Source organism: Pedosphaera parvula Ellin514 (genome assembly GCF_000172555.1).
GTDB lineage: Bacteria > Verrucomicrobiota > Verrucomicrobiia > Limisphaerales > Pedosphaeraceae > Pedosphaera.
The window spans coordinates 1-115,343 of the sequence record NZ_ABOX02000009.1 but is presented as its reverse complement, the minus strand read 5'-3'; the positions used below and the strand labels follow the sequence as shown (position 1 = coordinate 115,343).

At 51.5% G+C, this 115,343-nt stretch carries 89 protein-coding genes and 1 riboswitch (1 of these 90 running past the window's edge); of the genes, 39 read left to right on the top strand and 50 right to left on the bottom strand.

Features of this window, described 5'->3' with window-relative positions; all coding sequences use genetic code 11:
* Both CFLAV_RS09330 and CFLAV_RS09325 read right to left on the bottom strand, forming a co-directional pair.
* Window positions 1-3,285 carry the 5' portion of a LamG-like jellyroll fold domain-containing protein gene (locus CFLAV_RS09330; RefSeq protein ID WP_007414452.1) on the bottom strand. It extends 960 nt beyond the left edge of the window, so 3,285 of the gene's 4,245 nt are visible here — the first part of the coding sequence; the start codon lies at window positions 3,283-3,285; the stop codon falls past the left edge of the window.
* Between the two features lie 352 nt (window positions 3,286-3,637).
* Window positions 3,638-9,211, bottom strand: coding sequence for a neutral/alkaline non-lysosomal ceramidase N-terminal domain-containing protein (locus CFLAV_RS09325; protein WP_050785672.1), 5,574 nt, complete (start codon window positions 9,209-9,211; stop codon window positions 3,638-3,640).
* Window positions 9,212-9,361: 150 nt separating this feature from the next.
* Here CFLAV_RS09325 and CFLAV_RS32100 point away from each other — a divergent pair, with 150 nt between their 5' ends.
* The 3 genes from CFLAV_RS32100 to CFLAV_RS09310 all read left to right on the top strand — a co-directional run bounded on the left by CFLAV_RS32100 (window position 9,362) and on the right by CFLAV_RS09310 (window position 13,437).
* Window positions 9,362-10,999 carry an RNA polymerase sigma factor gene (locus tag CFLAV_RS32100; RefSeq protein WP_007414450.1) on the top strand — a complete coding sequence of 546 codons (1,638 nt, stop codon included), beginning with the start codon at window positions 9,362-9,364 and terminating at the stop codon, window positions 10,997-10,999.
* Between the two features lie 10 nt (window positions 11,000-11,009).
* On the top strand, window positions 11,010-11,909 hold the full coding sequence (locus tag CFLAV_RS09315) for a hypothetical protein (RefSeq protein WP_007414449.1): 900 nt from the start codon (window positions 11,010-11,012) through the stop codon (window positions 11,907-11,909).
* Between the two features lie 115 nt (window positions 11,910-12,024).
* Window positions 12,025-13,437 carry a Gfo/Idh/MocA family protein gene (locus CFLAV_RS09310; protein WP_007414448.1) on the top strand — a complete coding sequence of 471 codons (1,413 nt, stop codon included), beginning with the start codon at window positions 12,025-12,027 and terminating at the stop codon, window positions 13,435-13,437.
* A gap of 79 nt (window positions 13,438-13,516) precedes the next feature.
* Here the strand turns inward: CFLAV_RS09310 and CFLAV_RS09305 are convergent, their stop codons facing one another.
* Window positions 13,517-14,305, bottom strand: coding sequence for an SGNH/GDSL hydrolase family protein (locus CFLAV_RS09305; RefSeq protein WP_007414447.1), 789 nt, complete (start codon window positions 14,303-14,305; stop codon window positions 13,517-13,519).
* Between the two features lie 81 nt (window positions 14,306-14,386).
* Window positions 14,387-14,863: an LEA/WHy family protein gene (locus CFLAV_RS09300; protein WP_007414446.1), complete on the bottom strand. Its 477-nt coding sequence runs from the start codon at window positions 14,861-14,863 to the stop codon at window positions 14,387-14,389.
* A gap of 175 nt (window positions 14,864-15,038) precedes the next feature.
* Here CFLAV_RS09300 and CFLAV_RS09295 point away from each other — a divergent pair, with 175 nt between their 5' ends.
* Complete coding sequence (locus tag CFLAV_RS09295; protein ID WP_007414445.1) at window positions 15,039-15,599, top strand: DsbA family protein; 561 nt, start codon at window positions 15,039-15,041, stop codon at window positions 15,597-15,599.
* Window positions 15,600-15,769: 170 nt separating this feature from the next.
* On the opposite strand, the gene rbp is transcribed toward CFLAV_RS09295, so the two are convergent.
* The 8 genes from rbp to CFLAV_RS09250 form a co-directional block, all read right to left on the bottom strand.
* Window positions 15,770-16,081 carry an RNA-binding regulator gene (gene rbp / locus CFLAV_RS09290; protein WP_007414444.1) on the bottom strand — a complete coding sequence of 104 codons (312 nt, stop codon included), beginning with the start codon at window positions 16,079-16,081 and terminating at the stop codon, window positions 15,770-15,772.
* 308 nt (window positions 16,082-16,389) lie between these two features.
* On the bottom strand, window positions 16,390-21,144 hold the full coding sequence (locus tag CFLAV_RS09285) for an NF038122 family metalloprotease (RefSeq protein ID WP_007414443.1): 4,755 nt from the start codon (window positions 21,142-21,144) through the stop codon (window positions 16,390-16,392).
* A gap of 513 nt (window positions 21,145-21,657) precedes the next feature.
* The gene (locus CFLAV_RS09275; RefSeq protein WP_007414442.1) at window positions 21,658-23,250 is read right to left on the bottom strand and encodes an RNA polymerase sigma factor; all 1,593 of its coding nucleotides are present in this window, start codon (window positions 23,248-23,250) and stop codon (window positions 21,658-21,660) included.
* 59 nt (window positions 23,251-23,309) lie between these two features.
* Complete coding sequence (locus CFLAV_RS09270; protein WP_150107338.1) at window positions 23,310-23,915, bottom strand: hypothetical protein; 606 nt, start codon at window positions 23,913-23,915, stop codon at window positions 23,310-23,312.
* Window positions 23,875-24,279, bottom strand: a complete 405-nt coding sequence (locus tag CFLAV_RS09265; protein WP_007414440.1) for a hypothetical protein — start codon at window positions 24,277-24,279, stop codon at window positions 23,875-23,877. Before CFLAV_RS09265 ends, CFLAV_RS09270 begins: the two co-directional genes overlap by 41 nt.
* A gap of 27 nt (window positions 24,280-24,306) precedes the next feature.
* Window positions 24,307-25,404, bottom strand: a complete 1,098-nt coding sequence (locus CFLAV_RS09260) for a basic secretory protein-like protein (RefSeq protein ID WP_007414439.1) — start codon at window positions 25,402-25,404, stop codon at window positions 24,307-24,309.
* A gap of 23 nt (window positions 25,405-25,427) precedes the next feature.
* Window positions 25,428-26,831 (bottom strand): hypothetical protein, encoded by a 1,404-nt coding sequence (locus tag CFLAV_RS36890; protein ID WP_007414438.1) that lies wholly within the window; start codon window positions 26,829-26,831, stop codon window positions 25,428-25,430.
* 368 nt (window positions 26,832-27,199) lie between these two features.
* Entirely contained in the window at window positions 27,200-27,595 is a 396-nt protein-coding gene (locus CFLAV_RS09250) for a hypothetical protein (RefSeq protein ID WP_007414437.1), read from the bottom strand.
* 504 nt (window positions 27,596-28,099) lie between these two features.
* Between CFLAV_RS09250 and CFLAV_RS32095 the strand changes: the two genes are divergently transcribed.
* The 4 genes from CFLAV_RS32095 to infC all read left to right on the top strand — a co-directional run bounded on the left by CFLAV_RS32095 (window position 28,100) and on the right by infC (window position 33,234).
* Window positions 28,100-28,789 (top strand): type II secretion system protein, encoded by a 690-nt coding sequence (locus CFLAV_RS32095; RefSeq protein WP_007414435.1) that lies wholly within the window; start codon window positions 28,100-28,102, stop codon window positions 28,787-28,789.
* Window positions 28,790-28,931: 142 nt separating this feature from the next.
* Entirely contained in the window at window positions 28,932-30,014 is a 1,083-nt protein-coding gene (locus tag CFLAV_RS09235) for a hypothetical protein (RefSeq protein ID WP_007414434.1), read from the top strand.
* A gap of 1,107 nt (window positions 30,015-31,121) precedes the next feature.
* Complete coding sequence (recA, locus tag CFLAV_RS09230) at window positions 31,122-32,291, top strand: recombinase RecA (RefSeq protein ID WP_007414432.1); 1,170 nt, start codon at window positions 31,122-31,124, stop codon at window positions 32,289-32,291.
* Window positions 32,292-32,556: 265 nt separating this feature from the next.
* Window positions 32,557-33,234: a translation initiation factor IF-3 gene (infC, locus tag CFLAV_RS09220; RefSeq protein ID WP_040547712.1), complete on the top strand. Its 678-nt coding sequence runs from the start codon at window positions 32,557-32,559 to the stop codon at window positions 33,232-33,234.
* Window positions 33,235-33,299: 65 nt separating this feature from the next.
* Here the strand turns inward: infC and CFLAV_RS09215 are convergent, their stop codons facing one another.
* Window positions 33,300-34,727: a DUF2851 family protein gene (locus tag CFLAV_RS09215; RefSeq protein ID WP_007414429.1), complete on the bottom strand. Its 1,428-nt coding sequence runs from the start codon at window positions 34,725-34,727 to the stop codon at window positions 33,300-33,302.
* Between the two features lie 134 nt (window positions 34,728-34,861).
* On the opposite strand from CFLAV_RS09215, the gene CFLAV_RS09210 reads away from it, so the two are divergent.
* The 7 genes from CFLAV_RS09210 (at window position 34,862) to CFLAV_RS09180 (ending at window position 45,072) form a co-directional block, all read left to right on the top strand.
* Entirely contained in the window at window positions 34,862-36,256 is a 1,395-nt protein-coding gene (locus tag CFLAV_RS09210; protein WP_160164540.1) for a trypsin-like peptidase domain-containing protein, read from the top strand.
* A 74-nt stretch (window positions 36,257-36,330) separates the two neighbouring features.
* Window positions 36,331-37,278, top strand: a complete 948-nt coding sequence (locus CFLAV_RS09205; protein ID WP_040547710.1) for an ABC transporter ATP-binding protein — start codon at window positions 36,331-36,333, stop codon at window positions 37,276-37,278.
* The gene (locus CFLAV_RS09200) at window positions 37,278-38,030 is read left to right on the top strand and encodes an ABC transporter permease (RefSeq protein ID WP_007414426.1); all 753 of its coding nucleotides are present in this window, start codon (window positions 37,278-37,280) and stop codon (window positions 38,028-38,030) included. The genes CFLAV_RS09205 and CFLAV_RS09200 overlap by 1 nt, the downstream gene beginning before the upstream one ends.
* A 71-nt stretch (window positions 38,031-38,101) precedes the next feature.
* Complete coding sequence (locus CFLAV_RS09195) at window positions 38,102-39,520, top strand: DUF7088 domain-containing protein (RefSeq protein ID WP_160164539.1); 1,419 nt, start codon at window positions 38,102-38,104, stop codon at window positions 39,518-39,520.
* 108 nt (window positions 39,521-39,628) lie between these two features.
* Window positions 39,629-41,479 (top strand): DUF4340 domain-containing protein, encoded by a 1,851-nt coding sequence (locus tag CFLAV_RS09190; RefSeq protein WP_007414424.1) that lies wholly within the window; start codon window positions 39,629-39,631, stop codon window positions 41,477-41,479.
* A gap of 59 nt (window positions 41,480-41,538) precedes the next feature.
* Window positions 41,539-44,502 (top strand): AsmA-like C-terminal region-containing protein, encoded by a 2,964-nt coding sequence (locus CFLAV_RS09185; RefSeq protein ID WP_160164538.1) that lies wholly within the window; start codon window positions 41,539-41,541, stop codon window positions 44,500-44,502.
* A 69-nt stretch (window positions 44,503-44,571) separates the two neighbouring features.
* Complete coding sequence (locus CFLAV_RS09180; RefSeq protein ID WP_007414422.1) at window positions 44,572-45,072, top strand: hypothetical protein; 501 nt, start codon at window positions 44,572-44,574, stop codon at window positions 45,070-45,072.
* A 34-nt stretch (window positions 45,073-45,106) separates the two neighbouring features.
* Here the strand turns inward: CFLAV_RS09180 and CFLAV_RS32090 are convergent, their stop codons facing one another.
* Complete coding sequence (locus CFLAV_RS32090) at window positions 45,107-46,180, bottom strand: tetratricopeptide repeat protein (protein ID WP_007414421.1); 1,074 nt, start codon at window positions 46,178-46,180, stop codon at window positions 45,107-45,109.
* A gap of 170 nt (window positions 46,181-46,350) precedes the next feature.
* Here CFLAV_RS32090 and CFLAV_RS09170 point away from each other — a divergent pair, with 170 nt between their 5' ends.
* The 5 genes from CFLAV_RS09170 to CFLAV_RS09150 all read left to right on the top strand — a co-directional run bounded on the left by CFLAV_RS09170 (window position 46,351) and on the right by CFLAV_RS09150 (window position 51,008).
* Window positions 46,351-47,637 (top strand): ABC transporter permease, encoded by a 1,287-nt coding sequence (locus tag CFLAV_RS09170; protein ID WP_007414420.1) that lies wholly within the window; start codon window positions 46,351-46,353, stop codon window positions 47,635-47,637.
* Entirely contained in the window at window positions 47,630-48,319 is a 690-nt protein-coding gene (locus CFLAV_RS09165) for an ABC transporter ATP-binding protein (RefSeq protein ID WP_007414419.1), read from the top strand. Before CFLAV_RS09170 ends, CFLAV_RS09165 begins: the two co-directional genes overlap by 8 nt.
* Before the next feature lie 22 nt (window positions 48,320-48,341).
* Window positions 48,342-48,923 (top strand): methyltransferase domain-containing protein, encoded by a 582-nt coding sequence (locus CFLAV_RS09160; RefSeq protein WP_007414418.1) that lies wholly within the window; start codon window positions 48,342-48,344, stop codon window positions 48,921-48,923.
* A 193-nt stretch (window positions 48,924-49,116) separates the two neighbouring features.
* Window positions 49,117-50,439 (top strand): hypothetical protein, encoded by a 1,323-nt coding sequence (locus CFLAV_RS09155; RefSeq protein ID WP_007414417.1) that lies wholly within the window; start codon window positions 49,117-49,119, stop codon window positions 50,437-50,439.
* 176 nt (window positions 50,440-50,615) lie between these two features.
* The gene (locus CFLAV_RS09150) at window positions 50,616-51,008 is read left to right on the top strand and encodes a hypothetical protein (RefSeq protein ID WP_007414416.1); all 393 of its coding nucleotides are present in this window, start codon (window positions 50,616-50,618) and stop codon (window positions 51,006-51,008) included.
* 90 nt (window positions 51,009-51,098) lie between these two features.
* Here the strand turns inward: CFLAV_RS09150 and CFLAV_RS09145 are convergent, their stop codons facing one another.
* A complete protein-coding gene (locus tag CFLAV_RS09145) occupies window positions 51,099-52,205 on the bottom strand; it encodes a DSD1 family PLP-dependent enzyme (RefSeq protein WP_007414415.1) in 1,107 nt (368 codons plus the stop codon).
* 200 nt (window positions 52,206-52,405) lie between these two features.
* On the opposite strand from CFLAV_RS09145, the gene CFLAV_RS09140 reads away from it, so the two are divergent.
* Window positions 52,406-53,029: a chemotaxis protein CheB gene (locus CFLAV_RS09140; RefSeq protein ID WP_007414414.1), complete on the top strand. Its 624-nt coding sequence runs from the start codon at window positions 52,406-52,408 to the stop codon at window positions 53,027-53,029.
* 68 nt (window positions 53,030-53,097) lie between these two features.
* On the opposite strand, the gene CFLAV_RS09135 is transcribed toward CFLAV_RS09140, so the two are convergent.
* Window positions 53,098-53,559: a VOC family protein gene (locus tag CFLAV_RS09135; protein ID WP_007414413.1), complete on the bottom strand. Its 462-nt coding sequence runs from the start codon at window positions 53,557-53,559 to the stop codon at window positions 53,098-53,100.
* A 35-nt stretch (window positions 53,560-53,594) separates the two neighbouring features.
* Here CFLAV_RS09135 and CFLAV_RS35480 point away from each other — a divergent pair, with 35 nt between their 5' ends.
* Window positions 53,595-53,795 (top strand): hypothetical protein, encoded by a 201-nt coding sequence (locus CFLAV_RS35480; RefSeq protein WP_007414412.1) that lies wholly within the window; start codon window positions 53,595-53,597, stop codon window positions 53,793-53,795.
* A gap of 383 nt (window positions 53,796-54,178) precedes the next feature.
* Here CFLAV_RS35480 and CFLAV_RS09125 read toward each other — a convergent pair whose 3' ends face one another.
* From CFLAV_RS09125 to CFLAV_RS09110, 4 genes are all read right to left on the bottom strand, one after another.
* The gene (locus CFLAV_RS09125) at window positions 54,179-54,532 is read right to left on the bottom strand and encodes a hypothetical protein (RefSeq protein ID WP_150107337.1); all 354 of its coding nucleotides are present in this window, start codon (window positions 54,530-54,532) and stop codon (window positions 54,179-54,181) included.
* 119 nt (window positions 54,533-54,651) lie between these two features.
* A complete protein-coding gene (locus tag CFLAV_RS09120) occupies window positions 54,652-54,984 on the bottom strand; it encodes a hypothetical protein (RefSeq protein WP_150107336.1) in 333 nt (110 codons plus the stop codon).
* A gap of 200 nt (window positions 54,985-55,184) precedes the next feature.
* On the bottom strand, window positions 55,185-55,703 hold the full coding sequence (locus CFLAV_RS09115; protein WP_007414408.1) for a hypothetical protein: 519 nt from the start codon (window positions 55,701-55,703) through the stop codon (window positions 55,185-55,187).
* Window positions 55,704-56,077: 374 nt separating this feature from the next.
* On the bottom strand, window positions 56,078-56,485 hold the full coding sequence (locus tag CFLAV_RS09110) for a DUF3592 domain-containing protein (protein ID WP_007414407.1): 408 nt from the start codon (window positions 56,483-56,485) through the stop codon (window positions 56,078-56,080).
* Between the two features lie 309 nt (window positions 56,486-56,794).
* On the opposite strand from CFLAV_RS09110, the gene CFLAV_RS09105 reads away from it, so the two are divergent.
* Window positions 56,795-57,469: a hypothetical protein gene (locus tag CFLAV_RS09105; protein WP_007414406.1), complete on the top strand. Its 675-nt coding sequence runs from the start codon at window positions 56,795-56,797 to the stop codon at window positions 57,467-57,469.
* 3 nt (window positions 57,470-57,472) lie between these two features.
* Here CFLAV_RS09105 and CFLAV_RS09100 read toward each other — a convergent pair whose 3' ends face one another.
* Complete coding sequence (locus CFLAV_RS09100; RefSeq protein WP_150107335.1) at window positions 57,473-57,958, bottom strand: hypothetical protein; 486 nt, start codon at window positions 57,956-57,958, stop codon at window positions 57,473-57,475.
* A gap of 318 nt (window positions 57,959-58,276) precedes the next feature.
* Here CFLAV_RS09100 and CFLAV_RS09095 point away from each other — a divergent pair, with 318 nt between their 5' ends.
* The 8 genes from CFLAV_RS09095 (at window position 58,277) to CFLAV_RS09060 (ending at window position 65,989) form a co-directional block, all read left to right on the top strand.
* A complete protein-coding gene (locus tag CFLAV_RS09095) occupies window positions 58,277-59,656 on the top strand; it encodes a Gfo/Idh/MocA family protein (protein ID WP_007414404.1) in 1,380 nt (459 codons plus the stop codon).
* A gap of 60 nt (window positions 59,657-59,716) precedes the next feature.
* The gene (locus CFLAV_RS09090) at window positions 59,717-60,673 is read left to right on the top strand and encodes an FAD:protein FMN transferase (RefSeq protein ID WP_007414403.1); all 957 of its coding nucleotides are present in this window, start codon (window positions 59,717-59,719) and stop codon (window positions 60,671-60,673) included.
* A gap of 89 nt (window positions 60,674-60,762) precedes the next feature.
* Window positions 60,763-61,647, top strand: a complete 885-nt coding sequence (locus CFLAV_RS09085; protein WP_050785670.1) for a rhomboid family intramembrane serine protease — start codon at window positions 60,763-60,765, stop codon at window positions 61,645-61,647.
* Window positions 61,648-61,722: 75 nt separating this feature from the next.
* Window positions 61,723-63,036 carry an adenylosuccinate lyase gene (purB, locus tag CFLAV_RS09080; protein ID WP_007414401.1) on the top strand — a complete coding sequence of 438 codons (1,314 nt, stop codon included), beginning with the start codon at window positions 61,723-61,725 and terminating at the stop codon, window positions 63,034-63,036.
* A gap of 63 nt (window positions 63,037-63,099) precedes the next feature.
* Window positions 63,100-63,486 (top strand): HesB/IscA family protein, encoded by a 387-nt coding sequence (locus CFLAV_RS09075; RefSeq protein ID WP_007414400.1) that lies wholly within the window; start codon window positions 63,100-63,102, stop codon window positions 63,484-63,486.
* Window positions 63,487-63,536: 50 nt separating this feature from the next.
* Window positions 63,537-64,139, top strand: a complete 603-nt coding sequence (locus CFLAV_RS09070) for a hypothetical protein (RefSeq protein ID WP_007414399.1) — start codon at window positions 63,537-63,539, stop codon at window positions 64,137-64,139.
* Window positions 64,140-64,141: 2 nt separating this feature from the next.
* On the top strand, window positions 64,142-64,834 hold the full coding sequence (locus tag CFLAV_RS09065; RefSeq protein WP_007414398.1) for a hypothetical protein: 693 nt from the start codon (window positions 64,142-64,144) through the stop codon (window positions 64,832-64,834).
* 441 nt (window positions 64,835-65,275) lie between these two features.
* Window positions 65,276-65,989 (top strand): MgtC/SapB family protein, encoded by a 714-nt coding sequence (locus CFLAV_RS09060; RefSeq protein WP_007414397.1) that lies wholly within the window; start codon window positions 65,276-65,278, stop codon window positions 65,987-65,989.
* Window positions 65,990-66,010: 21 nt separating this feature from the next.
* On the opposite strand, the gene glgB is transcribed toward CFLAV_RS09060, so the two are convergent.
* The 15 genes from glgB to CFLAV_RS08985 form a co-directional block, all read right to left on the bottom strand.
* The gene (glgB, locus tag CFLAV_RS09055) at window positions 66,011-68,206 is read right to left on the bottom strand and encodes a 1,4-alpha-glucan branching protein GlgB (protein ID WP_007414396.1); all 2,196 of its coding nucleotides are present in this window, start codon (window positions 68,204-68,206) and stop codon (window positions 66,011-66,013) included.
* A gap of 83 nt (window positions 68,207-68,289) precedes the next feature.
* Entirely contained in the window at window positions 68,290-68,874 is a 585-nt protein-coding gene (gene coaE / locus CFLAV_RS09050; protein WP_007414395.1) for a dephospho-CoA kinase, read from the bottom strand.
* A gap of 192 nt (window positions 68,875-69,066) precedes the next feature.
* On the bottom strand, window positions 69,067-71,898 hold the full coding sequence (locus CFLAV_RS09045; protein ID WP_007414394.1) for a hypothetical protein: 2,832 nt from the start codon (window positions 71,896-71,898) through the stop codon (window positions 69,067-69,069).
* 38 nt (window positions 71,899-71,936) lie between these two features.
* The gene (locus tag CFLAV_RS09040; RefSeq protein ID WP_007414393.1) at window positions 71,937-74,123 is read right to left on the bottom strand and encodes an Ig domain-containing protein; all 2,187 of its coding nucleotides are present in this window, start codon (window positions 74,121-74,123) and stop codon (window positions 71,937-71,939) included.
* Between the two features lie 5 nt (window positions 74,124-74,128).
* Window positions 74,129-76,027 (bottom strand): fibronectin type III domain-containing protein, encoded by a 1,899-nt coding sequence (locus CFLAV_RS09035; protein ID WP_007414392.1) that lies wholly within the window; start codon window positions 76,025-76,027, stop codon window positions 74,129-74,131.
* Between the two features lie 248 nt (window positions 76,028-76,275).
* Window positions 76,276-78,996: a secretin GspD/PilQ domain-containing protein gene (locus CFLAV_RS09030; protein ID WP_007414391.1), complete on the bottom strand. Its 2,721-nt coding sequence runs from the start codon at window positions 78,994-78,996 to the stop codon at window positions 76,276-76,278.
* Window positions 78,997-79,021: 25 nt separating this feature from the next.
* Window positions 79,022-79,816 carry a hypothetical protein gene (locus CFLAV_RS09025; RefSeq protein WP_007414390.1) on the bottom strand — a complete coding sequence of 265 codons (795 nt, stop codon included), beginning with the start codon at window positions 79,814-79,816 and terminating at the stop codon, window positions 79,022-79,024.
* Window positions 79,817-79,823: 7 nt separating this feature from the next.
* On the bottom strand, window positions 79,824-80,837 hold the full coding sequence (locus tag CFLAV_RS09020; protein ID WP_007414389.1) for an Amuc_1100 family pilus-like protein: 1,014 nt from the start codon (window positions 80,835-80,837) through the stop codon (window positions 79,824-79,826).
* A gap of 1 nt (window position 80,838) precedes the next feature.
* The gene (gene pilM, locus CFLAV_RS09015) at window positions 80,839-82,758 is read right to left on the bottom strand and encodes a type IV pilus assembly protein PilM (RefSeq protein WP_007414388.1); all 1,920 of its coding nucleotides are present in this window, start codon (window positions 82,756-82,758) and stop codon (window positions 80,839-80,841) included.
* Between the two features lie 163 nt (window positions 82,759-82,921).
* Entirely contained in the window at window positions 82,922-83,887 is a 966-nt protein-coding gene (locus CFLAV_RS09010) for a UDP-glucuronic acid decarboxylase family protein (protein WP_007414387.1), read from the bottom strand.
* A 65-nt stretch (window positions 83,888-83,952) separates the two neighbouring features.
* Window positions 83,953-85,344 (bottom strand): sugar transferase, encoded by a 1,392-nt coding sequence (locus CFLAV_RS09005; RefSeq protein ID WP_040547697.1) that lies wholly within the window; start codon window positions 85,342-85,344, stop codon window positions 83,953-83,955.
* 104 nt (window positions 85,345-85,448) lie between these two features.
* Window positions 85,449-86,165, bottom strand: coding sequence for an exosortase-associated EpsI family protein (locus tag CFLAV_RS09000; protein WP_160164536.1), 717 nt, complete (start codon window positions 86,163-86,165; stop codon window positions 85,449-85,451).
* Between the two features lie 32 nt (window positions 86,166-86,197).
* Window positions 86,198-87,172: an exosortase/archaeosortase family protein gene (locus CFLAV_RS08995; protein WP_007414384.1), complete on the bottom strand. Its 975-nt coding sequence runs from the start codon at window positions 87,170-87,172 to the stop codon at window positions 86,198-86,200.
* Between the two features lie 128 nt (window positions 87,173-87,300).
* On the bottom strand, window positions 87,301-88,275 hold the full coding sequence (locus CFLAV_RS08990) for an NAD-dependent epimerase/dehydratase family protein (RefSeq protein WP_007414383.1): 975 nt from the start codon (window positions 88,273-88,275) through the stop codon (window positions 87,301-87,303).
* A gap of 518 nt (window positions 88,276-88,793) precedes the next feature.
* A complete protein-coding gene (locus CFLAV_RS08985; RefSeq protein ID WP_150107334.1) occupies window positions 88,794-89,339 on the bottom strand; it encodes a hypothetical protein in 546 nt (181 codons plus the stop codon).
* A 676-nt stretch (window positions 89,340-90,015) separates the two neighbouring features.
* Between CFLAV_RS08985 and CFLAV_RS08975 the strand changes: the two genes are divergently transcribed.
* Window positions 90,016-90,894, top strand: coding sequence for a HEAT repeat domain-containing protein (locus tag CFLAV_RS08975; protein ID WP_007414379.1), 879 nt, complete (start codon window positions 90,016-90,018; stop codon window positions 90,892-90,894).
* A gap of 159 nt (window positions 90,895-91,053) precedes the next feature.
* On the opposite strand, the gene CFLAV_RS08970 is transcribed toward CFLAV_RS08975, so the two are convergent.
* Entirely contained in the window at window positions 91,054-91,641 is a 588-nt protein-coding gene (locus CFLAV_RS08970) for an acyl carrier protein phosphodiesterase (protein WP_007414378.1), read from the bottom strand.
* A gap of 238 nt (window positions 91,642-91,879) precedes the next feature.
* Complete coding sequence (locus CFLAV_RS08965; RefSeq protein ID WP_007414377.1) at window positions 91,880-92,332, bottom strand: GNAT family N-acetyltransferase; 453 nt, start codon at window positions 92,330-92,332, stop codon at window positions 91,880-91,882.
* 140 nt (window positions 92,333-92,472) lie between these two features.
* Between CFLAV_RS08965 and CFLAV_RS08960 the strand changes: the two genes are divergently transcribed.
* Window positions 92,473-93,171: an HAD family hydrolase gene (locus tag CFLAV_RS08960; protein WP_007414376.1), complete on the top strand. Its 699-nt coding sequence runs from the start codon at window positions 92,473-92,475 to the stop codon at window positions 93,169-93,171.
* A gap of 111 nt (window positions 93,172-93,282) precedes the next feature.
* Here the strand turns inward: CFLAV_RS08960 and CFLAV_RS08955 are convergent, their stop codons facing one another.
* Window positions 93,283-94,329, bottom strand: a complete 1,047-nt coding sequence (locus tag CFLAV_RS08955) for an LLM class flavin-dependent oxidoreductase (protein WP_007414375.1) — start codon at window positions 94,327-94,329, stop codon at window positions 93,283-93,285.
* Window positions 94,330-94,494: 165 nt separating this feature from the next.
* Here CFLAV_RS08955 and CFLAV_RS08950 point away from each other — a divergent pair, with 165 nt between their 5' ends.
* Window positions 94,495-95,280 (top strand): SMI1/KNR4 family protein, encoded by a 786-nt coding sequence (locus CFLAV_RS08950; protein ID WP_007414374.1) that lies wholly within the window; start codon window positions 94,495-94,497, stop codon window positions 95,278-95,280.
* Window positions 95,281-95,391: 111 nt separating this feature from the next.
* Here the strand turns inward: CFLAV_RS08950 and CFLAV_RS08945 are convergent, their stop codons facing one another.
* On the bottom strand, window positions 95,392-97,041 hold the full coding sequence (locus CFLAV_RS08945; RefSeq protein ID WP_007414373.1) for an RNA polymerase sigma factor: 1,650 nt from the start codon (window positions 97,039-97,041) through the stop codon (window positions 95,392-95,394).
* A gap of 193 nt (window positions 97,042-97,234) precedes the next feature.
* Here CFLAV_RS08945 and CFLAV_RS08940 point away from each other — a divergent pair, with 193 nt between their 5' ends.
* Window positions 97,235-97,417: a hypothetical protein gene (locus CFLAV_RS08940; RefSeq protein WP_007414372.1), complete on the top strand. Its 183-nt coding sequence runs from the start codon at window positions 97,235-97,237 to the stop codon at window positions 97,415-97,417.
* Window positions 97,418-97,487: 70 nt separating this feature from the next.
* Here the strand turns inward: CFLAV_RS08940 and CFLAV_RS08935 are convergent, their stop codons facing one another.
* Together CFLAV_RS08935 and CFLAV_RS08930 are read right to left on the bottom strand one after the other, a co-directional pair.
* Window positions 97,488-98,000: a GreA/GreB family elongation factor gene (locus tag CFLAV_RS08935; RefSeq protein WP_007414371.1), complete on the bottom strand. Its 513-nt coding sequence runs from the start codon at window positions 97,998-98,000 to the stop codon at window positions 97,488-97,490.
* Between the two features lie 149 nt (window positions 98,001-98,149).
* Window positions 98,150-98,827: a response regulator gene (locus tag CFLAV_RS08930; protein WP_007414370.1), complete on the bottom strand. Its 678-nt coding sequence runs from the start codon at window positions 98,825-98,827 to the stop codon at window positions 98,150-98,152.
* Between the two features lie 293 nt (window positions 98,828-99,120).
* Between CFLAV_RS08930 and CFLAV_RS08920 the strand changes: the two genes are divergently transcribed.
* Complete coding sequence (locus tag CFLAV_RS08920; RefSeq protein ID WP_007414369.1) at window positions 99,121-99,648, top strand: DUF1003 domain-containing protein; 528 nt, start codon at window positions 99,121-99,123, stop codon at window positions 99,646-99,648.
* A 122-nt stretch (window positions 99,649-99,770) separates the two neighbouring features.
* The gene (locus tag CFLAV_RS08915; protein ID WP_007414368.1) at window positions 99,771-100,100 is read left to right on the top strand and encodes a hypothetical protein; all 330 of its coding nucleotides are present in this window, start codon (window positions 99,771-99,773) and stop codon (window positions 100,098-100,100) included.
* A 53-nt stretch (window positions 100,101-100,153) separates the two neighbouring features.
* Here CFLAV_RS08915 and CFLAV_RS08910 read toward each other — a convergent pair whose 3' ends face one another.
* Window positions 100,154-100,609 (bottom strand): GNAT family N-acetyltransferase, encoded by a 456-nt coding sequence (locus tag CFLAV_RS08910; RefSeq protein WP_202796870.1) that lies wholly within the window; start codon window positions 100,607-100,609, stop codon window positions 100,154-100,156.
* Between the two features lie 238 nt (window positions 100,610-100,847).
* On the opposite strand from CFLAV_RS08910, the gene CFLAV_RS08905 reads away from it, so the two are divergent.
* Both CFLAV_RS08905 and CFLAV_RS08900 read left to right on the top strand, forming a co-directional pair.
* Window positions 100,848-102,206: a type II secretion system F family protein gene (locus tag CFLAV_RS08905; protein ID WP_007414366.1), complete on the top strand. Its 1,359-nt coding sequence runs from the start codon at window positions 100,848-100,850 to the stop codon at window positions 102,204-102,206.
* 252 nt (window positions 102,207-102,458) lie between these two features.
* Window positions 102,459-106,565 carry a LamG-like jellyroll fold domain-containing protein gene (locus tag CFLAV_RS08900; RefSeq protein ID WP_007414364.1) on the top strand — a complete coding sequence of 1,369 codons (4,107 nt, stop codon included), beginning with the start codon at window positions 102,459-102,461 and terminating at the stop codon, window positions 106,563-106,565.
* 50 nt (window positions 106,566-106,615) lie between these two features.
* On the opposite strand, the gene CFLAV_RS08895 is transcribed toward CFLAV_RS08900, so the two are convergent.
* From CFLAV_RS08895 to CFLAV_RS08865, 7 genes are all read right to left on the bottom strand, one after another.
* The gene (locus CFLAV_RS08895; RefSeq protein ID WP_007414363.1) at window positions 106,616-108,271 is read right to left on the bottom strand and encodes an RNA polymerase sigma factor; all 1,656 of its coding nucleotides are present in this window, start codon (window positions 108,269-108,271) and stop codon (window positions 106,616-106,618) included.
* Between the two features lie 97 nt (window positions 108,272-108,368).
* Window positions 108,369-109,490, bottom strand: coding sequence for a rhomboid family intramembrane serine protease (locus CFLAV_RS08890; protein WP_007414362.1), 1,122 nt, complete (start codon window positions 109,488-109,490; stop codon window positions 108,369-108,371).
* Between the two features lie 188 nt (window positions 109,491-109,678).
* Entirely contained in the window at window positions 109,679-110,263 is a 585-nt protein-coding gene (locus tag CFLAV_RS34020) for a GYF domain-containing protein (protein ID WP_007414361.1), read from the bottom strand.
* Between the two features lie 86 nt (window positions 110,264-110,349).
* Window positions 110,350-111,660, bottom strand: coding sequence for a voltage-gated chloride channel family protein (locus CFLAV_RS08880; protein WP_007414360.1), 1,311 nt, complete (start codon window positions 111,658-111,660; stop codon window positions 110,350-110,352).
* Window positions 111,661-111,797: 137 nt separating this feature from the next.
* A riboswitch (Fluoride riboswitch) is annotated at window positions 111,798-111,880 on the bottom strand.
* 43 nt (window positions 111,881-111,923) lie between these two features.
* Window positions 111,924-112,679: a ThuA domain-containing protein gene (locus tag CFLAV_RS08875; protein ID WP_007414358.1), complete on the bottom strand. Its 756-nt coding sequence runs from the start codon at window positions 112,677-112,679 to the stop codon at window positions 111,924-111,926.
* A gap of 10 nt (window positions 112,680-112,689) precedes the next feature.
* Entirely contained in the window at window positions 112,690-113,487 is a 798-nt protein-coding gene (locus CFLAV_RS08870) for a BtpA/SgcQ family protein (RefSeq protein WP_007414357.1), read from the bottom strand.
* Window positions 113,488-113,540: 53 nt separating this feature from the next.
* Entirely contained in the window at window positions 113,541-114,887 is a 1,347-nt protein-coding gene (locus CFLAV_RS08865) for a Gfo/Idh/MocA family protein (RefSeq protein WP_007414356.1), read from the bottom strand.
* Window positions 114,888-115,343 lie beyond the last annotated feature (456 nt).

The window sequence follows — 115,343 nt, the reverse complement described above, 5'->3', positions numbered from 1 at the left end:
ATAGAGATCACGAACATTTTGGACGGTTACCGAGTAAGTGGTTGAGGCGTTCAGACCTGAGGTGCTGAGTACTATCAGGTTGGGCGCGGTGCCAATAGCTGCGCCTGTCACCGTGGCACCATTATCCAAAACATAATTACTACTGTTCGTGGCCATGGAAGGATCCACTGATTCTGAAAACACGACAATAATTTGGTTTTGGTTCCAGAATGCCTTGCCAATTGAAACCACGGTAGGCGCCTGGTTATCCGGGGAAACTGTGAGCGTGGCGGTGTCGCTGGTGGCAGTTGTGCCTCCCAGCGGTGTAATGAGCACGCGGAAAGTGGAGCCACTATCTGCCTGGACCAGCAAAGGAGTGGTATAGGAAAAGTTGGTTGCACCAGGAATATTCACCGAATTTCTCTGCCATTGATACGACAGGCTGGCTGCCCCCTGACTGGCACCCACGGTGAAAGTGGCGGTTTCACCTTCAAGCTTGCTCACACTCTGCGGCTGCTGTGTGAAAATGAACGGGAAGTATTTCAAGCTGAGATAACTATCCACAGCCCTGCGCTCCGTGGCGGAAAGCCCCGATCTGAAGAGGAGGATTTCAGACATGTCGCCATGCATCGTTTGAGCGAGATCACTGCGACCGCCGATCCTGAGCGGTGCGCCGGTATCAGCAATATTGGTGACAATGGTCCCGGTTCCGGCGGAAACGCCATCCACATAATGAGTCACACTGCTTCCAGCCATTCGCACGGCCAGCACGTGAGGCACGCCAAGTGAAGGAGGAGTACCATTCACGAGCGCATAGCCTGAGGTGCCATTGCCGCGATAAAAACGGGTGAGCGTCGTGGTTTGGACATAGTAATCATACGGAGCAGGATACTGCACCGCCGTCTTTCCAATGATTTCGCATGGCACCGACAAATCGGGGATATTCACCACAGCGTAAATAGTCATGTCACTGGTGATGGCAACGGAAGAAGAGGAGGCAACCTGCATGAAGTTCGTCGCCCCCACGCCGAAGCGAACCACTGGCTGACCATTCATCGCACCCGGCACCAGCACGGGATAATAGTTGGCCCCCAGGTACTGGGTCGCATTATTGCGATTAGGAGACTGGTCATTCCATTCGGTTACGTTTCCGGAGGAATCACTTACCACACCTGAATCCGCTCTGAGCCACAAGGCCATGTTGGCTGGCATGACCAATGTGGAGGCTGGGCTGATGGTTTGATTGAACAAGTCTTTCACGTTTTGCACGCCGAGGGTATAGATCGTGGAATTATCCAGTGCTGAAGTGTTTAGAATCACCTGATTGGCGGCACTGCCGACAGCCACCGAGGAGACAGTAACTCCATTGTCGAGCGTGTAATTCGCCGCATTAGTAGCGGCCAGCGGAGCTACATCTTCGGAATACACCACCATGATGGTATTGCTGCTTCCACTTTGACGTGTCGCTGAGAATATGGTTGGAGCCTGGGTATCGGCGGTCACTGTGAGAGTGACCGTGGAACTGTTGGTGCTGATGCCCAGGGGAGTTGATACAATGGCCCGAAAAGTAGCACCACTATCGGACTGGACCAAAATCGGAGTGGTATAGGATGCGTTAGTCGCCCCGGAAATATTCAGACCGTTCTTCTGCCACTGATAAAGGATGGTGGGCGAACCAGCTATGGCATCCACCCAAAAGCTGGCAGTCTTCCCTTCCTGCTGAGTTACATTTGAAGGTTGCTGAGTGATGGCCAGAGGGATGATGGAAATACCGTATTTACTACCTAGATAATTATCAATTGCAGTTTTCTCACTATCCGATACTGCACCACGGAACAGCATGACTTCGGCCAGATTGCCTTGGAATTTCGTCCCCAAGTCCTGACGCATCCCAATGCGCACAGCACTTCCGGCATCACCGAATCCTGCGGTATAGGCGGCATTGGCAAAAAAGTTTCCGTTCTGGTACATCAAGGCATTCGTTCCGCGCATCACAATGGAAAGGAGGTAATACTGGCCGGCGGAAAGAGCTCCTGCTGTGGGAGAGAATGAATTGTAACCACTGCCATTTCCCCGCACGAAATTCAACCTGCCTGACGTTTTGGCAATTTGGAAATCGAAAGAGGCAGGTATGTTGGTCTGAGCCTTACTGATGGGGCCGTGAACCACTCCCAGGCTGTCGACGCTCAGCAAAAGATAAATGGTAAAATCACGATCACTATAGAGCGACGGATTATTTGATATTTCAAGCACCTGACTGATACCATCAAAATGAACAGCCGGATTGCCATTGACTACTCCAGTCGAAAGGAATGGTGCCGCTCCATTGGTGGCCACCAAGGCATTATTTCCCAATCCGGATTGGTCGTTCCATTGAGTGACATTGCCACCGCCATCGGTAAGCACGCCAACATCGGCCTTGAGCCAGGCGATCAATTCCGCGCCGAGCGTCACTTGCGAGTTATTCACGATACTGATCGTATTCGCGGCATCACGGACATTCGAAGCAGTTAAAGTGTAGCTCAGGTTGGTGTTGAGCGGAGAAGTTTGAAGCACAACCCCATCGTTATAAATATCCATCGTGGCACTCTGGATGGTGGCGGTTGTCGCACCACTCTGAATGGAATAATTGGCAATGTTAGTCGCCGTGGAAGGGAGAACGGATTCAGAGAAACGAACCGTAACGCGGTTACCAGCGAAGCTGTAGCTCGCAGAATTGAGGGTTGGCGGCACATTGGTGTCCACAAACCGCACTTTGCCAATACCAACTCTGAATGTATTTCCCCAGTTGGTGTGCACATTCAAGCGCACGTAACGGGCCTGTAGTCCATTGAAAGGAATGGATTGCACCGTGCTGACAAACGTGCCCGGAGCGAGATTAAAGGCGTAATTGGGGAAGTTGGTGGTATAATTGACGCCATCGAAGGAAGTCAAAATGTCTGCCGAGCGCAGGCCCTGCTTGGGAGTAGTCAGATTGGCCCCCTCGTTATATGGCCAGACCTTCATCTGGTCGATCGGATGGACCGCGCCCAAATCAAACGTCACGTACTCGTTAGTCAATGCCGCTGCGGTGTTGGTGAAACTCACCCACATGGCTCCTCCCGGAACGGTGGTGAGTATGTCACCATACAATCCGGTGTTGTTGAGCATGTTGGTGGCGCGGCGCTGCTCAACTCCGGAGAGGTACTCGGAGGAAACAGAATTGATGGTAACACCCTGGATATTTGCGGCGCGCGAAGTAGAGGGAGAAATCAATCCTGCCAGGACTGCACCACATGCAACGAAGGGAACAAGCTTTCTGAACATATTTAAAATTGAATTTTAGTTAGCCGACAAACTGAACCATACAACACACGCAGCTTCCGCTATGTTACTTTTTTGTGAACTTTCACAAACATTTCCATGAAAGAGATTCCCTTTCTCTCGGCCGAGTTAGTTCATGTTTCATCCAGTAATTCCGGGATTGTTCATTCTGTAATCCTTGGTGCACTAAGTCGTCAATGCGAATATTTATTCATGCAGGGCGAAACCAAACACCACCTTGGCAGACTAATTCAAATCCAAAGGAAAAAAGGAGGATCGGCTAAAGCGATCGCGTACGGGGTGAAAGCAGTTTCATTTGAAGATCACCTGATGAATCGTTTGTGGGTTCGTCCGTTCAGTTCCGACTGGCCTGAGATTGCGGTTCCATGGTATAGATGCCGAACCAGCGCTGGCTGTTCGAGGCCGAACCGGTGACTTCAAAGACAATGGGTTTGCCAGACTTCAACCACTCACCACGAACGCTAATGGTAAGCACTCCGTTGCTGTCTTCTGGATTATTTTCCATGACATGGTATTGCAAGATGACTTCGGAAGCAGGATTTTTCCAAACGGCATCGTTGATGGAGACGTCGAAGTCAACCCCGGAGCGTCCATTCACCTTCAAATAAAACTTACCTGACGGATTGGATAAGAGTCCCATGGCAACTGGAACGCGAAAAGTATTCATGCCGTGGGGATTGAGATCGTCAACCGGCTTGGTTTCCCATTCGACTTTTGAATTCCCGTCCGTTTGACGGCAGTGGGAAAGCATCAACGTGCCCAGCCAGCCTGGATAAGGCATGGCTTCAGAAGCAGAGACAACCCGGGCCAGATCATAGCCATCGGCCAGGAAACTCTTACGCGCCGCCGCGGCCTTTTCCGGGCTGGCGCTGCCGAATTGTGAAGGTTGAGATTTCAAATACGCGATTAAATCCGCGAAATCCTGGGGCTTTTTACCTTCCTCCAAGCCTTCAGGCATCAGTGAAAGACTCGAGGCGCGCATTTCGGAGATTTCCGAGCGCAGGATAGTTTCGTGAATGCCGCCAGGTTGAACCAGCGTGAGGCTGGTGGCGGTTTCGTTTTGAATCACGCCGGAGAGCGAACGACCATCCTTCACTTCAATATTGTATTGGATGAAGCGAGGTTCAATGGCGGCGTTGGGATCCAGGATGGCGACCAGGAAGTCTTCAATTGATTTGTCGTTAAGCGCAGCCAGGTCGGGCCCGACAGAATTACCCACGCCCTTGAGATGGTGACAGGTGGCGCAAGTTTCGGTGAAGATTTGCGCGCCATGCTCGGGATTGCCCGCGAGATGGGCCACATCTGAAAACTTTTTCAACACCTGGGTGCGATCGCTCGTATGCAAAGGCAGGAGCGCGGCGGCTCGCTGCTGGATTTTTGGGTTGGAAGATTTTTGCAACTGCTGACGGTTGGCAATGGGAATTTCCGTCGGCGCAATGGTTTTCTGCTCCACGGCGCTGAAAAGTTGGTCAATGCCTTCATCACGGCTCAACAAGATGTCGAGCACATGTTCGCGCACGGATGGGGAGTATTGCGGCCAACCCGCGAGCAGCATCTCAGGGACCTTGGGATTGCGTTGAACATGCAATGATTTATTCGCGGCCTTTTGAAGGCGCGTATTGGTGGTTTGAGTGGCAAGGGAGACAAGCGACTTCAGGTCGCGTTCATCGTTTGACCAGGCCAGCAGTCGCACCGATGCTTCACGATCAGCGACCGGAGCCTTGGAATTGGCGGCAATGGCTCCGGCGGAGGCGATGCCTGACTGGATGCGTTTCGCCGCTTCCCGGATGGAAGCATCTGAAGATTCAGCAAAGGAGTTGAGCGAGAGCTTTTGGCGGCCCAGGGCTTCTTGCAGATTGCCCAAGGCAACCAGTTGCCATTGAGGAATATTTTCTCCATTTACAGGAGCAATGGCAACAAGGATGGATTCGAATGTTTTAGGATTTTTTGCACCGGAAGCAGTGGCAATCAACTGCCCCACCATTTCGCCACGATTGGCAGTGTCGGCCGGCAGGGCCAGGACGCCTTTAAGAATTTCACCGGGCTGGTTCACAGCGGAACTAAGCACGGCCGCCCGCATCCAATGATTAGACAAGCTGGATCTGGCGAGATTTCCCAGAGCCTGACCGGCGCGTATGTCGTCCCACTCGCCCAGGGTCAGCGCCAGCTGGAAACGGACGCCGGGATCGGAATCTGATGCGAGTTTCAACAGCGATTCACCGAGAGCCGAGGCTGATGTACCGCGCAGAAAATTTTCGCTGAGTCTCATGGCCTGACGGCGCACGTTGGAATCCTTATCGGCAAGCGCCTGCTGAAGAGTTTCCAGTTGCAGGCCCTTCAAACCTTCCAAAGCGCAAAGAGCTTGTACGCGCACGGCAGGATTGGAACTCTTCGAAGCGAGTTGTTCCAGAGGCTTGATGGCTGATTTATCGGCACGTTGATACAGCTCACGGTGGATGAGATCACGTTCGGTTCCATTAGGAGAATCGAGCAAGGCAACCAGTTTGGCGGTGGAAAGGCTGGTTAGATCGTGAATAGGGCGCAGCTTTCCGGCTGTGGGATAGACACGATAAACGCGGCCTTTGTCATCGCCGGCACGGACATCGAGCTTGGCGAGGCGTTCGGCGGGAATCCACTTGGGATGTTCAATAACGAAGCGGTACATGTCAGAGATCCACAAGGCACCATCAGGGCCGGTGCGAACTTCCACTGGACGGGACCAACTATCTGTCGACGCAAAGAATTCCGTTTGCTGCTCATCATCAGGCTTGGAGCCGGAGAAAGCAATGCCATCGGTTTTGAGCACCAGGCGGCGAACGAGGTTGTGCACCGGTTCGCAGGTGAAGGAGTTCCCGTAATAATCCTGGCCGAGCAGAATATCAGTATAAAGACCAATGCCGCAGGCTGAAGTAGTGCGATTGGCAGATTCGGGATGATTGAAGCGTTCCAACGTTTGGCTGACGGGAAAAAGGACATTCGGGTCGGGATATTGAGGAACGGTCACCCGAGGCTCGGGGGCGGCTACGAAAGGATTTCGGCGAATGTAGCGTTCTTCCAAGGGCCAGTTCCAGGCGAGATTGCTGTTATCGCAGCCAAACCAATTGCCCCAATCATCGCGCACACGGCTTTGCTGGCTCAGTCCGCTCACTGGTTCAAAATCGCCGGTGTCCGGATTGAAACGAAAATCGCGACCGCTGAGCTCGTAGATTTTTCCAGCAAGTTCGCTGCGGATGGTCCCACCGAAAAGACCTGCTGCTGCATAGACCCAATTATCAAGCCCCCAACGAAGACCGTTCACGCGGGCCTGAAAGTTATGTGTGGCAAATCCGGTGAAAAGCTTTTTGACCACGTCAGCTTTGCCATCGCCATCGGTGTCCTCTGCATACAAAATATCAGGGGCGGTGCAGATGAGCACACCTTTGCGCCATTGCATGATGCCGGTTGGAAACGGGATATTTTCGATGAAGGTGGTTGACTTGTCGTAATGACCGTCGTGCTTGCTGCTGGTCAGCAATTTTACACGGCCGCCAGGTGCATAGTCGCCCTTTACGCCCATCGGGTAGTCGTGCATTTCGACCACCCAGAGCTTGCCGTCGGTGCCGAAGTCGATGGCAACGGGGTCGACGATCTGAGGTTCGCTGGCGGCGAGATCGACTGTGAAACCCGGTTTGGTGCGGAAGGACTTGAGGGCTTCCTGCGGAGATAGAGGAGCAGGAAACTCAGAGACCTGCTCGTTGGAAACAAATTGCTTCGGCACGATGTCATGAACCGCGCTCACGATGAGGTCTTCAGTTTTTTCCGACAACCGGGTTGGCAGGTCGTAATAGACCATCGCTCCCCCACCCTCGTAACCGCCTTCGCTCCAGATGCGCTTTGAGGGAATGTAGCAAGGAACGTAGTTGGCATATCCGTTCACCCAGAGATGTGACGCATCAAATTCCTTTTTGAGACGCAGGGAATAATCAACCACCACTTCACCGGGAAGGAAGGCCATGGCGAGGTCGTTGCCGAAATTCCATTCCTGAACGAGATACGGCAGTTCGGTCATCAACTTTTCGCCGCGATCAAGTCGGGCGAGCTGCTTCTTGGCGTGGTAGATAATGGGATAGTGAGATTTATCCTGATCCTCGGCGCGCTTCTGGTATTCCTCACGTGTGGGCAAGGTGTCGAATGGGAGGGCAATTTGTTTGCTGCGGCATTCCAGTTTACCATTCAGAGGAGTCAGATCCTTCAAGAGTAATTCGTCTACTGCAGACGCGAGTTCGCTGCCGTGCTGTTTGGCCATGTCCACTCCCGGGCGTGGAAAAGGATTTTGATCTGCCCCGCAGCCGATGCCAGTCATGGCGACGACGCCAGGGTAAACATCTTCAAGGTATTGTTGAGTATAACCGGCCCAGTCAGGGCAGATTCTGGTTTCCGTTCCATCCAGCGTGGTGCAATGACAGGCGTAACTGACCAGGATGCCCCGCAGTGTTCCATTTGGTTGAGTCACGAGGAGAACCGGAACATCGTGGTCCACTGGCCCGCCCTTGGTTCGACGATTTCCGCCGAAGCCTGCCTTGGTTTGTCCCCAAGCCAATTTGGCAGGAGCACGATTCTTCAGCGCAGTAATGGCAACCTTCTCCAAGGCATCAACAAACTCGCGCGTGTAACGGTCGATGTGGGCTTGATCTTCAGCGGGAATGTCGGAGCCATAAATGTTATCGGCAGCACCGGCGAGTTTCGGGGCGGTGTGGGTATGAGAAACCAGCATAGCGAACTTTTCAGAGGCAATGCCCTTCTTAGCGAGTCGCCCGGCGAGTTCGTCGCGCACCTTTTTCGGAACGATACAGTTATCCACCGAAATGAGAATGGCGGGCCCTTCTTTATCGGCACCGATGGCCAGAGCCTTGGCATAGAGGGGATGCAGCACACCGGTCGACTCGGCTTTGCGAGCGAGATAACCGTTCAGGCGGATAGGATAATTTGGCGTAATATCAACCTTGGCGATACCGACATGATAGGTGGAGCCGCCATTTACAGGAAAAGTACGAGCAAAATCTTTTTGAGCACGCGCGCGGAGTTTTTTGTTCGAAACTGCTTCCAACTTGCCGATTCGTTCAACACCGAGAGTCGAGCGGGAGACCTTCTTTTGATCCACGGCATCGAGCAAGACAGCAACCCGGGAATCGTCACGCAGCAGAGCATCCAAGGCAAAAGCGCGATTACGATCCGAGAGGTTTTGCAGGTTCTTAACGAGTGTGGGGCCAACATTTTTGGATTTCATGTCAGCAAGGCCACTCACCGCCCCTTGCTGCAGCTCGGCATTGGCATCCTTCGCCAGATACTTTTCCAGCTGAGCACCGCGGCGTTCCCATGTGTCTACACCGATGATTCGAAGCGCGTCATATCGGGTGCCGCTCTTGACTTGGACATTCTCGGCCATGGCAGAGGCGAGATCGAGGGTGCGGTCCCAGCGGGTCTGCAAGTCCTTATCACCAAGGAGCAGTTCTGCCACGCGATCATCCGGCCAGATGCCTTGAAGACTGAGCCCATTGATGATACCGCCGCCAATGACCACGGCCTGCCAGTCACGGAGAGGCTCGTTGGCTTTTGGCAAGGCGACATTAAGCAAGGATTTCAGCTCAATGGCATTGTTTCGCTTCCCGGCAGCGATGGCGACACGCCAGATCCACGGAATGCGCGCGGACTCTTCCACGCTGTCGTTCGGAAGATTCGTCGTCATGACTGAGACCAACACGTCCGCTTCCCACGGATGACCGTTAATGAATGACTCTCGCTCAGCACTGGTCCTGTTCGTCTCGAGAATCATGCCTGCAAGATGCTGGCCATCGGTCCATTGAGCGTGGGCGAGTTGGGAGCTTGCAATACGAGCCAAGACCATTCCAAAAAGGAGGTATTTTTTCATGTTGGATCGGCCAATGTTATGTAAAAAGCTGTGATACCTAATGATTATGCTTAACTTAGATGCATAGAACAGACCCATATTCATGTAATCGACAGGTCCGAACAAAATAAAATTCCGGTTTTGCCGGTTCTGCGGCAGTAATAAGGAGAGATGGCTGAGCCAATGACAGATCGGGATTTGCTTCGGGAGTATGTGAAGCGCGGATCTGAAACCGCCTTTAGATCACTCGTAGAGCGACACGTGGACCTGGTGTTCGCCACGGCAAACCGGCAGTTGAACGATGCGGCCGCGGCACAGGAGGTCACGCAAAACGTCTTCATTGCCCTGGCGCGCAAAGCGGCAAGGCTTCAAGGAGATAACACCTTAACCGGATGGCTGCATAAAACGACCTTGCTGGAATCCCGCCAATGGTGGCGCGGGGAGTATCGGAGACAGCGTCGTGAGCAGAATGCCATCGAACTTGGAACGACTATGAAGGACGAAGAATCTTTGCTCACGTCGATGACCAGCGTATTGGATGAAGGTTTGATGGAATTGCGGGAACCGGAGCGACAAGCACTGATGCTTCGGTATTTCGAAGAGCAAAACCATCTGGAAATCGGGAAAGCTTTGGGAACCGGGGATGATGCGGCACGCAAGCGCATTGAGAAGGCGCTGGAGAAGCTCACCCAGTTTTTCCGGCGTCGCGGTTATGCCGTTCCGGCGGTAGCAACCACCGCTGCGGCGTTGAAAGCGGCCGCTCAAACTGCGCCGTCGGGCCTTTCCATCATTATTACCAAAGGAGCAATAACCGCAGGAAGCGTAGGGTCTGTGACCGGCCTCGGCCTGCTTATAGGAACTTTTATGGGACTTACCAAAACGCAAGTGGTGGTGGTTTGTGCGCTGGTGGCTGCCGGGCCTGTGACCTATGAATGGCACGCTTCAGCCAAGGCTGGAAGGGAGCAGACATTACTCCGGGAGGAGATTTTGCAAATCAACAAACAACTCAGCGACCGTCAGGGCCATTTGGACGAGACACAAAGAAAGTTGCAAGCCGCTGAGAGTAATTTGAAGAGACTTGGTGGGGCGATAGCTGAGCAGCGCGCGTCGGCTTTGGCTGCGCGCGCTGCAGCGGCGACGAACCTTTATTCGTGGTCTGACGATTCGGATTACGTGCGGCTGCCGAAGAGCATTGCCGGCAGCCTGACGCTTTCGGAATCGGTGCAAATTCCCCGTCCCAGAGGCGGATATCGACGAGAACAGGATTATGTGCTGGGAGAGGATGGTTCACTCGCGGCGCCATTAACGGAGTCGCTTGGCCTGACGCAGAATGAAGATGCTGAGGTCCAAACATTATTTCAGAATTTCATGCTCAGTTATCAACAGCAGGTCCAGGCACACACTTACGTCACTAATGTTGCACCGGCGGAATTTGGGATTGGGGACCGGCAATCGTTGAGCCAGGTCACCATGTCCTTTGCCACAGAGGGACAGGCTTTGAAGGAACGCCTGCGGGATTCCATTACTGCAACTTTGGGAAAAGAACGGGCTGACGTTGTCTGGGAACAGGTATCAGGGACATTTGAGGGCAGGTATAATAACTTCGGCGGTGAAGACTTGATCAAAACGGCGGTCTTGGAAACCAACGGGGATTTCAAAGGGGAATTTCGATATTGGGAAGGACATCGTGGATCGCAGGCGGGAAGTCCATGGCTTCCCTCCAGGGTTACTTATGTCAAAGAAGAACAGCTTCCTGAAGGTATTCGGCCCTTTCTTCCAAAGCTCAAACCGGCTGCCGCAAAATTGTGAACCAGAAATTATGAATAATATTCTGCTCGGCTCTCTCGTTTGCATGTCAGCAGGTGCTTTATGGCTGGCGCAATCTACCTCACTGAAAAACAAGCAGGCTGAAAACCTGAGGTTGACACGCAAGTTGGCTGAAATACAGGCGTCTCTTCAGAAAACCGCGGTGGCATGGACCAATATGGATACCGATCTCAAGCTACGCCGATCAGAACTAAAGTCGGCTGACGCGGAGCTTCGCGTTGCGATGCAGGAAGCGCAGGAAATACCTTTAAAACCGATTGATCCGGAGCACGAGGGTTCGTGGCCGCAGGAGCAGCCTTACTTTTATCTGGCCAAGCGGCATTTGGATCAGATCGGCTACTCGCCTTTCAGCCGTGAAGGCGGTGTCAGTGTCGCAGCAGGATTGCTTTTTGGGATGAGTCCGAAGGAGAAACAACAGGTGGAAGGGGCCTATAACGAGATGAGGATGAAAGCCAACCAGCTTCAACTCGCAAAGGCAGAGCGAATCGAGCCCGAGGCGGGTGTTAATACCGACAACCATCGGGAGGTGAGTTACAAGATCGCGGCAATGACGAACGAAGTTCAGGAACTTCAAAACCAATTCAATTCAGACGTGCGAAAGGCAATAGGCAATGCGCGGTCAGATATTTTTTTGGAACGCGCCGCCTCGGTCTTTGAAGAGGATTATTCAGGGAATTATGGGAAGGCGAATTACATCCTGACTTCCGAGGCAACCCGGAAGGAGGATGGAACCGTGGATTACGAGTTCAAACTTACAGAACCAGGATCTGGGACCATGTACTTTCCTTTCGAGTATCCTTTACAACCAGGCGGGCCAGCATGGGACAATCGTCATCTCTTTGGGGAAGAGCCGCTGATTCCACCACCGCAAGCACCTGAAGAAACAAAGTAAGTCACGGAGATACTGCCAAAGGACAACGTCGGAATCTCATTGGAGCAAAGTTAGCAGCAAAATTTTGCTTCAGTTTATTCTTGTCTGAAAACCATGGGAGGATTACCACAATTACATGTCCAATAACAATACCCCCTCTTCCAACCCCATTCGGATTGAAGTTCCGAGCAAGGGACTGACCCGACGTCACTTCATTTACACCACTGCGCTCGCGGCAAGTTCGCTGGCACTGAGTGCCTATGCAGCACCCAAGGTTAAATATAAGTCACCAAACGAGAAGTTGAACATTGGCCTCATCGGCGTGGGCGGCAAAGGCGAAGTGGATTCCGAAGGCATGTCGGGCGAAAACATCATTGCCATGTGCGACGTGGATTCAAAGACGCTTGCCAAAGGGGCAAAGAAATGGCCGGGCGCCACGCAGTATCGTGATTTTCGGAAGATGATCGAAAGCAATCATGAGATCGATGCCGTTACCGTGAGCATTCCGGATCACCAGCATGCACCAGCAGCGATGATGGCCATCAAGGCTGGAAAGCATGTTTATTGTCAAAAGCCTTTGACGCATACGATTTGGGAAGCACGTGAGCTCACACTCGCGGCGCGGAAATACAAAGTGGCAACGCAGATGGGAAATCAAGGTCATTCCGGGGATGGAAACCGGCGTTTGTGCGAAATGGTCTGGTCTGGAGCCATCGGCAATGTGCTGGAGGCCCACTGCTGGACGAACCGTCCCATCTGGCCACAAGGCAGGCAGAGACCCGCGGGATCTGATCCGGTGCCGGCGCATTTGGATTGGGATTCATGGATTGGACCGGCACCAATGCGACCATTCAAGGACAAGTGGCCGGCAGAACCGGGTGTAAAGCAAAGTCACGGCGGCACTGTTTATCATCCCTTTGCATGGCGTGGTTGGTGGGATTTCGGTTGTGGCGCGCTGGGTGACATGGGTTGTCACGTGATGGATGGCGCTAATTGGGCTTTGAAATTGGGCGCACCGACGAGCGTTGAATTGGTGGATGCTTCACCAATTAACAATGAAATGGCGCCAAGTTGGTCGATCATTCGCCTTCATTTCCCCAAGCGCGGCGATTTGCCGGCCTGCACTTTGACATGGTATGATGGTGGCAAACTGCCAGCACGACCGGCGGAAATGGAAGCAGAAAAATTCCCCGAGAGCGGAACCCTTTTGATTGGCGATAAAGGAAAATTGATGTGTGACACCTATGGCGAGCGCCCGCGCTTGCTGCCGGAATCGAGCATGGTGGATTTCAAAAAGCCGGAGCCAACCATCCCACGCGTCCCGAATAACAGCCCTTATGATGATTTCATTCGTGCGTGCAAAGGTGGTCCGGCAGCATGCTCGAATTTCGATGTTTCCGGCCCATTCACAGAAACGGTGCTGCTTGGAAACCTTGTTTTGCGCATGGGCAAGAATATCGAGTGGGACTGTGAAAAGATGAGAGTCAAGGGAATGCCCGAAGCGGATCAATATATCAAACCGAAGTACCGTAAGGGTTGGAAGGTCTGAGTCAGTCTGTTTTGAAATTCAGAAACAAATAATCCCCATCTTCAAATGAAGGTGGGGATTATTTTTTAGATTTAAACTTTCAGCAGTGATTAACGGCTTTGAGCCAATCATGGGCCATGAGGGAAGCGCCATGGTCAGTCGGGTGAACACCATCCTTCGCCCAGTGCTCAGGCGGTGCGAGCTTGATGGCCTCATTAAACATGGACTGGAATGGAACCCAGGTAGCGTGAAAGGCATCTGCGACTCTTTTGGCCGCAGCGCGGTAGGTATCAAATTCGGGAAACCATTTGTCGTTCACGGCACCACAACGGAGAACGAAGGGCTCGCAGATGACAAGCTTCACATCGGGAAGGGCTTTTTTAGTGCGGTCCAGAAGAGCGCGATAGTCGCGTTCGTAAATTTCGACAGTGCCGTCATACTTGCCATTGAGCTTGTGCCAGATGTCATTCACTCCGATGAGAATGCTGAGGACATTCGGCTTAAGGTCGAGGCAATCGGTTTGCCAACGCTCGGCGAGTTGAAACACTTTGTTACCGCTGACACCGCGGTTGTAAACTTTGAGTCCGTCATTCGGACGATCCACGAGGAGTGCGGCGCCGGCCATCCAGGCGTAACCGTTGCCGAGCGCAGGTTGAACATTCGGTTCGCCCGCTTTTTCGCGACTGCGGCCCATGTCGGTGATGGAATCGCCCTGGAATAACACGACATCGCCTTTGGAAATCAGGGAGCGGACGGTATTGGCCGGCCATGTCTCAGAGGCGGCAGCCTGCGAAGCCGCAGGGACGCTGGCAAGGGCGGCCGTGCCAAGTGCAGTGAGGGAAGAGGTTTTCAGGAAATTACGACGGTTTAATTTGGAGGTGTCGTTCATAGGATGCACGAATGATAGCGAGGAGCAGAAGCTGGGACAATTCTGAATTGATCGGTGAATCCCGGCTCTGTTCCAGCAATGCTACTGAGGAGTCTGAAATTGGTTTAGGTCGAGGGTTCCCTCGTGTTTGGAATGGACCGTATGACTGTGATTGTCCACCACGGTGTAAAGCTTGCTGCTGATGCGGTAGTCGAGTCGGCGGGATTGGATGATGTCGCGCAGACGGGTGGCCATGGCGATGTTGTTCAGGTGGAGTGTGACGGTCTGAGTGGCAGAGGAGAGTCGGGGAATTTCCAACCGGTCGGAGGCGGTGCCCTGGCCAATGTTGAGGCCATCCAGGTAGAGTTTGTGAACCGCACCATCGACGAGGACTGGTTCAGGTTCTTCGCTCTGGACGCGGACGGTGGCATAGAGCGTGGTCTCAAAGACGGTGGATTCGCCAAATTGCAGGTTGACGAGAGAGACGTCCAGCTGCGGGGCATGGCCCAACATGGCACAGGAGGTCACCAGGAAACAGAGGAGGCTGACAAACCCGACCAGTGATAATCTGGTTTTCATGTTGAGGGAATGTAAACCACTGGTATCACGATTGAATATGTATTTTTACTGATCTTTCAATGGAGGCTATCCGGAGCCTGAGGCGGAAGTTAGGTGATCGGCAACTGCTTGACGGTGGGTTTGGGAGGATTCAGGTTGAGTTGGAAGTTATGACTTCAGGAAGCGAGGAGCAAATATGAAACAGAGAGCTACAACTCATGCACAAGCACCGAAGCTCGCGGTGCCGATCAGCAAGCGTGATCATATGCAGGGCTCAATCAAAGCACCGTTGAACCTTGTGGAATACGGCGATTACGAATGTCCTTATTGCGGGTTGGCGCATCCGGTCGTGAAGGAGGTACAGTCGGAACTTGGCGATCGGTTGTGTTTTGTGTTCCGCAATTTCCCGTTGGTGGACATGCATCCCCATGCCGAAACGGCGGCGGAGGCTGCAGAAGCCGCGGGTGCCCAAGGTCAATTCTGGGAAATGCACGATATATTGTACGAAAACCAGCACGCTTTGGACGACGAGGACTTAATCAGCCATGCGGCGAAACTCGATTTGGATATGGAACGATTGGTTGATGAACTGGATGAAGGAGTTTATCGGCCTCGCGTAGAGGAGGATTTCCAAAGCGGTGTGCGTAGTGGTGTCTCGGGTACGCCTGCGTTTTTCGTAAATGGTTTTCTCCATGAGGGAGAGTATGATTTCGATACGCTGGTTAATGCGCTTATGGAAACGCGGGAGCAAGGTTAACAGGGCTATCGATGGCAAATGTAGAGACTGCGAGGTTTTTGGATTTTGAATCCGAAAAGGTTGACCGTACGAGGTGAAGAAGCAGTTGGCTAACAGAAAAAAGGACCCTGTTGCCAGAGTCCTTGATGTTTAAATTCGGAAATTTTTCCTACTTACCAGTTACTAATAAATTAGTAACGGTTTTGGCGGCGTTCACCACCACCGTATCCACCGCTGCCGCCGCCGGAACGTTGTTCCTGGGGACGAGCTTCGTTGACGGTGAGGGCGCGACCTTGCCATTCCTTGCCGTTGAGGTCAGCGATGGCGGCTTCTGCGCCTTCGGCTGTGGCCATGGTGACAAACCCGAAACCGCGAGCGCGGCCGGTCATTTTGTCCATGATCAAGTTGACTTCATTGACGGGGCCGTGTGCAGAAAACAAATCCTGGATGTCGTTTTCGGTGGCTTTGAATGAAAGATTACCGACGTATAATTTAGTACTCATGATGATTTAATATTTAGACCCACTGCCCTTTCCCAAACTGTTCCCGAACATCGGGTTTCAAATCATCACTGAACTAACGCTCAACTGAAGATCTACCAGAACTTGAAATCGACTAGCTGCCTAAAAGCAAAGCTACCCTACTCTGTATCCACCGGGTTGCAACATATATCGCAATAAATCTTTTGGATATTGAAGCCATAAATACTTAACTCCTGTTGCCGAAAGATGAGACCGGACAACAGGAGCTGGATACAGATTCGTTAAACCCGGAGCATTAAATCAACCGGGCTCTTCGTTGACGCAGAGGATTATTTCTTAAGCCGGTAAATCATTACGCTGTTAGTAGTTGGATTCGTGACGACGTATTGGCCATTAATAATCGCGGGCGCTGGTAAAACTGGAGTCCAGGATGAAACGGAAAGCAGATTCGCGGTACTTTCCAAATTGAAGCCGCTAACGTTCGTCGGCCACGATATGACGATGTTCTGGCCTGTTTGAACCAGAGTGAGGGTCGGCGTCGGGTAGACGGTGAAAGATTGATCAGCGTTCGGGGCGGCGTTGTAGTTGGCGCTGCCTCCTTGCGAAGCCCGCACGACGACAACGCCGGTATCGGTGAACGTGACCAAGCCTGCGGAAATGGTCGCCGGGCCGGAGAGGATACTGAACGTCACTGGCAATCCTGAGCTTGCCGTTCCATTCACAGCAAAGGCGGGCTCGCCGATTGATTTGTTCGGGATGGGATTGAATGCGATCATTTGATTTGCCTTCGCAACCGTGAAGGATTGATCCACGTCCTCGGCTGAATTGTAGTTCGTATTGCCAATTTGCGACGCCCGGACGGTGACTGTGCCTGCACCCGTTATCGTAATGGTGTTTCCGGAAATCGTTGCCGGACCGGAGAGGATGCTGAAACTGACAGCCAAACCGGAGTTGGCAGTTGCGCTCACTGCGAATGAGCCATCGCCGTAGGTTTTATTTCCCAATGCGGCGAACGTGATGGTTTGATTCGCTTTTGCCACGGTGAAGGATTGATCGACGTCCGGTGCGGGATTGTAGCTACCATTGCCGCTTTGAGAAGCCCGTACTATGACCGTGCCCACGCCAGTGATTGTCACGGTATTCCCGGAAATCGTTGCGGGGCCGGAGAGGATGCTAAAGCCAACCGGCAAACTGGAACTGGCAGTTCCGCCGACTGTGAACGCCACATCACCGTAGGTTTTATTTCCCAAGGCAGCAAACGTGATCGTTTGATTCGCCTTCGCCACGGTGAATGACTGGTCCATGTCCGGTGCCGGGTTAAAGTTCGCATTGCCGGCCTGGGAAGTCCGCACTGTAACCGTGCCCACACCAGTGATTGTCGCGCTATTCCCGGAAATCGTTGCGGGGCCGGAGAGGATGCTGTAACTGACAGCCAAACCGGAGCTGGCAGTGGCGCTGACGGTAAATGATGGGTCGCCATATGCCTTGTTTGCCAGCGAGGCAAACGTGATTGTTTGATTGGCCTTCGCAACCGTGAAGGACTGATCCACGTCCACGGCTGAATTGTAGTTCGTATTGCCACCTTGCGAAGCCCGGACGGTGACTGTGCCCGCACCCGTTATCGTAATGGTGTTTCCGGTAATCGTGGCCGGGCCGGAGAAAATGCTGAAGGCAACGGATAAACCCGAGCTGGCGGTGGCACCGACCGTAAATGAAGCATCACCGTAGATTTTATTGCCTAGGGCAGCAAACGTGATCGTTTGATTTGCCTTCGCCACGGTGAAGGTTTGATCCACGTTTGGCGCTCCATTGTAGTTCGTATTGCCGGCTTGCGACGCGCGCACAGTGACTGCGCCCGCACCGGTAATCGTAATGGTGTTTCCAGAAATCGTGGCAGGGCCAGAGAAGATACTGAAGGCAACGGATAAACCCGAGCTGGCGGTGGCACCGACCGTAAATGAAGCATCACCGTAGATTTTATTGCCTAGGGCAGCAAACGTGATCGTTTGATTTGCCTTCGCCACGGTGAAGGTTTGATCCACGTTTGGCGCTCCATTGTAGTTTGCATTGCCAGCTTGTGTGGCTCGCACGGTGACTGAACCTGCACCCGTTATCGTGACGGTATTTCCGGAAATCGTTGCCGGACCGGAGAGGATGCTGTAACTGACAGCCAAACCGGAGTTGGCAGTTCCGCTCACTGCGAATGAGCCATCGCCGTAGGTTTTATTTCCCAATGCGGCGAACGTGATGGTTTGATTCGCTTTTGCCACGGTGAAGGACTGATCGACGTCCGGTGCAGGATTGTAGCTACCATTGCCGCTTTGAGATGCCCGGACAGTGACCGTGCCCGCGCCGGTGATCATCACGGTATTCCCGGAAATCGTTGCGGGGCCGGAGAGGATGCTGTAACTGACGGCCAAGCCCGAGCTGGCAGTGGCGCTGATGGTAAATGATGGGTCGCCATACGCCTTGTTTGCCAGCGAGGCGAAGGTGATGGTCTGGTCCGTTTTTGGCGGCACGAAAGTAAAGCTCACCTGTACATTATGGTTGGTCTGGATATACGACAACGTGTAGGTGGTACCGCCTGTCTGTACAACACTGCCATCCACGAGCCATTGGTTCACGACATAATTGGCATTGGGAGTGGCGGTGAACAGCTGACTGGTACCGGTGTTTTTCGAGAAGGAGCCGGTCGGACTGATAGTGCCACCACTGCCCGCTGAGGCAACGATTGTGCTTGGAGGCAGAACGCGGTTGTAGCCGATCGCATCCAGCACCCGGAGTTCCACGCCCAGGACTGGAGATGTACCGGGGGGAGAAAATGCGTCCTGCACTTCGGGAGTTACACCGCCATAAAAGCTATACCAATCCTGGAAATCGCCGCCTTGGGTCTGATTGTACCTGGCGAGCTGCGTGGTGCCATCGAAAGATAAGTAGCTGGCGACATTGGCATCCGTCGAAAAAATTCGTGACCCGCTTGCATCATAGCGGAAGAGATCTTCAGGAAATATGGCGCCGGTTGGAGCCGGGGCGCCATTAGACAGCCCATTGAGGGCCGAGCTGAAACCGAGGACTTCGTCGATTTCATGGGAGACAGTGCCAAAGAGCGAATATTTACTTGGATCGTTAGCGGCGGCGGAGAGGTTCATAATTCCCAGGTTCAACTGGACGGTGCCGTCAGGTTGTCCTGCCGGGGGATTGGCTGTGAAACCCAGCGCCCGAGCGAGGGCGAGCTTGACGTTCACGCTTGAGTTGCCGTTCACAGGATTGTTGGCAACATTCGGCAAGTACGCAAGCGCCGTGGCATCGTCGGTCGTGGTGGCATGAGAAGCCAGAGCCGCCCGGTAGGTCGAGTAGGAATAAGTCTGGTAATAAACTCCGCTGCTGAGACCGAGCCCGCTCGTCATCTTCTTGAAAGTAATCGCGACGGTGATGGGGTCGGAGAAATTGCTTTGGTAAACGGCAATGGCTGAATTAATGGTGGCCTCAATTTGGGCGGCCTGGGGATCACTGGTGATGGAGCTATCGAAAGTTGGTATGATGGTCAGCCCGCTCGGAGGAACAGCCGTGGTGAAACTGTTCACGCTGGACCAGATGCCAATGTCACTGCCATTGCGGCCGTGGACTTCCCAGTAATAAGTGGTGCCAGGGTTCAAAGGTGTGACCGGAGTGTAGGAGGTTGAGCCGGAAGTGGTGTTTAGAACAACGCTCGGGCCACCGGAACTGGCGGTGGGATCGGTCGGCAAATCAGCCGCACTGGTCGCGACGATAATGCGGTAGGAAGTGGCGTTGCTCACGGAAGTCCAGGTAAAAGCCGGAGTTGTCGACTGCGCGGTGGCGCCGTTGGCCGGGGTTCCGAGCGTTGGTGCGGGCGCACTGGCGGCAGTTACGTTGATTATTTTGCTGTAGGAATTATCGCCCTCGTTTACTTCGACAACCGTGGAACCGGTATCGGCGGTGATTTGAATGGTATGGCTGCCTGCGCTGAGAGCGCCGAGAGAATAGTCCTGCACGTAAGTGTAGGTGCTGGGATTTAAACCGCTGGAAGACCAGGAGTGATTGAGCACGCCATCCACGTATAATCCCACGGTGAAGGAACCGGAAGCAACGGTGCCGTTGTTGATCACCGACCAATCGATGTAAAGGTTGTCCGCACTTGTGATCGCGGCGGTGTCCGTGGAGGTGCCGGTCACGGTCGAAACAATCAGCTTGTCTCCCCAGCCGGAAGGTTGATGCGGAGACAGATTTGGCAGAGCTGGCGCGCTAACGGTGATGGTTTTAGTGTAGGAATTGTCGCTTTCACTGCTCTCGGTGACAGTGCTGCCGGTATCCGTGGTAATCTGGATGGTATGGCTTCCAGCGGTGAGGGCGCCGATGGAGTAATCCTGAGCATAGGTGTAAGTGCTAACGCCTAGCGAGGACGAAGGCCATGTGTTCTTTAGGACACCATCAACATAGAGAGAGGTTGAGAAACTGCCAGCCGCAGAGCCGCCATTGTTGATCACGGCCCAATCGACATAGAGCGTGTTGGTCGTGATGAGGGGAGAGCTGTCAGTTGAAGTGCCGGTGCCGGTCGAAACCACAATTTTGTCCGACCATCCTGATGGCTGATAAGGGGTCAGATTCGGCAGAGCTGAAGCGCCGACCGTAATCGTCTTGGTGTAGGAGTTGTCGCTTTCGTTACTCTCGGCAACGGTTCCAGCGCTATCCGCCACGATCTGGATCGTGTGCGAACCGGCGGTTAGGACGCCAATGGAATAATCCTGGAAATAAGTATAGGAGCTGCCAGCCAGCGAGGCCGAGCTCCATGCATGCTTCAGCACTCCGTCCACGTAGAGCGAGGTGGTGAAACTGCCAGCCGCCGCGCCCAAATTGGCGACCGCCCAATCGACGTACAGCGTATCGGCTGTGGTCAGCGGGGAACTGTCGGTTGATGTTCCTGTAACGGTAGAAACAACAATTTTGTCCGACCAACCGGATGGTTGGTAAGGGGTCAGATTCGGCTGAGCAATGGCTGAAACGGAAAATGTGACTGCGCAGGCAGCGGCTAATAATTTCAGCCCGATTTTGATGGCGTTGATCATAGTTGACTTCTGAGATTGCTGAGCTTTGGTGACTATTTGGGAACTGGCATCCATTCACGGAGTGGGCCGTCGGGTTCGCAATAGAGACTGCAAAGCGTCATGCGTAAAGGCAAGTTTCGTGCCGTTCTTAAGGAAAGTTGGTGATTTTTGCCGGGAAAATGAGCGTTTGTTGGAGTTTTTGCCTCAGTTCAGCAGGTTTGATAACGCTGGTGATGAATCGGTGGCATCGGCAGACCAGTTGGAAGGGCGTTCCAGAGTGATACAAAAGTGTCCATGCAAACTGGCCGGATTGGGCGGTATGTCTGTCGGAGAAAAACCAGTTTGGGAGCGACGGTTTGGCATCGGGATTGAGTGAACTAAGGAAACCAACAAACGCAACGGGAGAAAGTTTGATTAAACTCCAATCCACCTGAAAACGGCGAAGGGTGTCTGATAGATTTTATCCCCTGCTCTGCCGAGCAAAGGATGAATCGTTTGGAAAACGTCGGGCGATTCTGATTGGAAAAGTTGAAGTTATCGGGCGAAATCCGATGGTGAGAATTTCTGGTTCACAGAGATGTGCTCGTGTGTTTGGGTGAAAACCACTTTGCCGGACTTTATACTGTTTCGAACTTGTTGGTAGTCTTTTTCCATTGTAGCTCTTAGGGCTGCCATGAGCTCAGGGGTAGCGGGTTGATTCTTTTCTGCAAGCGCGTTTTTGACGGCTGCATCGCTGATTTTGAGAGGAGGTAGAGAGGCGTTTTCAGTAATGCTCTGGCTTTTGTGGATCAGGTAGTCCTGCTTGCCGATCCAAAGTCTCCACGTGATGTTCCCGGTAGTGCCCTTGTCGTACGGAATTTTGATCGGTTCCATTGCGCTCGAAATCACAAAGCAATCAACGTCGCCCACCTTCTCATCAGGCTCAATTGTGGTTTTGGCAAGATCTGAACCAGGGACGCCCAATACGCCGCCAGACTTGAGATTGCAAAATTCCGAAGGTACAGTCGATGCGGCAGAATAACCGTTGGCTGAGGCCAGTGCGGTTTGCATGTTTGGCATTTTCTTGGGTTCGGTATCCTGTGGCTGCCCTTTCGTTATGGTTTGCAGAAAATCTCCGCTGCCAGCGGACCAGACAATTCCGGTCATGTTGAAAAAGCCGCCAGTCTGAGTCCATTCGAGCTTATATAGATTGGGGCGCAGCAGTCGGGTGTTAAACGTCGTGGTTGTGGTTGAGCCAGCGCCTTCCGTCACAACGATTCCGTCATCGCTGTAACTGACAAGGGCTGCGTAGGCAGCCTTGGATTTTTTGGCGATCTCTCTCGCGGTGGGTTTGTCATGCAAACTGCTTTGGGAAATAGCCACCGTGGTGGCACCGATGGCCACTAGGGCGACTATGCCCACGCCGACGGCGACTTTGAGTTTCATCCATTTCATCATTTTGAGGGTTCCTTTCACGAAGGTTGTTACTGAAGCTGCGGCGGCCGAACCTTGGACGGTTGTCGCAGAAATTGTCGCTGCCAGGCCGACCGGCACGGCGTAGGCGGAGTTCGCGGAAATGGCTGCCGCAATCAGAGCTGAGGAAAGGACTATGCCGCGTTTGGTAAAGAGTGCGCGGAGCTTTTCCAAGCCCCGCGCCACCCGTTTCTGTGCGGCTCGTTCTTCCATGCCCAAAGCCATCCCCACCTCCTGTAAACTTTTGTTCTCCAAATAGCGCAGGACCAAGGCATCGCGGTCGGTTTGTCCCAACCCAGCCATCGTTTCGTCAAGCAAGGGAGACAATTCCTGCCAGGCGGCTTCGGTTGCGGTGTCTTCAATGGTGGATTGCATGTACGCCTCCTGCTCGCGGTTTTGGCGGCGCGATTGTTGTTGCAACGCCTTGCTGGCCGTAAACCGGGTAGTGCGATAGAGCCAGCCGGGGAGAATGGCTTTAGGGCTGAGTGAGCCGGCCTTTTGGGAGAGAATGATAAAAACGGCCTGGGTGATTTCCTCAGCCAGATGGGGATCGCGGACCTGCCGCAGGGCGGACGAATAAACAAGGGTAACGTGCCGCGATACGAGCGTTTCAAAAGCTTGCTCGGAGTGTCGCGTAGCGTACTCCTGCACCAACTCCATGTCACTGTTCGTCATTCATCATGTATATCCACGCCGATGACGAAATGAGACAAATTATTTTTGGAGACTCGGGTTCAGCGGCCGGGTTTCACCTCATGGATGAAATCGTAATCGTGCGCGGTAACCAGCAAGGGGAATTTCAGTTCCTTCATATGGGCTGAAGCCCGGTGGACGAACTCCTGAAATTTTATAACCACCAATAGATCAGTAACTGAGCACGCATCATAAAAATTTTTATCACGAAACGCAGGGCTGCCATAAACTTCTTGAAGTGGCTCGAGTCCTTCGATAGCAATTGCGCCAGGATCTTCCGCCTGCCAACGGGCCAACCAATCGTAATCGTCATGGCCGCCATATTGCTGGTAGGCAAACAGGTTGCAAAACCAAAGGTCAGTGTTGATGCAGAAGCCATTCATCTCGGTATAGGCGGCTCCGATTGGAAAGCGGTTTGCCACCTGTCGAAAGAAATTGTCGAAAAACTCAGCAAAGGCCTCGGCATCTGTGGTGATGTTGAGATCAAGTACGATGTGAAATGGGGAACGCGGCAGGGCTTTAAGTTCTTCACTGACGGCGCGCTGGCAGGTGGCAAGGTCGCCCGTTAGCAGGGTCGCCGAAAGCTGTCGTTGTAGAGAGATGTCTTTACTGCTCATAGGCTGGGTTCTTGCGAATTTCCGGTTCAAAGAGTGCACCGATCTTCAATTCAAAAATTTCTCCACTATCTGATCTAATCACAGCCTGCAAATAGGAAGCCAAGGCTACAGCGGCTTTCCATGGTGGATAGGACACATCGCCCGGCGGGCATACAGGAGTGAAAGAAGCAGCGCCTTGGAACCAACGGAAGACGATGTGCCATTTTCGTTGTTTTGGCCAATAGACTTCGGCGTCTCCGTCCTGTGAGTTGATCCGGATGATCTCACCGGTGGCTACCAAGGTCCCAAATTGTCCGGGATGCAGGCGAACGCCTTTGGTTGCTGCCACAGCAGCCTTCCACTCTTCCAGCGGAATTTCCCCGGAGGTGCGTTCGATGTGAAGTTTGTAGGTCATGGTGCAGGTGCAGTATCTTGTATCAGCTTACTTCTGTACGATGGCTAAAATGCGGCCATCCGGGTTTGTGCGCCAAGACTTACTCAGTTTCCATGCACTCTGTGGGGATTCCTTCACAACGGTGTAATGGTACCGGAAACGGTCGTCCTTCTTCAGGAAATGGATGATGCGTGAGATCGGGAAGTCCACTGGAGCATTCAAATCATCCCGTTCAAAAGCCAGACCGGCGGGGCCGGTGCCTGCAAATCCCGGCAAACAATCTTTATTTGCGAGATCGATCAGAAACATCTGGGCATCAGCGGTGAAAGCCCCGCCTGGCTGGGTTCTCAGAAATTCCGCCATTCGAGCCATTGTTTCCGCGACTGACTTCTTGCCGGGGGATTTGAGCCACGCCTCTAATTCCAGTCTATGAGCAGCAGCCGAGGTAAAAGGAGGTGTTTGTTTAAAATCGGTCCACAACTGCTCCAGGGACTTTCCCGTGGCTTCGGCGAAAAAGCTGTCGGAGTACAGGCCCTGTTGCAATTTAGTATGGAGTTGGCGAACGAGCGCTGAACCGTGGGCGGCCTCAATATATAAAAGCAACGCTCCCGCGCAATTGTATCCCGAGGTATAATGGGGAAGAGACGCCGAACACTCGGCACAATTTAATGTATTTGTATATCCAAGTTTGAAACCGACGTAGGTGGCTATTCCTTCCGTCCAGCAGCTCGGAGCCTTAGCCGAATAGCCTTGAATAACGTGGGTCATTTCGTGAGCTAAATTCATTTCGAAATCATCCGGGTATTTAGAAAGCCAATCAGCGCTGAGATAGATGGTATGTCCCCTGGCATATGCAGGGACCAGACCATCGCTTCCCCAGGCGGTGTTTTGTTTAAAAACGATTTTGAAGTGAGGAAATTTCTTTTCTCCGAGGAGCTTTGTTATCTTTGGAGCTAAATCGTTGGCCAACTCCTGTGCACGTTGTGCAAAGGATGTCAGTTCCGGGGTCTGATGACAATCCACACGAACAACACACACCGATTCGCAGGCTTTTAGTTTAGAGTCATGGATAGTCTGATTTGGTGTGTTGCAACCAACGAGCAAAATGAATAGTGGGAGGCAGAAGTATTTGGAGACTGGTTTCATAACAGCAACAGCAATGAAGCAAATTACCGGTTGCGCTGGACCGCTGAATTAAAACCAGAACCATCCGGGCCGGCGACGCCGTCTGAATTCAAGGGAAATTGGTTCTTGGGCTGAATAATCGTGGAACCGCTACTCGTGAAAATGGCACCGCCTCTTCCTCCCGCGCCTCCCTGGCCGCCATAGGCACCGGAACCGCCCGCTCCACCGGAACCACAAGTATTATCAGTTATATTACAGTTATTCACGATCAGCGTGCTGGAGTTGAAAACACCTCCACCGCTGCCTCCAGAACCGCCGTAGCCACCGGCGCCAGTAAATCCGAAACCCGGCCCTCCGGTGCCGCCGTTTTGACACGCGTTGCCACGGATAGAGCAACCGACCAGCATTAAATTGCCGCTATTGTATAACCCCGCACCATTTCCGCCCGGTCCGCCACCACCACCTGGAAAGCCAGGGTAGACATTCCCCACCCCCCACTGCGCACCATCGGTTCCGCTCCCAGTCATATTGCCATCGATCTCGCAAAGTGTTAGCCGTGAAGTTCCCAAATTATAAACGCCACCTCCATCTCCGCCCTTGGCACCAAAAATAAACTGACCATTAGCTTGTCCCCCTTTTCCTGCAACGTTGTGGTTGATTGTGCAACTGCTCAACATCATCGATCCCGAGTTGGCAATGCCACCTCCGCTGGCTCCTAATGAGCCTGATGTTCCGATCCCGCATGAATTATCGCTGATTTCAGAATTATCCATAACCAGCGTCCCGCTGTTGTAAATACCACCTCCGTCACCACCACTGCTTCCTCCGTACCCGCCTGTCCCCTGAACACCCTGACCACTCTGATTTCTGGTGATGAGACATCCTTTGAGGATCAACGTACCGGCATTAAGAATACCTCCGCCATTTTCCCCTGAAAGCCAGAGACTCCGTGCTGGCGGTGCAGTGCCTCCAGTAACGATAATATTCTCCAGCTTTAACCGGGCATTTGGCAGCACCTGAAGCACACGATCACCCAAACCGACCGCAGAAATTGTGACGCGTGAAGCAGACGATCCGATGATGGTAAGGTCGCCTCTGGTAACATCCAAATCCCCGGTGTATCCGGCGTTCTCTCGTGGTCCGCCCAAGGTTAAATGGTAAGTCCCGGACATCAGAAGAATAAAATTGCTTCCACCATTGGCATTGGCAGCCAGGATGGCACCGCGCAAAGTGTTCACACCGGTACCGTCTGCGGTGTTGCTAACCAAAAATATGCGACCGCTCGCCGCCTGCGCAAAAAGCATGGAGACCGCAATGACTACAGCTGACAGAAGAAGTCTGAAGTCAGACGCGATCCGTATTTTCTGAGGCATGATAGAAAAGAATGGTTTGAAATTCTGATGGCAGACTTGCTCAGTGAATTCACCCTTGGTCTGGCTAATGTTCATGATTCTTAATTCGGTTACAGGCTGTGGGTTTGCAGCCCACCTCTTTTTTTGCACTGTGTGTGGAAAAAGGAATTTTGTCGAGGAGATTTCCGCGGAAGGGCGAAGGTTTGATCGCGGGTGGGATTGGCGCAAGCCGATTACAAATCGGCGATACGGCAGAAAGGATTTCTGCGCTACGAGGCGTGAGCCTCTGAGTTCGTGGGCCAGATCAAAAATAGAAAGCCGGTGAAGCGGACGAGGAAAAAGCAGAGAAACGGCGGGTCAGGGAGCGCGCTGGTTTTCCTTGATGGTTCGATGCTCACAGCGATTTCATTTTGAGATAGGCTGTGAGTTTGCAGGCGATTACCTCCAGCATGGAAGCATCTCTTTTAGCAGGCGTGAGCGTCTGCCGATTCTCCGTAGAGGCGTTTGGCAAGGGAGACGGTCCACTCGCCGACGCTTTGTCCGCCAGCCTTTCCAAGCCAGAAGAATCGCCAGCCCATAAAGTGATTAATGTTGATCTCAACATGGAGATCAAGAATGTCCTCAAACGTCAAAACCACTTTGGGCTCGTCCTGATCGTCAGCCAATTGGAGCAGCGACTCCGGGGTGTCTTCCGGATAGATGAGAAAAGCTGGCAGGGAACAGATTCCGGCCAGTGCTTCGCGTATTGTGGCGATGAAAAGGTATAGCTCTGGTGGCACATCGAGCCCCAACACAAATTCCGCGTCGGATAGAGGGGGGCGATCTTCAACAACTTTTTTGTAGTGTGTGTTGATGCTCATTGACTTCGAATGTGTGTGGAGGTGAGGAATTTGTCGAGGAGAATTCGGAAGGGCTGAAAGGTATAAGAGAAACTGAAACACCGTCCTCGCGATGGGCATTAGAAAATTTTATATGGTTTCCCCGGGCGCTGAAGTGCCGGGCTATTGTCATAGCATCCCTCTGGAATACGACGGGAAGAAAACTCATTGCGAACCGAGAAAGAAGATGCGAGAGCTGCGCCATCACTTCGAAGAATTGGACGATGGCGATTTTATCGGGTCAACGAGCTGCGGACGAATGCGGAGGTCGGTTGAGCTTTTTGACTGAGCCGATGTGGGCGTCAAGATAGAGTTGGTTCCAGATGGAGCCGTGGATGCACACAACCGCCCAACCCAGCGACCTCGCTTCAGATATTGTGTTCCAACATTCCCCGAATGGGGCAGAGCCAATAGACCATGCACATCGCAAAGTAGATTCTTGACACATTGCACGTCTTCCTTGCATACATCCACCGAACAAGCGAGATGTCACATCCTCCAATACCTGAACGCAAAGTCCGGTGGGTCACCCACGGCCTGACCGCATTTACGCTCATCGAACTGCTGGTCGTAATTGCAATTATTGGCATCCTGGCCGCATTGCTGCTTCCTGCATTGGCCGCTGCCAAGCAGCGCGCTTACGCAACGCAGTGCCTGGCCAACCTAAACCAAATCGGCTTGGGCATGACCCTCTATTCGCAAGATTCAAACGAGCTTTTCCCTGAATCAGGCGGCACCATTTATTGGGACCAAATCGATACGAACACCCTAAAGCAAGGATGGATGCAGCAAATTCTTTCTTACACCAAAAGCACCAATGTCTATCGGTGTCCGGCAGACAACAAGAGTCATTTCAGCTATTTCAATGGCAGTCGCGCCGCTTATATCGAAACTACCAAGGCCGGCTCTGTCGACGTCAAAAAAATCAGGTTTCCGAGCGCGCAAGTTTTATCCGGCGACACTCTCTGGGTGGACGCCGAAATCGAGGATGCGGATAAGGATGATTATGCGGTCAATTGTATCGGCGGGGCAGAGAATGGGAATCGGTGGGTTCCGTGGCAACGTCATTTCAAGGGGCAAAACATTCTTTTCACGGACAACCATGTAAAATGGTTTAAGGGCTACAATGCTGGCGAAATGACTTTCCGATATGATTCGATGCACGGCTGGCAATAAAGAGGTTTTTGCTTCGTTATTTCCATGAAAATCAAAAACAGGTTTAAGACCATTGGAATTTTGTTGTTGCCGTTCCTATTGGCAACATGCCGGGTTGTTGTTTTGAAAAGTTAATGATTGCAGGCTTAACAATTTATCTTCGATGAAAAAGCAACTGATCGTTGTTGGCGTTCTGGTTTTGTTCACACTTTCCGTTGTTCAAGCTGAAAGCGTCCGGTCTTTTTCAGGCGTTTTAAAGACTGAATCAGGGGGTGGGGATTCCGCCGATTGGAACTGGGCTGTCCTGGTCGATGGTATGAAATGGCGAATTGATATCGAAAGTGCGACAGTAAAGACTGGCGATAGATACTCGGCCGGGTTCGATGGTCGCACAACTGTTTCTATAACTCGATTTGGCAATACGAGTCCACCTCCGTCCAAGCTTCTCAATTCGACGTCAATTCCAGAGATCAATGATTCGACAGCGATCATCGAATCTGGCGTAATGCCTTCTGAAGAACTTCTCCTGGCTCATCCTTTATGGCTGACATTTTGCGCTCCTTCTTTGCTCAAGTTTTTCCCGGATGGCTCAATGCCTGCATTAGATGGTGTTGGAATTGAGGAATGCTTCGAGAGCAGGAACACAAAGTTTAAGTTCAAATATGAAATGCTACCCGGTGAAAAGTTTTTTAAAACATTTGAACTGATGAATGACGGTTATATTCGCCAAAAGGGAGCTGGTGGCAAATTTGCTCTCTTCAAGCGTCAAGCTCCATATGATAACGGGTTTGTGCAGGCAAAGCTTCATGCAGAAGGGCTTCAAACGGGTGGAGTTCCTGAAAAAACCATCTACGAACGATTTTCGGCGGCCAAGGAGAAGGACGGAAACGATCACCGTTTTGATCGTTCAACTGTGACGATACTAACTGCCGGGACTACAAACGTTGCTGACGATGTTTGGTTGCCTCCACCAAGCAAGGTTCCGCAGGTGAAGGATAGACGTTTTTCCTTTGACACTCCCCCGCTTTTTTCGATCGAATACCGACACAAAGGGAGTAGTTGGTTACCAAAGGATGACCCGCAAATCATGGCAATGTATAGGTCAGATGTGGGGCTTCGTAACGAGGAGGCTCAACCAGTCGGCAGCAATAAAAAACGAGCGACATTTTTGGTGTTATTTGGAATTGGAGGGAGCGCGCTCCTGTTACTTCTCTACTCACTTTCGAGGAAGAAAGCTCAATTGTGAAAAACGACAGCACACGAGATGCCCTTCAAGTTTAGGTGCGATTCCATCTAATCGGCGCGGGCGTGCTTCGACGAAGCGGCGGTCGGTAGATGTCGGTGCGCGGCTTGATGAAAAAGGGATGGTGGAGTTTTGGACGGGAGAGGTGTGGAAGGCTGCGCCGAGGCCGTTGGCTGTTCGCTCCTGGCGGAGGTAGCTGTGAAGTGATTGGAGCGAGGATGGAGGATGGCGCAAGGAAACGCGGGAACTCAACAATTGATTATGTGCAGTTCAAAATATTCGTGTTGAACTCACGGGAGGGCGAGTGATTGGATCGCAGGCTGCGGCCGCGGATTGGCTCGATGGACCAAACAGTGTCACCGACGGGGCTAGAATTCCGGGGTCCTTCCGGACTGGCACCATTCCACACGGGCACCAGCCTCATTCCACCGGTTTATTGATTGCTGGCGCGGGGACTTGGATCGCGGGCCGTGTAAACGAATGGAGGCACATGGAGGATGAACGTCGAGGGCCGTGTCAGGGAAGCGCGCAACACTTCCCTACCGATTAATTGATTGCTGGCGCGTGTTTTTTTTATTTGCGGGTCGCGTGCGCGAGTGGAGGCAACTGAACTTCGAATGTGGGAAATCCGCCTCCTGTTGCTGGGCGGGTGCAGTTATTTTTGGAGATTTGGTGTAAGTGGTTGATAGTCAATGGAAGATAGTTTCAAGAGCTTGGAGGGGGTTGGACTGTGTATGTCCAACCCCCTCTGTCATATTGATGGTGTAATGATTTTCTGGCTGAGGGCTGAGGGAGGTGGGGAGATGATGGGCGGAATGGCTGGGTTGCTGAGAGGAAAATGAATCTGATTTTGGCATGGAAAAAAGGTCGTTTTGGCCGGAAGTTTATGGGTGTGAGAGATTGACTGGAAAGGGGTTTTGAAGAATGATTATGTTCTCCTTGAACGAGATATTTGAGTGTCTGAGGAGCGGGTGCATTCCCCAAGATTTTAGAATTTATTCGTGCCGGATGGCGGCTGGTGCGGACGTGGTTTGGAAGCAAATTAAACAGACAAGCGGCAGCTAACGGCACTTAACGGCAGTAAACGACGGTTAACAATTTTATTTTATTATGGCGACTAAAACTACTGAGAAGAGTGACAAGGTGGAAAAAACTGTGAAGGCGGCTTCGGAACGTTCTGCTGAAAAGCCGGACAAAGCGGAGCGCGTTGCGAAGGCGGACGGTGCTGAAGCAACAGCACGGGTAATTTCGCCGACGCGGCAACGCGATCTGGAAGCGGCGCTTTCAACAATCATCAAATCGTATGGCGAGGGCAGCATCATGCGGCTGGGTGAGGCGAACGCGCATCAAGCGATTGAGGTGATTCCGACAGGTGCGTTGGGATTGGATCTGGCGCTGGGTGTGGGTGGTTTGCCGCGGGGTCGCGTGGTGGAGATTTACGGACCGGAATCTTCGGGTAAGACGACGTTGATGTTGCACGTGATTGCGAATGCGCAAAAGATGGGCGGATTGGCAGCGTTCATCGACGCGGAGCATGCGTTGGACCCGGGTTACGCGAAGAAGCTGGGTGTGAACCTGGATGATTTGCTGGTGTCGCAACCGGACTGTGGTGAAGAGGCGTTGACGATTTGTGAGACATTGGCGCGGTCGAATGCGCTGGATGTAATCGTGATCGACTCGGTGGCGGCATTGGTGCCGAAGGCTGAGTTGGAAGGCGAGATGGGGATGGCGACGATGGGTATGCAGGCGCGTTTGATGAGCCAGGGCTTGCGGAAATTGACGGCGATTTTGAACAAGTCGAAGACGACGTGCGTTTTCACGAATCAATTGCGTGAAAAGGTGGGCGTGATGTTCGGCAATCCGGAAACGACGCCGGGCGGGAAGGCGCTGAAATTTTATGCGAGCGTGCGGTTGGATATTCGCCGCAAGGATACGCTGAAAGACGCGGCGGGGAATGCGATTGGCAACCATGTGAAGGTGAAAGTGGTGAAGAACAAGGTGGCGCCGCCGTTCTCAGAGACGGAGTTTGACATTATTTATAATCACGGCATCAACAAGGAAGGGAGCATTCTGGATGTGGGTATCGAGAATGGCGTGGTGGATAAGAAGGGTGCGTGGTTGCAGTTCGCGGGTGATTTGATCGGCCAGGGCAAGGAAGCGGCGCAGCGGGCGTTGGCGGAGAAGCCGGAGTTGGCGAAAAAGATCGTTGAGGCCATTATGGCGAAGCGCAGTGGCGTGACCACTGAGGCGGCCAAGCCGGAAGTTGCCAAGGCGGCTTAACCGTAAGGAAAAGAACGGGCACCATGGGGGAAGCTTTAACAGAAGGTTTGGAGATTGTTCGCAATCTCCAAACTTCTAGCGGCAGAACTGGAATTCCTGAGGGAGGCGGCACGGGGTTGATACCCCATCCTAAAAGTGATGATTATTTGCTTGCAGGTTTGAGGTTTAGACGCTTTATTACTGATGCTGAGTTCAGCCAGGCATGGAGCCTGTTTTTTAGATTGTTTACGAACTGCATGAATAAGTTTCAACCGGCGAGGGTGTCTTGAGCCGCCCGTTTCCTCCACGTCATTCTCCTCCTTCCGCGTCATTTGCCAGGGTTAACGGGAAAATCCGTGCCCGCGAAGTGCGAGTCATTGGAGTGGATGGTAAGCAACTTGGTATTTTATCCCTGTCCGACGCGTTGAACATGGCGCGGGCGAACACAGTGGATTTGGTGGAAATTGCCCCGAATGCGACACCACCTGTGTGCCGGTTGGTGGATTTCGGCAAGTTTCGTTATGAACAGGCCAAGAAGGATAAGGAATCCAAGAAGCACCAGCACGCTAATAAGGTTAAGGAAATTCAGCTTAGCCCGAAGATTGATCCGCATGATTTTGGTGTAAAATTGAACCATGCCGTGGACTTCCTCTGTGAAGACATGAAGGTAAAGGTGGTTCTGAAGTTTCGTGGTCGCGAGATGGCCCACACGGAATACGGCTTTCAGCTCATCAATAAGATGATCAAGGAGGTTACTCCCTATGGTCATCCTGATGCCAATCCCAAACTGATTGGCAAGGCGATTAACTTGATGTTGAGTCCCCTGCCCCGCAATAAACGGGCAAAGAATCCTCGGGAGCCGGAGGATCGCAAGGTTGCTGAGGACGAGCCAGACACTGACTCAGAGGAGATGGAAGAATCAGCACCCGAAGACAAAGAGCAGAATCAAGCGCAGTCCTCTTAACAGGCTGTGGCGTTTAAGAACAACTGCTCCGATCGGTCAGTTTGGGCAGGTTCTAATTCAAAAGCTCAAGCTTCTAATTTCCAGGCGCGTACCAGTTCTGGAAATTGGCAATTCTCGCATACTGCGTTGGAGTGATTGCAAAAATCGCGAACGATTTGCAGCAGACCTTGTTGGGCGGCCGCGCTGCGCAAGCTTTTGGCAGGTTTACCGCTTAACAAACGCTCTCTAGCCAGTCGAAAGACGGAATTATCCTCGGCTGGTGGCCATGCGAAATAACGGTGCTCCGCCTGCTTTTGCAAAAGCTGGTTCCCACCTTCCAGCGCACGAATCCAGAACCACGGCAGGATAACATTGATGGCGAGATCCGTAACGCGGGCAATGCCCAACAGCGGTTGTGGTTTGGGAAGCCTGGCTGATCGAAATGTCCAATGCCAACACCAGAATTCGTCCGACTCGACCTGCAATGCTTTTGCCAGTGAATCCAGGAGTTGATTATCAGGTATCGAAGTGGTGAACCAATTTTCCAGCTTTGAAACCAACTTACCTCCGGCAAGCCAGTGGGAGGCGAGCGCCAATCGGCGTTGGGGATGATTGGCTGGGCGCAAGCCGTTGAAGCGCCATAATGCGCGAGGAAAGATGATTTCGCTGAATTCCTCTCTTTCGCGCCACCATTGGTCCCAAATACGACGCAGATAATCATCTGATTTAGTCCCGGTGCGCGCGAGTTCAGAAGGAAGCAGTCCACTGACACCAAAGAGCCTTGCCTGCAAATCGACCGGCGTAATCGACTGTTTTTGCCAAAGATTTCGCAACTCCCCCAGACCTTGCATCGGCCAAACATTTTGTTTGTAGCCCAAAGCCCGGAACAGTCCTTCCCACAGAGTTTGCTCCCAACCGACCTGTCGGGCACGTGCCTGGAATTGATAGGACTTGATTTGCCAACGTATCTTTGCTGCCTGATGTAGCAGTTCGACAAGCTTCTCTTGAAGTATCTCCTTCAATGGCGCGCAACATTTGCCGCGCAGTTCCTCCGGCAGGCTTTGATGCGAATCAGTGGATAACCACGCATTTAGGTCTGTAAGGGAGGCATCCAGAAAATTTCGGATCGCCAACGTCGGATGGCCGCTTGTGGAAGTTGCCTCCTTTTCCCAAATCACATGCAGCACCACGTTCTTGAAATCAGGATTGCGATCATGTCCGTGGGAACGCCATCCACTGCCACGCAAATCGACTTCCACATCGCCCGTGAGGATGACTCCACCCCTGATCTGAATCATGGCCCCTCGGAAATCCGGACCGGCCCCGTGGTTTTTAAAACCTGGGTGAAGCACCCGGACCGATTTACCGTCCAACGTCGTGAGTTGATCGCGAAGCAGTCGTTGTTGCTGCCAAACGGCCTGCAGCAGCTTTTCGTCAGGATAGCCATTACTCTCCTGCAAAAGCTGGTTTTTGGACGCGCGACCACGCCATTGAGTATAAAAATTTGTCGACAATCAGATTCCTTGCCCATTGCTTTTGAATCCAATGGCTTGCAAAGTCAAGCCCAGCTAAAGATAGGTGCTTGACTGAGGTATGAACTTTATGATTGAACGAAGGGGGAAAAGGTTTTGTCGAGTTGTCTATGATTATGCTTTTTAGAGGGCAAATTCGTGCAGCCGGTTATTTTGCAGTCGTGCTCGCCAGTTTATGGCTGGTGTCAGGGAATGATTCGTGTCGGGCAGAGCAATCGGCAGTGGAAACCGATATTCGCCGGGATGCCACTGTGGAGGCAATCGAGCGGGTCATGCCGGCCGTAGTGAATATCGCGACTGAAACAATCATCAATGTCAGAGACCCATTTGATGACATGATCAGGCAGTTTTTTGACCCTTATCACCGTCGCCAGGCTCCAAATTCGCAGTTGAGTCTCGGTTCAGGAGTCATCATCGATGAAGAGGGATACGTGCTGACCAATGACCATGTGGTTCGGCGGGCGGACAAAATATGGGTAAAATTGTATACCAACGATACTCCATATGAAGCCAAACTGATTTCCACCAATCCCAAAAGCGATGTGGCACTCATCAAAATCATGCCCAGGCAGCATGAGAAATTTGCCGCCGTTAAATTCGCCAAAGATGATGATCTGCTACTCGGGGAAACGGTCCTGGCGCTGGGCAACCCATTTGGGTTGGGCGCTTCCGTGAGCAAGGGAATTTTAAGTTCAAAAAGTCGCTCCACACCCAAGGAAAACAGCCAATTGGACATTCCGAACTGGTTACAGACTGATGCAGCGATTAATCCCGGCAATAGTGGCGGACCGCTTCTCAACCTTCACGGAGAGTTGATTGGCCTCAATGTCGCCATCCTGTCGGATGCGCAAGGAATTGGGTTTGCTATCCCGGTAAAACTGGTGAATGAGGCCCTTTCGGAAATCTTCACCCCGGAATCTTCAGGGAAGTCGCTTTGGTTCGGCGCCCGTGTGCGGCCTGGCTCCGTCCCCCTGCTCGTAATGAATGTTCAGCCACAAAGTCCGGCGGAAAAGGCCGGATTAATGGCTGGCGACTACGTTCTCAAGATAAATGGAAAGCAGCCGAAGGGATTTATCGATTTCAATCAGCAACTTGTGAATGGTTCCAGTAGTGAAGTGCCAATCACCATTCAAAGAAAGGCAGAAATCAAGAGCCTGGTAGTAAAATTGATTCCCGAAAAAGATTATTTTAATGCAGATTTTGTTCAGCAACTGCTTGGTATCAGGTTGCAGGAACTCACACCGCAATTGGCAAGAGCCTTCGGCTTGAACTCCAGGGACGGCTTTGTGGTTGTCGAAGTTGACAAAGATTCGTCAGCAGCCCAGGCGCTTGAACCCGGATACCTGATTACCGCCATAAATGGTCAAACTGCCCAGGATATGATCTCCGCCGCCAAAATACTTCAAGGCAAAAAACGAGGTGAAAAGGTTCAACTCGATGTCGTGGCGCAACATCGGAGAGGCGCATTCATTTCCTATCGTCAAGGCACAGTGGAGCTTACCGTTCGATAAAGCGAATTTTGTTGGCCCATGCCACCCGATTCAGGCTACACTCCTCTTTTGCTGAGCACATGGAAAATGGATTCATGATAGAAGTCTCGAACCTGACCAAGCGATATGCCGGGCATACGGCGGTATCGAACATTTCCTTTACGGTCGGCCGCGGGGAAATTGTTGGCTTGCTCGGCACCAATGGGGCCGGCAAGAGCACGACCATGCGCATCCTTTCCTGCTACATGCCGGCGACCGCCGGAACAGTACGTGTCGCGGGTTATGATGTCTTTACGCAGGCGGACGAGGTGCGACGGCGTATTGGTTACATGCCGGAAAACAATCCCTTGCATCCCGAAATGCGCGTGCGGGAGTACTTAAAATTTCGTGCCCGAATAAAGGGACTTGGCCGCCGCCAATGCCGTGAGCGCGTTGATACGGTCATCGATCAGTGCTCATTGGGTGATGTAAGCCGGAAAATTATCGGTCACTTGTCCAAAGGCTATCGGCAGCGAGTCGGACTGGCCGATGCCCTGGTGCATGAACCTGAGTTGATCATTTTAGATGAACCCACGATTGGCTTGGATCCAAATCAGATTCGATCGGTTCGTCAGTTGATCAAGGATTTGGGTCGCACTCACACTGTTTTAATTTCGACGCACATTTTGCCGGAGGTCGAAATGACGTGCAATCGCGTGTTGATTCTGCACGGGGGAAAAATCCTGGCGGCAGACAGTCCGGAAAATCTTCAGAAGCTCATGAGTAAAGGGAGCCAGGTAATTACCGAAGTTGCTGCACCCGCAGGCGAGTTGCGCGGTTTGTGGGACCAGTTGCCCGAGGTGGAACATTTCGATATCTCCCCTGTGGATGGTGAGTTCCAGCGTTGCGCCTTAACTCCGCGGGACGGAATTGATATACGTCCGCAAGTCTTTGCATTGATCAAGGAACGGGGATGGAGCATGCGGGAACTCACACGCAACAAATTTTCCCTGGAAGACATCTATGTGAGGGTAACCCGGCCGAACGAAGAGGAGGAGAGCTAATGCAGGCATACTTAACCCTCACCCGGCGCGAATTGGCCGGTTTCTTCGTGTCTTTAACCGGATATGTAATAATTGCGGCGGCAGTGTTCCTGATGGGTTTGAGCTTCGTCGCACTCATTGGCCAGTTGCAAAGCGAGGCCACCCCGGTGCCGCTGACACAACTATTCTACTCCACGCATTTTTTCTGGCTGATTCTGGTTCTCGCAACTCCGATGATTACCATGCGCCTGTTCGCGCAGGAGAAGTATTCAGGCACTTTTGAAACTTTGATGACCACTCCCGTGAGCGACTTGCAGGTGGTAATGGCCAAATTCTCAGGGGCATTGGTTTTTTATATGCTTATGTGGCTGCCGCTGGTGGGCTGCATGTTTATTCTGGGCCACTACACCAATAATGCCAAAGCGCTTGATCCCGGCCTGATAGGAAGCACTTACTTCGGCATATTTCTCCTGGGAGGAGTGTTTATGTCCATGGGCTGCTTTGCTTCGGCCCTGACCCGCAGCCAGATGATCGCGGCCATGATGGCTCTTACCTTCGGATTCACTCTGTTTCTACTGAGCTTTTTAGCGAGCCGTCTTGACATGGTTACATCCTGGCAGACCGAGGCGCTTTCACATCTGGCATTATTCGACCAGATGAATGATTTCGCCCGCGGCTTGATTGATACACGTTACGTGATTTTTTACGTGAGCCTTACGGTTCTCTTTCTGTTCTTAACTTTGAGGGTGGTGCAAAGCCGCCGATGGAAATAAAAAGCATGGCCAGCCGACCTTCCCCTAAAACCAGTTTTTCACGAAGTCGCAGGTGGAGCATTCTCTTTTCGGTGATTGCCTCAATAGTGGCCGTCATCGCACTGGTAGGCATGCTGAATTATCTGGCAGCACGCCACTACACCAGATTTTCCTGGAGCTCACGCACGAAGGCACAACTCTCCCCTCAAACATTAAACCTCCTAAATTCAATCACGAACGACATAAAGGTCACAGTTTACTTTGATAAGAAGCACGAGCTTTATACGTTGGTCGATTCCTTGTTGAGCGAGTACCATGGAAAGAATCGCCATATATCCATCGAAACGGTTGATTACGTGAACAATCCGGCGGGAGCTGAAAAGGTCAAGGCCACGTACGGCCTGCGGTCGGCGGCCCAGAAGGATTTGGTCATTTTTGAGGCGAATGGCCGCACCAACTATGTTGAACAGTCATTTCTTGGCGACTACACCATCGATCCCCAACAAAATGAAAAAGGTGAAAGGGAGTTCCGCTACGTCCTGAAATCATTTAAAGGTGAACTTTATTTTAACGCCGCTCTCCTGAGAGTGACGAGCACCAAACCTTTCAAAGCCTATTTCGTTGCCCCACACAAACTTTCCAGTCTTATTTCCACAGAAAAGGATGGCTACAATAAGCTCGTCGAACTGCTGCAACAGAATTATATCCAACCGGCCGTAATCACGAACCTGGTCGGCACAAACACGGTACCTGCAGATTGCAACCTGCTGGTGGTGCTGGCCACGAGGACTCCTTTCTTTCCAGAGGAAGTGGATAATATCCGCAAGTATCTCAACCAGGGTGGACGCATGTTGTTTCTCTTAAATTTCACCAGCGAGAAGGACAACCTGGGGATGGAAAAATTTTTGGCTGAAGATTGGAATGTGGAGATCGGCCATAACATCGTCAGGGACATGGAGAACAGCCAGAAGGATGGAGTGGATTTGATCATCAGCGGATTCAACAAGAACAGCCCGATAGTCTCTTCATTACTTGATTCAAGCGTGCAGTTATACCAACCCCGCTCCATTTCCAAACGGGACACCGGCAAGCAAAATGCAGACGCTCCAAAAGTAGAGGAACTGGCCTTCACCAGCGCCAACGCAATCATAGAAAATAGCTCCGCGCCACACAACAAACCGATTCCTTTAATGGTTTCGGTTGAAAAAGGTGCCATCAAGGGAGTTTATGCGGAGAGAGGAGTGACTCGAATGGTTATTGGTGGCGATTCCATTTTTCTGAACAACTATTATATTGGAAGTGGCGACAATCAACTGTTGGCCGTCAATATTTTCAATTGGCTTCTGGATAGGACGCAGCTCATGCAAGGCGTCGCCCCACAGCAGGTCACAGAGTATAAGATTATGATGACCAGATCACAATTCAGGGACGTGGAATGGATTCTCCTGGCAGCAATGCCAGGCGGGGTGATGCTGTTGGGCGGCATCGTATGGTTGCGCCGACGCAAATAAAATGCGGTTTAAATTCCATAATTTAGCTCAGAGGATCGCGGGCATGGCTGGGATGTCGCCAAAATGTGTTTTCCTCCCACAGTTCCAATCCCGAACGTTGTTTAAACCATGAATCCAAAGAATACATGGATACTCATTTTTGTCACAGCTGGCATGTTTGCCTTCATTTTTTTTATTGAAAGACATCAGCGTGAAACGACACCTTCCGCAACGAAGGCACTGGTCAACTTCAAGGCAGCCTCCATTACCAGCATTCAAATTCAGCCTGCCGGCCAACTGGAAATGCGCGCCACTCGAACCAATGGCAGCTGGCAATTGACGAAGCCGATTACCTACCCGGCCCAAAGCGTGGCGATTGAATCCCTGCTGCGCGCGTTGGAAACCTTGAGCGTGCAAATTCACATTCCGACGCAGGAACTAAGAAAAAATCCCAAGGCCGAGGAGGAGTTCGGATTTGAGACACCCCAGGTTACCGTCATTCTTCAAGAGGGAAACAATCGTCATTCTCCGATAAAATTTGGATTCCTTACCGCGCCAGGTGATCAGGTTTACCTGCAGGTAGTAGGCACGGAAGGAATCGATGTGGTTAGTTCTGACATAATCAAATTGCTTCCACGAACCTTAAACGAATGGCGGGATACCAACCTGTTGTCCTTGAAGGGTCTGACCTTTGACCGGCTCGCCGTCACGAACGGCGGAAGGTCCTTTGAGTTAAGTCGTGCGTCCAACCGGCTTTGGCGCATCACCTATCCAATGCCCGCGCGTGCTGATAGTTCAAGAGTAGAAGGGAGCCTGGCAAGATTGGAGAGTGCGCGGGTCAGCCGTTTTGTAACGGACGATCCGGCGGCCGACCTGGAGACCTACGGTTTGAAGCCGGCCGAATTTGAAGTAACTCTCAGTCAAGGAACCAATCCCGTGCTTGCGTTGCAATTTGGAAAAAGCCCGACAAATGACTCCAAACAGATTTTTGCAATGGTCAAGGGCCAGCCAGCCATTGTCGAAATTCCGAAGGAGTTCATTGCCCCCTGGCGCGCCCGATATGAAGAATTTCGGGATAGACGGCTTGCGGGACCTGTTCCTTTGTCATTGGAGACAATTGAGGTCCATCAGTCGGATAAATCGACAGACTTTACGATCCAAAAGCAGAGCACTGGCGCGTGGCGCGTCAACGAGCCCTATAACTTTCCTGCCGACCCGGAAACCATGCTCGATTTGATTGATGGTTTGAGTGGTCTCGAAATTGTGCCGGCGGCCGGCCAATTTGCTGTCAAAGACGTGGTGAGCGCCTCAGACTTTCCCAAGTATGGGCTCGCCAATCCGGTTCGGAAATATATTCTTAAGGAAGGCATGACCAAGGATAAGTCCAATCCCACGAATGTCGTTTTGGCAGAATTGGATTTCGGCTCAACCTTTGAAGATAAAATCTATGCCCGTCGCGCTGACCGTCCTGATGAGGATTCAGTTTATGCGGTCAAACAAGTCGATTTTGAAAGACTTCCTTCCAAGGCCCTCCAACTCCGGGACCGGCATATCTGGAACTTTACGCCGGCAGATGTCAGCAGTGTCACGGTTCGTAATGACGGTTCCTCCGTTAAAATGATTCGCAAGGCAGAAAATCAATGGAGTCTCGCCAGCGGTTCTCAGGGTATTGTGGATAATTTTGCGGTCGAAGCAGGAGCGGATGAACTGGGCAGCCTTGAAGCGGGTTCCTGGATTGACTGCGGGGATCAAAATCTCGCGAAGTATGGAATATCCGACAAATCGACGCAAGTTTCTGTGGAAGTGCGTTCAGGTAATCAAAATCAAACGTTGGTTTTGGATCTGGGCGGTTGGTCACCCAGTCAGCACCGTTATGGAGCTGTCCGCCTTGAGGGCCAAACCTGGGTATTCGAATTTCCCACCCGCATAGTGGAGCGGATTTTGTACGACTTTAATATTCACGAAAAACCCGCTTCCTGATTATGGCTTCGCGTTTCAAAAGCCGCGGGTGGCGGATCTGCCGCAAGATTGTGCGAGGAATGCGGATTTCAGTTCTGTTGCTCATTCTTAGTCTGGTTGCTGCCGGGATTTACCTGAACCAGGTTGGATTGCCGGATGTCCTCAAAGCGCCGCTGATTGGGAAACTGCACGACAAAGGTGTAGACCTTCAGTTCTCCCGCCTCCGTCTGCGTTGGTATCGTGGAATCGTTGCCGAAAATGTTGTTTTCGGACAGGTTCCACAAGGGACGAATGATCCGCAAATTTTCATCCGTGAGGTTGAAGTAAAGCTTAACCACGAAGCCCTCAAAAGCTTTCAACTCAGTCCGGATTCCCTGATACTGCATAACGGTGAGGTCCTTTGGGCGGAGGCGGAAACCAATCGCAACCGGCAGGCGTTGGCGGTCAATAAAATTGAAACTCGGCTCCGTTTTCTACCGAATGACCAATGGGAGTTGGAAAACTTCAAAGCTTCCGTTGCCGGCGTACAGGTAAACCTGTCAGGTTCCCTGACCAATGCATCGGCCATGCGGGAGTGGACGAAAGGCCAGGGCACCAACATGGCTTCTCCCAAAAAATTGCAGGACCGCCTCAATCGGGTGGAAGATACATTTGAGCGGATCAAATTCTTTACGCCTCCGGAAATAAACCTGGTTTTCCATGGTGACGCCCGCAATTTGGAAAGTTTTGATGCCCATCTTACGGTGAGCGCCACGGGGGCGCAAACTCCCTGGGGAACATTGACCAATGGCCTGCTGGTGGCCAGGTTGCTGGCTCCGAGCACAACCAACCAGCAACCGCATGCGGACCTCCAGCTACATGCCGATAGCGCCCAAACTCAGTGGGCCAGCACGAAGGATTTCCGGCTGGCGCTCAGATTAATTTCGGATGAAACCTTAACGAATAAGGTTCAATGCCAGCTTGAACTCCTGGCCGGGGAGACGATCACACCATGGGCACAGGCCACGAATGCACACTTTACCGCGCAATGGGCTCACTCACCCACCAACCCAATTCCCATAAACGGCAATGGAACATTAACCCTGGCAGATGCGCGAACCCGCTGGGGCACCGCAGGCGGATTTGAACTGACCGGACGGCTGCAGGAACCGCCGAAGAATTTCACCCGCACTGCCAATGAACAGTGGGCGTGGTGGGCGTCGCTCGAGCCTTATTACATTGATTGGAACTGCCATCTTACCAATGTCCACGCTCAAGATTTTAAGGTGCAGGAAGTGGCTTGTGGCGGAACATGGCGGGCTCCTGAACTGGCCATAACCAACGTATATTCCGAATTGTACCAGGGTAAAGTGAAAGCCCAGGCGTCCCTGAACGTAGTTTCCCGCGAGCTGAACTTCAGTTACTCCTCGGACTTTGATGTGCAAAAAGTTTCTCCGGCACTTAGTGAGAAAAGCCGACACTGGATCGGGCAATTCTCCTGGCAAAACCCACCGGCCTTGCAAGGTAGTGGCGGTTTCGTATTTCCTTCATGGACCAATAGACAGCCCGACTGGCGAGCTGAGGTACTCCCAACGCTCTGTTTGGAAGGTGAAGTGAAGCTGGGAGAGGCGGCGTATCGCGGAATCCAGGTGAGCTCCGCGCAGTCACATATTCGTTATACCAACATGATCTGGGATATACCGGACTTGATCGCGACCAGGCCGGAAGGGAAACTCAATCTGGCAATTCGGGCCAACGATCGAACCAAGGATTACTATTTTCGCATTAACAGCAGCATTGATCCCAAGGTGGCCCAGCCGCTGTTTGAGCCTCAGCAACAGCGCATATTCGACATGATATCGACTACTCAGCCACCGATAGTAGACGCTGAGATTTGGGGGCAGTGGTATGACCATGAGCGGATCGGATTCAAAGCGCAGGTGGCTTGTCGTGATTTTAGCTTTCGCGGCGAGGCAGCCACCAGCTTACGGTCGGGGATTGAATATACAAATCACTTTCTCACGCTCACCAATGCACGGGTGGAATACGGCACGCAATATATGGCAGCCTCCAGCGCCCTGTTTAATTTTGATAAAAGGACCGTTGCGATTACCAACGGTTTCAGCACCATGGAACCTGCCCGCGTGCTTACCGCGGTGGGCCCCAGGATATTCAAGATCATGGAGCCTTACCATTTTCTTCAACCCCCAATGGTACGTTTAAACGGGATCATTCCGCTTGGATCAGAGGCTCCGGTAGACGCTCATTTTGAGGTCGAAGGAGGGCCGTTCCAGTGGAGTAAATTCAACGTCGCACACATATCGGGCGGAGTGCATTGGGTGGGTGATCATCTCAACTTAAGCCAGATCCAGGCTGATTTTTACAAAGGCACCCTGACCGGCTCCGCAGAATTTGATTTCGCGCATCGCAAAGGTGCAGACTTCGGCTTTGATTTCATAGTGACCGATTCCAATCTGCATTTGCTCATGGCAGACTTATATAGCGGAACTAATAATTTGCAGGGGCGATTGAGTGGCCATCTTACTGTCATCAGCGCGAACACTGCGGATTGGAATAGTTGGTTTGGAAAGGGCCAGGTCGACTTACATGAAGGGCTCATATGGGAAATTCCCATCTTCGGCATATTCTCCCAGGCGCTAAATGATCTGGTTCCAGGACTCGGCAAAAGCCCAATTAGCGAGGCTGCGGGTACTTTTACCATCAACAATAGTATTATACGGTCAGACGACCTTGAAATGAGGGCTCCGGTAATGCGGATGCTATACAAAGGCACCGTCGATTTCGATACCAGGGTGAATGCCACGGTTGAGGCTCAGATGTTTCAGGATACCTGGGTGGTGGGCCCAATCTTAAGCAAGGTGCTTTGGCCGGTTACAAAGGCTTTCGAATATAAAGTCACCGGCACCCTGGCCAATCCGAAACGCGAGCCCCTCTATATTCCCAAGGTACTCTCCCCTTTTCAATGGTTCCGAAGTCTCAGGCAGGCGTTGCCGGGACAGTCTGGTGCAAAGGGCAATGCGGATGACGCAAAGCCGCCGCAGTAATCGGGCTGGCTGGGAATTGGTTCGGAAACGCTATTGAGTTTGAAGCCTTCCACGGGTTAGGCTTTGGTCATGATGCGCTGCTTTGTGACCGGCCTTTTGTTTTCGTGCTGCCTGCTGCTTGCTCCGGCAATCCAGGCCGCTTCTGGCAGCATCATAAAGGTACTTCCCCAATTTTTAGACGAGCATGGAAAAGCATCCTTAAGCCCTAGCCTCTATGATCGTGATGCCTATCAGGCAGACTTACGTCGTCACCCGTTAAGGCGCTCGGGGGTACGCTACAATATCCAGTGGAAGGCCAGGGTCCCGAAGTCGGACCAGTTAAAACTTCGCGTGGAGCTGCGCGGGGTAGCCCAAGGTAAGCTTCCGAAAGAGCTCACCCTGGAGAAAATCATCCCTGAGCGCTACTGGCTTAGTCATTGGTCCAATCTCGATCTTTCCGGAGAGACCTATCGCAGCTTTGGCGAAGTCACAGCGTGGCACGTGACAATTTGGGATGGCGACAAAATGTTGGACGAGCAAAAGTCATTTTTATGGGGGGACAAGTCTGCTCCTCCTCAAGTTGCGCATTGATTCAAGCGCAGTCAGAATATCAAGCCTTTTGGTTCTAAGCAGCGTGGCTCTTCTCCTGCGTCTGCAGCGCTTTTTCATAGCACTCCAGCGCTTCCGTATAGCGCTCCAACCGATTATAAACTCCGCCTTTGTACAAATAGGCCATGGTCATGTTGCCATCGGTTTCAAGTGCCTGATCGTAACAGGCGATTGCTTCATCGAGTTTTTGAAGCCTTTCCAAAACCGTGCCTTTCTTCACCAACGCTTCCGTATTCCTGGCGTCAAGGCTCAGCACCTCGTCATAACAAGCCAGGGCTTCTTCAACCTGATCCAGTTTCAGCAAGGTATGGCCCTTGCTCAAAAGCACGGCAATCTCCGCGGTCTGGTCGGATACGTGGGACAGTGGAGCAGTTCCATTTGATTGAGCGATGTGGCCGGAAGATTTCAGGTTGTTATTTGGTATTGGCTGATTGATTGGGAGGATTTCCGGCAGGGTTTTGGCAGGATGAAGCGAGGTTTCCATTTCACTTATGCGCTTTTCCAGACGGTCGAGGACTTCCAAAAAATGAGCCGGGGAATGTTCAGCAGAACCGTTTGAGAGTATCTGGACTTCACCCATTCCAAGCATCGGATTTGGCTGCCCTCCAGCCAGGGCACGAGTTGAGGTTATGGAAGTGGTGGCGGCCGCCAGTCTATTCACGGCACTCCATTGCAGGAAGGCAGAAAATAATAAAACTACAAATGCAATAACGATGAAAGTTCCCGCAGCAATCAAGACCACGTGATTTGAGTGTTGCATCTCCTTCAATTCATCGCGCCGCTGGGAATTCATGGTGGTTTCCAGAAGCTTTAAGCGGACTTCCAGCGCTTCCGCGTTCCGGGCAGCCGCGGCTTCGACCTCCTGGCGGTTCTTTTCAATGGCCAGGTCGGTGTTGTGCAATTGATCCTGTATTTGCAGGTAGGAACGGAGAGTATCCTGAGAATAAGCAGCCGCATCCGGGTTGTTTCGGGGATTGCTGCTGCCATCGTTGCTATTGGTTTGTGCCGAAAGCGTGGCAACACAGCAAAAAAATGCCAAACCAAGCCACAGGCGGAACCTGACGATTTGTAAGCCAGCTCGTAGGGTCATAATTAGAGTTATGAACGACCGTAAGTAAATGCGCTGGAATTGCAAGGTCAAAGAGGTTAACCGTCGAACCGACGGAGGAACTTTGCTGAATGTTCGTGACCGCTGAAAGTCGGAAGTCACCCACCTGTCTGTTCGTTGACACCTCACGTCCGCACCATTAGCCTCAGTGCATGTCGCGTTTGCCGTTTGAGTTATTATTGGCGCTCCGGTATTTGCGACCCAAACGGACCTTTGTTTCCATTATTACGCTAATTTCCGTTTTGGGTGTCACGCTCGGAGTCGCCGTGCTGGTTATTGTAATCAGCGTTATGAGTGGTTTTGATAGCCAATTGCGGGAGAAAATCCTTGGCTTCAATTCTCATCTCAAGGTTTTCGAAATTGATCCGAAGACTAAACAGGAAGGTGTCCTGCACGATTTCGCCGTGGTGTCGAACATGGTGAAGTCCAATCAAAACGTGGTTTCAGTCTCCCCCTTTGTCCTGAACCGCGTTTACATTCAAACCGAACCGCCCAGAGGTGAACCACGGATTGACGTTCCTTACGTGCGGGGAGTGGATCCAAGTTCCAAGGAAGCGGTAAGCCTGATCGCCACCAACATAAAGCAAGGGACTTTCGATATAAGCGGGCGCGGGATGCTGGTGGGCACGGATTTCGCCAATATGATGGGATTGCAGGTTGGTGACCCGGTGAGTGTGCTCCTGCCACGCGATTTGATGAAGATGAAGGAGTCGATGGATCGGGGGGAAAAAGAACTCATCCTACCGAAGGATTATGAAATCACAGGCATTTTCGATACCGGCTACTATGAATATAATTTTTCCGTGGTAGTCACCTCGCTCGAAAATGCACAGGATATGTATGACCTGGGCGAAGACGTCCATGGATTGATGGTGATGATAAAAGATCCAACCCAGTCTGATAAGGTTCGTGCCCAGCTCCAGAAATCCCTGGGCTCAAATTATAAAGTGACCAGCTGGGTGCAGGAGAGTTCGATGATGGCAGCCGTGCTGGTGGAAAAGAATGTCATGCTTTACATCCTGTTTTTCATCGTGATCGTGGCCGCATTTGGCATCACCTGCACGCTCATCACGTTTGTGGTTTTGAAAACGCGTGAAATCGGAATTCTGAAGGCACTGGGAGCGAGCAGCCGGCAAATCATGTGGATATTTATGAGTCAAAGCATGGTTGTAAGCGTCTTCGGCGTCTTCGGCGGCCTGGGATTGGGATTCCTCGGCTTGTATTACCGCAACCAGTTTCTGCATGCCATGCGCAACCTGACCGGGATGGAACTCTTCCCTGCCAACATTTATGGCTTTAGCGATTTGCCAGCGTTGATTGTGCCGGGGGATCTGGCCATCATCTGCGGCGGGGCATTTATCATTTGTCTGCTGGCAGCAGCTTTCCCTGCGTGGAGTGCGAGTCGGCTGAAACCTGTGGAGGCGTTACGCCATGAATAATATGGAGCCTGAAATCATTCTGGACGCCCGCGATTTGCACAAAAGCTATGAGATGGGCCAGCGCTCGCTGGAAGTGCTGAGAGGGGTCAGCGTCAAGATAGAGAGGGGTGGTTTTGTTGCTTTGCGGGGCGCTTCCGGTGCGGGGAAAAGCACATTGTTACATCTGCTTGGCGGGTTGGATGTGCCCAACAAGGGAGAGATTTGGACTGATGGAAAAAACCTGGCTGCCGTTTCCAATCGCGCGCTGGCGCAGTGGCGCAATACCAAGGTGGGTTTTATCTTTCAAGCCTACCACCTCCTGCCGGAATTGGATGCTCTCGAAAATGTTTGCCTGCCCGCCCGCATGGGACGTGTAACTGCAGCGAAAGCGGAAGCACGTGGACGGGAGTTGCTGGCGAAGGTTGGTTTGAAAGATCGGGTTGAACATCGTCCGACCGAGCTTTCAGGTGGCGAACAACAACGCGTCGCGATTGCGAGGGCATTGATTAACTCCCCGGAAATCATCCTTGCGGATGAACCTACGGGAAATCTGGATTCGCATACCGGCGAGGAAATCATGAATCTCCTCTGCGACTTGCGGACCGAGGCGAACACCACGCTGGTCATCGCGACTCACGATCTCGAAGTGGCCAAGCGCGCTCCGCGTGTGATTCATTTGACGGATGGATTGATTCAGGATTGAGTCTGAGTTGACCTAATTGATCATGAATATTTCGGAATGGGAAAAGCGTTATCAAACTGGGGACATGCCTTGGGAAAAGGGTGCGCCCTCTCCGGGGCTGGTGGATTTTCTAAAGGCGAATCCGGATTTGACCAAGGGGACAGTTTGCGTGCCAGGCTGCGGTACCGGGCATGATGTGCGTGCCTGGGCGGCAACCGGGTTTGAAGTGACTGGATATGATCTCGCTCCCAGCGCCATCCGGCTTTCGAAGGAACGCACAGCGGCAGCGGGCTTGAAGGCGGATTTTTTTCAGGGAGATTTTTTGCACGACACTCCGGCAAAACGCTTTGATTGGTTGTTCGAGCATACGCTTTTTTGCGCCATCAATCCGGATCAACGAGATCAGTATGTCGATTCCCTGCTCCGCTGGCTTAAGCCGGAGGGCCAGTATTTGGCGGTGAATTACATGATTCCAGATGAGGACGGTCCACCGTTTGGCACGACGCGGCAGGAACTGGTGAGCCGGTTTTCTCCGCATTTTGAGTTGTTGAAGGAATGGGTCCCCCGCTCTTATCCCAATCGAACGGGACTGGAAATGATGTTGTGGTGGAAGCGGAAGGTTTGATACACGCGAAGTCAGGCCTGGCAAAAAGTAAATTCTTCAGACACCGAGTGAAACTCGAGAGTGTCAATCCTTAGGGTCGCTTCCTTTACGGCTCTTCAAGGCCATGAGGTGGAACATCAGCAAGGCAATTCGTTTGACAGTATCGGCGAGCAAAAGGTAAAGCTGGTTTTGTCCCGGCCCACAAAAGAAATTTATGAGACTACGATGGAGTCATTTGTTTGGAATCACTGGTTGCCTGATCGCGTTTGTACTCATGCCCGTCGCGAAGGGAGAATCGGCATCCAAGGTGGAATATGGCAACATTACCAAGCCGGATTTCTTTCCCATTCTGCCATGGGACCCTTACCACGGTTGGGGCAGATCGCTCACTGAGAATCCGCCGAAGACTCCGACGAGCGGACTGGAAAGCATGGCCGAATGTCATTTCAACATGGCAGGGTTCGTCCTGCCCAAAGATCTCAAGCTGTGCCAGAAACTTGGTTTGGGAGCCATCATGCTCCCTTCCGATACCGCATTCACGAATTTTCAGTACCTGTGCGATTGGAAAAAGCTTTCCGACCAGGAGATCGAACGGCGGGTAAAACATATGATTGATGCCTCAGGCTCGAGCCGGGCTGTGATGGGTTATTTCATCATGGATGAGCCGGGAGCGATGGATTTTCCGGCTTTGGCCAAGGCGGTGGCCGCGGTGAAGAAGTATGCTCCGGGGAAGTTCGCCTACATCAATCTCTTTCCTGATTATGCCACTCTGGGCGCGACCGACACATCTCAGCTAGGCACTGCCAGCTACCACGAATATTTGGAGCGTTTCGTTAAAGAGGTTAAACCGCAAATGATCAGCTATGACAATTACATGGTGCAGGATTCAAATGACCTCGAGAATCGGGGTCTGGCGGCGAGTTACTATCGCAACCTGCTTGAAATCCGGCGGGTGGCACAGGAGCACCAACTTCCTTATTTGAACATCGTTTCGGGCAATCAAATACGTCCACAGACACCCATTCCTTCGCCGGCCAATTTGTCATTCCAAGCCTACACGACATTGGCTGCGGGCTATCGCGGAGTCACGTGGTACACCTATTATTCGCGCGGCTATCATTACGCTCCGATTGATGATGCGGGAAAGAAGACTTTGACGTGGGCTTACCTGCAGGAAGTAAATCGGCAAGTGGCTGCACTCGCGCCAGTCATGAGCCGCTTGAATTCCACCGGTGTATTTTTCAGTCCGCCAGGGCCGGTCGATGGGTTACCATTGTTGCCGGGCGGTCTGGTGGAATCGGCAAACTGTGCCACTCCCTTGATGATCGGGGAATTTCAACATCAGGATGGACAGCACTATATTATGGTCGTGAATCTCAACCTGAAAGCATCGGCAAAGTTCACGCTTAAACTGAAGCATGCGGAGGACTGTATTGGAATGGTTTCAAGTATGGATGGCTCGCTCGCAGCATTCGATCAGCAGAACGGCCTTTGGCTTACAGCCGGACAGGGAGTTCTGTTAAAGCTGGGAAAATGAGAGGCTGTTATTCTGGTGGCAGCGTTCGCGGCATTCGGCTCGCCGGGCTCTATAGTCAATCCTCACCCATGAAATGGAAGTCGCCGGTTTTGAGGGGGTAGCCAAACACCCCGCTTTCGGGCTGAAAAATTTCCACTTAAGTTTTGAATAACAGCTTTCGAAGGAAAGGATGTACAATGAAAAAGCTAATAAAACGTGGATTTTTAGTGGGTGCCTTGCTGGTCGGGACTTCCATTCCGGCCATCGCCCAGTTGCCCCCACCTGATAGCACTGGCGGAACGAATCAATGGTCGGGCACGAATCAATGGCCAGGCCATCACGGGGGTCATGGGCGTTGGGGAGCGATGCACGAGCAGATGGCGGAGCAGATAAAGGCGGAGGATGCGGAACTGGAACAACTGCTTACGCAGATGACCAATGCGCCAGCGGCACAAAAGGTGGATGCCGTGTCAGCAGTCGTGAGCAAACTGGTGGAGGATCGGCTGCCGATGCACCAGAGGTTCGAAGCAATGCATGAGCATATGCATGGAACCAATCAACCTACGGACGGCACGAGCACAAACCAGTAAGAATATTGAGTTTGAATCAGAGTGATTTGGTGAAATTCCTATTGGAAGTTTAAAGAGAACATCTCATTCCCCTGCCCCATATACAAAAAGTCAGCGCATCTGACCGCTGCCTTCAATGGGCCAGACATCTTCAACCACGCCGTGGCGATGAACGATGAACTCGCGGTACAGGTTTGACGTGGTGCAGCCGTGGGATGGGATTAATTCCAAGTGATCGCCCACGCTCATATTGCAATCTTTCGGCAGTGAAATGGAGGCGTGTTCTTCCGAGCCAAACCTGGCGATGGATGCACCGGGCAGGTCTTTGACGCGCGGTGGGCCAAATTCCGCGCCAACACCTTTGCGCCCGACATCGACAATGGCAATGTCCGGTGCCGGGCGACTGATGACGGTGGTCAGAATGGACATGGCCTGTCGAAACTCGGGGCGGATGTCGAAGTAATACCAATCCATGGCGGCATAAGAGCCAGCCTGCACTTCATCGACCCCAGGGAAATCGCCCGTGAAGGTATAGGTGCCCGTGCTGCCACCGGTAACGATGTTGACGGGAATGCCGGAGCTTTCAATGAGTCGGCGGGTTTCGACCAGTGGTTTGAGGGCGGCGCGGGTTTTCTCCGCACGTTCAGCTTCGTCGGGCAGGTCCACCAAGTGTCCTTCGTAGCCTTGCAATCCCTCGAATTTGATTCCGGGCAGCGAAGCGATTAATCGCGTCAGCGCCAGTGCGGGTGCGCCAGATTTAACCCCGCAGCGGTTCAAACCGATGTCCACTTCCACGAGGGCGCGGATTTCCACATTTGCGGCGGAAGCGGCGGCAGAGAGCATCCGGGCATTTTCCTCTGAATCCACGGCGACGATTGGGGCGGCGCGTTTTGCCAACTGGATGAGTCTCGCGATTTTAACGTGACCGACGATTTGGTTGGCGATGAGGATTTCGCGAATGCCAGCATCGGCCAAGACTTCCGCTTCGCCCAGCTTGGCGCAGGTAATGCCCACGGCACCGGCTTGCATTTGCAACCGGACGATCTTTGTGCATTTGTGGCTTTTGAAGTGCGGACGCAACCCGCTGGGCCGGTTGACGAAGAAGGCGGCCATCCGGTCGATATTCGCCTGCAAGGCGTCGGCATCCAGGAGCAATGAAGGAGTATCGACCTCGGCTAATGGCAGGCCCTTCCAATTATTTGGATTTGTCGAGTTCATGGTAGTTTTACTTGAGGATTCATCGGCATCAAAATATTGACCTGTTCCGCAAGCGCAGCTTAGGGAGGAATCGGATGCGAAGTCAAAGTGATTTAGCCACAGCGAGTTTGTGAGATGGTTTTGTCTTCGTAAGGCGTGTCGTCGCGGAGCCTGGTTATAATTCCCAATTGCGGTTTTTTCCTGAAGAACGAACTTTAATTATGTCTAATTTCAAATCACGACCGGCGCAGTGGGTGGTAACAATAGCTGCCTCCGCAGGCGGCCTTCACGGATTAAGCCATATTCTTGATTCGTTGCCGGAGGACTTTCCGGCGGCCATCGCCGTCGTGATGCATCTTTCCCCGCATTTCACCAGCAAGCTTGCCGAAATTCTAAACCAGCGTTCATTGTTGGACGTCAAATGGGCTGCAGAGGGTGACCTCATGCAATGTTCCACGGTCTACGTTGCACCTCCCGACTGGCATGTTCGAGTCTGCGAAAGCGGCACATTGAACCTCTTTAAAGGAAAAAAAATCCGTTTTACCCGTCCCGCCGCGGAACCCCTATTTATGTCCGCAGCAGAGGTTTACAAGGAAAGGGTCATCGGGGTAGTGCTGAGCGGCTCGGATTCAGATGGCGCGACAGGAGTGCAAGCCATCAAGGCGCATGGAGGCCGAGTCATCACCCAGGACAAAGCTACTTCACTGCATTTTAGCATGCCCAAGTCGGCGATTCATACTGGAGCGGTGGATTTTGTTCTTCCTATCACGGAGATTGCACCCCGGTTAATGACCCTGGTTCCAGGAAAGGATGCTTCGCGCGAGATAAACGAACTGATTTGTTAAGGATGGGCCGCGTCCCTTCGATGCGGTGGTGGAGGATGATGGGAGTTATTGAGCGAAGGGGGAGAATTTTACGAGAGGCCGATGGCTTCAGACCTTGCTTTCAAGAAAGTTGTGGCTCGTTCCTGTATCTCCTCAATCGGCGGATTCTCAAGACGTGTGGCAATCCACCAATCGTTCTCGGACACATCGCTAACGCAGGCAACGCGGTCGCCATAATACATGTTCGTCGGTGCGATCATGGAGGTGCCTCCGGCTTCAATGGCTTTTTTGTACGTGGCATCAACGTCGCTAACGTAAAGATAAAGCGTCGACGGTTTGAGCTTCCAGTGACCCGGTGCTTCATGAATCATCACCAGCGAATCTCCAATCATCAACTCGGCGTGGAGCACGGCGCCATCCGGTCGCAACAACCTGGCCTTCTCAATGCCATCGAACGCCTTTTTCAAAAACTCGATGAGACGCGCGCAGTTTGGAAGTTTCAGGTAAGGCGTGATGGAGCGATACCCTTCCGGAACTGAGCTTTGTTTCATAGCGTTGTTTTGAATTTCGACATTCGGAACTGGATATGCGTGCGAGCCGCGTGACGATCAAGCTCAGCGTCGACCGCCGGGGACGGGCTCCCACGCGAACCGCCATGCTGAAATTCATTCGAACCGTCCGGCGGCCCGGCTGTTGTCTGCAGCTCATGGCCGAGAAATCAGCATACACTTTCGTTGTACCATTCGACCATGACGCGCTAATTTATCAGCGCTACGACAGGTTGTAAATCCAATCGACAATCACCAAATGCATCAACAGCACGAACCAGAAATCGAGAGCCTTTGAAAGTGTAGATAGCCTCGATCGTGCCATACTTCCTTAGATTTCTAATCTGCCTTGTGCACGCGACACTGCGAACCAATTCTGCTATGGCTTCGGGAGTAACGGCTGGCCCTTCAATTTCGATTTCGCGGCTTTTAACGATTAGAGTCGCCGGATAACCAACCTCTAACCGAGCCCGTTCAGCACGCGCAGTTATCAAGAGGTTGATGAGTTCGGAAATTGAATAGTCGCTTAAGCAATATGGAGCCTTCATGCTCGAACCGTGTACTGTCCAAGGTCAGGCATAGAGCGTCCGGGGGCGCTTCGGTGCATGGTTAAGTGGCCAGGTCATTTGGTCATCTCTGAATAAGTGACAGTCACTCCTGCGACGTTTGTCACCGCCGGGATAGTACGCCGCGTCTCAAAGCTTAATCTCACCAAAAGATTGGTGGGTGATGTCCACGAAACCGCCACGTCATCTCCGACCGGCACGACGTAAACATTGCCTGGGTAGCCGCGCTGCTCCCCGGATCGACGCAAGTAAATGTGCTGAGCGTATCCCGTCGTGTTGTAGAAAGTCTCGCCAAACACAGTGCAAACGTAACGCCCGTCTGGTGAAGGTGTGTCTCTCAGATCAATGATGTCGCCTCGCTCGCTGGTTGAGCAACCCACCAGAGCGAGAACCAAAATTGTTGAAGGCACGAGACGCATCGGCTGCCACCTAACATCCAAGTTCAGCGAGACGGTCCGCGGGGAGGCATGGATTGGAACCGGAGCATGATGGCAACGAGTTCGTTGCGGCCCATGGTTAGGTGGCGTGGTCATATTCGCTTAGGCGTCAACACGATATTTCCATCTCCTATTGGCAGACTGACTTCCTGTCCGAAAGGGGCTTTTTTGCGGGGCCGCGCCAATACCGTTACATTGCCTTGGGCATCTTTACGCAACACCACTGCTTCAACCAGAACCTGTCCATCTATGAGAGTGGTCAAAGTGAGCGTGCAATCCCGGTCTCCGCTCAAAGGATAATGACGTGTCAGCTTAGTGGTCGCGACTTCGACGGCTCCGAGGTTGGTCGTTGGAGCTGATGGTTTGGCGCAGCCATAAAGAAGCGCCACGGCCAATGTCAGTGCGACTGTAAGTTTTAATTTCATATTTTGTGAGGTGTTGGATGCCGGATTTATATTGGAGTCGCGTGGAAATGCGACAATGCCAAAATTGTATAGGCCGTAAAGCATCGCCAAAGCCCCGGGACCAATATTGTTCTAGAACTTCTTCCGCGCTTCTTTGAATTCTGAGAGGTCATGTGCGTGGTCGCTCGCAACCTGCGCGAGTGTCCGTTGCGGCCGCGTGGTTAGGCCACAGGTTTATGTTTAACATGATTACGTTGTTTGAGGGTAATAATGACCTCTATGATGGCAATGTAAAAGAACACCAGGGCAAAGTAGCAATCACCACAAACCCACCCCCAAAATCCGCCCGGATTGTCCGCCCGATAAAAGGTCATACCACCAGAGCCACGCATACTCGAATACTTGGGGTGAATCGCGATGTGAATACTGCCGCGTGTGATGGCATGAATACTGTCAAAAAGAAGATAGCTCCCTGTTGCAATCAAAACTCCGCAAATAACATAACTGAATAGCGGTCGGCTGACCTCGAAAAACGAACGCTGCTTATGCATAGCGCGTCTGCTCACCGAATAGACTGCCCATGAAAACAATACAATCCATGCAACGACAGCAGCTATCACAGAAAACGAAGACAGAAAGGCAACCCCAAGGCCGAACAGAAATAGAAACGCAACCAATGCCCACGGGAAAATTTTGCGAATCAGCAACTGGCGACTCGTTGGTGTTGGCTTATTTTTCATCCGCGCGAATGTGGTTCACTTATTATCAAGTTTTTGAACTGAGGTTGCCTAACCAAGGTTCAAGTCGTGTTGCTGTTTTAATTAAACTCTCCCTTTTCATTGGCCGAAACAATAATTTCGGAGGTTTTTTATAATCCCGGCGATGTAGGTGAAGCTGGTTGCATTGAAATCGAGCGTTTGATGTCAGTGGGGCGTTGGAGGGGAGCGAAGGGTTTGTGCTCAATGAACGGCCTTGGCCCTTCGGAACGGTGGTGGTGGATGGTTGTGGTTGTTGGGCGAAGGGAAGAAAGTTTTAGGGGAACGTCGTTGCTATAGACAGGCCGGCCCGACGGGCCTTAAGAGAGTTTGGGCCATTTGAAAGAGGATGGTGCTGGTCATATGGCCCGAAGAACAAAGATTAAGATGAGGGTGGCGATGGTAAAGGCCAGAGCAGCTGCGCAGAAAAACATACGATAGCTCCGGATGGAATCCTTCATGATAGCCTCATGCGGTGCTTGCGGTTGGTAAAACACGTCAACAATTTCGCCTTCCTTGTGAGCTGTTGAAAATTTGCCAACCATGGAGTGGACCTGATACTCCCTGCCCTGAAGATCGGTGAATGTAAATACCGGGTGAAAGGCCTCGCCCGACGACTCCATTGCAACAATTCTGCCCTTGGTGACAATCGCGCCTTGGAGAAACTTCTGAGATTGTGAGCGCAGAAAAAAGCCGACGTAAGTAAAAATGCCCGCGAACAGATATGCTGCGGAAACAAAAAGGAGAATGGTGCTATGCTGACTCATCTACAAAGGCGAAACGGTTTCCTTATTTCATTCTGAAAGTAGGAATATGTCTTGGAAAAGTCCCGGTCAAGGGGAAATGGGCGGGAGGCGGCATGGTTGGTGACGGTGTGGTCGGCGTAGCGGGAGGCGGTCTGGCAGTTGTGGTCAGAAAAGAAATTAATCGGTGTCAACTTTGGGCCGAATCCTTTGTGGCATTAAAGGCTTGATTTTGGGAGCTGGCGGCACATTCTGTTTTGGCAAGGCTGGTCAGAAACAGTTCCAGTTTTTGCTCATCCGATAAATGAAAAGAAGTCCTTTGAGGAAATCGCTATGATGCTTGAGCCAGAGGCAGAAGTTCCGACCGATGGCATCATGGACGTGGATTCCGTTACTCGTGCCATCACTCCTCTGCGGATGATCTTTTGGGGAGGACTTCTCTGCATCTTCGAAATCTCGTGGACGATCCGCGGTTCGGGCTTCAAGTATAGCCTTCTGAATGATACGCTTGGTGCTGTCCTCATCATGGTCGGCGTCTTCAAGCTGAGTGCCATCGCGGTGCAAGACCGATTTGTAACGCTGATGAGGTTTGTCAAAGTCGTCTCCGTCCTGGTTGTGCTCAATACAATCCGTGCTCACTTCATAATGCCGCTACCTCCGCTGGTTGTGGCGGCCGTGAATCTCTTTGGCCTCGTGACCCAGGTTGCAATCGTAGCGTTCTGTGTTGCGATGCGCTGGTTTTGCGAGGAAGCAGGACTTTCCTGGCCGGCTGAGAGTTGGAAATTCACCACCAAGCTGTTCATCATCATCTATCTTTTTCCCCTTGGTTTGCTTCAACTGGCAGGATTAGTGGCGGTGATTTCCGGTCAATCCTCCAACGTCAACCTTGGTCCTGCAGGCCTTCTGCTACTTCCAGTATTCGTGGTTCCACTCGTACATCTGTTCGTCAGCACGTCGCGGATGAAGCGCGGCGCGGAAACCATTGTATCCGGTTTGCAGGAGGGTTAGGTTTTATGTGCCGCTTAATCGTCCCAGGAAAAGGGTCCAAAATTTATCGTGCAGGGCCGCGGATAAGCCATAGGCGCCGCCGAAGGACTGTTCCTTGTGCTCTTTTGCGCTGACGACTCTCCCATCCTGCAAGACAAACTGAATTTGCTCTCTGCCAACCGGCAAAATGATTGGGATGGGAACCAAAAGAACTGGTGTGACGCCATTCCAGATTATGTCAAACTTGTAGGTCCAAACCTCGGTCTGGCTGTCTACCCCAACGTGGGTGATGCGTGCTGGCCTGCCCCAATGGTTCTCCAACCAGGTGGCTGTGTACACAACCACATTGGTCTGGCTTGCATCGGTGTGGGAAAGTCCTGAGACATAAGCGACATCTGAAATCTTCGGATTTTGAAATGCCTCGTTTCGTGTTTTCGATACGCCGATTCCCACGCAACCTTGGATCAGCAGACAGAGCATTAAAATAGGAATTAAAAGCTTCCTTGTCATTGGTTGAGTGAAAATGTTGGCGGTTTCTTGCTACTCTTCAGGGATGGTGTTGGAGGCGGCGGTTAAAATCAAGTCTTTGATGGCATCTGTAGCCTGTGGTGGGGCCAAAGGGGGATTTTTGATTTGCGAGTTTTGAATTTGGGAATGGAAAAGCCTGAAAATGAACGGAATTTATTTTAACCACGAAATACTCGAAGAGTTCATTATGCGGTTTACTTGAAGGCGAATTCTTGGTTTAGTTGGGGAACCGACCCCGAATTTTGTGGGGCTCGTGTTCGTCTTAGGCTATAGTGTAATTCTAATTTAACATTGCCCTTTATGGATAATAAAGAAACCAAACCAGCGGCCGGCATGGCAACACGTCGGGAATTCATCAAGAAAGCTTCCACTGCTGCGGCGGTTGTCGCTTCGACCAATCTTTTCAAAACGCCTGTATATGGGCAAAATCAAGCGCCTTCACCCGGCCGGGTAATCGGGGCCAACGATCGCATCGTGGTTGGCTATATCGGCGTGGGAAATCAGGGCATGGCGCACGTGCGCACCCAGAAGGAGTTTGCGACAGCTAATAACATTGTGCAGGTGGCGGTTTGCGATTTGTCCAAGTATCGCGCGGCGGATGCGCACAAGTATATTGGCGGTGACATCCAGGAGTTTGATGATCATCGGAAGTTGCTGGAGAGGAAGGATATTGATGCCGTCACAATCGCAACGGTGGACCATTGGCATGCGCAATGCGCGATTGATGCGATGCAGGCGGGCAAGCATGTGTACGTGGAAAAGCCGATGACCCGTTATTTGGGTGAGGCGTTCCAGATTGCGGACACGGTGAAGAGCACGGGGAAGGCTTTGCAGATTGGATCGCAAATTTGTTCGGACGCTCGCTGGCACAAGGCGGCGGAATTGATCCAGGCGGGCAAGATTGGGCAGATGGTTTTGGCGCAGGATTCCTACATGCGCAATAATCCGAAGGGTGAGTGGAATTACCCGATTCAGCCCTGGTGCACGCCGGAGGATGTGAATTGGGAACGTTGGCAGGGGAAGGTTCATAACAAGAAGGCTTTTGACGCTGACTCCTACTTCCGCTGGCGCAAATATTATCCGTATTGTGCTGGTTTGTTGGGTGACCTTATCCCGCACCGTCTGCATCCGTTGATGCTGGCCACGGGCAGTCCTGAATTCCCATCGCGCGTTGTGTGCCTCGGGAACAAGGCGGCGCACACGGATGCGAATACTTCCGGAACTCCTGAGCGTGATGTGCCTGAGCAGGTTCAACTCCTCGCGGAATTCCCAAGCGGGCTGAATATTTTGATCACAAGCAGTTCGTTAAACCAGGTGGGGTTGACTTCGATTATTCGCGGCCATAAAGCCACTTTGTATATGGGTGGCGGCAACCGCATCGAGTTAAAGCCCGAACCTGCTTTCTCCGAAGAAATTGATCCGCAGGTAATTGAACACCTTGAGCCGAGCGGCGAGAAGATTAACGAGATGGAAAAGAACTGGTTCGATTGCATTCGCTCCGGCAAAAAGACTTTCGGCAACATCGACCTCGCTTTGCGCGCACAGACGGTGATCTCGCTGGCAGAAATGTCTCAGCGCTTGAATATCATGTGCCTGTTCAACGACAAGACTCGCAAGATTACCACGGGAGACGGCAAGGAAGTGACGCCGATCACCTACGGAACGCTGCCGTTGTCCTGATCAATAATCGGTTTCGACGGGTTTCGTGGGTTCAGCCTGCGAAACCCGGTTTTTGTTTATATGGAGACCATCGCCGTTGCCCGACACGCCATGGCCACTCGTTTTGAGATCGTCCTGAATGGCGAAGATCCGGCAGCCTTGCGGGCGGCGGGCGAGGAGGCGTTGGATGAGATTCAGCGCATTGAGGCGCAGCTCAGTTTGTATCAACCGACGAGTGAGATCGCCCACTTGAACGCTCGCGCGGCTCAAGAACCGGTGCGGGTTACGCCGAGCCTGTTCAAGCTGTTGAAACAAGCCAGGGAACTTAGCGTGGAAACGAAGGGTGCTTTTGATATCACGATTGCTCCGCTGATTCGGTGTTGGGGGTTTATGGGAGGGACGGGGCGCGTGCCCGGCGCGGAGGAGTTGGCGGAGGCACGTGCCAATGTGGGAATGGATTTGGTGGAATTGAACCCGAAGGATTTCACGGTTCGTTTTGCGCGCAAGGGAGTGATGTTGGACTTGGGGGCGATGGGTAAAGGCTATGCGGTGGAGCGAGCAGCGGATTTGATACGTGACATGGGTATTTCGAGTGCGCTCGTTAACGGCGGAACAAGCAGCATCCTTGCTTTGGGAAGTCCCCCTGAATCAGAGAGTTGGAAAGTGGCGGTTCAGGGTCCAGCACTCTCCACTGACGTTGCGGCCTCCCCTTTTGCAACAATCAGTTTGAAGGATGAAGCGCTCTCGGTTTCTGCCGTTTGGGGAAAGTCCTTTCAGAGCGAAGGAGGGAGTTTCGGGCACGTCCTCGACCCACGATGTGGCAGGCCGGTGAAAAGTGCGCTCCTGGCGGCAGTCGCCCTGCCATCAGCCACAGAAACGGATGTATTTTCAACTGCCTTGCTGGTAGGCACTAAGGAAACTTATGACTACCTCCTCCGTATTCGTCCGCAGGCGCGTGCGGCTTGTATTCTTGCGAGCAACGAGTTAGACCATGAACAGGTAATCTCGCACGGCTTTGATCTTTTGAAATTTATGTAGTTCGGCTCCATCTTGGTAAGAGCGAAAATAATCTTTGTTCTCAAAATGCTCATTGAAACTTGGAAGTGCTACGCGTATTTTGCGATGGTATGTTAGAGGATAGAGACTACATGCGCCAGCGGTCCCGTTGGGAACCGCAGTGGTCAGTGACTGTCGTCCTGATTATCCTCAATGTGGTCATGTTCGTGGTCCAAAACACGGTCGGACCGCGGGACTTCTACGATCTTCAATACTACGGCGTCCTCAGTCTCGATGGCCTGAAACACGGTTTCATTTGGCAGTTGCTTACTTTTCAGTTTTTGCATCAGGGGTTTTTCCACATTTTGGGAAACATGTTGACGCTTTATTTCTTTGGTCATGCCGTGGAAGAAGCGCTGGGGAAAACGAGTTTCTTGAAGCTTTATCTGTTAAGCGGGGTGCTGGGTGGACTCTTGCAAATGGGAGGTGCAGTCGTGTGGCCAAGCCATCTTGACGTCCCCATTGTGGGGGCTTCGGCGGGAGTCTATGGGTTGATAGCGGCCTATGCGACCCTGTTTTCTGATCGGTCCATCAATTTGCTTTTTCCACCTATCGAGCTAAAAGTTCGCACTCTGGTTTGGATCGCCATGGGTTTTTCGATAATCGGCATCATAGTCCCGTTCTGGAAGATGGCTCATTGCGCTCATCTGGGTGGCATTCTCACCGGCATGTTTTATATCCGGTGGATTACCCAGGTTCAAAAGCCACTGGTGGTCTGGCAGCCATTCCGGCCGAAAATGCGTCGTCGCGAATTGGTGAAAGTCCGTTCTGACAAACCAAAAACCTGGATCCAACCCAAGAATGTCGAACCCGAAGAGCTTCCATCCGCGGAGTTTATCAGCAAGGAAGTGGATCCCATTCTGGACAAGATTTCTGCCCACGGCATCCAAAGTTTGACGGAGCGGGAACGGCAGATCCTCGAAGCGGCCCGGGCCAGGATGGCCAAGCGCAAGTAACTTGCCGAACAACTCACTGCTCATCGTTCACCAAGAGGCTTTGCCTTTTACGCAAGTTTCCATTTTAATCACGTCATGATTCAACGTTATTCACGGGCTGAAATGCGGGAGATTTGGAGCGAGCAACGCAAACTGGAAATTTGGTTAAAGATTGAATTGCTCGCCAGCGAGGCACTGGTGGCAGAGGGACTGGTGCCCAAAAAAGATTTTGAGCAAATGAAGTCCAAGGCGGCTTTCAGCCTGGAGCGCTGCAAAGAACTTGAGCGCACACTGAATCACGATGTCATTGCGTTCACCACGAATGTCGGGGAAAACATCGGCGCTCCAGCGAGTCGCTGGCTGCATTTTGGACTGACCAGCAGCGATATTGTAGACACCTCTTTTGCCGTCCAAATGGTACAGTCAGCAGATATTCTGATTGAAGACGTCAAAACTCTCCGCAAGGTAATCGCCAGCAAAGCCCGCAAATATCAGCTAACACCAATGATCGGGCGCAGCCACGGCATCCATGCCGAGCCGACCACGTTCGGTTTGAAAATGGCGTTGATGTATGACGAATTTGGCCGTGCCCTCAAACGCCTGGAGGCAGTTCGAGAGACAGTTGCCATAGGCAAACTTTCTGGAGCAGTTGGTACCAGCGCGCACTTGTCGCCCAAAGTAGAGGCTTTTGTTTGCAAGCAACTCGGACTGCGCCCGGCACCCGTTGCGACTCAAGTCGTGCAGCGAGACTTGCATGCCGAGTTTATGAATGCACTGGCCTTGATTGGGGCCAGCATTGAACGTTGGGCCACCGAGTTCCGGCACCTCCAGCGAACGGAAGTTTTGGAAGCCGAAGAATTCTTCGCCGTTGGTCAGAAAGGCTCCAGCGCCATGCCGCACAAACGTAATCCCATTACGGGCGAACGTCTGACCGGCCTGGCCCGCGTGTTGCGCGGAAATGCCATCGCCGCCATGGAAAACGTTGCGCTCTGGCATGAACGGGACATCAGTCACAGTTCAGTGGAACGCATCATCTTCCCCGATTCCTGCACGTTGCTGGATTACATGTTGGCGACGCTTACGAAGCTGACAGAGGGATTGATTGTCTATCCGGAGAACATGAAACGCAACATGGGCTTAACGCTGGGAATGTGGAATTCACAGACCATCCTGCTGGCCCTGATTCGAAAGGGCCTTACCCGGGAGCAGGCGTACGAACTGGTTCAGCGTAATGCGATGAAGACCTGGCAGTCCAAGCATGCGGGTGATGCGAATGCAGATTTCAAAACGCAACTGCTTAATGACCCTGAAGTCGCCAAACATCTCACACAGACGGAGTTGGACAAGCTGTGCAATCTTGATTTCCATTTTAAGCAAATTAAAACGCGATTTAAGAAACTTGGGCTATAACGTGGTATTGTATCACGGTTGACGGCATACTTGACGCAAGATAGTTTCATTACGGTTGAAAATATGATTGCAGCAACATCCAATAAGACCACCTCAGCGCCGGCTTTCCGCGTGGGAGATGAACGACTGATCAAGGTCACTGAGAGTGCGGCGAAAAAAGTGAGTTCATTGCTCACCAAACAAGGTCGCGCGCAGGGAGTGTTGCGCGTCGCTGTGGTTGGTGGCGGATGCTCCGGCCTGCAATATAAAATGGATTTGCAGGACGGTCCCGCGAACCGCGATATTCTGGTTGAATCCAGCGGCATTAAGGTTGTGGTAGATCCTAAGAGCGCACTCTATGTCACAGGCAGTGAACTGGATTATCTGGACGCCCTGCAGGAAGGCGGGTTTAAAGTGAAGAACCCGAACGCAGCCACGAGTTGTTCATGTGGTGAGAGTTTCAGTGCTTAAAGGCGTTCTGCTGCGCTGACTTTAGCCCGGAGGCAATCTCCCATTTCTTCATGACCGATAATTTTGCGTTATTGAATGAGCCGCGCCAACCTTGGCTGGACCCGGATATTCTAAAGCAGAGATTTATCGTCCTCTCGTCCAAAGTCCATCCTGACCGCGTCCATAATGCTCCTCAGAAGGATAAATTGGCCGCCAACCAGCAATACTCTGAACTGAACGCGGCCTACAACTGCCTGCGCGAGCCAAAGGACAGGTTGCAACATCTTTTGGAGCTGGAAGTCGGTACAAAACCGAAGGACATTCAACGCATTCCGCCTGGAATGATGGAGGAGTTTTTCGAAATTGGCCAACTCTGCAAACAGGTCGATGCCTTCATTACTGAAAAGGAAAAGATCACCTCCCCGATGCTAAAGGTTCAATTGTTTGAACGCGCTCAGGAGTGGACCGATAAATTGAATTCGCTCCAAAGGAAAATTAATGCCCGTCGGGATACTCTCATTGAAGAAATTCAATCGATGAATACCCTTTGGGGAACAGCCGAGGCTGAGCGTCAGCAGTTGCTTGGACGTCTCGAAGAGGTTTACCGACTGTTAAGTTATTTTGCCCGTTGGTCAGAGCAGATTCAGGAGCGGGTCGTACAGCTCTCCTTTTGATCATGCACAAATTTCTCGTCTTACTGCTGTTCATTCTTCCTTCATTACGCGGAGTTGCCGAGAGTTGGCAGGACGCCTTGAGTCGCATGCCTTTGAGCACCGATACCACGCAACTGAACCGGACCAATTGCGTGCAAGTGATGCTCAATTCCTTTCAGTCAAATGCCACGGTAAAAGCTCTCATTTTTATGCCCGGTGCGACGGACGAGTTTTACATGTTTCGTCGTGCAAAGGCCAATCTGACCAATGCCTCCCCCACTTTACTGGACGCAGTGAATGCCTTGACCAATCAAACTCTCGTTCGAGCCACTTTCCTGCCCCCTTTTCTTCTCTTGCATTCGGACGAAGATCCACTCGAACCATTATATCAGATCAAGAATGATTCCACCTTGAAGCAGTTGAGGCAGGAAATGTTTGTGCCGCACGCCTTATACTACGACAAGGATTGGGATTATTTGCTCCCGATTCTGAAGCAAAAATTAGGGTTGAAATTCGTTCCCGAATTGTACTCTCGCGATTCATGGCACTTTTATAGGCACAGCTTTGCGGCTTGGAATCTGAATGGCTGGGAGACCTTGCAAGCCATATCAATGGCCGGCAAGACGAGGTTTATAGTCAAACGCAACCTTGTGATCTTTGAAGCAGACGTCCGGGTGCGGAAACTTCCAACAATCGACCATTACCCCAAGGATTAAGTTGGTTCGCAGTGTATCACATTTGGACACAAGCTGGAATTCAGAAGACAGGTAGCCACCAAAAATATCAAATTCAGGCCGTATTTGAACTTTTCACTCCAGAAACCGGCAAAACATTCAATAACAATGGGCTTTTATGAGTTGGTATAGCCCCTGCTACCCATCTGGTATGCAGAAACTACGTATCTGCCTTACAAGAGATTTTGTGGTGCTCTCCATCTTCTTTATCATGGTGAAGGTGAAAAGGCCCGTCTTCCATCCGCGTAAAAACGTGGCGCATTAGGCGCACATTCTTCAGTTCAGTTGTATTTTCCATGCGGCTTGCCGTAGCCGATCTATTTGGTTCCATCCACCGGCGATCTCCTCCTTTTACAAACGAAAGTTTCAGAAGTAAAATCTGACAGGCTCAAAACCAAACAGCCTTCACTAAAAACAAGGTCAATGGACGCTTTTCTGGTAGAATTCACAGCGATACCCTCTCACACCGAAGTCGTGGTCCGGTTGGGAGTGGCAATGATCGCCGGCATGTTGATAGGTTCCGAGCGCGAACATCACGGACGTCCCGCCGGCTTCCGAACCACCACCATGGTTTGTGCGGCCGCGGCTTTAGCCATGGTTATCTCCCAGGTTGCCTTTGCCGATACCGTGACTACAAGCAGTTCATGGCGCCCCGACCCGATGCGCCTTGCAGCCGGTGTGCTGACTGGCATGGGGTTCCTCGGAGCGGGAACAATCATTCGAAACGATAATCACGTGCGCGGAATTACTACGGCCGCCACACTTTGGATTTCGACTATGCTTGGCCTCTGCTTTGGAGCAGGTCTGTTTTTCGCGGGCACAGTGGGACTTATCGCAGTCCTCGCAATTTTATTACTGCTCCCACGGGTCGAGGCGCGAATCAGTCAAAACCTTTATGCAAGGCTCACTATTACGATGGATTTAACCACCATGTCAGAACAAGATCTCAAGGAGATTCTTTCCTCATTGGGAACCGTCATAAGATCGATGGATCTATATTATGATTTTGTGAAGCGATCAAAAACAGTTTCCTGCGAGCTAAGACTGAAAAAGCCCGAGGAATTCAGTTTGGGCCAAAAACTTACCGCCATGCTGTCCCGACATGCAGGGATACACTCTGTCGCTTTCAAGTGTTGATTTACTTTTGACCAGCTGTTTCTAACCAGATTTAAACACCAGAATACTCATTGGTGGGAGGACAAATTCCGCGGAGTGGGGCTGGCCGTGCACCTGGTAATCCTCTGCACTTACACCTCCCAGATTTCCCATGTTACTGCCCCCATAAATAGACGCGTCGCTATTTAACACCTCACGCCACACTCCGCCGCGAGGCAACCCGATTCGATAACTGGGCCGCGGAACGGGAGTGAGGTTCATGATGACCACCAATTCACTCGTGCGACTCTGGTTCTGCCGGACAAAGGACATTATGCTGTTATTCTGATCTGTGCAGTCGATCCAATAAAACCCACTAACGTCATAATCAGATTCCCACAATCCCGCCTCGGCAACATAAAGCTTGTTGAGATCCTCTACAAAACGTTGCAGGCCTGCGTGAAACGGTCCTGCGCCAAGGAGCCACCAATCAAGTCCGCTATTTGCATTCCATTCCGCACGTTGGCCGAACTCGCACCCCATGAAGAGCAGCGGCTTGCCGGGGAACGTCCACTGATAGCCGAGGAGCACACGCAAATTCGCAAATTTTTGCCAATCGTCTCCGGGCATACGGCCTAAAAGTGATCCTTTTCCATGAACGACTTCGTCATGCGACAACGGCAGAACAAAGTTTTCGTTGAAGTGGTAAAGCATCGCAAAGGTGAGATCGTTCTGATGGTATTTGCGATGAATCGGATCACGCATGAAATAATTTAATGTGTCATGCATCCAGCCCATGTTCCACTTCAGAGAAAAGCCCAGGCCGCCGAGGTAAGGCGGCCGGGTTACTAATGGCCACGCGGTTGATTCCTCAGCAATGGTCACCACGCCGGGACACTCGGTATGGGTGAGATAATTGAACTTTCGCAGGAATTCCACAGCGTCCAAATTCTCACGCCCGCCAAACTGATTTGGAACCCACTCTCCCTCCTTGCGGGAATAATCGAGATAAAGCATCGAGGCTACGGCATCCACGCGCAACCCGTCGATGTGGAATCGTTCACACCAAAACAGGGCGTTAGCTGTCAGGAAGTTGCACACTTCGTGACGGCCATAGTTAAAGATGAGAGTCCCCCAGTCTTGATGTGCCCCCTGACGTGGATCTTGATGCTCATATAGGGCTGTGCCATCAAATTTGGCCAGAGCCCATTCGTCGCGCGGAAAATGAGCAGGAACCCAATCTACTAAAACCCCGATACCAGCCTCATGCAGTGCATTGACCAGATATTGAAAATCATCAGGAGTGCCGAACCGCGCGGTCGGCGAATAAAATCCGGTTACCTGATAACCCCAGGATGGATAATATGCATGCTCTGAAACGGGTAGGAATTCCACGTGTGTAAATCCCATCTGCTTCACGTAAGAAACAAGCATTCCGGCCAATTCGCGATAACTAAATGACTCGGCGACCGATTTCTTTTTCCAGGAACCTATGTGCACTTCGTAAATGCTCATCGGTGCACGCAACACATTCTGTTCCCTGCGTTTCTTCAACCATTCGCCATCGGTCCATTTAAACTTTTTGTTGTTCCAAACAATGGATGCATTCTTTGGGGCCGATTCAAAAAAGAATCCATATGGATCGGCCTTTAAAACTACCTGACCGTGAATATTTTGAATTTCATATTTGTAATGGGCGCCTTCCCCCACCCCGGGAACAAACAATTCCCAAACTCCGGAAGCCCCTAAGAGCCGCATGGGATAATAACGTCCATCCCATCCGTTGAAATCACCAACGACACTCACCCGTTGTGCATTTGGCGCCCAAACTGCAAAGCTCGTTCCGTGAACGCCGTCCACTGTCCGCAATTGCGCTCCCAATTTCTCGTAGATACGGCGTTCATCTCCTTTCCCGAACAAATACAGGTCTGATTCGCCAACGGTGGGCAGGAACGAATAGGGATCGCGGGTACGCCGGACTCCTCCTTGATAATCAGTGATCACCAGGTCGTAAGCATAAACATGCTTGGCTCCTTTGGTGGTCCCTTCATACAAACCCGCCGGATCCAGCTGCTGCAATTCAAAACTTGGCTTATTCTTCTCGTGGGTGGGTTCAATCCGCACCTTGGCTGCATTCGGCAGAAAAGCCCTCACCACCACCCCAGACCCGTCACCCAGCGGATGCATCCCCAAAAGTTGATGAGGCGAGCGATGCCGCGCGTGGATTAAACTCTCTAATTCGTCCCTAGTAAGAAGCATGTCGTCAGCAATTTACATGAAGTCCAGCAAAACACGAGGCACTTTTTTTGAGGTCTTTTCCGACGCTCGTAATTCCTTGTGAGTTAATGCAACGGAAAAATACGGGCGAGCTGTTTGGCATGAATCTCCAAGTCCCCTTCTGTCCAAACCACATAATCCGCCTGATTCATCTTTTTATCCACTGGCCACTGCGCACGGATACGTTTTTCAACATGTTCGGGGTTCCACCCACGTTGTAGGAGGCGCTCAAACTGGGTGGTGGCGGAACAGGCAACACATATGATCGCGTCGAAAGATGGAGCGGCATTCGTTTCGAACAAGAGCGGAATCACAACGACAACGCAGCTTTGCCCCTCTTTCCGATATGCCTCCACTTGCGCAGTCCAAACTGCACGAATACGGGGATGAAGGATATCCTCCAACATCTGCCGCGAGCCTGGATCTTCGAACACCAACCTGGCTAATTCCTCTCGCCTGAGCCGTCCTTCACCATCAATCATACCAGTGCCAAAAGCATCGACAATCTCCGACAACGCAGGCTTTTCAGGTTCCACGAGCTGACGTGCGATTATGTCAGTATCAATCACACTGATGCCACGATCCCGAAGCAACTTATCGGAAGTGGATTTGCCCATCCCAATTCCTCCCGTTAGCCCGTAAACTTTCATTTTGTGGTAAATAACATCGGCAGATTAGTCCTTAGATGGAACATGAAAAGCACTCAATCAGCTGTCGGTCCACAGTCGTTGTCATTCTGTCTTTGCGACTGGACTCAAGTTGGCTAACTTCAAGTAGACCTGCTACAAACGAAAAGGTGCACCAGAAACCGGTGCACCTTTCGAGGCCATTGAAATGTGTCGTTACGGTTTTGGAGGATCAACACGGATCTTGTAATAAACAGAGCCATTGGTGTTGGCCGTGTCTCCAAAGGTGAATACATTGCCTACAGAACCTTGAACAAAGTTCGTCAACAGTGTCCATTGCGGGTTCACCAGATTGGTGCAGGAATAGAGATAGTTGGTTGAATGAGCTGCGGCCTGCCAGGAAATCATGGCCTTTTGTACGCCCGCCTTCTCCATTTTAACTCCTGCATTCAGATTTCCACCTGTCTGCGGGGGAGCGTGCGTAATAACTTTGGAACTAATCTTGCCCGTAAAGGTTGGAACCCAAACCAAGTGCCCACCATTGGCTCCATTTAACGCACTGGATATATCCACCCCGCCGGCCAAAGCACCGGCAAAGTAAACGGTCATGTTGCTATTGATGTTCAACGAAGTGAAATTAGTACCTCCGACGTTGTTTGTTGCGAAATTGTCCAACTCCAAAAGATCTATGTAAATGGCATTATTATCACCCATTCCATAAAAGCTGAAGAGTGTGTCAAAACCCTGTCCATCCAGAACTAAATGACCAACTGCGACATTGTTTAAAAAGCCCGAATTGGAATTACCCCGATTTTCACCTGCCCAGAAGCTTCTCGATTCCTCGAAGAAATTCGTGACCGTGATAATCACGGTTGTTCCCAAAAGATCTCCTACCGGTGGTTTAGTCACCAAGTTAAAGCCTCCCGTAAGTTGCCATGTGTTCAGAGCAACGATTCCACCATCCGTAATGGAGTTTGTTGGCTGAAGTGTAATATCCAAGGCAGACAAGATTGTCATATTACTGATGGTCAAATCCCCGCCACCTAACGTTACCCCAGCAAGATCTGCTTCCAAAATGCCATTGGCAAAAAGTCCACGATTAACCGCATATATCTCCAAGGGACCATAGACCGCATCCATTGAACCAGATCCAAAGTTAAAGAAATAGGCATCATTAAAGATCATCGATGAACCGGTGGTTTCAAAATAATTTGCCCATACCCTAATGCCCTGGGCTCCGATCGCACCGTGGTTAACCATGGCTTGGTAAGGTTCTTCAAAAGCGGTGTCAAAGTAAGGTGAGTGCCGTGTGCCAGCGAAATAAATGGCGTTTTGAACCACAATTTCTCCATTGTTGGTAAGATAATTCAAGCGCGGAAGACTTCCTGACCAAACAATGTTGGTGGATTGAGAGAATATTACTCCATTGAGTGATAATGCTCCCGGCGCATTACTGCTGAGAGTGAGGCGCTCTGTGTCCAACAGCAGGTTGTTGGTCACGTTTAGTGTGTCAGCGATTACTAAATTGGTGCTGCGCAGCGTCATATCCTTGATCGTGCTTGGGAAATAAGGCTGAATGCTTGGATTGACAATCGTTGTAAACCACAAATTTGTCTCTCCAGCCGCATTGGTGGTTACCCATCTGGCGCTATAAAGATCTACAAATCCATTCAAGCGTGGCAGAACTGGAGCAAGTAGATTGGATATAACCATGCTACCGTTGGTACTTCCCAAATTGAAACTGCTAAATGGAACTACAATTTGTGCATTGGTACTGCCAATAAAGTGATTGGTTGATGAGATGCTCGCATAGTTGAATGAGTCAATGCGGGTTCGTTCCAGATTCAGAGCACTTTGCGCGTTAATCTCAACGCGACCAGGAACGTTGGTGATGGTCGAATAGGTCACTTCAGGAAATGGACGAGAACTCAGTGGTGATAATTGGAGCTCAAACATCGAAAATTGGTTGGAACCCTGATAATCGATCGGGGTGGTGATCAAATCGGAATTGCTTGGATCCAACTGATCAAAGCCATTGAATGCGGTGGCGTAAGCGTAATTATTTGGCATGAACGTGTTAACCGACACTGGGGGAATGCCGTAGAAACCATCATTAAGTAATCGCTGATTGCGACCGATCACCGCGAATCCGTCCTGGATATACAACTCGTTCGTGAATTGTTGGCCGAAGGAGTTTGTTACCAATGCCTGAATCTGAATCGTTGGCACGGAGAAATTTCCAAAAGAGGTATCGAATGCCACATTGCTAATTACATTGGTGTCCGTGCTATCAACGAAAACCGCCTGAATTACATTCTGAACATTCGTGCCGAGAATAAATTGATTCGTCCAGATGTAGATATTCGGCGCAATGGCAAAAACCTCAGCAAAAAAATTTCCCTGTGGGAAGGTCACTGGTTCAATGCTACTGATAGCGAAGGCCGTATCATAAAAATCGCTACCATTCGTTTCAGTTCCAATTCCCCAAAAATTATCATAGAATCCAAAACTTCCAGCCCCTGCCAGATGGCCACGCGTCAGGTCAATATTTTTCCCAGTTAACGTGATGAGACCGTCAGAGGCCAAGCCTACCGTCCCTTGGTTAACGATGTTTGTCGACCATACTTGAAGCAACGCCGATTCCTGCTGGAATAAAAACTGGAAGAAACTAACTGTCACTATGGAGTTGGTCGGTCCAGCAAACACGTTTCCACTATTGTTCCAGTTGGCGGCTTGCCGACGACTCCCATTGCCGCCCGGACCTCCCGCAAAAGTATCAAACTTGAATCCAGTATTGGCTATCATATAACCAGTATTGGTAAAGTTTAGTGTATCCGCGGTTTCAAGGTATTGTAAATTTTGGCCTGTCCCTTGAAAATTGAGGCTCATGACCCCCTTATTTACAAAATTTGTAGCATCTATTTGCGGAATTACCTGTGGCGGGGCGACAACTGAGCCATCATTTTCATAAAGTGGCGACGCCGCCTTCATGGTCAAGACACACGCCAGGAGACACAGGGTTGTTAGGGCAGTCGTAAATCGCTTCATATACTTCGGTTAACTCTTCAGATTTAATCTCCGCTTACTCAAGGCGTAATGTTTATCGATAGATCCTGAGTTGTTGTTCGGCCCCCACTCTCCGTCACATCAACGGTGAAATCGTAAATCCCTTCCGTCGTAGGCGTGCCACTAATGACTCCATCCGGTGAGAGAGTCAAGCCATCCGGCAAGCCCGCCGAGGAGGCATTGAGCGACCAGAGAAATGGGGCCTGCCCGCCTGCGGTATCAAGCTGTGTGCTGTACGATACCCCCACTCGACCATCCGGAGGCGCAGTGGTTATCACGTAGAAAAAGAGCAGGTTGTCAATGTTTGTAATCGTATATGACTCAGGGTAAACAATGGGCGCATTCGTGGAACTATCAAAAGATCCCCAAACAAAATTCGTTTGACCCTGTGCCTGAGGCAATCCGTTTAGGAAGAAATTTGTAGAATAGAAGTTTACAATAAGCGGCCCGTTTATATTGAACAAAAAGTCAACAGGCCCCTGGAGGATTCCTGGTCCGGCATTTGTGCCAAAGTTTGGCACTGGTGTGAAACGTGGAAATTCTCGATAAACAGCTGCATCACCCAGAGGTGACGGATCCTCTATCCCTGAAAACAACCAATCTGGAAAATTGAGCACCCGAATGAATGTTTGAATTGTCGGTTGCGGATTTGTTTGATTGACTGAAACCAGGTGGTAGATATTCGTGATGGGTCCATTCTTGATTCTTCCGCTGATTGGATCCAAATCAACTCGAACAAATTTGATGTGGTCAATACCTTCACGCTTATCCACCGAGTTCGTAACACACAAGATCGGATAGACAATCAAACTAAAATTTGTGTTATAGGTAATAATGTCACGTCGGAAGTTCTGACCGTCTATATTCGTCACTCCTGCCACGTTAGTAATTCCAGCGATTGTATTCGTAAAAGTTACCAGGGAGACAAGTTGGGTGTTTATTATTTGAACACCACACGTATTGGATGGAATTAGGTAAAATGTGCCGTTCGCTATGTTGGTAATAACCGTTCGCGTGGTGACATTTGTGACCAGACTGGCGCCTGTTGGCGTCCAAGACCCACCATTCGTCACGGAGGTATCGGTAATTGTTACAAAGCCCTTTGTAAAGTAGGTGTTTGTGACGACATTCGCAAACTTGTAAATGAAACGAACTGCAGCATTCGTAGTGAAGTTTGTCGTCAGTACAAGACTGGCCGGTGTAAAGGCTGGGACAAAAGGTTTATTTACGAAAGTGGCTGTAAAGTTAGTGGTGATCACGTTGACGAAAAAGTTCGTAAAACTGTCGATGATCAGCCCTGGAAAGAGTGCAGTCAGTGATACTGGGTCGTTAGTGAGTGATTGCGCAATCAGTGTCGTTAAATTTGTCGTGACGAGCAACTGGCTGAAGCGGTTTGTAACGAATTGCAGACTATTCGTCTCCACTGTTTCGACATTATAATTGTTCGTCCCCATGAGATATCGAAGACCACCCACGTCATCCCGCGATAAACCGTTGAAGAATAAACCGAAACCGCTAGTACTCCTACCATTCACCAATGATACAACTGGTGTCCCATTGGGTGCTGTTGGGTCGACAGGGAATGTAAGCGATATTGCGCTTGGCGGTCCTCCTACGCCGCAGTTTTCAATAATGAGGTAACTCCACAGAGTTCCGTTGACATAAGGACTGTAGGCATTACTCAGAGGATCGTAATTGCGCATTTCCGTGGTGTAAATCATGAACGGACAGGAAGCGCCCGGCTGTGTGACACGCCCCCTTAAAGTCCATACCCAACGCTCGGGGTCCGTCAACCCCAACTCCTCAACGATTACTGACAGCGCGACCGATTTCAAATCGATCAAGGCAAGAGCCTGAGCCTCATAATTATACCGGCTCGTATTCAACGAGAACTCTGAGAGTTCCGGACTATAACTTGACAGATTCTTCAGGTTGTTAAGCAAGCTAAAAGCCTGATCCACAGCAAAAGTTCCATTTGATCTGAAGAAACCAGTGAACGCCTCATCGTAGGCATAATAAATTGTCGGAGTGTTCCATCGATACTCGCTCAGCAGATTTTTTGGCGCGCCAATGTCTCCAGGCAGGTGATAACCAATAGTGTCTACTTGATAGGCCTCGTAAGGACCGATCAAGGAAAACGCGGAGGCCACCTGGGTCACAGCTGCGAAGACCATTACCCAGTAGAATCGTTTGATCATTTGCAACATAAAATTTAATAGCGCAGGCGGCTAACTTTATAGAAATTAAACGAACCAATTGGATTTCTGCCCAAAAACACTGAATCATTCGTACCCGCCGCGAATCTAGCCAGACCGAAGTTTGACCATTGCGACGGTATGCCACTTGAAGTCATAACCTGGTAAACTGAGCCGGGCTGGGTGTTCCAGATCAGGAATTGACCTTGGGCTGTAGATATTGTCGCAACCTTGAACCAGGTATTCGGATCCAGTGGATTGCTGCCCGATTGGAATGCCTGTAGAACTGTTGGTCCACCGGGAGCCAAAAGCGTGTTTGGTGCGGGCCAGTTCGCTGGATTACTACCCCAATATTGGGCTTGCCAATCATCCGGTAAACCGTCCGCGTTATCGTCCGAGCCCCACGTCGTACCTGTGGCGGTCGCAGACAAGGGTGAGTGCCGAGTATCGGTCAGGACGTAGGCCAGACGAAATGTATGTGTGCTGTTCGGTGCCAGGCCGCTCATTGTCCACACATTAGTTGTGACAATAATGGGCGTCGCAGCCCCATCGACGTATAACTCCCAGTGATCCAGGTTAAATCCCGCGAGTAAAGGCCAGGTGATTGTCAGGCGACTTGAGTTAATGGCGGTGGCGAATGGTTTGGCGGGCGCGAGCAAGGGCAGTTGCGAAGTGGCATAGCGCTGGGCAAACAAATCGAAGCTCGTAGCAATGCCAGTGTAACTGGTCCAGACTGCCAGAAAACGTTTGGAGCCATCGGCAGCAAGTGTCGGCTGGATTTGCTGACCGGCAGTTGAACTGTTGACTCGGAACTCTCCCCCGGCTGGGGACCCATCGCTATGCAGGAATTGGCCGTAAACACCTTCACGGGAGCCGTCTTGACCCAAACTGGTCCAGATGACCATGTAATCAGTGCCACAAGCGGCAATTCTAGGAGCATACTGATCTCCGTAACGCTGCGTGTTTACAAATCTGATCACACCGCCAGTTCCAGCTGTTAAGAAACTTCGGCTGCAGACATCCCAACTATTTTCAAAGACGCTTGTGTCCTTCTGACTCCAACTTAAGCAAAAACCACCGTCCGATGAACTAGCGACGCTTGGATTAGCGCAGATATTGTTTGCTCCATTTACAATAAATTCGCCTGCCAATGGAGACGAAGCGGAATTGTAAAGACGCGCGTAAATGTCTACACTGGCTGCTGGCCCGTTGGTTGTTGCTGCCGTACGCTGTTGTTCCGACACCCAGGCAATGACAAAGTTCCCATTCGCAAGAGCAGCCACGGTTGGAGTGCGTTGATTGTAGGAGGTGTATTGGTTCACCTGAAACTCGGTGCCAACCTTGGCTCCGGCGGGTGTCAATTGTTGGGCATACACGCCTTGCATGCTCCCATCCTGGTTCAGGCTTGACCATGCCACGATCACATTTCCGTTGGTCAGGGTGGCCAACACGGGATTCATCTGGAAATAGTTGGTCGTAGCGTTCACCATTATGTCCCCGGTTACCCAAGTGTTCGAGGTGGAGAGAAATCTGGCGTAGATGTGCTGATATCCCTGTTGCCCGCCCTGCCAAACAAATGCTGCACCGCCATTGTTCAGCAATGAGACCTGAGGATTTTCCTGATCGGCCACACTTTGTTGATTAACGCGAAATGGAGCAAATGAGCGCGAGAAGGTATTATCCAATTTTTGCACGCTAATGCCGAGACCGTCCCCATCGCTAATATTGTCTTGCCAGACGACAAAGCCACCCGAGGTATTGATGCTTACGGAAGGATGAACTTGATCAGCTGCCAGATTGCCAGCGGGAGCATACTCTCCTCCTTGACGCACATAACTTGCCTGTCCGAAAGCAATGCCGGGCACAACCAAGCACAACGTTCCAAGTGTTCTACAGACGCGCTGCAATAGTGGCATAAGATTTTCCTAGTTTTGTATCAAATGGGCTTACCAGTGTCCATGATTTCTTGGCATTATTTGTCTCAAGATGGACGCGACAGTGGCTTTCAGAAACGTTCCCGCACTTTAATCCTGGCAGCATCCTTTTTTGCATCATGGTTTAAACAGCTTTGCCGCTTATACGCGGTTCTGAATTTGCAACTGTAAAAAGCCTCTCCCCTTCGGAACATCATAATGGAGAGAGACTTGCAAGCTTTAGTCCTTGATTATTGTGTAATTGGCTTCTGCGGCGGAAACGAGTTCGCTGCGAAGGGCATTTCATCATCCGAGTGGTAGCGCGATCCATCAGGATTAATGATTGTCGGCGTTACAAAAATGACCAGGTTCTTTTTCGTCTTTTGGGATGATTCGCTACGGAAGAGCCGTCCCACAAATGGCATATCACCCAGAAGCGGAACTTGGTCCTTGATTTTGGTAACGCTGTCAGTGATGAGACCACCAAGAACAACTGTCTGAGAATCCCAAACAGTAACGCTGGTGGTTACTTGACGCATACGGAAGTGCGGCAGGGGCAAAGCACCAACAACACTTGTTCCACCCGCAATGGCGGACGCTTGGGGAACAAACGGGCCAGGCGGGTCATACTGAACGAATTCAGTAACGGTTGGGATAATCGTCATTTGCACGGAGAACTCGTCGGCCGAGACGTAAGGAATGACATCTAGCACGGGGCCGAATGGGAGCGTTTGTGTCGTGTATTGCGAAGTAGTGGCCGTATTTTGGATTACCGTCGAACCAACTCCGCTGGCAGCGTTTGCTCCATTGGCACCTTGTCCGAACTGCTGCCCGGTAACGATCGTTTGAATGTCGATCGCCTGGATTTGAGCTTGTCGTCCACTCTCTGTCGTAACGTCCGGGGCCGTGAGCAGATCAACTCCATCGCGCTGTTCCAACGCACGAATGGCGACACGGAACTGAGGATCCGTGAGCAACCCGGTTACGGTTGCGATAGTGGGAACAGTAGCAGTACCAGCGGTATTCCGAAGCCCTCCAGTAATCAACTGATCGCTGGTTGAAGGAGGAATTGTTGTAGGAAGCGATCCAAGCCCGGTTACTGGATCAATGGTAGCTGGGGATCCAGGAAAAACTCCAGATGGGTTCGCCGTACTAGGAGCTCCGGCAAAACTTGGAGCTGTTCCGCCTTGGGCTCCAAGTTTGCCTCCGCCCAATAGAAAGTTTCCGAGAAACCAGTCAAATCCCAAGGCCTTTGAATCATTTTGGGTAATTTCGATAAACTTGGCTTTAATGTTAATTTGTGGAGGTGCTACATTTAAGGTCTGAATCGCTTTTTCTATGATATCCAAATCCTGAGAGGAAGCATGAACCATCAGAATCCCTTTACGATCATTGAAGAAAAGGGATTTTCCAACATTGGCGGGATTCACAGGATTAAAGTCCACTCCTGCAGCGGTGAAAAAGTTTCTAACGGCTATTTGCACTTCCTCATAAGCGTTGGTTTTCGTGACGTTGCGAATGCCGTTTGCGCCCGTCTGGCCACCACCACCTTGTTGCCCGCCTGAAACAGCTCCCGCAGCCACATTTACGCGCGGCACAATGGTATCGACACTCCCTTGACCGCCTTGTCCGCCACCGCCGCCACCACCGCCACCGCTGCCGGAGCTGCCAGTGGTAATATTTCCGAAGGCAATACCACCCACGGATTCCAAACCTTGCCTAAAGGTATTAGGATCTACGCGATAAGTTCTGGTAAACAGTGGAACTGTTTCTGGCCCTTTCAGCGAAAATACCACAGCATAATCCTCAATTGAATATTTGATCGGTTTATCAGAGGTTTTAGTAATTGCATCAAGCACGTCGGCCAGACGAACGTCTGTTAATGCCGGTGCAATTTTTACCGTCACTCCGCCCACATCCACTGGCTCCGTTGGCAAGGCCGCTGCCGCGGTAGGCAATCCGGTAGTCTGATCAATTCCCCCAGGCGCTGCCAGCTGTGTTGCACCAGCAGGGGCTTCGCGGTTGATGAAGAAATTAATGCCTGTCCTATCAGGATCGCGGGTTTTGGCAATCTCACTCAAGTTGTTGATCACTTCCGCGAGCGGCAATCCATCATATTTAATTGAGTCAACACGGATACGATCGAGCTTGGACTGGATTGCCTGACGACCTTTACTAGTATAAACCGCAGTAGAACGTGCAAAACTGTTGGGCAACTGCAACTGTTGCTTTTGGAGCGACACGTCCCATTGCTTTTCAACCTGCAAAATTGCGTCTTTCGATTCCAGTTCGCTGCGGCGAACTGCTTGACCATTACGCTTCTCCTTGATGAGGTTCAAGTAATAGTAAGCCCCTACACTCTGCGGATCTTCCTTATAAGCCTGTTCAAGCTTCGCTTCTGCGGCATCCAACTTGCCGGCTTCGAAGAGCACTTTACCGTCCTGAACCAGTGTTGCCACCCTGATTTCATTTGTGTGAATACCGGGTAATTCGGCCAGGACCTCTGCACTTGGAACTTTTCCCGCCTGGAGAGCGATTAATCTTTTATTGTCCTGTGCCATTTGGAGTGCGACCTGATTGTGCGGATCAATGATAAGCACTCGCTTAATGCGTTCATCAGCGGTAACGTAGTCACCGTGGGCTTGTGCCTGGTGAGCCAGTTCCAATAGCACTGCACTCAAACCGATCACTACCTGGCGCGTCTCGGCTTGAATTTGTGCAGCTGGCCCAATGCGCTGCACCAAGGTGTAACAGTGTTCGTAAAGTCTGGCTGCCTGCACATAGTCTTTACGCTGCTGGGCCGACTGGGCCAGCACCAGATCTTGGCGAAGCGATCTGGTATCAGCGGCACGTCTGACTGCTTCCTCTGAAGCGGCGGTGCTTGCATCTGGAGAAACCGTCTGCGCTCTCACACTGATGGCTGCGACGAGAAGAAAAACCAAACCGAATAGTCTTAGGGCTGCTTTAATCATGGGTTTTTTTTGCGTTGGGTAAAAATTAACGCGGTTCTTTTACTGCATTGAAATTAAGAGTTGTTTTCTTGTCGTTCGATTTTGCCGACAATACAACGTTGCTCTGAGAAATGGCAACGATATTGTATTGACCACCAGCGAACGTCACAATGGCTCCGACCCGCTTCCTTTTCATCTGATTATTTTCGGGCCCATACTTAAGGTCCGCCTCGTAGCCTTCCACCCGTTTGTATGGTTTCCCTGGGGCAATATTCACGCTTTCTCCGGTGTCATTAAGCTCCAAAATAAACGCGGTCGGACTTTCCGCAGGTCCTTTCGCTTCCCGCAAGGTGAAATAGTCATTTTTCGGAGTTTCCTTGGAGGAAAGGGTTTGGTGCTTCTGCTGCTTGGCAGTGGTCGCTCCAGCCTGATTTTCCACACCGAACAGATACCCTTTGCCACTGACAGAATCGAAGGACAAGGTAAGATACAAAGGCCGGATTTCCATCACTTCCGCAGCTCCCGCAACCTCATTGCCGGTCTGTATCTTCACCAATCGATTGTCAGGCGTTTTTTGCCATAGCACCGGATTGAACAGATTATGTTTTCCGGACAAGATTAGTTGCACAGGCGTCTGCGCCTGCTGAAGGGCTGCTTCTTCGGCGCTCAGGTCCAAGGCAGGCAGTTCCTTCACTTTCGGGTTGATTAAAGCGTCACGAACGCTGTCCAGGTCTTTTCGCTTGCCCGAAATGATAAAGGGTAATAATGCTGCGGCAATGGTCAACCCCAACAACACCAACCCCAACAACAACTTTTCGTAATGTTTTTTGAGAAACTCCATGAGAACCTTATTTGGCAGCCGGCTTCATCTTGACAACTTCAACCACCATGGTGATTCTTAGCGGTCTTTCGTTAAGGGCCGTCGTCATACCACCTGCTCCTGTCCTAGCCGTTGGCTGGGCCGCCGGAACCGGTTGAGGAATATAGTTTGCCGCACCGCGTCTCCCAGGCCCAAGCACCGCATCAGCACCGCCGCCCCCGGGTGGAGGATAGAATGGTTGGACATAGGCTTGTGGCTGGAGTGGAACAGGCATGGCACCGGGCATTCCTTGAATATTTTCGACCTGCGGTGCAGGTTCTACATTGATGCTCTTGACGATAAAACCGTTAGGCGAATTAGCCAACCCACTCAGCACTTGAGCCAACTCCGGACTGAAGCTTTTAAAAGTAAACTCGTATGGTGTAACATCCGCAAGCGGCGTTGACACCGTCTTTTTCCCTGTTAAGTAGTCACCAGGGTTGTTGTCGTTGGTAGAAACCAACTCGCGTTTTACTGCATCAAGGGAATTGATCTTTGCGCTGAAAAAAATTTCCGAGAGTGCTTTGATTTCACCAAGGTGGACGGCCAGTTTTTCGAGGCTGCCTGCATCAAAGAGCATGAGCCTTCTTTGCGCTTCGAAGGTGAAATAATAATCCTTCGGAATTTGAACGCTGGCTTGTTCTGCGTCCCGGCGCAACTGTGCAACCGTATTGCGCAACTGTGCGGCAAATTCTGCATTTGAAATTTTCGGTGAATCTGGAATAGGCGGCACCCGTTGGAAAAGTGGCTGCGCTTTCGCCATGTAAGCACGCAGTTTTTGCTCGTGCTCCTTGGCAATCTTGACATTGTCAACCTTGCCGGAACCAGGGTGAGGGTTGAGTTTGTTCAGACGGTCCAGCTCGGTATATTGTTTCTGGATCTCTTCGGTGATTCCATTCGCATTTCCAATTTTTGCAAAGAGATAGAACACACCAGCACCCAGCAACCCTAAGGCCACCAAGCTGCCTATCACAAAGCCTATGTTTCGTTTGATCCAGGACATACTATAACTTCAGTGGTCGCTTGAGTTTTACATCCACGCCGAAGGTGAATGTTCCATTGGCATCGGTCGGATTGATCGTACCGGAAAGGTGGGTTTCATCCTTGTCAAACAGAGGGGACTCTTTTAAGGCCCGTTCTACTGCATAAGCTATGTCGGTATTCGCAGATGCCACACTACTGCTGCTGGTGACATCCACCGCGCGACAAAGGATGGTTATGGTTGAAATTTCATTTGTCGAGGAACTGGAACCCTTCGGGCCTCGGCGCGGAGCGGGTGTTGCTGGAGTACCCTCAGGGGTCGGAGAGGCCGGAGCCTGTTCAGCAGCAGGAGGAACTGTAGGATCCTGCCCGGGCAATCCCATCCGCCCTCTGGCACCGCGCCCGCCATAAACTGCCGGGTCAAACGGATTGACTGCAGGCGCACCTTCGTTAGTGGCTGCAAGTTCTTCAGCAGACATACGTGCACTTATCATTTTTTCGATCCAGACTCCCGTGGGAGTGTGCAAACTCGCCCCGGTTTCACCTTCCACCTGCGCCATGGTGCGGTGCATGTCCGTGAGAACCTCGCCCCAATAAAAGCGATCTCCGAGCAAGGTTGCGTATTGCAGCGCATCCTGCTGGGATTTTTGCATATCCTTGTAGGCCTTGTTAAAGGCTGATTCTTTTGCCAATAACGGTGCTATGTCCTGCTTCAACTTGTCCAGTTCGTCCGTATAGACATTTGCCAGACGATCGAAAATGAAGCCCGTTGCAAACACAACTGCGACCAAGCTGAAAACTGTGGCAATGAAGTAGGGTTTTTTTTGATTGAAATTAACCCAATTCAGGGTGCTTTCAGGCATCAGGTTCAGTTCAACCGGGCAATGCGCAAGATTACGCAATCCCAACCCAACAACCTCCCCCAAAGAATGCGCGACCCGAGCCAACTCCTCCAAATTAATCGCCGGATCGATCTGAACGTTTCGAAACGGATTAAAATACTCCACCGGCACATTAAGTTTTTCTGCGAAAAATTGTGCGGTATAAGGCATGATCGAAGCCCCACCGGATAGAAACAACCGTTGCGGCGGAGAGCCACCCTGCTGGCCGCGATAAAACTGCATGGTCTGATTTACCTGAATGTGCAACCGGGTCATGAACTGCCGGGCGATCTTGGAAATAGCGGCTTGATGTGGATTTTCAGGCTCCTCGTACGCACCTCCCAAGCTGACGAACCCCTCACTGATTTTCTTGGCCTCGGCTTCGGGAAAAGGCAACTTTGATTCGTTGGCAAAATCCTGGCTGATTGAATTGGCACCCAGATTGATGCTGCGGGAATAGACTTTTCCTTTTTCGAAAAACAACAGGTTGCTCGTCTTCGCGCCTATGTCCAACAGCATGGTGCAGTCTTCCAGGTCACCGTAATTATATCGGAAGGCATTACAAAGAGCCGCAGGGGATACATCCGCCAACTGGAGGCGCAGCCCGGCCTTTTCGGTTACTCGGAAGAGGCCTTCTACAATTTCGGATTTGATTGCAACCAGAAGCACTTCCAGTTCGCCACTGGCCGATGAGCCCAAAATCTGGTAATCCCAAACCACTTCCGAAAGCGGGAAAGGCACATTCTGTTGCGCCTCATATTGGATGATCTGGGTGACTTTGGAAGTATCGACCGGCGGAAGTTTTACAAATTTGGAAAAAACGTGAAAGCCGGGCGCACAGACATTGACATCCTTGGCCTTGATCCCCTTTTCCGCCAAAACCTCCTGCAGTGCCTTAAGCATGGCAGCTTCGCGCGTTTCCTCCTTCGAGCCCTCCAACCCGAGGGGCTTGAGGCCATATTGCTTTAAACGCAAGCCGCCGGCTTCGTTAATTTCAAACTCAGCCAACTTGAGGCTACCTGCCCCGAAGTCGACCGTCAGAAATGACTTTGAATTTAACATTCTATTTTTTCGTCCTCCAATTGACCGGCAAATTTTGCTCTTTGGCCGGTACAATTCAAAGGCAATTCGTGGTGGTTACCGAAATTACGTCTGGCGGTCAAACACAAAATATTTTTTTTGATACTTTCCGCCTCTATTTCAGTCGGCAAAATTATCCCGCACATCATAGTCTGCCTCGAAAGTGATCAATGGTTTTTATCAAACCCTCCTGTAAGGAAACCTTGGGCTCCCATTTCAACCTTGTCCTCGCACGCGTGATATCTGGCCGACGCTGCTTCGGATCATCCTGTGGTAAAGCCTTAAACACAATTTTACTTCTTGATCCAGTCGCCTGAATAATCTCTTTTGCAAATTCCAGCACGGTCATCTCGTGCGGGTTACCAATATTGACAGGTTCATCCACAGAACTGTTCATTAATCGGTAAATTCCCGCAATCAGGTCTGAGCAATAGCAGAAACTGCGCGTCTGATTCCCCTCGCCAAAAACCGTTAAAGGCTTGTTCTGCAACGCCTGGCTGATAAAGGCCGGCACCACACGACCATCATTCAAACGCATCCTGGGCCCATAGGTGTTAAAAATGCGCACGATCCGCACTTCAACGCCATGCTCACGATGATATGCCATCGTCAGTGCCTCTCCGAAGCGCTTGGCTTCGTCATAACAACTGCGTGGTCCGATCGTGTTGACATTCCCCCAATATTCCTCCCGCTGCGGATGGACCAGAGGATCACCATAGATTTCAGAGGTGGAGGCTATGAGGAATCGCGCTCCTTTGGCTTTGGCCAATCCCAAAGCTTTGTGTGTTCCCAAGGAACCCACTTTCAAAGTCTTAATCGGAATTTCAAGATAATCAATCGGGCTGGCAGGCGAAGCAAAATGCCAGACATACTGAACAGGTTCGTCCAGATAAATATATTCCGTTACGTCCTGGTTTATAAATTTGAACTGACTGTTACCCGCGAGATGGGCAATGTTTTTCACCGCACCCGTCACCAGATTGTCAATCGCAATTACCCTGTGGCCGCGCTCAAGCAGAAGATCGGTGAGATGTGAACCCAAAAAGCCTGCCCCCCCGGTGACCACGGAAGTGGGTTGTTTTGTTTTCACAAACGTTCGCTTTGCAGGCATAAGACTGCGTAATGAATCAGACCAGAGGCTCTCTGGCAAGACCTCCTTGCATCAAAGATGAATTATTATCTGGCGCCGCTGCCAATTAGCACCACTGGGACGGTTCGCCACATGATTTTCAAATCCAGCCACAGGGACCAATTATCAATATATTCAAGATCGAGCCTCACCCAATCGCGAAAATCAGACAAGTCATTCCGTCCGCTTATCTGCCAAAGGCATGTTAGACCGGGTTTCACACTGAGCCGCCTGCGATGAGCCAGATCATCGAAGCGCTTTACTTCGTCGACCGGCAATGGCCGTGGCCCCACGAGGCTCATTTCCCCCCGTAACACGTTAAAAAACTGCGGAACCTCATCAATGCTATACTTGCGCAGAATACGACCGATGGGTGTAATGCGCGGATCGTTTTTCATTTTAAACACCGGCCCGGACATCTCATTCATGGCCGCCAGTTCATGCTTGCGCTGCTCCGCATTTGTTTCCATGGTGCGAAACTTAAAGATAGTGAAAGGCTGGCCGTTCACGCCACAACGTTTCTGCCTGAATAACACCGGCCCAGGTGAGTTCAGCTTGATGAGCATGGCCACCAGAGCAAAAGCCCAGGAAAACGAGACTACAACCACCAAGGCCACCATAAAATCAAGCACTTGCTTAAGAACGCTCTGCCAGGATGCTTGCGGCGTCGAACTGAACACCAGCACAGGCCGGCCGTGAAAGTCATCAAAACTTGGACGGGAAATCTGCGTTTTGAAGAAGTCAGCCACCAGCCAGACTTCCACGCCTTCAAGTTCGCAGGTGCGGATTGCGGCCTCCACCTGTTGGAAGTAATTGTGTTTGGCGTTGAGAATCACCCCGTTCACGGAGTGTTCATGCAGCATATTGGTCATCGCCTCTATTGAAGTATGATTGAGGTCCACCTCTGCCAGCACCACCAAGCCTGCTTCCGGGCGGGCTTTTAACTCCTTGCGCATTTCGGCGGTTTCCTCTTCCGTACCCACCAGAATGAACCGCCGTTCGATCTGGGACTGCGCAAACTTGCTCTTCAAACCCAGGCGAACCACCTCTTCCTTTAAAAATATCAAGAAAAAGCTATTGATGCCGAATAAGACCGCAACTGAACGCGCGAGTTCGAGGCGCAGAAAGAACAACGCCATGATCAAACCAATCGTGGTGAACAAGCAGCCCTTGAACAACAGCCAAATGGTACTCCGCCGGGGACAAAGCAACGGTCGATCGTAAAATCCCTGGGCTTCCAACACCAATGGACCGGTTGGAATCAACAACAGATACAGCCAGTAATACGCGTCAAAGGGACTGACAGGATTGAGGCGCAGGGTGGTGATCACATCCGGATTCGCCCGCAACACCCACGCAAACCAGAAGCTGGCAGCAAACAACAAAGCATCCAACAACTGTTGGATTTGCATCTTTATCTGGCGATGACGACGTAACATGGCACGGCTTAGCTAACCAAAATTCATTCGGTTTCTGATCCACATCCGTTGGATGTAAATAACAAGGTCGGCCTTTCTGATAATCAAACTGACTTCTGAACCGCTCATCTAGAAGCCGTCTGTGGTAATTCGGCAGTTGCAGCATGAGGACCAGCTGCCAGCTGAAATTGAGGCGTGGAAGCCGCAATAAATTTCTTCATCCGCTCAAAAGTTGCCTCCTCTTCACCGGGATCGCACACAGCAAAGCAAGTTACATAAGCCCAGCGCTCCAAAACGCCCGTCCTTAGCAAATTCATGCTCATGTGCCACATGCGCGTCCGGTGCTGTGCGGTCAGGTCGTTGTCCGCCACAAACCAGTAAACATAAACTCCTTGCTTGGTAAACGAGCGCCCTTTTTCTGAAAAGGTTCGCGACGCGATCAGTTTCATGACTGGCAAATCATAAGCATAAGGGCGGGTCATGCGGATCGTGGTTTCCGTCGACTTCCCGCCATCAATGTCCCAACCCTGACCCCTCAGGCAAAACTGCGGCTTATGAATACTCGTGCGATCTGTGCCCATCAGGACCACGTTCAGTATCGTATGAAAACCATCTTGTGACACGTAATGCCGTTGCACAAAACTCGTGTCCTGCGGCATATAATCCAACAACCCCTGATCCGTTGGCACAGCCTCGGAGGTATAATCCAACACCAACTCGGGAAGCTGAATATTCAGACGATGACTTCCAGCAATGGGAGTTGTTTTCACGCCAGGCGCACCCAACTTCTGTGCAGTCTTATACCACGACAGTACTCCCGCAGTGGCTGCCATCAAACCCATGGCCGTTATTAGTATGAACCATTTTTGCTTGTTCATACCGGCTTGGTCTCCAATGGCAGAGGTGATTCCGCCCGGGGCTTGTTCAACCAGAACGCCAAAGCATACACTCCCAAAATCGCAGGAATATACGGCAGGATGCTGAGTATGAAGCTGTCATGAACGCGATTGCCCCAATCCTGCCCGAACATATCAGCCACCACCACCACGCCCATTAACCGAATCACATTGCCGATGACCGCCAGCGGAAAAGCCGCGACAATCATGATCATTCGCTTGGAATTCCCTGACAAAAATACAAAAGCAACGATTGTCGTTATGACAATGATCGACGTCAGACTTCGAATGCCGCTGCATGCTGCAGCAACCTCAAACTGATAGGTCCTGGCTCCGTCATAGAGCTGCGTTCCCTCCCGAATCACATCAATGCCAAGCAATGGTGCAATCATCGCCACAATCTTTGTCACAAAAACACGCAATGGAAAACTGATGGGCTCAGCCAACGATCCCAGCGGCACGCTGAAGATAAATAGAAAATAGGGAAAGAAGCTCCGCCACATCCAACCGAATCCCCAAACCAAACCCGTCAATCCGTAAATCCCGGTAAAAAGAGCGACGATGGAAAGGCGCGGTTGCTGCACCAAATACCCGATCACATGCAGCGCAAGCGAAAGAAACAAAACCACCAGCCCAGGCCACCAAGGCTCCAATTTCAAAGCCAGCAACTCCTTTCGCTTCCACCAAAAAAGCGCCAGCACTGCAAATGGAACCAAATTCCCTATCCCATCATCAGTCACCGTATTCTTGATGTTGTAGGCGGCATACATCCATTTCAGCAGAGAACTCGTATCGACATACCCAAAAGTGCCATTACCGAGGAATTGGAACAGCATCAACCACCCTCCCAGAAGCCCAAAGAATAATCCCTTGTTCGGAAGCAATTGCCAGCAACGGAGGAATTCCGCTTTGAACTCTGCCACTATACCTGGACTGTTTGGCTGGCTTTCCATGATCTTATTTCTGCTTCAATTAGACCATTGAACCAGAGAACTGCTCAAATTAATTCGCTTCATAACTGACGAGCTTCCACTTCTTTACGCACGCGTAAAGATCGATGCGAAAACCGCACGACCAACACTCATTTCTTTGTCATTTCATCGTAAATCCAACGATACGTCTTCTCCATGCCATCACGCAACTTGGTGCTCGGCTCCCATCCCAGATATTGATGAATGAGGGTATTATCACTATTCCGCCCCTTCACCCCTTTCGGTGCCGATAGATTATAGTTGCGCTTGAGCTTGATCCCGGCGATTTGCTCAACGAGATCCACCAACCCGTTAATCGTCACCAATTCGCTGCTACCCAGGTTGATCGGCTCCAAAATCTCACTCGCCAAAATATCCTGCGTTCCCTTCACGCAATCATCGATATACATGAAACTCCGGGTCTGCTTGCCATCACCCCAAATCTCTATCTCATGCTTGCCGCTCAGCTTCGCGGAAATCACTTTCCGGCAAACCGCTGCCGGCGCCTTCTCACGACCGCCCTCATAGGTCCCGTAAGGTCCGTAAACGTTGTGATAACGCGCCACCCGCGCTTGCAACCCGAAATCTTCCCGGAAATGCCGGCACATCCGTTCACTAAAAAGCTTCTCCCAACCGTAACCATCCTCCGGCATAGCAGGATAGGCGTCACTTTCTTTCAACGCGGTCACTTCCGCCATGGTCTGCTTGTCCGCCGCATAAACACAGGCCGAAGACGCGTAAAAATATCGTTGCACTCCGTTGTCCCTCGCCGCCATGCACAAATGCGTATTGATCAACACCGACAACATGCACAACGCGCGATTGTTCTCGATGAACCCCATTCCGCCCATGTCCGCCGCCAGATTATAAACCGTGTGCGCTCCCTTCAACGCCTGTTCGCACGCGCCCTTCTCCTGCAAATCCAACTGCAAATTCTCCACCTTCGGCGAAATTTGATACCATTCCTTCGTCGGCTTGATATCCACCGAACGAATATCGCGATGGCCTTGACGCAGCAAATCGGCGATCAAATGACCACCGATAAATCCGCCGCCACCGCACACAATAATTTTTCCTGAACTCATAAATTTTTTGCAGTCGAGTTGACTAAATTAAATAGTAGAACCATTAATTCAAGCTCATATTTCCTTAATGGCATTGTGTAACTTAGGAAACCAACCAGCCGTTTCGTTCATTCTTTGACTCCTCATTTCAATTCGGCCTCACTCTCTTTCAGTTCCGCTCCAAAGTGTTCCGTTAACCCAACCAGCCTGCCTTTGATGGCTAAGTTTCCGAGTTCCGACTTCCTACCTGCTCAGAGTCCACTTTTTTTAACCCGAGTTAAGGCGAGATAACCCGAGTTAGCCCAAGTTAGCGCTAGTTAACCCGAGATATAACCGGCACGTCATCAAGCCAATTCCCGCCAAAGTTCTCATTTCGACTGCCACAAATAAATACTTCATCCAACGAGTCAGTCTCATTTTCCGAACGGTACCCTCAAAATCACAAATAGGCAGTCCGATGCTCATGTATTTTCATATCACTACACAATTATACTAACTATGTCAATCTTACTTTTATACATAAGCAAACTGCATCTGGCCTATTTTTCAGTGCCCTTTCCGCCTCCAAGCAATTCAACTCTCAGCTCCGACTGTGGAAAACTTTCCTTGAAACTGTAAACCTGTGTCCAGGTGGAACTCGAAAGTCTGAGGACTCGCGGAGCATAATACTCCTTCGGGCCCTCGCGCGAGTCCATGCTAAAAAGGTATCCTGTTTCGAGCTGGTTACTGGAATTGGAAACCGCGATGGTAACCAGGAACTTGCCATTGGACACCCCGCCCCGCCCTAACTGCACGATGCCGACCTTCACCTCGTTACCGTAGTCGCCATCAATCGTATCGGTTGCGGCCACATTTGTGACCGTGTCTGAGATCTTCACAATCCGAACTGCCCGAATAGCCAGGTCCTTTTCAAATTCGAGTAATTGCACCGCCCCTGCTTTCCCAACCAGCGCGGATCTCTTTGCACTCCCACCCTGACCGGGCTGCATCGTCGAGAGTTTAGTGTCAGTCGAACGGGTGCATCCCATGAATGAAACCATGCCCAACGTGAAAACATACAAGAAGCTTCGCATGGAATTCGACATGGCTTGATTATTTACCATACCGAATGCCAAAAGAAAATCTTCGAATGGCAGGAAGGATTTTGGTTTGGGGCCCGGCCGACAACGCTGCTTCACTGTAATGGACTCTTCGCCTTTGGAATCGCCGAAGACTCAATCTTCCGCCCCCATTTATCCATCTCACAGCCACAGGATCGGCATGTCCAACCTCCCCAACATCCTTGCTGAAAGGACTGCGGAATGCGAAATCTTGGCATCCGCTGCCCACAGTCATGGCAATCAACAACCTGACGATTGATACCCCATTTCCCTTTACGAGCACTGGCACGCGCAATGAAAAACCAGTACCAGCAGCACCAACTAAAAATGCTGATCAAAAAAGCAATGGAAACTACAACTGGGATCAACTCGAGCACGCGTTGCTAATATACGAACCATCCATCGTATATCAAAACAAAAAGCCCAAATTGAAGAACCTGCCTGCCTGCGGAGCATCGCACTAAAACCGTAAATTAAACACCAACCACATTCATCGACTGAGCCATCACTTGCAGCACGTTCAAGCGATGCAGCGCGTGGAGGTGCCAACGCGCGCACCGTTTCATTGGCAACTGTTCAGCGTGTTTACGGCTAGGTTCTGGTGGCCAAACCCTTGTTTTTCCCTAGTCTCCCTGTTGAAATTGCGTCATCCTAACCACCAATGAGGCCCAACCGCCGCACTCTGTTCATAGCCCTGTTGCTGCTCCTCATCAGCATCATTATTTGGCATCTCCTTCGTCGAAGCCCTCACGAACCAGTCTACCAAGGCAAATCGCTCACCCAATGGCTTCAAATGGGTCCTTCCACTCTGCGCGACGATGCCTTTCGCAACATGGGCACAAATGCTCTTCCATTCCTGATCCACGACCTCCACTCGCGTGAAATCAAATGGAAGGACAAGTGCTATTTTTTTCTTCAACGCTATTCTGTTTTTCGGACATACCTTCGCACGGGCTATCAGCGTCATTACCAGGCGTTCGAGGCACTTCAGGCTCTCGGCTCCGTGGGAAAGCCTGCCATTCCAGCCATCGCCGATTGTCTCGATAATCCCACTACCGCGCTTCAGGCCGTCAATGTCCTGGCATATGATCCCAGGGGCTACACACCCCTACTCGCTCCGGAAGCCACACCCGCTTTACTCAAGGCGCTAACCAACAATAATTCCAGCGTGCGCACCATCGCTGCGAATGCTCTTGAGCTCTCCCAGACTCAACCCGGCGTCATTGTCCCTGCTCTCATCCGCGCACTGAAAGACCCGGCACCCGAAGTTCGCCGTATGGCTGCCGCATCTTTCGGAGGCATCTATAAGAAGCAGTCCGACATCATCGTCCCTGCCCTGATTGAAACCTTGGACGATAAACATCCAGATGTTCGCAAAAGTGCCGTCTGGATGCTCGGCCGATACGGCCCTGCCTCCAAGGCAGCCATTCCCAAACTCACCAACCTTCTGAAGGACGCCCCGTCAGACCTCGAAAAAGAAATCCAAACCGCCCTCCAGCGCATTGATCCCGCAAGGACCAATCAAGCCGCAACGAAATGAAAAGCCCGAAAGCCATTACAATCACGACTCAAGTCGAGGTGAAATAAAAAGTAAAAATCCTTTAGAATTGCGATTCTCCGCCTCTCTTCTATCTTATCCTCCGTGTTCTGCGGGTAAGGTTCCGAACTCCATTCCTTTGCGCCGTTTGTGTTTTTTTGGCTATTCAATTTCTGCAGTATTACCCTCCACGTGCTTTCTCAACTCCGGAAAGAACATCCCAAAATCCTCTTTGAACCCGTCGTAATGCATCTCCAAATCCGCCACCGCCGCACCCAAATCCACCGGTCGCCGCAATCGACTACCCACGCCCTCCAACGCTTGCCTGATTCCCTCAATCTCCCGATATCGCCCCAGCCAATTCTCCCTCCGCATCTGCTCCAATCTCATCCGCGCCATCAACGGCACCTCGCGCGGCAACTCATCAATCCCCGCATACACCTCCGACGTGAATTGCTCCAGCGACACCGTCGCATGCCGATGCCACTCCTTCGCCAGCAAATGATCGTAGAACACATCCACCAAAATGCTCGCATACCTCCGGAACGAACCATTCACCCGCTGCTTGCTCTGCCGGATAATCGGATGCCGATCCGTGAAAGCATCAATCCTTCGATGACACGCCACCCCGCGCAAAATCCCCACCGGCATTAACTCCAACTCTGGCCTTCGCAGAATGTCCGCCAGGATATTCCCCATGCGAAACTCCGCCGAAGGTTCGGACAAGAGCGAGTGTGCCAGCCAGTTCATTTAGCCGCCAACATCCTCCATCCCACGCCCAAATCAAATCCAAAAATTCAATCCCGCGCGCCAGCAATCAATAACTCGGTGGAGTGAGGCTGGTGCCCGTCTGGAAAGACTCGAACTCTAACCTCGTCGTAGCTCCAATCACATCCGTCGAGCCCATCCGCGTACGCGGCCCACAACCCGCCCCATTCACTCCCCAATTCAAAAATCGCAATTCAAAATTTCCTTCCCTTTACTCCTTCTACAACTTCGCCACAAACCCAGTCTTAACTCCCGCCTCGAAACCCGCCTGCTCATAGAATCGCAACGTCGCGTCATCCTTGCGTCCCGTCAGCAGCATCACCTTGTAACAATTCTCCCGCCGCGCCACCTCAATCGCGTCTCTCAGAATTCGCGTCCCAATTCCTCGCTTCCGAAACTCCGGATCAGTCACCACATTTTCGATCAAACCGTACGGTCGACCTCCTCGTGTCAAATTGGGAATAATCGCCAATGCGCATGTCGAAACCATCCGTTCCTCCACCACAGCCACCAAATAATGCACTTGGGGATCGGCAACGATGCGCTGCCACAACGCCTCCACTTCAACCGTAACCGCCAGCTCGGGATCAGTTGGATGCAAATGACGATAAAGACTCAACAAGCTCGCAAGCTCATCCTCCCGAATCTTCCGAATGACAGGTTCACTCAGCATGGCGTAATCAACGCCCACTCTTGCCCATTCAAGTCCGGCTTGTCAAGCCAGCCGCCAACGCCATCACCTCAGCACCTTGTCGATGACTTGGTGAAAGATTTGATTGATGGCATTCCTTTTCTACCCCAGCTTTGAGCGCCATGCACACTTCCAAATCCGTTGTCATATTCGACATTGACGGCACGCTCACAGAGACGATGCACATCGATGGACACTGTTTCGCGCAGGCACTGGCCGAGGTATTTGCATTCACAGAAGTTGATACGGATTGGTCACACTATCAGCATGCCACCGATGCAGGCATCCTTCAGGAATTATTCGCTCTGCGCAAAGAGCGGCTACCTACGCTGGAGGAGACTTTGGGGTTTCAGCAAACGTTTGTGCGGTTGCTCACAGACGCGTGCCAACAATCCCCTTTCCAAGCCATTGCAGGGGCCTCTGACTTGCTGCTCCACCTGTCCGCCACTCCAAACCTCCGCATCGCTCTGGCCACGGGTGCCTGGAGCTGTTCCGCACGGCTCAAAATGTCCAGCGCCGGCCTCTGCTTCGACCATTTCCCTGCCGCCTCAGCCGATGACGCCGTCGCCAGGGAGGACATTATGAAAACCGCCATCCTCCGAGCCTCGGCGGTGCCTCCGGCGATTGCGTTCGTGAATAAGATTTATATTGGTGATGGTGTCTGGGATGCCCGTGCCTGCCGCAAACTGAAAATTCCCTTTATCGGAATCGGGACCGGCCTTCACGCGGAACGACTGATTGCCGAAGGCGCCGTGCAAACCTTCCCCGATTTAACCGACCGAAATTCTTTCCTGCAAACGGTGCACAAACTTTCCCTGTAACCGCCTCCTCCAATTCAATATTATCCGCGAAACTCACCCGCCTCTGCGGCCTACGATCCACCCCATCCACCTCCCCAATCAAAAATCAAAATCGCAATTCAAAATTCCCTTCTACCCCACACTTTCAACATCTGCCCGCTCGCTCTGCCCCGCCCAAATCCTGTCCCTCACTTCCGCCACAATTTCAAACGACCTCAACCGTGCCGCATGATCATACATCTGCGCCGTCACCATCACCTCATCCGCCTCAGTCATGTCGATGAATTGCTCCAACCCGTGCCGCACCGTCTCCGGCGAACCCACCACCGAATACTTCAATGCATGGTCCGCCCCAGCCCTTTCATGCTCCGCCCACCTCTCTTCTATGCTCTCCACCGGTGGCGGCAACTGTCCAGGGACGCCGCGACGCAAATTAATAAACGCCTGTTGCAATGACGTAAACGCCCGTTCCGCTTCCCGGTCCGTATCCGCCGCAAACACATTCACCCCCACCATCGCGTGAGGCTTGTCCAAATACTCCGACGGCTCAAAACGACTGCGATAAATCTCCAGCGCCTCCATCAAATGATCCGGCGCAAAATGTGATGCGAACGCAAATGGCAGACCGAGCATCGCCGCCAATTGCGCGCTGAAAAGACTCGAACCCAAGAGCCACACCTTCACCTCCAAACCTGCCCCGGGAACCGCCCGCAGAGTCTGTCCCGGTTGCACCGGCTTGAAATACGATAACAACTCCACTACATCCTGCGGGAAGGAATCCGCGCTATCCATGCGATCCCGCCGTAACGCGCGCGCTGTCCGCTGGTCCGTTCCCGGCGCGCGCCCCAATCCCAGATCAATGCGTCCCGGATAAAGTGAGGCCAGCGTCCCGAACTGCTCCGCAATGACCAGCGGCGCGTGATTGGGCAACATCACCCCTCCCGCACCCACGCGTATCGACTTGGTTCCTTGCGCCACATATCCAATCACCACTGACGTCGCCGCGCTGGCAATCCCCGTCATGTTGTGATGCTCCGCCAGCCAGTAACGATAATACCCCCACTTCTCCGCGTGCTGCGCCAAATCGAGCGTGTTCCGAAAAGACTGCGCCGCCGTGCCACCAACCACAATGGGTGCGAGATCGAGAATCGAAAAAGGAATCTTGCCGGAGGTTTTCATAAATTAATCCGTCAGTGCCTGAATTGCAAAGCAACTCTGCCAACTGAACATTCATCAACAGATTAAAATCTGCAACAAGCCTTCGCTCAGTTGCGGAGGTTAGTGAACTTTTTTTCGTGACGATGCCATCAACGCATCCTTACCATTGTTTACATAGGGATAATTATGAGAGCACTAACCTCCTTTCAAGAACTTTACTGCGTTTCCAACAAGACCGCACCTGTCACAACGGAAGAACTTCGATCTGCCGAAGCCTCAATAGGAACAGCATTCCCTGCTGGTTACGCCGAGCTCATGCTGACATTTGGTGAAGGTGATATAGACGGTTACATCCGACCATACCGTCCGCAAAGAATTGTCGAGGAACTCAAGATGACCCGCGAAGCACTTGCATATGATTTTTGGGAGGAAGGAACTATTCGACTCACTCCCGAACAAAAAGCTCGGCTGGTCCCTTTTGCGGATACCATCGATAGCGATCTGCTTGCCTTCCTCCCTGAAAAACCTTCCGAGATCTACGCCTTCCCTCGTCATAAAACCGAGCTTTTCAAATTAGGCCCATCGTTCCTTGATGTCGTAAATTGGGTGAGCAGTTCGGGCATTATCGTACAACCGTTCGAATGCACTTTCTTTCAACCGTGGAATGATTACGCATCACTCCGCCTCGATCATCCTTCCGCTTATTTTGAGATCGAGGAGATGAAATCCATCTTTGAGAACTTGGGCCGGCCTGACCTCCTCACTGTCAAGGAACAGAGCATTGACTTTTTTTTACGAAATTACGGAGCGCGTCTCAGCTACCTCCTTCACAACGATTACCTGCAGTTTATCGTGAACTTTGACTCGGAAACGGCAGATGACTTCCTGTCCCTTCTTAAAACCGTGTTGCGCGATACAGGGTTTCAGGTCACCGAGTCAAATCGGGTGAAGGTTCCTGAAAATTTCCTCTAACCCCCATGTCTGAGGTTCGCCTTGAGATGCTTGGAACGATTTCTCCCACTACTCCTCAGACAACTTGACTTGCAAAACATGCCTATTGTTTCCTGACCAATCTGTCGCTTACTACTTCGCCTGTCCCACCAACACCTTCTGTCCCAGCTCCAGCTCCGACTTGATGTGTTGGATGACCCCGGTCTGCGTTTTCTCCAACGCCGCCAATTGCTCTGCGCTTAAGAATGCGGACGATTGTTCCCGTAGCTTCCGCGCCGTATCCTCCAATCCCTGGTAAACCTGATCCAAGGATTCTTTGGAACGAAACACGTCGATATTATCAATCGTCGGCAGTTCAGGCATGTCGTGCATCACCTTCAAAAACTGTGCCCTCTGTGTCTCGTTCAGTGGATTGTCACTGGATTCGCTGTTGAGTGATTCCAATGATTTCCTGGCAATGGCATCTTTCTTCAATTCTCCAAACTGCGCATAATTCGCATCCCCCAGCAGGGCTCTCAGTTCACTCTCCATTTGCTGTTTCCCCTGCTCTCGTTTGGCTAGCGCCTGGTCCACATCCATTTCTCCCCGGATCACCGCCGCCGCACTCGCGCGGTCCTTGAGGGACTTATCGATATAAAGATTATAGAGCTTGTCCATGTCCGCCTCACCCAGATTCATTTTCTTTGCGAAGCCGCCAATCTGCCCCTTCAAAAGAGCCTTGGTTTGCACCCGTAACAACTCGTTCATGGAAGGATCAACCAGCAACTTTGCCATTTCCATTGGCGATGTTTCCTTTCCCGCCGCCGCCACCGAAGCACTCTTTGCCGCCGCTACTGCCGCCTTCTCCTTGCCGATGGCCTTCGCCTTCGCCGTGGTTGCCGTGCGCAAGTCCTCGGCCATCACCAGTCTCTCCTGGTGTAATTTCTCCAGCTCTGCCTTTTGCTTCTCCAACTTATTATCGCGCTCGTGCAATTCCTGCTGGACGGCCGCGAGATCCCGCCTCTGGGCGATGATTTCATGCCATTGAAAAGCCACCAACCCGGCCACGATTACGCCCCCTGCAATTTTAACCTTTGTCCATGCCATAAGTTTTAAAGTTCCTTTCGCTATCGCCATCGTTGATACCGATACCGCTGTCCCCTGGGTCACTGCCAGCGCCGTGGCTCCCGCCAACCCCGCCGGAGCCGCCTCCACCGCATGTGCGGCAATGATTCCGCACAATGCCGCGCTGGAGAGCACAATCCCCTGCTTCTTAAAAACACCACGCAACTTTTCCACCGCCCGATTCACCCGCATCTTGGCCGCATCCTCACTCGCCCCCAAAGCTTCCCCCACCTCCTTCAGGTTTTTGCCTTCCACATACCGCAACACAATGGCGTTTCGATCCTTCTCGCCCAATTCGGCGATGGCCGCATCCAGGCAGGGTGCAATTCGCTCCCATGGCACATCCCCGCCTTCAGACAATGTGGATCGCATATACGCCTCCTGCTCCTTTCTTAACCGTCGGATTTCTTTCCGCACATAATTTGCCGCGGTCAGCCGCGCGGTATGAAATAACCAGCCGGATAACACCGTTCTGCCACCCAGGCTCGCTGCTTTCTTTGCCAAAACTATAAATACCGCCTGGCTGATTTCCTCCGCCTGGCTCGGATTGCGCACATGCCGCAACGCCACGGAATACACCATGTTGATGTAACGCGACACCAGTGTTGCAAAAGCCTGGTCAGACCCGTGCAACGCGTATTCCCTCAAAAGTTCGATGTCGCCCATCGTTTGCTTCATTCAATTCGAGTGTGTTTCCATTTATATTTATCCGCTGAAACGCGAAGGTAACACTTTTTCTGTAATTTTTTGCGAAGCTGCGCCGAAGCAGGGCACAGTCATTCCTTGGAAGCACATTGAGAATTACACGGTATGAGCCGCAGCTCACTTGAAGAAACCCATAAAAACCCCCGCCAAAAACAATCAAACGACCATGTCGGCCGCCACACACTGTGTGATCGTGGAAACCCTGATCATGGTCGGCGGAAAAAACTACTACCTCCTCGAATCCACTAAACCGGCCTTGCCGCTGCAGGAATGGGCTCCCCGCGCGACGAATCTATTTGCTGCGAATGGCTCCTTGAAGCTTACCAACAAACCGTTCCATCCGGATTAACCGATTATTATTCGATCCGAACAATGTTTCCTATGTTTCTTTAAAGTTGTTAATCATGCGCGGCGATGAATCATTCGTAGGTGATGCTCACAATTTCCAACTGCTTTTCACCCGCTGGAAACCGGAAGTGAACCCGTTCCCCAATCCTTGCATTAATTAATGCCCTCGCTATCGGCGATAGCCAGCTCACCCAGTCCCGGTCAATATCAGTTTCATCCACGCCCACAATACGATACCGGGTTTCATTCCCCGATTCGTCACGCACTGTAACCGTTGCTCCAAACCGAACCTGTTCCCAGGGTTGCGGCGGTGGTGGCACAATCTCGGCGGTTGCCAGACTTTGTTCCAACTGCAGAATATGCTGGCCTACCAGCTGCATTTCGGTTTGCGCATTGCCTGAAAACTCGCCGGTCGCAGTTTGCGAACGTTTCTCTGCCTGCAACCGGTTCAATTCGGCTCGCAGCCTTTGAGCACCGTCTGGCGTCAGGTAGTTTTTGGCTCCAGGTGGCAATACCGAAACTGGCCTCGGTAACGTGGGAGCTTCTGGATTATCATCCGCTTCCTTGGTAAATGCCTTGCTCATAACTTACTTAATATATCAGCGGCTCAGGACTGTAACAAGCCGCCCTCAGTTCTTCTCTGGCAACGAGTTCCAAATGAGGATTGCCATCCGTGTAAAGACAAAGCCGTCGTAAATGGCAGATTTTCACGGTTTTTAAGGAGTAGAACGACTCAAGCGACTGCCAGATCCGGAGTTTGCTCAATGATGCCTTTGGAAATCGCATAACGGGTCAGGCCGGCAATATCGTGGATATTCAACTTATTCATCACTTGTTGCCGATGTTTCTCAATGGTTTTGATACTGATACCCAGTTCGGAAGCCATTTGTTTGTTGGGTTGCCCTTTGGCAATAAGCACCAACACTTCGGCCTCACGCGGAGTCAGCAAGGTGAGGCTGTTCCTGACACTTTTTCCATTCCGGAATCTTGCGTGCAACTGGTCACGCAACCGCTGGGAGATGGCTGCACTGTAGAAAGCATTGCCTTTATGTACTTCGCGAATCGCTGTAACGAGGTCATTGGCCGCAGTTTGCTTGATCACGTATCCTGCCGCTCCCGCTTCGGTCAACTTTTGAACCGAGTCCTCGTCGCCATATGACGAGAGCACCAACACTTTTGCACCCGGCAGCTTGCTGGTTATTTGCCGGGTCGCTTCCAGCCCGTTCAGCAGCGGCATGGCCACGTCCATAATAATGATATTAGGCAAATATCGGTTCGCCATCTGCACCGCCTGCCGACCCGTTTCCGCTTCCGCCACGATTTCAATGTCATGCTCAGCCAGAAGCAAAGCGCACAGCCCCTGACGGACTACTGTGTGGTCATCGGCAAGAAGGATTTTGATATTTGCCATGATAACCAATAGGCCCGTTTGTATCACTTTAACATTGGCTGTAACCCCCAAAACTCCGGGAAAAAGAGCGCAGTTTCCATGTCTTTCAGCTCAAGTTTCACCTGGAACTCCCCGCCAGCCTTTCTCTTCTTGATAATGCAAACCAGCCTCCTGCCGCACTGGCGGGAGCAATGAGCGGAAAAGCTTGCCAAAAGGATTACTCTCTCCAACCCAATGGCTTGCGGGGTCTGGCACCCACTCGTCGAGCCTGATTCCTGTGTTACAATTTAGTAAGTCAAAATCTCGAACTTCATATGAGTCGCAAAAAGTCTATCTCGCAAATTACCCGCAAGAACGTGGAAACCATCCTAAAAATGGAACAAGCCGCAGACGAGAGTCGGACCTTCGGCGAACGTGTTGCTGATGGCTTTGCGGCCTGCGTGGGCAGTTGGACCTTTATCATTATTCAAAGTGTCCTCCTGGCCATCTGGGTCTGTCTCAATCTGATCGCCTGGGTTAAACACTGGGATCCGTATCCCTTCATCCTGCTAAATCTCGCCCTCTCCTTCCAGGCTGCTTACGCCAGTCCCATCATCATGATGAGCCAAAACCGCCTGGGACGGCTCAGCGAGCGGCGCAACCGCCTTGATTTGCAAATCAACCTCCTTGCTGAACAGGAAAATACCGAGATGCTGCGCTTACTGCACAAAATATGCGAAAAGCTGGAAATCCCGCTCAAGGATCAACCCACTGCTGAGTGCCTTGAACAGGTTACCAGGCCGGAAAGTCTTCTCCGCCAAATTGAAAAGACGGAGAGTCAAAACGGGAAATCCAAAAAATAAAAACTTTACTGCCTCGGTTCCGGTCAGGTTTGTGCAACGATCCACATAACAGCGCATCTTCGAGATAAACTGGTAACTGACAACAATATCCTGATAGTCTGCACCTCGAACATTAACTAATCATGCGCATCGCCCTCTCACTCCTGCTGCTCATCACCTTAACCGGCTGCATTCATCCCAAAGTGGTTTCCTACGAGGCTGTTCAAGGAACAGCCCGCCGACATGCTGAGGACACCGTCTACTACTGTGGCACCAAGGAAGGCTATGATTACTTCTTTGTGGAATCCGGTGATGTTTTTAGCCTTAACCAGGGCAAATACTACCGGGTTCTAACGGAGGACTCTCCAGTAAAGGACCGCTTTTACTTCACCAAGGATCAAAGCCGCTGGGAAAGATCCATGGGCTTTCATGCCCCCACTGGTGGACGTCAAATTTTCGTGCCTGCTCGCTAAGCTTTGCCGCTTGCTCGATTATCATTAAGGTTGAGTTTCACCACAAAACTCCGTCACGGCTGCTCCGCACACAATCCCCATTCGTAGCGCCGTTTAACGCACGATCCCGGATGGTAAATCTGGTCCGCTGGCGCAAGGGGAACTTCATCCAGGAACCTGGCGCCCAGACGCTCGATAGTTTTCCTCGACGCCACATTGTCCGGATCGCAGGTTAGGATTACAGCCGGATAGATGGAACGTACAAAAGGGGCAATCGCACAGCATGCCTGAAATGCATAGTGTCTGCCTCGAAACCTTTCCTCCACCTGATATCCAATGTGACCGGCACAGAGACGAACATGTTCCGTATCTCCGATGCGAAAATTGATATGCCCCACGTCGGTAGTCCTTTTTATAAGAATACGAAAATGGTAAAACGGCACCAAACCCCGCACTTGATCTCCCGGAACCACCCCTAAAAACCGCAGCTTCACCTGGTCGAACAGTAAGTTCGCCGGCGGTCGTGGCATCGAATAAAAGGTCACAGGCATACTCCAGCAAATCCAATATAATCTAGTCTGTCACTCATTGTCTCCTTGAATAAGCCATCCCCAAGCTATCTCACCGCTGCGTCCTTCGCCAATTCTTAAAACTGTGGGGGTGGATCGAAAACTGCCTACAATTGTGCTTGCTTTGAGCCACCCACCCCATTACCCTCATTTCACAGCCAAATCAGACACACTGATGCAACAAAGGAGTTGTTTAATTATGAGTACCTTCACTTATAAAGCCGTGGACCAGCACGGCAAGGAAACCAAGGGCACCCTTCAGGTCGCCAACCAAAACGAAGCCATTCAAAGAATCAAGGAAATGGGCTTCTATCCAACCCGGGTAACTGAACTGAAGCCCTCATCAAGTCCCGCTGAGCGGGCACGAAGACATGCTCAACGTTTGGGCCTCACTTCCAAGTCTGTGAACCATCAGGTTCAGATCTCATCCACGCGCACATCAAGGCGGGAGTTCCTTGCAAAGTTCCAAATTCCTTTCCTTCGTGCCCGGGTAAAAACGAAACAGCTTTGCATTTTCACACGCCAGCTTTCCACTGCGCTCGATGCCGGCATGCCTCTGCTCCGCTGTTTGCGTCTGCTGGAGGAACAGGAAACGAATCCCTCCTTCAAAAATATCATCACCGGGGTTGGTTCATCCATCGAGGGCGGCTGCACATTCAGTGAAGCACTGGCTCAGCATCCGCGCGTCTTCAACCACCTTTACCTCAGCATGGTCAGGGCAGGCGAACTCAGTGGCTCGCTTGAAATCACGCTGAAGCGACTCTCGGATTTCACGGAAAAAACGGAGAAGATCAAAAGAAAAGTCATCGCCGCCCTGTTCTACCCCGCCGCTGTTATCAGCGTCGCCACCGGAGTCATGGGAATTATGCTTCTTTATGTCATTCCAAAATTCAAAGCGGTTTTCGAAGGCATGATGAATGGCAAACCACTCCCCGCGTTCACTCGACTGGTGCTCGGGATAAGCGACTCCATTCGCTCTCATTTTGTACTTACAGCCGCCATCGCCGCCGCAGTTTATGGGATTTTGCTTCTCAGCCTTCGCACCCGAGTAGGTCGCAACGTCTTCGATAGGTTTAAACTTAAAATGCCTATCCTGGGCACTCTCTTCAGCAAGGTTGCCATTGCGCGCTTCACCCGCACGCTCGGCACCCTCACCACCACTGGTGTCCCGATTTTGCAGTCGCTCGATATTGTCAAGGAAACCACTGGCAATGTTATTCTCCGTGACGCGGTCGAACATGTTCATGACAACGTCAAGAATGGCGAAAGCATCGCTGCCCCGCTCCGGCAGGCGAGCGTCTTTCCGGTCATGGTAGTGGGCATGATCGACGTGGGTGAACAAACGGGTGCCCTTCCGGAAATGCTGAATAAAATCGCTGACAACTACGACGAGGAAGTGGACAACTCGGTTTCGGCACTGATGTCCCTTATCGAACCGGTGATGATTGTTTTCCTTGCGGTTGTAGTCGGCTCGATCGTCATTGCCATGTTTCTTCCGATCATTTACCTCATTAATGACGGAGGCATCGGCAGCGGTCCCGGAGATGGCGGAGTATGACGTTCCTGGGCATATCAGCATCTTCTCGATTGACGCTGCCCATGAAGTAGCCTCAGCAAATAAACGAACCAACGCCATTGAAGGCAAACGCACTAAGTCTCAGCTTATGAGTCATCGACAGTGCTTTGTAACGTTCGGGTAACAAGCCGCTTTCATATTGACCCTTCTTAACCGGTAAGTTATAAAAACAGCATCAAATCCCTTATTTATATCGAGCTAATCACTTCAAAACTCAAATATTGTCTTCATCATATGAAGTTTAAAGCATTGCTGACTCTACTTGTCTCCTGCGTGTTACTTAACGCACGAGGTGATATTACGAATAACCTTGTAGCCTACTACAAACTCGACGAAACCACCGGACTTGCCGCCGCTGATTCCTCAGGCAACGGTAATAATGGCACGTTGGTAAATTTCCCCGCCGACAACTCAGAATGGACAGCCAACGGACGCATTAACGGCGCTCTGATTTGCAACACAACTACTCCTACCAATGAATATGTTTCCGTGGCAAACGCAGCCAACCTTAACTTTGACACCAGTCTCACCTTCACCGTGGCCGCCTGGGTCAAACTCAGTACCACCACGCAGATCGCTGGCGGAGGCATCATCGCCAAAGGCTCCGGCGGTGGCGGCGAGGAATATGACTTGGATATGAACGGTGGTAAATTCCGCATCGTTCTGCGTAGTGCCACCAACTCCATAACGTTAAGTTCCGCCCTTACTCCCGCCGCCAACACTTGGTACCATGTGGCGGTGGTTTTCAATATTTCAGGAACTAATCGCGTCACACAAATGTACATCAATGGGCAGCTAAATGCCACACTGGCACCCACCAGTGTACTCACCTCCCTCAAGCCGAACACACATGTAGTCAGTATTGGAGCACGGGAACAAAGCACCACCTCCGGCTATAATTTTCCGTTCAAAGGCACGATCGATGACGCGCGTATTTATGGTCGCGCCCTCTCCACGAATGATATCTATGAGCTATACGCCTCCAACGGCAAGGCCCCCATCATTACAACTCAACCGCGAAATGTCTCCTGCTACGTAGGCGATCTACCTGCTTTCTCCGTGGGAGTGGATCAGGCAAACAGCATTCTGCCTCTCGGCTACCAATGGCTCTTCAATGGCTCTCCCATCTCTGGTGCCACAACCGCGACTTTGTTGGTGACAAACGCTCAACTCGCCAGTGCCGGCAATTACAGCGTGCAGGTTAGCAACGTCGTTGGAATTATTACGAGTTCAAATGCAACTCTACAGGTCGCCAGCCTGCCTCCCGCGGATATTGTTGATAATCTCGTTGGCAATTGGAAGATGGACGATGGCAGTGGTTCCACCACCGCCTTGGATTCCACACCAAATGCCAGCACCGGTTCTCTGCTCAACTTTGCCGATTTCAACGCCTGCTGGACGAACGGACTGATCGGCGGAGGCCTGGCATTTAACGGCGATGCTTCGGGCTCCGATGTCATGCTCATACCCGGCTTCGCCATACCGGCTCCCGATGTGCTTGATTTCTCCACGAATTCGACATTTACGCTGGCCGCGTGGGTAAACGGTTCAACTCTCCAAACCAACAGTTCCGGCATCATCGCCAAGGGCAGCGGTAATGGAGGCGAGCAATACACGTTGGACGTGAATGGAGGCCATTACCGCTTTTACGTCCGCAACACCAATGGCACCTCCTTTAACCTGAATACAACCGTATCACCCAATAATACCTGGCAACACCTGGCTGCCGTTCTGAATGCAACCAACGGCATCATGAATCTTTATATCAACGGGCAATTGGCAGGGGTCGCAGTTGCTCCCTTCTCGTTGCTGGCCAATACACACGAAGTAAGCATCGGCAATCGTCAAAGCGGCAATGCAGGCTACAATCAACCCTTCACAGGAATCATCGATGACGTCCGCATTTACAATCGCGACTTAACGTCCTCGGATGTGCAGGCGCTCTATCTTACAGGTGGCGTTTATCCACCCTCATTCGTCAGCCAGCCCGCGAGTGCTTCACTCTATGCAGGCGATAATCTCAAGCTCTCCGGCACCGCCGGCGGCACGGCACCTTTCACCTACCAGTGGATGAAAAATGGCACCAAACTCATCAGCGCGACCAATACCAGCCTCATATTCCAACCGTTGCAACTGTCGGATGCAGGCGATTATACCTTGGTAGTTTCCAACGCTTATGGTGCCGCCACCAGCTCAGTGGCAAACATCCAGGTGCAGGCTTTCTATGTCACGAACGCTTTGGCTGGTTACTGGAAGTTTGATGATGGCACCGGTTCCTACATGGCTGCAGACTCATCGACCAATGGGAACAATGCTTCATTGGCTAACTTCCCTGACTTTACCTCCGAATGGGTGAATGGCCGAATCAATGGTGCCCTCCAGTTTAATTCCGGCTCCACTTCCGAGTATGCAACAATACCGGATTCCCCCAGCCTGAACTTCGACACCAATCTGACATTCACCCTGGCCGCCTGGGTAAGAGGATCGGCTGCCCAGGTTAGTGGCGCTGGCATCATTTCCAAAGGCTATGGTGGGCTTAACGAACAGTATACTCTGGACGTTCACACGGACCAACTCACCACTCCGGCCTACCGGTTCTATGTGAGAAGTGCAGCAGGAGCGTCCACTACCGTAACTACACAGGTCACCCCTAATGGACAATGGCAGCACCTGGTGGCCACCTATGATGGCAGATTCACCACCATGTGCATTTACGTCAACGGCCAGCTGGTCGCTTCCAACACTGCCGCTCCCGGCACTCTGCTCGTGGATAACAATCACGAGGTCTCGATTGGAAACCGCGAGTCATCGTCTTCCTCAGGTTACAACTTCCCATTTGCCGGAGCCATGGATGACGTTCGTATCTACAATCGCGCCCTGAGTGCAGCCGATGTGCAGACGCTCTATAATGCCTTCGGCGGCCTTGCCCCGGTCTTCTACACTCAACCTCTGAGCGCTCCGAAATATGTCGGTGATAACCTGGCGCTCTCTGCCTTCGTGGATGGAGATGCACCGCTGACTTATCAGTGGCAAAACAATGGTGTCAGCATTCCCGGTGCAACAAACTCAAGCCTGATGATAACCAATCTTCAGTTATCGGACGCGGGAAATTTTACTCTTGCAGTCACGAACGCTTCCGGTTTCGCCATCAGCTCAAATGCCGTGGTGCAGGTCACCACCTTCTCCCTGGCCAATACTCTCGCCTGGTGGAAGTTTGATGAAACCAGTGACATCACCGCGGCCGATTCGTCGGGCAATGGCAACACGGGAAATCTCATCAACTTCCCCGGCGACGACTCCGAATGGATTGCGGGCCGCGTGAACGGCGCCCTGAATTTCAACGCCGATGGCTCTGGCCTCACCTATGTGACAGTGCCTGACAGCGCGAGCTTGAACTTTACCAACTCCCTCGCCCTTTCTGTGGCTGCCTGGATCAAGGGTCCAGCCACCCAGGTCAATAATGCCGGCATTATTGCCAAGGGTTATGGCGGCACCGAGCAATACGCCATCGATGTCAACGGCGGATTCTACCGCTTCTATGTGCGCGGCGCAAATGGAGCCTCGGTCAATGCGCAAAGTTCCGTTGCCCTCAATGGTCGTTGGCAGTTGCTCGTTGCCACGTTTGATGCTTCCACCGGATTTCTCAAACTCTATGCCAATGGACAACTGGCAACCAGCATCACTGGTCCAAACTCACTCCTCTACAGCACTCATGATGTAAGCATCGGTTCCCGGGAATCGAGTGCCGTCTCCGGCTACAACTGGCCATTTACGGGTGAGATTGACGATGTGCGTCTCTACAACCATGCCCTCCAACCCTCCGAAGTACAGACCCTGTATTCGGCTGTAAGCACTCTCGCCCCGGTCTTCTATACTCAACCTCAAGACACCAATGGTTTGAGTGGCCAGAGTGTGAAGCTCTCGGCGCTGGTGGATGGTTCTGATCCTTTGGCCTACCAGTGGCTGAAGAGTGGTGCCAGCATACCAGGAGCTACCAATGTGACACTGACGCTGACAAATCTGCAACTCTCGGATGCTGGTAATTACAGCTTGCGGGTTACCAACTCGGTTGGCACTGCGACCAGTTCCATTGCGGTTCTTCAGGTGCAATCCTTCGCTCTCTCAGGAGTCACACACCTGAGCGATGGTAATGTCCAATTCAGCGGCACGGGTCCGGCCAATGCCTCCTACACCATCCTGGCAACGACCGATATCAGCCTGCCGCTGGCACAATGGACGGTTGTATCAACTGGCACTTTCGACGCTAACGGCCAGTTCACCTTTACCGACCTGAACGCACAGAATAATCCAACTCAGTTCTACCGCGTCTCAATGCCGTAGTAACCGGCTCAATACAACGACGCCTGGTGGAATCATCTGCCAGGCGTTTTTTATTTTGCATCGCCCATGAATTGCTTGCTCATGCTCATTGCGGCCTTGGTCATATTGAGCATGTTAGTCTGAAATTTTCCTAAAGCAGCCAGTTGCTCGGGCTTTAGAAAATCAGCAGACTGTTGGAAGATTCTCTGATTACTCTCCGATTGTTGTTTAAGGTAGGTGTCCATCGCGCCACCGGAAAGCGACAAGGAAGTATTGTCCAGTTTGGTTACCTGTTTGCCTTCGCGTTTCATGATGTCCAATAAACGCGCGCTCTGTTCATCACTGAGAGAATTCTCCGTCAGTTGTCCTTTATAGAGGTTTAAACTGGTTTGCGCCGGAACGCTCTCCTTATAATCTTCGTACTGCTTGAATCCATCCTCTCCCAGCAAACCTTTAATCTTCTCTTTCAATTGCTTCTGGTCCTCGTCTATTTCCTGCTTGGCCACTGTTCTATCAACATCTCCCTTCATCACGGCCGAAGTTCTCTCAATGCCCGTCAATGCATTATCACCCAGGATCTGGTAAAATTTGTCCGTCTCCTCCGGACTTAGATTTAATTGCTTCACCAATTGCCCATATTGGATTCTGAGTGCACTCAAGCTTTGCTGCTTCATGAATTCCTTCATTCCCGGATCACTCATCATTTTCGAGAGCATGCCGCCGAATGACCCGTTACTCCCTGAGGCGAGACTGGCTTTTGCCGCCGCAGTCGCCGCTGCCACGGCCGCCTTCTTGCCCCCGATCAACTTTGCCTTTTCAACCTGCGCAGCATGCATCTTCTCAGCCATCTCCGATCTCTCAGCTTGGAGGATGGCAAGGGTATCCTTCTGCGTCTTCAGCTCCTGCTCACGTTGATGCAACTGCTCCTGCACCGTGTGCAGTTCCTGTTTCTGAGTGTAATTCTCGTGCCATTGATACGCCATCATTGCCGTTACCGCGACTCCGGCGGCAATTTTCACTTTTGTCCATGCCATAAGTTTTAAAGTTCCTTTTACCAGACTCAACGTTGTTGTAGTTACCGCCGTTCCCGTGATGGCTCCGGTCGTGACTGATGCCACCAGGCCCGCAGGCGCGGCTTGAATTGAATGCGCTGCAATCGCGGCGCTTAACGCTGCCGCCGAAAGAGTAATATCTTTCCTGCTGAATAGACCGCGCAATTTATCCACCGCCCGACTCACCCGCTTTTTTGCCGCCTCCTCGGTTGTACCGAGGGCGGCCCCCACCTGCTTGAGATCCTTGCCTTCCACAAATCGCAGCACAAGGGCATTCCGATCCGTCTCACCCAGCTCTGCAATCGCATCGTCCAATAAAGGGGCGATCTGTTTCCAAGCTTCGGATTCCGTCTCGTGCAAATTGGATTGCATGTAAGCCTCCTGTTCCCGGCGGCTGCGCCGGATTTCAGTTCGCAAATAATTTGCCGCCGTCAGCCGCGCGGTTTTGAATAGCCAACCGGAAAGTATCGTTCCACTGGACAGGCTGGCCGCCTTCTTTGCCAGGATGATAAATACCGCCTGGGTAATCTCCTCGGCCTGGCTCTGGTTGCCGACATATCGCATCGCAGCAGAATAAACCAGATTGATATGCCGCGAAACCAGCGCAGAAAACGCCTCCTCAGACTTGCTGGACGCATACTGTCGCAATAGATCAATGTCATTCATCTCCGGCATCTACCTATAGATGTCCATAAAGAGGGAAAAGGGACAATTTATTTCGGGTGATGGTCCAGACTGAAAAATCCGCTGGCCCCAACGATTGACAGAAAGTTTACCTGATGATCTTGATCAAGGTAAAACACCCGAGTGCGAGAATCATTACAAGCGAAGAAACTCCGGCGATCCTCAAGCCAGTTCCGCTCTTCAACGGCAATGTTTGATTCCTCTGATCCACCAGCAGCAATCCCATGGTTATTCCTCCAAGGAATCCACCCAGATGTCCCGCATTATCAATAATCGAGTAACCAAGGATCCCTATCGTCGCAATAATGGCGATGTTGATAAAAATCGACTTCACGAATCCAGCTGGAAGGGCCGCTTTTCGTCGCAGACCCAGAACTGTCAAAAAACCAATCAACCCCATCAATCCTCCCGATGCCCCAACTGAAGGGGTATTGGGAATCAGAAACAGGCTGAAGATACTTCCGGTCAAGGCCGAGAATAGGAGCACCACGGCCAGATGATATCGCGTAGCCAAAACTTCCATGAGCCGTCCCAATCCGACCAGGGCCATGCCATTGAAGACAATGTGAGGAATGCCGCCATGTAGGAGTGGTCCTGTAAACAACCTCCACCATTCCCCACGCCAGACAGCGTGTTTATTCAAATCGGCAGCTCGAATGGCATTCTCGATTCCAACGACCATTTCGACAGCCATGATACAGATGAGGAGCGCCAAAATAATCCATGTATACAATATCTTTCTCGAATCGACCCAGGCCACGTATCGTTCCACATTCTCATTTTCCTCAGGCGGACTCCATTTGGAGTGTTTCAAGACTCGCAAGCCACGAATATTTTGGGCGACCGGCAGCACCCCCATGAAAACCAAAATGATGCCGAACCATATCTTATTGCCGCCAAATGCGAAAAGTATTCCAAAAACAATGCAACCGACCAAACCGATCAATAAGTTTCCTTTTAAAATCTTTTTGTTCCTCTCCTGGAACGCTGCGTACAGGAATTCAACATGCGTCAAAGGAACAACTCTCGCAGACTCCGGATGCCACACGAGTTGGATATATGGCAGGTCTGCGCTTGAACAACGGGCGATTAATTCCTCTCGTGTGCAGCCAATCAGTTTGCCTTTCAGCACATAACCATAGTCCTGACCGAAAGGCTTCTCAGGAAAAGCCCCTTCGATTGTCCAGGGAGTTGTTGGGTTGCCACTCACGTCATCCTCATCTGCTCACAAATCATGAATGAAGCAATAGTATCGCGAACCAGGCAACATTACAAATGCCAGCACGCGATATCGCAGCCAAATCGCCGTCGGTTCCGGTTTTGCGCCAAGTGCCGCCTTGGGCTCCAAAGCTGTCCATCCCCAAGCTCCCTCCACAAACAAGCTGATCTCCTCTTCTGTTACTCAAGGATTTTATAATGTCCAATCAAGGGAAGAGGTTTGTAAACTCCAGAAGCTGCATTCACAATTCCCATTACCATCAATACGACAAATCCGACGTTGACCGCCACCATCGCCAACATGCCAATGCACCCCACAAATGGAATGAGGAAGCTGATGCCCGCAGCGGCGATACCGATGATATGTGCGAGAAAAAGCACAATGCCCTGATTAGTGTGATACCGCGCAAATCTGGATTGCGGTGCAGCCAGCAATGGAACCAGGAAAAGCAGGCCGATGTATGCCAATACGGCAAAGATTTTATTGTGACTTATGTCCTCTGTCTCTGAAATTGCTGCGCCCGGCTGAATGGACGGTGGCGAGGTCAAGGGAGGGATGCCGCTGCCCAGCGGTGGCGGAGTTGTGCTCGCGGTCGCGCCTTCCATCAGTTCAGGAAAAAGATTGGCCGGAGCCCAATAATCTGTTCCTTCCTTCGAGACCGGCGTATCGCGCGATAGAACCCCGCTTTTCAACAAGGCTTTCAATTCTTCTTCGCCGACCGGGCCGAGCCTCTGACCATTTTGGGTGTATCTCCATGTATTCATATCATCATTGTGGCTGCACTTGAGATTCTCGATGCCCGTCGGACTTACACTGTTGTTGGCAAAGCTTATCTGCAAGCTAAATCCAGCTATGCGCTGACGTCACTTTCAACTCCATTATCCACCTGTTTTTTCGGCACGGCAACTCGTTGCGCAGAGTAAATTCCGGCGTGGCCGCTGAAAAAATATGCGATGAAACAAGCCGCGGCAAAATATACCGTGTAGTGCGCACCGAAAAGTTCAATACCCATGATCGTGCAAGCCAGCGGTGTATTCGTTGCTCCTGCGAATACGCCAATAAACCCCAAACCTGCAAATAAATCGACTGGAGCGTGCAGCAGTCCCGACAAGGCATTTCCCAAGGTTGCCCCAATAAAGAAAAGCGGCGTCACTTCGCCACCTTTAAACCCGCTGGATATGGTCACGATCGTAAACACTATTTTCCACCACCAACTCAGGACGTGTGCGCCATCTGGATGGAATGCCGACAGTATTGTGACCGCTTTTGGGTCGGGTGAAGTAATCCCCAGCCCCAAATAATCACGCGTACCCACAAGATAAACCAGCGCGATCACCATCACCCCGCCCAACACCGGTCGCAATGGTGCCAACGGAACAAGTTTTTTATATGCCTTCTGTAGAGAATGAGCGAGTTCCGAGAAAAGCAGGCTGCACAATCCAAAAGCAATTCCGGCAGTCACAGCTTTCAACAAAAGCAGGGCATCTACATGAAAAATCGCGCTGGCAGCTTCAGGCTCAATGAAACTGATTTGATAGATCGCGTGTTTGATTCCCCACGCCGAACAGGTGTAATCCCCCACCACACTTGCGATCAATGTTGGAACCAGTGCATCATACTGAATCCTTCCAACAGCCAGCACTTCCATCGCAAAAACCGCTCCCGTTAAAGGAGTGCCAAAGACCGATCCAAATCCCGCGGCCACCCCGGACATCAAAAGAATTCGCATGGTCTCGGACTTCACTCGAATCAAACGCCCGAAGCCACTAGCCAGGCTGCCTCCCATTTGTACCGCTGTCCCTTCGCGTCCGGCCGAGCCACCAAACAAGTGAGTAATAAGGGTCCCAATCAAAACCAACGGGGCCATGCGTCGCGGAACGCCTCCGCCCGGTTTATGGATCTCATCGATGATTAAATTACTCCCCTTCTCTGCTTCTCGACCCAACCAATGGTAAAGCAATCCCACCGCCACACCACCAACCGGTAATAAAAATAGCAACCATGCGTGTTGCTGGCGAATGTGAGTAACGTGATCCAGAGCCCAAAGGAAGAAAGCACTCGCTGAACCTGCCAGCACTCCCACAGGGATTGTGAGCAACGACCACCCCAACAGTTGCTTCAAACTTCCGGCATGAAACGAGAAATTAAAAAAGTGCTTCATTACCAGGAACGGGTGGAGGTGCAGGGATTAAACAGGCCGAAGGAGATGGTGATAGCGCTGTCGGGGGCTCGCTCTATTAAGCATTTAAATTTAATTTTGTATTTCGGCATAAGTTGTCCTGTTAGTACACGACTTGAGTACCAATAGGAGTTATCAGCACCGAAATAATCAGGCGGTTCTCTCGTTGACCGAGAAGGCAAACCCCATTGCCAATGCATATAGAGAACACAAAGATCCGTTAATTGGCAAGGAACAACCTGTTCTCACGGTTTGTAGATCACCGCATTAAGCACAATTCTGGCATAGGTCGGATTTTGAAAATCTTCCTTACGATGCCCCGGCATGAGATAGATGATTTGCCCCCTGCCTGCCGACTTAATCCAACCCGCCCGGTCCTGCATATAGGTCTTGGCAGCCTTTGCGTCCACATATCTGAGCCCCATCGGCAAAATCCGTGCATCCTCATGCACATGGTTCAAATAAACCTCCGAATCATCCAGAGCAAACCCGGGCAAAGCTTCACTCGCAACCGGTGCGTTCGTGCTGGTGTAGGCGATCTTTACCGGATACACAACACGGTTGGTCATAATAAAATGATGTGGATTGAGATTAACCAATTCGAGTTTTACCCCTTCAATCCACTTGTAGCCGCCTTCCGTAACATCGCCCTCCGGCAATGCCACGCCTAGAAATGAAAACCAATGTGGATTTTTCCTCTTGCCGGAACTGATGGAATGATGAAGCACCAGAAGCTTTCCACCTGCTTTAGTATAATCAATGAAGGCATCCTCCGCCTTTTCCGAAAGTGCCTTGTGAATGTAAACAATCACGCAGTCGTACTTCCTTAGCTGTTCGGGCAGGTTCTGTTGTGCGATCAGCTTACTCTCCAGATGTTCCTCGCTTCTTAACTTTCCAGCCAATACTTCCATGGCGGGAAATTCGTCCGCCACGATGAGCACCTCGGCAGCAGTCAATTTCGCCATCATTAACGCCAGTCCGAAAAAAAGAAGGGTTCTCATATGCCGCCGATCAGCGAGCTGTTACCCGCTTCATGAATGCCTTGACCTTCCTGGAATCCACAGGATTGTTCCAATCTCCCGCTTTCTTGAAAGAGGAACCGACAATAAATCCATCCGCCACTGGCAGAAATTGTCCGATGTTTGCTTCATTCATTCCTGAACCCAAAATAACAGGAAGATGAGTGTGTGCTTTCGTTTCCTCCGCATCTGCGGGGACCGGTGGCCTGCCAGTGACAGGACCGGTCACAATCAAAGCATCTGCCCGCATGAATTCAGCCGCATGCGCCGTTTCGCCGAGTGAAATATCCGCGGTGATCGCATGGGAGGAATGCTTCTTTTTAATATCCGCCCATACCTGCACTTTTTCCGCGCCAATCTGTTTGCGATAACGCAACAACTCGGCCGCACACGAATTAATAAATCCCTCGTCCGCCACATGCGCAAACACAAACCCCTCGACACGCACCCAATCCAAGGCCGCCGCATGCGCCGCGGCCATGGCCTCACGATTCGCCGCTGCAAGTATTTGGATACCCGTTACGCCGCAAAAAGCCTGTTTCACCGCCTGGCCAATGATGGTCATGGAGGAAACAATTTCTGGTCCCACACCGCCCCGCAGATAAGGAACATCGTGCATGTTCTCGATGGCAATCCCATCCACGCCGGCATCGCGATATATCTTCGCCTCCTGCACGGCGATTTCAGTTATTTTGCCGAGCGAAAGATGATTGGCCGGAGTACCCGGCAATGCTCCCACATGGATCATCCCAATGATCGGCTTGGCAGACGCAAACAATCGCGATTTCATGCGCCGAGTTTATTCCCGCGCAATCATTAGGAAAGGCCAAAGACCAGCCCGACTTAAACTTTATCGGGATAAGGATGCACCCACGGAGTGCGATATGGACGGCAGAGCAATTGATTCGCCTCTCCATCCTCGACCACCTGCCCTTTGGCGGCATCCCAGGCCAGCGAACGCCCCAGCTTCATGGAAAGATTGCCCAGAATGCAGGCGGCACTCGAAATATATCCCTGCTCAATGTCGGCCACTGGCTTGCTGCGATCTGCTATGCACGAAAGAAAATTCTTCATGTGCCCGCGAATGGCTGGAGCGACATGTTTTTCCAAATCCTTCTCGGTCTTATCCTCGGGATATTGTTCCAATTCATAGGTCACATCGCGATGCACCGGCTGCCCTTTTCCCTGCGGAATGAAATCGTATCCCATCAGTCCAGCCTTGAGCGTCCCTTTATCGCCGTAGAAAATCGCGGCCCATTGGTATTTGGGGTCAGGCGCTTCTCCCCAGGTGCGATGAGTCCAGACAATCGGCAGATCGCCATGATTAAACGTGATGGTTTGAGTATCGGAAATATTGGATTTGCCGTGCTTGTCAACCAGGATGCCTCCGAACGAACTAACGCTCTTCGGCCAGCCCAACTCCAGCATCCAACGAGCCATGTCGTACATGTGAATGCACATGTCCCCCACTATTCCGTTTCCATACTCCATGAATGCACGCCAACTACGTGGGTGCACCAGCTTGTTGTATGGGCGCATCGGCGCCGGACCAGTCCACATTTCGTAATCGAGGTTTTCAGGCGGCGCCGTATCGGGCGGATTCTCCGACGTACGCATGTGGTAATAACAGCAAATCTCCACCATGCCGATCTTGCCGAGTTTGCCTTCCCGGACAATCGTATCGCGAGCTTCTATCAGGTGCGGCGTGCTGCGGCGCTGAGTCCCCACCTGCACCACGCGTTTGTATTTGCGGGCAGCTGTCAGCATGGCTTGGCATTCAATGACATCAACCCCGATTGGCTTTTGCACATAGATGTCAGCGCCAGCCTTGGCTGCCTCAATCATCGCCAGCGCATGCCAATGATCCGGCGGGGCAATCAGCACAATGTCCAGATCCTTTTCCTTCAACATCTCCCGGTAATCGCCATACGTGCGCGGCTTCTTTTTCGATACCTGGCGCTCCGCCACCATGTCGGCGGCGTTGGCCAGCATGTTCTTGTCCACATCGCAAAGTGACACCACTTCCACGGGTGCAACCTGAATGAGGCGGAATAAGTCACATTTGCCATACCATCCGCAACCGATCAAACCCACACGCTTTTTCTGGTCGGCAAATTCAGCGGCATAGTTCGGCAGGGCGGACAGGGCCAGCCCAGCGGCGCTGACCTGGAGGAATTGTCGGCGGTTCATGCCTTAGGAATAAACCAAAATAGCTTCGAAAACAAGCTCTTCGCTTCTCCGGCCTCCCCTGCGTCGGATGCTACATATACATGTAAGTAGACTAACCTACTTAACAATTGTATAAATGCCCATACCCTAGCCCCATCAGGAAACTCTGCGAGAGCTTGGAGCATACGCACAGGCAATGGTACTGTCCGCGCAGCTTCAGGACAACGTTGCATCCTTCGGGAACCATGTTTCACAAGTTCTTAACAGAGTCGGTAACACAACGGCTGGCATTGAGAAAAGAGTCCACAGGAAAGCGTTCCCAAACCAGCGCTTTCTGTAAAGCTCCCGCATCGCACCGGCCCTTGATCTGAAACCACTGGCAAGCAGTTCGGTCCCCGCTTTCCAAAAGCGGTGGTCTCCAGGCAAATAAGTCCGGATGCCGCCCCTGGCGTCCTATCCGGGCATTCTAAACATCAA

Coding starts and splice junctions, on each gene's coding strand:
- CFLAV_RS09325 (WP_050785672.1), bottom strand. CDS start 9,211: ATGAAAAAATACCTCCTTTTTGGAATGGTCTTGGCTCGTATTGCAAGC.
- CFLAV_RS32100 (WP_007414450.1), top strand. CDS start 9,362: ATGGCTGAGCCAATGACAGATCGGGATTTGCTTCGGGAGTATGTGAAG.
- CFLAV_RS09315 (WP_007414449.1), top strand. CDS start 11,010: ATGAATAATATTCTGCTCGGCTCTCTCGTTTGCATGTCAGCAGGTGCT.
- CFLAV_RS09310 (WP_007414448.1), top strand. CDS start 12,025: ATGTCCAATAACAATACCCCCTCTTCCAACCCCATTCGGATTGAAGTT.
- CFLAV_RS09305 (WP_007414447.1), bottom strand. CDS start 14,305: ATGAACGACACCTCCAAATTAAACCGTCGTAATTTCCTGAAAACCTCT.
- CFLAV_RS09300 (WP_007414446.1), bottom strand. CDS start 14,863: ATGAAAACCAGATTATCACTGGTCGGGTTTGTCAGCCTCCTCTGTTTC.
- CFLAV_RS09295 (WP_007414445.1), top strand. CDS start 15,039: ATGAAACAGAGAGCTACAACTCATGCACAAGCACCGAAGCTCGCGGTG.
- rbp (WP_007414444.1), bottom strand. CDS start 16,081: ATGAGTACTAAATTATACGTCGGTAATCTTTCATTCAAAGCCACCGAA.
- CFLAV_RS09285 (WP_007414443.1), bottom strand. CDS start 21,144: ATGATCAACGCCATCAAAATCGGGCTGAAATTATTAGCCGCTGCCTGC.
- CFLAV_RS09275 (WP_007414442.1), bottom strand. CDS start 23,250: ATGACGAACAGTGACATGGAGTTGGTGCAGGAGTACGCTACGCGACAC.
- CFLAV_RS09265 (WP_007414440.1), bottom strand. CDS start 24,279: ATGACCTACAAACTTCACATCGAACGCACCTCCGGGGAAATTCCGCTG.
- CFLAV_RS09260 (WP_007414439.1), bottom strand. CDS start 25,404: ATGAAACCAGTCTCCAAATACTTCTGCCTCCCACTATTCATTTTGCTC.
- CFLAV_RS36890 (WP_007414438.1), bottom strand. CDS start 26,831: ATGAACATTAGCCAGACCAAGGGTGAATTCACTGAGCAAGTCTGCCAT.
- CFLAV_RS09250 (WP_007414437.1), bottom strand. CDS start 27,595: ATGAGCATCAACACACACTACAAAAAAGTTGTTGAAGATCGCCCCCCT.
- CFLAV_RS32095 (WP_007414435.1), top strand. CDS start 28,100: ATGTCACATCCTCCAATACCTGAACGCAAAGTCCGGTGGGTCACCCAC.
- CFLAV_RS09235 (WP_007414434.1), top strand. CDS start 28,932: ATGAAAAAGCAACTGATCGTTGTTGGCGTTCTGGTTTTGTTCACACTT.
- recA (WP_007414432.1), top strand. CDS start 31,122: ATGGCGACTAAAACTACTGAGAAGAGTGACAAGGTGGAAAAAACTGTG.
- CFLAV_RS09210 (WP_160164540.1), top strand. CDS start 34,862: ATGCTTTTTAGAGGGCAAATTCGTGCAGCCGGTTATTTTGCAGTCGTG.
- CFLAV_RS09205 (WP_040547710.1), top strand. CDS start 36,331: ATGATAGAAGTCTCGAACCTGACCAAGCGATATGCCGGGCATACGGCG.
- CFLAV_RS09200 (WP_007414426.1), top strand. CDS start 37,278: ATGCAGGCATACTTAACCCTCACCCGGCGCGAATTGGCCGGTTTCTTC.
- CFLAV_RS09190 (WP_007414424.1), top strand. CDS start 39,629: ATGAATCCAAAGAATACATGGATACTCATTTTTGTCACAGCTGGCATG.
- CFLAV_RS09185 (WP_160164538.1), top strand. CDS start 41,539: ATGCGGATTTCAGTTCTGTTGCTCATTCTTAGTCTGGTTGCTGCCGGG.
- CFLAV_RS09180 (WP_007414422.1), top strand. CDS start 44,572: ATGATGCGCTGCTTTGTGACCGGCCTTTTGTTTTCGTGCTGCCTGCTG.
- CFLAV_RS32090 (WP_007414421.1), bottom strand. CDS start 46,180: ATGACCCTACGAGCTGGCTTACAAATCGTCAGGTTCCGCCTGTGGCTT.
- CFLAV_RS09170 (WP_007414420.1), top strand. CDS start 46,351: ATGTCGCGTTTGCCGTTTGAGTTATTATTGGCGCTCCGGTATTTGCGA.
- CFLAV_RS09165 (WP_007414419.1), top strand. CDS start 47,630: ATGAATAATATGGAGCCTGAAATCATTCTGGACGCCCGCGATTTGCAC.
- CFLAV_RS09160 (WP_007414418.1), top strand. CDS start 48,342: ATGAATATTTCGGAATGGGAAAAGCGTTATCAAACTGGGGACATGCCT.
- CFLAV_RS09155 (WP_007414417.1), top strand. CDS start 49,117: ATGAGACTACGATGGAGTCATTTGTTTGGAATCACTGGTTGCCTGATC.
- CFLAV_RS09150 (WP_007414416.1), top strand. CDS start 50,616: ATGAAAAAGCTAATAAAACGTGGATTTTTAGTGGGTGCCTTGCTGGTC.
- CFLAV_RS09145 (WP_007414415.1), bottom strand. CDS start 52,205: ATGAACTCGACAAATCCAAATAATTGGAAGGGCCTGCCATTAGCCGAG.
- CFLAV_RS09140 (WP_007414414.1), top strand. CDS start 52,406: ATGTCTAATTTCAAATCACGACCGGCGCAGTGGGTGGTAACAATAGCT.
- CFLAV_RS09135 (WP_007414413.1), bottom strand. CDS start 53,559: ATGAAACAAAGCTCAGTTCCGGAAGGGTATCGCTCCATCACGCCTTAC.
- CFLAV_RS35480 (WP_007414412.1), top strand. CDS start 53,595: ATGCGTGCGAGCCGCGTGACGATCAAGCTCAGCGTCGACCGCCGGGGA.
- CFLAV_RS09120 (WP_150107336.1), bottom strand. CDS start 54,984: ATGAAATTAAAACTTACAGTCGCACTGACATTGGCCGTGGCGCTTCTT.
- CFLAV_RS09115 (WP_007414408.1), bottom strand. CDS start 55,703: ATGAAAAATAAGCCAACACCAACGAGTCGCCAGTTGCTGATTCGCAAA.
- CFLAV_RS09110 (WP_007414407.1), bottom strand. CDS start 56,485: ATGAGTCAGCATAGCACCATTCTCCTTTTTGTTTCCGCAGCATATCTG.
- CFLAV_RS09105 (WP_007414406.1), top strand. CDS start 56,795: ATGATGCTTGAGCCAGAGGCAGAAGTTCCGACCGATGGCATCATGGAC.
- CFLAV_RS09100 (WP_150107335.1), bottom strand. CDS start 57,958: ATGACAAGGAAGCTTTTAATTCCTATTTTAATGCTCTGTCTGCTGATC.
- CFLAV_RS09095 (WP_007414404.1), top strand. CDS start 58,277: ATGGATAATAAAGAAACCAAACCAGCGGCCGGCATGGCAACACGTCGG.
- CFLAV_RS09090 (WP_007414403.1), top strand. CDS start 59,717: ATGGAGACCATCGCCGTTGCCCGACACGCCATGGCCACTCGTTTTGAG.
- CFLAV_RS09085 (WP_050785670.1), top strand. CDS start 60,763: ATGTTAGAGGATAGAGACTACATGCGCCAGCGGTCCCGTTGGGAACCG.
- purB (WP_007414401.1), top strand. CDS start 61,723: ATGATTCAACGTTATTCACGGGCTGAAATGCGGGAGATTTGGAGCGAG.
- CFLAV_RS09075 (WP_007414400.1), top strand. CDS start 63,100: ATGATTGCAGCAACATCCAATAAGACCACCTCAGCGCCGGCTTTCCGC.
- CFLAV_RS09070 (WP_007414399.1), top strand. CDS start 63,537: ATGACCGATAATTTTGCGTTATTGAATGAGCCGCGCCAACCTTGGCTG.
- CFLAV_RS09065 (WP_007414398.1), top strand. CDS start 64,142: ATGCACAAATTTCTCGTCTTACTGCTGTTCATTCTTCCTTCATTACGC.
- CFLAV_RS09060 (WP_007414397.1), top strand. CDS start 65,276: ATGGACGCTTTTCTGGTAGAATTCACAGCGATACCCTCTCACACCGAA.
- glgB (WP_007414396.1), bottom strand. CDS start 68,206: ATGCTTCTTACTAGGGACGAATTAGAGAGTTTAATCCACGCGCGGCAT.
- coaE (WP_007414395.1), bottom strand. CDS start 68,874: ATGAAAGTTTACGGGCTAACGGGAGGAATTGGGATGGGCAAATCCACT.
- CFLAV_RS09045 (WP_007414394.1), bottom strand. CDS start 71,898: ATGAAGCGATTTACGACTGCCCTAACAACCCTGTGTCTCCTGGCGTGT.
- CFLAV_RS09040 (WP_007414393.1), bottom strand. CDS start 74,123: ATGTTGCAAATGATCAAACGATTCTACTGGGTAATGGTCTTCGCAGCT.
- CFLAV_RS09035 (WP_007414392.1), bottom strand. CDS start 76,027: ATGCCACTATTGCAGCGCGTCTGTAGAACACTTGGAACGTTGTGCTTG.
- CFLAV_RS09030 (WP_007414391.1), bottom strand. CDS start 78,996: ATGATTAAAGCAGCCCTAAGACTATTCGGTTTGGTTTTTCTTCTCGTC.
- CFLAV_RS09025 (WP_007414390.1), bottom strand. CDS start 79,816: ATGGAGTTTCTCAAAAAACATTACGAAAAGTTGTTGTTGGGGTTGGTG.
- CFLAV_RS09020 (WP_007414389.1), bottom strand. CDS start 80,837: ATGTCCTGGATCAAACGAAACATAGGCTTTGTGATAGGCAGCTTGGTG.
- pilM (WP_007414388.1), bottom strand. CDS start 82,758: ATGTTAAATTCAAAGTCATTTCTGACGGTCGACTTCGGGGCAGGTAGC.
- CFLAV_RS09010 (WP_007414387.1), bottom strand. CDS start 83,887: ATGCCTGCAAAGCGAACGTTTGTGAAAACAAAACAACCCACTTCCGTG.
- CFLAV_RS09005 (WP_040547697.1), bottom strand. CDS start 85,344: ATGTTACGTCGTCATCGCCAGATAAAGATGCAAATCCAACAGTTGTTG.
- CFLAV_RS09000 (WP_160164536.1), bottom strand. CDS start 86,165: ATGGGTTTGATGGCAGCCACTGCGGGAGTACTGTCGTGGTATAAGACT.
- CFLAV_RS08995 (WP_007414384.1), bottom strand. CDS start 87,172: ATGGAAAGCCAGCCAAACAGTCCAGGTATAGTGGCAGAGTTCAAAGCG.
- CFLAV_RS08990 (WP_007414383.1), bottom strand. CDS start 88,275: ATGAGTTCAGGAAAAATTATTGTGTGCGGTGGCGGCGGATTTATCGGT.
- CFLAV_RS08985 (WP_150107334.1), bottom strand. CDS start 89,339: ATGTCGAATTCCATGCGAAGCTTCTTGTATGTTTTCACGTTGGGCATG.
- CFLAV_RS08975 (WP_007414379.1), top strand. CDS start 90,016: ATGAGGCCCAACCGCCGCACTCTGTTCATAGCCCTGTTGCTGCTCCTC.
- CFLAV_RS08970 (WP_007414378.1), bottom strand. CDS start 91,641: ATGAACTGGCTGGCACACTCGCTCTTGTCCGAACCTTCGGCGGAGTTT.
- CFLAV_RS08965 (WP_007414377.1), bottom strand. CDS start 92,332: ATGCTGAGTGAACCTGTCATTCGGAAGATTCGGGAGGATGAGCTTGCG.
- CFLAV_RS08960 (WP_007414376.1), top strand. CDS start 92,473: ATGCACACTTCCAAATCCGTTGTCATATTCGACATTGACGGCACGCTC.
- CFLAV_RS08955 (WP_007414375.1), bottom strand. CDS start 94,329: ATGAAAACCTCCGGCAAGATTCCTTTTTCGATTCTCGATCTCGCACCC.
- CFLAV_RS08950 (WP_007414374.1), top strand. CDS start 94,495: ATGAGAGCACTAACCTCCTTTCAAGAACTTTACTGCGTTTCCAACAAG.
- CFLAV_RS08945 (WP_007414373.1), bottom strand. CDS start 97,041: ATGAAGCAAACGATGGGCGACATCGAACTTTTGAGGGAATACGCGTTG.
- CFLAV_RS08940 (WP_007414372.1), top strand. CDS start 97,235: ATGTCGGCCGCCACACACTGTGTGATCGTGGAAACCCTGATCATGGTC.
- CFLAV_RS08935 (WP_007414371.1), bottom strand. CDS start 98,000: ATGAGCAAGGCATTTACCAAGGAAGCGGATGATAATCCAGAAGCTCCC.
- CFLAV_RS08930 (WP_007414370.1), bottom strand. CDS start 98,827: ATGGCAAATATCAAAATCCTTCTTGCCGATGACCACACAGTAGTCCGT.
- CFLAV_RS08920 (WP_007414369.1), top strand. CDS start 99,121: ATGAGTCGCAAAAAGTCTATCTCGCAAATTACCCGCAAGAACGTGGAA.
- CFLAV_RS08915 (WP_007414368.1), top strand. CDS start 99,771: ATGCGCATCGCCCTCTCACTCCTGCTGCTCATCACCTTAACCGGCTGC.
- CFLAV_RS08910 (WP_202796870.1), bottom strand. CDS start 100,609: ATGCCACGACCGCCGGCGAACTTACTGTTCGACCAGGTGAAGCTGCGG.
- CFLAV_RS08905 (WP_007414366.1), top strand. CDS start 100,848: ATGAGTACCTTCACTTATAAAGCCGTGGACCAGCACGGCAAGGAAACC.
- CFLAV_RS08900 (WP_007414364.1), top strand. CDS start 102,459: ATGAAGTTTAAAGCATTGCTGACTCTACTTGTCTCCTGCGTGTTACTT.
- CFLAV_RS08895 (WP_007414363.1), bottom strand. CDS start 108,271: ATGCCGGAGATGAATGACATTGATCTATTGCGACAGTATGCGTCCAGC.
- CFLAV_RS34020 (WP_007414361.1), bottom strand. CDS start 110,263: ATGAATACATGGAGATACACCCAAAATGGTCAGAGGCTCGGCCCGGTC.
- CFLAV_RS08880 (WP_007414360.1), bottom strand. CDS start 111,660: ATGAAGCACTTTTTTAATTTCTCGTTTCATGCCGGAAGTTTGAAGCAA.
- CFLAV_RS08875 (WP_007414358.1), bottom strand. CDS start 112,679: ATGAGAACCCTTCTTTTTTTCGGACTGGCGTTAATGATGGCGAAATTG.
- CFLAV_RS08870 (WP_007414357.1), bottom strand. CDS start 113,487: ATGAAATCGCGATTGTTTGCGTCTGCCAAGCCGATCATTGGGATGATC.
- CFLAV_RS08865 (WP_007414356.1), bottom strand. CDS start 114,887: ATGAACCGCCGACAATTCCTCCAGGTCAGCGCCGCTGGGCTGGCCCTG.